Origin of the sequence: Massilia aerilata (assembly GCF_042656905.1) — a bacterium.
In the GTDB taxonomy this organism is placed as follows: domain Bacteria; phylum Pseudomonadota; class Gammaproteobacteria; order Burkholderiales; family Burkholderiaceae_D; genus Telluria; species Telluria aerilata.
In genome coordinates this window covers 280,022-390,937 of the sequence record NZ_JBHSMZ010000026.1, presented here as the reverse complement: position 1 = coordinate 390,937, position 110,916 = coordinate 280,022, and the positions used below count along the sequence as shown (strand labels likewise).

Here is a 110,916-nt window from a genome sequence, read left to right as displayed (position 1 = left end):
CAAGCTCGACGACGTATTCCTGTACACGGTCGACGACCTGGCCGACGTGGTGCGTACCGGCGTCGAACACCGGCAGGCGGCCGTGGCCCAGGCCGAAGCCATCATCGAGAACCGCGTGCAATCCTTCATGCACTGGATCGGCGACCGCGCCGTGGTGCCGGTGATCCGCGACCTGCACGAGTCCAGCGAAAGCCTGCGCCTGGCCGAACTCGAACGCGCGCGCCGACTGCTGGCGAAAGGCGAGGACGCCGACGCCGTGCTGGAAGCGCTGTCGAAGGGTCTTACCGCCAAATTCCTGCACGGCCCGCAACAGGCCCTGCACCGTGCCCAGGGCGACGAACGCGCGCGCCTGGCCGCCCTGCTGCCCCAGCTGTTCCGCGGCCGCCGTTAGCGTCCCCCGCTTCTGCTATCCTGCGGTCGCGACCGCATTCCGTGCCGCCTGCGCGGCTGTTCACCTCTTCCGTTTTATACAACTATGAAACCATCCATGCTGTTCAAGCTGGACCAGCTGGCCAACCGCCTCGTCGAACTGGACGAACTGCTGGCGACCGAAGGCGCCACCTCGAACATGGACAACTTCCGCAAGATGAGCCGCGAGCACGCCGAGCTCGGCCCGCTGGTCGCCGTCTACCACCAGTACCAGACGGCCCAGGGTGACATCGCCGCCGCGCAGGAGATGCTGGCGGATCCGGAGATGAAGGAATTCGCCCAGGACGAGATCGAGGCCGCGAAAGGGCGCCTGCTTGATCTCGACCTGGAACTGCAGAAAATGCTGCTGCCGAAGGACGAGAACGACGAACGCAACATCTTCCTCGAGATCCGCGCCGGTACCGGCGGCGACGAATCGGCGCTGTTCGCCGGCGATTTGCTGCGCATGTACACGCGCTACGCCGAACGCAATCGCTGGCAGGTCGAGATGGTGTCGGAATCGCCGTCCGACCTGGGCGGCTACCGCGAAGTGATCGTGCGCCTGGTCGGCAGCGGCGCCTATTCGAAGCTGAAATTCGAGTCCGGCGGCCACCGCGTGCAGCGCGTGCCGGCCACGGAGACCCAGGGCCGCATCCACACCTCGGCCTGCACCGTGGCCGTGATGCCGGAAGCGGACGAGGTCGAGGACGTCGACATCAACCCGGCCGACCTGCGCATCGACACGTATCGGGCGAGCGGCGCCGGCGGCCAGCACATCAACAAGACCGACTCCGCGGTGCGCATCACCCACCTGCCGACCGGGATCGTGGTCGAGTGCCAGGACGACCGCAGCCAGCACAAGAACAAGGCCCAGGCGATGAAGGTGCTGGCCGCCCGCATCAAGGACGTGCAGCTGCGCGAACAGCAGAGCAAGGAAGCGGCCACCCGCAAAAGCCTGATCGGCTCCGGCGACCGCAGCGAGCGCATCCGCACCTACAACTTCCCGCAAGGCCGCCTGACCGACCACCGCATCAACCTGACGCTGTATAAACTGGACATGATCATGGACGGCGACCTGAACGAACTCACCAGCGCCCTCTCCGCCGAACACCAGGCCGAACTCCTCGCCGCCCTCGGCGACTGATAAAACGCAAACCGGGGTCAGACCCCGAATTTTGGCAAGAGCCTGCGGGACATTTCCAAAAATCGGGGTCTGACCCCGGTTTGATTCAGGCCAAGTTAAGTGTCGCCGTGCGAAAATCGCAAGATTCGTCATCAAAGGAAGATCCATGCCCACGTCCCGTAACGCCCTGCTCCTGGTCGCTGCCGTCAGCCTTGCCCTGGTTGGCGCCGCCCTCTATCTCCAGCACGTCAAGGACATGCTGCCCTGCCCGCTGTGCGTGATCCAGCGTTACGCTTTCCTGGGCATTGCGATCTTCAGCCTGATCGGCGCTTTCGCCAATAAAATCAAGGCGCTGGGCACGGTGGCGCTGCTGTGTGCGCTGGGTGGGCTGGCCACGGTGGGCAAGCACCTGTACGTGCTGGCGCATCCGGGCTTCTCCTGCGGCATCGACCCGATGGAGACCATGCTGAACAAGATCCCGACCGCGACCATGCTGCCCTGGCTGTTCCGCGCCGACGGCCTGTGCGAGGCGGCCCAGGACCCGGTCTTCGGCCTGAACGTGCCGCAGTGGTCGGCCGTCTGGTTCGTGATCCTCACCCTGGCGCTGATCTGGGTGCTGGTGCGCCGCGCACGCTGATGATGATCGAAGCCGGCGCCCCGATCGGCGCAGTCCAGGCCGCGCTGCCGCTCGATGCGCTGGAAAACCGCATCCTGCTGTGCCATGCGACGGGCTTGTCGCGCGTGCAGCTGATCACGCGCGCCGAGCAGCCGCTGAGCGCGGACCAAGCGGCCCGACTGGATGAACTGGTGCGCCGCCGCCTGGCCGGCGAACCGATCGCCTACATCGTCGGCAAGCGCGAGTTCTTCGGCCTCGACTTCGCCGTCAGCGAAGCGGTGCTGATCCCGCGCCCGGACACGGAACTGATCGTCGAACTCGCCCTCGAGCGCCTGCCGGCACAAGGGCGCCTGCTCGACATGGGCACCGGCAGCGGCGCCATCGCCGTCGCCGTCGCCCACAGCCGCCCGGATGCAAGCGTCACCGCGCTGGATGTCAGCGAAGCGGCGCTCGCCGTCGCCCGCCGGAATGCCGCCGGCAACGGAGCCCACGTGCGCTTCCTGCAAAGCGACTGGTTCAGCGCCCTGGCACCCGGCGAGACTTTTCAGCTGATCGCCTCGAACCCGCCCTACATCGCGGCCGGCGACGAGCACCTGTCCCAGGGCGACCTGCGCTTCGAACCCAGCGGCGCGCTGACCGACCACGCCGACGGCCTGTCGGCCCTGCGCAGCATCGTCGACGGCAGCCCGGCCCACCTGCTGCCCGGCGGCTGGCTGCTGATGGAACACGGCTACGACCAGGCCGCCGCCGTGCGTGCGCTGCTGGACGCTGCCGGCTACACCGAGGTGCAGAGCTGGCGCGATCTGGCCGGCATCGAACGGGTCAGCGGCGGCCGGGCCGGCGGATAAAACCACCCCGGCGCTGGCCAAAAACCCCATTTGTTAAAATGGCCGGCCCACTTTCCGGAGCGAACGCATGCCCAGCCCGTCCGCGCCCCGGCTGTTCGCGGCCCGGCTCAGCTTATCCCTGTTCACCGTTTCCCTGCTCGCCGCCCTGTGCCTGCTGGCGCCGCCGCACGCCACGGCGGCGGACAATGTGAAAGAACAGGCGCGCGCCCTGTTCGAGCGCGACTGGCAGTGGCGCCTCAAGCACCAGCCGGAATTCGCGACCTCGGTCGGCGACCACCGCTACGATGCCCAGCTGTCGGACAGTTCGCCGGCCGGCGCCGCCAAAGCCGTCGAACACGAACGCCGCATGCTGGACCTGGCGCGCCAGCTCGACCGCAGCCAATTGACGGGACAGGATCTGCTGTCGCTCGAGCTGTTCGTCGCCGACAAGGAACGCAGCCTGGCGCGCATCGCCATCGCGCCGGTCGATCCGCAGCCGCTCACGGCGCGCGACGGCTTCCACATCCGCCTGCCGCAGCTGGTTGCGCAGATGCCCTTCGTGACCGAAGACGATGTCCGCACTTATATCGCACGCCTGAACGCGGCGCCGCGCCACATCGAAGGCTTGATCGAGCTGATGCGCTATGGGATGCGCACCGGCTGGACCGCGCCGAAAGCTGCGATGGCCGCGCTGCCGGAGCAGCTGCGCGCCCTGCGCGAGCACCTCGGCGACGGCCCCCTTTCCGAGCCCTTCCGCCGCCTGCCCGCCACCATCCCCGAGGAAGCGCGCGCAAAGCTGGCGCTCGAGGGCCAGGCCGCGGTCGCCGCCCTCGCCCCCAGCGTGCAGCAGCTCGAAGATTTCGTTCGCACCGACTACCTGCCGGCGGCGCGGGCGAGCATCGCCGCCTCCAGCCTGCCCGGCGGCCCCGCCTGGTACGCCTACCTGGTCAAGAGCGCCACCACCAGCGAGATGACGCCGGCCGAGATCCACTCGCTGGGGCTGAAGGAAGTGGCGCGCATCCGCGCCGAGATCGCGGCGCTGGTGCCGGGCACGGGCTTCCGCGGCAACCTGGCGCAATTCATCGCCTTCGCCCGCAGCGACCAGCGCCTCTATTACACCGAGCCGGACGCCCTGCTGAACCGCTACCGCCGCACCATCGCGCGCGTGGCCAGCAAACTGCCGCTGCTGTTCAATGCGATCCCGCAGGACGAACTCGCGGTCAAGCCGGTGCAGGCCGCCGGCGCCGAGGGCCAGGGTGCGGCCTATTACGAAGCCGGCAGTCCGGACCGGGTGGCGGCGCTGGTGATCAACACCTCGCGCCTGAACACGCGGCCGATGTGGGAGATCGAAACCCTGACCCTGCACGAAGGCCTGCCCGGCCACCACTTGCAAGTCGCGCGCACGCAGGCGAATGCCGCGCTGCCGGCCTTCCGGCGACAAGGCTGGTACGTGGCGTATGGCGAAGGCTGGGCCCTGTACGCCGAGAGCCTGGGCCCGGAACTGGGCCTGCTGCGCGACCCGTTCTCGCGCTTCGGCTACCTGGCCGACGAGCTGCTGCGCGCCGCGCGCCTGGTCGTCGATACCGGCATCCACGCGATGGGCTGGAACCGCCAGCAGGCCATCGACTACCTGAACGCGAATACCGCGAACCTGCCCCTTGATAACGAGGTCGAGGTCGACCGCTACATCGTCCATCCCGGCGAGGCGCTGGGCTACAAGCTGGGCCAGCTGCGCATTGCCTCGCTGCGCGCGGAGGCGCAAACTGCGCTGGCCGAACGCTTCGACATCCGCGCCTTTCATGACGCCGTGCTGGAGAACGGCGCCCTGCCGCTGGGCGTGCTGGAACGCCAGGTGCGGCGCTGGATTGCCGCCCAGCGCACGCCGCCGGCCGAGTCGGCGCCAGCCGCGGCGCCCGCGCCGCCAAGCGCGGCCGGACCGGCGCCGGCCACCCCGCCAGGCGCCAGGCCGGGCGGCGCGGACGACATGTTTCAGTAACAAAAACACCACATAATGCAGAATTGGAGGGTGCCCGGCGCGCTTGGCTATTTTCGGTTAATCTCTGCACCTCATCTGCAGTACAAGAAAGGAAACACCGTGTCGAAGCCGAATCAACTTGAACGCCGCCTGGCCCTGCTGGACGACGATGCGCACCGCGGCCTGCTGCTGCAGGGCCTGCGCGGCATCGAGCGCGAGACCTTGCGCGTCGACAGCCAGGGCCACCTGGCGCGCACGCCCCATCCGGTGCAACTCGGCTCGGCCCTGACCAACCCGCAGATCACCACCGACTACGCGGAAGCGCTGCTCGAATTCATCACCCCGGCCGAGCACGACATCGCCCTGGCCCTGCACCGCCTGGACGCGATCCACCGCTACGCCTACGGCAAGCTGGGCAATGAGATGCTGTGGAGCCAGTCGATGCCCTGCGACCTGCCGGCCGAGGAAGACATCGAGATCGCCTGGTACGGCGAGTCGAACATCGGCATGCTCAAGCACGTCTACCGTCGCGGCCTGGCGCTGCGCTACGGCAAGGCCATGCAGTGCATCGCCGGCATCCACTACAACTACTCGCTGCCGGAACAGTTCTGGACCGTGATCGCGCAAAGCGAAGGCATCATGGAGGAGCGCCGCCACGCGCTGCGCGACTTCCAGTCCGAGAGCTACATCGCGATGATCCGCAACTTCCGCCGCTACAGCTGGCTGCTGATGTATCTGTTCGGCGCTTCGCCGGTGCTGGCCAAGGGCTTCCTGCGCGGCCGCGCGCACCAGCTCGAGACCCTGTCCGACGACACCCTGTATCTGCCCTGGGCGACCAGCCTGCGCATGAGCGACCTGGGCTACCAGAACGACGCCCAGTCCGGCCTGCGCCCGCACGAGAACAGCCTGGAAAGCTACGTCACCTCGCTGATGGACGCGGTCAACCGCCCCTACCCGCCGTACGAAGAGATCGGCACCAGGAAAAATGGCGAGTGGGTGCAGCTGTCGACCAACATCCTTCAAATAGAGAACGAATACTATTCGACGATCCGCCCGAAGCGCGTGATCCGCACCGGCGAGCGCCCGGTGCAGGCACTGTGCAACCGCGGCGTGCAGTATATCGAGGTGCGCTGCCTGGACGTCGACCCCTTCGAACCGGTCGGCATCGCGCTGGAAACCGGCCGCTTCCTGGACGCCTTCCTGCTCTTCTGCGCGCTCGAGGAAAGCCCGAAGATCAATGCGATGGAGGGGCAAGTTCACGCCCGCAACTTCGCCCGCACCGTGAAGGAAGGCCGCCGCCCGGACCTGACCCTGACGCGCGACGAACAGGAAATCCCGCTGAAGGACTGGGCGCTGGAACTGATCGAGCGTATCCGTCCGCTGGCAGAGCTGCTGGACAAGGAACACAACTACAAGGGCGCCCACCTCGAATCGCTGGAAGCGCAGAAGGCCAAGGTGCTGGATGCGTCCCTGACGCCGTCCGCGCGCGTGCTGGAAGCGGTGCGCGAACTCGGCTCGTTTGCGAAATTCGGCCTGCAGCAGAGCGAATTGCACGCCCAGGCCTTCCGCGCCGACGCGCTGATGCCGCTTGAGGTGGCCGTGTTCGACGAGATGGCGCAGGCGTCGCTGGCCGAACAGCGCCAGATCGAGCAGACGGGCACGGGCAGCTTCGATGATTTTGTTGCTGCGTATAACAGCAGTACACTGTGCGGTAATTGCTGATTCCCGGAACCGCGAAATTATTTAAAACGTCGTCCCCGCGCAGGCGGGGACGACGTTTTAAAGCCGGTGGCCGGGATTCCACCGCGCGAGGATATCTTGCTCACCTTTTACAACGAACACCACGCCCAGCACGCCCCGCGCCACGCGCTGTTCCGCGGCGAACGTGTCTCGTGTTCGGAAAAGCCCGAGCGGGCTGCTCTGGTCGTTGCCGAGCTGAGCCGGCGCGGCCTGGGCCAGATCGTCACGCCGCACGGCGTCCCGCTGGTGTCGCTGGAGCGGGTGCACACGCCGCGCTACCTGCATTTTTTACGCAGCGCCTGGAGCGCGTGGCTGAATCTCGACCCGCGCAACCTTGAACGCGATGCGCTGCCTGCGGTCTGGCCGATCCGCGGCATGCGCCACGACATCGAACCCGACGATTTCAGCGCCCGCCTCGGCCTGTACTCGATGGACAGCGGCACGCCGCTCACCGCCGGCACCTGGGTCGCGGCCAAGACCGGGGCCGATTGCGCCGTCAACGCGGCCCACGCATTGCGGCTCGGCGAGCACGGCAGCTTTGCGCTGACCCGGCCGCCCGGCCACCATGCCGGCGCCGATTGGTTCGGCGGCCACTGCTTCCTGAACAATGCGGCGCTGGCGGCCCAGCACCTGCTGGACGACGGCCTACAGCGCGTCGCCATCCTCGACCTCGACCAGCACCACGGCAACGGCACCCAGAGCATTTTCTATCACCGCAAGGACGTGCTGTTCGCCTCGGTCCACGTCGACCCGCGCCACGACTTCCCCTTCTACCTCGGCCATGCCGACGAGACCGGGGCCGGCGAAGGCCTCGGCTACAACATGAACTTGCCGCTGCCGCAGGACGCCACGACGGCGCAATGGTTCGCGGCGCTGGAGTCGGCCTGCCTGAAGATGTCGATGTTCGCGCCGCAGGCGCTGGTGGTGTCGCTGGGGGTCGGCGGCTTCGGCCTGTCGGGCGCCGATTTCCTGCGCATCGGCGAGCGCATCGGCTACCTGGGCCTGCCGACGGTCTTCGTGTTCGAAGGCGGCGACGTCGCGCCCGAGCTGGGCACCAAGGTGGTCAACGTCCTCGAAGGTTTCGAGACGGCGGCCTGATTTACAAACAATTGTTCACCGAAACAAACAAATGATTAGCTGGCAATGGAAGGGATTTAAGGAGCTGACGGTCGCGCAGCTGTATGCAATGCTGGCGCTGCGCCAGCAAGTGTTCGTGCTGGAGCAGACCTGCCTGTACCCGGACATCGACGGCCTCGACCCGGGCGCCCAGCACCTGCTCGGCTGGCGCGAAGTCGACGGCAAAACGGAACTGGTGGCCCAACTGCGCTGCCTGGCGCCGGGCGCGAAGTACGAGGAGATGTCGATCGGCCGCGTGGTCACCAGCCCGGCCGCGCGCGGCAGCGGCCTGGGCCGCGAGCTGGTGGCGCAGGGCGTCGCGCTGGCGCAGCAGCTGCACCCGGGCCACGCGATCCGCATCGGCGCCCAGGCCCATCTGGAAGCCTTTTATCACAGCTTCGGCTTCGTCACCGTCTCCGAGCCTTATGACGAGGACGGCATCCTGCACATCGACATGGTGCTGAGCGCCTAACAAACCCACATGGCTGCGTTGCATCGTCTCGCCGTACTAACGTACTGTCTTCGTGGTACGCCACTACGGCGATGCGCCTTGCCCTGCGGGTTGTTAGACGCTCAGATTACTTGAGGTGGCCCGACTTGGTCGGGTCCGGCATCAGGAAGGCCACCAGGCAGGCGATGCCCGCCATGATGCTGACGTACCAGTAAAAATAGGGCTCGTGGCCGGCCTGCTTGAACCACAGGGCCACGTATTCGGCGGAGCCGCCGAAGATCGCGTTCGCGATCGCATACGACAGACCGACGCCCAGCGCACGCACTTCGACCGGGAACATCTCGGCCTTGATCAGGCCGCCGATCGAGGTATAGAAGCTGACGATCGCCAGCGCGCAGGTGATCAGGACGCCCGCCATCAGCGGACTGCCGACGCCGCGCAGCGTGCTCAGGATCGGCACGGTGAAGATGGCGGCGAGAAGCCCGAACAGGATCATCGAGGTTTTGCGGCCGATCCGGTCCGACAGCGCGCCGAAGGCCGGCTGCATCAACATATAAATCAGCAGGCACACGGTCATCACGCGGCTGGCGGTGGTGGTGCTCATGCCGACCGTGTTGACCAGGTACTTCTGCATATAGGTCGTGAACGCGTAGAAGATCAGCGAGCCGCCGGCCGTGAAACCGAGCACGGTGACGAAGGCGCGGCCGTGGTGCTTGAGCAGCGAGGCCACGCTGCCGGCCTGCTCGCTCTTGCGCTCCGATTCCCTGGTGGTTTCATGCAGCGAACGGCGCAGGTAGAGCGAGACCAGGGCCGAGGCGGCGCCGACCACGAAGGGGATGCGCCAGCCCCAGGCCACCAGTTCGTCGTGCGTCAGCAGCAGCTGCAGGATGCCCAGCACCAGCAGCGCCGCCAGCTGGCCGCCGATCAGGGTCACGTACTGGAACGAAGCAAAGAAGCCTTTGCGGCCCGGCTCCGCCACTTCGCTCATGTAGGTGGCGCTGGTGCCGTATTCGCCGCCCACCGACAGGCCCTGGAACAGGCGCGCCACCAGCAGCAGCACCGGCGCCGCCGTGCCGATCGTGGCATAGGTCGGCAGGCAGGCGATCAGCAGCGAGCCGCCGCACATCATCAGCACCGAGATCATCATTGCGTTGCGGCGGCCGTAGCGGTCGGCGACGCGGCCGAACAGCCAGCCGCCCACCGGGCGCATCAGGAAACCAGCGGCAAAGATGCCGGCGGTGTTCAGCAGCTGGACGGTCGGATCGGCTTTCGGAAAGAAGGCCGACGAGAAATACAGCGCGCAAAAGGAGTAGATGTAGAAGTCGAACCATTCGACCAGGTTGCCCGACGATGCACCGACGATCGCGAAGACCCGCTGCCGCGGTGTGAGATCCTGGATCGCGTGTGCGTCCGCCATGTCCGTTGTTGCCATACCATTCTCCAAATCTGCCAGGGGCCAGGCAGACTTAGCATAGTGGCTATTCGCGTTTCGTGGCGCGCAGCAGACGGCGCGACAGCGGCAGCAGCCCGGCCAGTATCAGGATGAACTGCGCCGGTTCGGGCACCGGCGTCAGCAGCACCGGCGCGCAAAAGCCGAAGTCATTACACCCGTTGGCGATGATCTGACCCTGGCCGTTGATGCCGACCGCTTCGGTCAGGGTGAAGTCGCCGAGGCCCTCGGCCAGCAGGTTCAGGTCCTGCAAGCTGCCGTCCGCGTACAGGAAGGCGTGTGAAAAGCCGAAGCCCGGCAGGCTGGCGAGGCCTACCACCAGCCCGGCCTCGTTGAGCGCGCGCGCTTCGGCATAGTCGCCGCCCAGCGAGCCGAGATCCAGCATGACGCCGCCGCTGTACAGGAAGGGATGGAATCCGGTATCGCCGGCGAGCAGGCTGTAGCCCGCCACCTGGCCCGCCTCGTTGACGGCGTTCGCCCAGCTGAAGCCGCCGCCCAGGGTGCCGAGGTCCGTCATGACGCCGCCGCTGTAGAGGAAGGCATGGGCGCCGTCGTTCGGAAAGTCCGGCCCCGGCTGGGCGCCGCCGACGACCGTGCCGGCGTTGTTGATGCCGCGCGCCTGCGCGGTGGCGCCGCCGAGGGTGCCGAGGTCGACGATACCGGCGCCGCTGTACAGAAAGGCGCGGCTGTTGCCGTCGGCGTCCAGCGATTCGCCGACCGCCTGCCCGGCCGCGTTGACGCCCCAGGCGACGGTATCGCCGCCGTACAGGGTGCCGGTATCCTGGCTGGCGCCGTTGACGTAGACGAAGCCGCGCATGCTGCCGCCCGACAGCCAGGCGCCGGCCGCTGCGCCGCTGCCGAGGGCATTCGCCACCAGGGTCTGCCCGTCCGCCGTGGGCGCGGGCAGGAAGGCGATGTTACCGGCGGTCCACACGAAGGCCAGCGCATTGCCGTTCGGATCCGTGCCGCGGCCGGCAACGCGGCCGGCCTCGTCGATGGCGAAGGCCTGGAAATTCGCGGGCAGGAAGGTCGTGGCGTAGCTGGCCTGGGCCAGCACGGAGCGTGGCAGCAGCGCGGAAATCAGCAACAGCAAGGCAGGCAGCATCGATCGCATGGCGGGCTCCGGACATCAGGCGTGCCAACGATACGCCGCCCGCATACGGCCGGCCTGCGCCAGATCAGGCGTGCGCGGTAAGCCTAGAACGTGAGGACGAAGCGCGCGCCCTGACCGACGGAGCGCGCATGGCGCACCGTGCCGCCGTTCTCGTGCACCAGGTGGCGCACCATGGCCAGGCCGATGCCGCCGCCCTGCTTCTTGGTCGTGAAGAAGGGGGTAAAGATGTGGGCCGCCAGCCCGTCCGGCACGCCGGGGCCGTCGTCGCTGACCTCGATGCGCAGGCGCGCGCCGCGCACCAGCCTTGCCGACACCCAGGCATTCCCCGGGCCGCCGGCAGTCGCCTCGAAAGCGTTCTTGAGCAGGTTGATCAGGGCCTGCTCGAGCTGGCCCGGGTCGGCTATCAATTCCAGCGAGGCCGGCTCAAGCGAGAAGTGAACCGCGCCGCCACGCGCGCGCCAGGCCGGTCCCACCAGGGCGGCGACGCGCTCGAACAATGCGTCCAGGCGCACCCGCTCCGGGCGCGCGGCCGGCACGTTGGACAGGCTGCGGTAGCTGGCGACGAAATCGACCAGGCTGTCGGCGCGGCGCCGGATCGCGTCCAGCGCCGTGCCCAGGTCCGTGCCCACGTCCTCCGGCAGCGCGCCGCGGAACTCGCCCAGCAAGCCGTAGGCCGTGTGCGACAGCGAGGCCACCGGCGTCAGCGAATTCATGATCTCGTGGGTCAGCACGTGCACCAGCTGGCGCCAGGCGTGCAGGGCCTCGGCTTCCAGCTCGCTCTCGACCGGCATCAGGGCCGCCAGCCGCTGCGGCTTGCCCTGCAGCGTGATCGAGGACACCGCCAGCAGCGCGCGCTCGGTGCCGCGCTCGGTGTCGAAATCGATCAAGGCGCGCCGTTCGCCCGGCTGCGCCGCCAGCTGGCGGTACAAAGCGGCCGGATCGCTGGCGCGGCCCGGCGCCACCAGCTTGCGCGCATTGCCGTTCAGGGGCGCGGCCTGGCCCTCGCCCCCCAGGCCGTCGATGCGGAACAGGGCCACCGGGGTGTGCTCGAGGCGCGCTTCCAGCGCCAGCGCATTGTCGACCAGGGCTTGCTGCTCGATCGGCAGCCCGGCCGACGGTGCGAGCGGCGCACGGCGCTGCGCGGCCAGCCGGTCCAGGCTGCGCCACAGATGAAAGGCCAGCGGCAGCGCGGCCAGCCCGTACAGCACCGCCAGGCGCGGCGACTCGTGCTCCGCGCCGGCGCCGAAGGCCAGCAGGGCGACCCCGGCCAGCGCCAGCACAGCGCCCGCCTTCAGGCGCCGTTCAGATGCCATGCTTGCCCAGCTTGCGGTACAGCGCCGCGCGGCTCAGGCCCAGCATGCGCGCCGCCAGGCTGATATTGCCCCTGGCCTTGTCGAGGGCGGCGGCGATGGTCTCGCGTTCCAGCGCGCCGAGACGGAATTCGCCATCGGCGCCGTCATGCGCGGCGACGGCGGCCAGGCGTGCCGGCGCCTCCGGCAGCGGCGCCGGCGCCGGCATCGCCAACCCGAAATCCTCGTAGCGGTATTCGTCCTGGGCGGCCAGGATCACGGCCCGTTCGCAGGCGTGGCGCAGCGCGCGCACGTTGCCGGGCCAGGACCATGCGCACAGGCGCTCCAGTGCGCTGGGCGCCAGCTCGCGCACCGGCCGCCGGTACTGCGCCTCGTACAGCGACAGGTAATGGTGCAGCAGGCCGGGCACGTCATCCCGCCGTTCGCGCAGCGGCGGCACGCGGATCACGATGGTGTTCAGGCGGAACAGCAGGTCGGGACGGAACACGCCCGGATCGAACAGGCGCGCTTCATCGAGGTTGGTGGCGCTGACGATGCGCACGTCGATCGCTTCCGGACGGTCGGCGCCGATCGGCGTGACTTCGCGCCGCTCCAGCGCGGTCAGCAGCTTCGCCTGGCTTGCCAGCGGCATGTTGCCGATCTCGTCGAGGAACAGGCTGCCGCCGCGCGCCGCCTGGAAGCGCCCGGCGCGGTCGCTGCGCGCATCGGTGAAGGCGCCCTTGCGGTGGCCGAACAACTCGCTCTCGAAGGTCGATTCGGGCAGCGCGCCCATGTCCACCGCGAGGAAGGTGGCGCCGGCCCTGCCGGACGCCGCGTGGATGGCGCGCGCCACCAGTTCCTTGCCGACGCCGTTCTCGCCCAGCACCATCACATTCGCTTCGGTGGGCGCGACGCTGGCGATCATCGATTTGACGTCGCGCATCGCGCTCGAGTCGCCCATCAGGCCACTGGTGGCGGCCGCGCCGGCGGCGGCGCTGCGGCGCGCCAGTGCGCTGTCGACGGCGGCGATCAATCTCGCATTGTCCCAGGGCTTGGTGATGAAATCGCTGGCCCCGCGTTTCAGCGCTTCGACCGCCAGCGGGACATCGGCATAGGCGGTCAGGGCGATCACGGCGGGCGGCCGCGCCAGCGCGCGCAGGCGGTCCAGCACCGCCAGCCCTTCGGCGCCGTCAATGCGGCCGGGCGTGAAGTTCAGGTCGAGCAGGACCACGTCCGGCGCGCCCGCTTCCAGCAGGTTCGACAGGCGGGCGGGATCGTCCAGCGTCGCCACCCGGCCATGGCGGCGGCGCAGCAGCATCTGGGCGGCATAGGCGACGTCGGTGTCGTCGTCGAGGATCAGGATGTGGGCGGTGTCGGCCATCGCGTCGGAAAATTGACCCGTCGTCCCCGCGCAGGCGGGGGACCCAAGTTGGATGCACTACCGATACGCATGCAAAACCTGGGTTCCCGCCTTCGCGGGAACGACGGGATGTTGCCATTCTAGCAGCGCCATACCCTGTAAGCGAACAGCCGCGGCCACCTGTCCGCAAGCGCACATGCATCACTGTCCGGATCCGGACAGGTGGGGCGGACAGAGGCGAAAAAAGGGGCAAAAAGCACGCAAAAACGGCCTGGCACGGCGCTTGCAAAAGGAATTGCATCATCATTCGACAACACAACGCATCACATGGACCACATTCCTCCTCCCGCCGTCACCGGCGCCGCCATGGACACCGTCATCCCGAAACGGCGCGGCCGCGTGATCAAGCGCATCGCCGTCGCCTGCGCCGTGGCCGGCGTGCTGGCCTGGGCCGGCTGGCAGTTCGTCCCGCACGGCCTGCAGGTGGCCAGCCGCGACGTGCGCCTGGCCCGGGTCGAACAGGGCGTGTTCCGCGACGACATCGTCGTGCGCGCCACCGCCGAGCCGCTGAATTCCATCATCCTCGATTCGGTGGAGAGCGGCCGCGTCGAGGAAGTGTTCGCGAAGGACGGCCAGGCCGTGAAAAAGGGCGACCTGCTGTTCCGGCTGTCGAACCCGCAGCGCAACCTGGAACTGCTGGCGCGCCAGACCGAGTACTCGCAGCAGATTTTTAATGCGGCCCAGCTGCGCGTGGCCCAGGAAGCGGTGCGCACCGACCACCAGCGCCGCCAGTCGGATCTCGAATTCGCATTCAGCCAGGCCCAGAAGCAGCACGCGCGCAACAAGCGGCTGGCAAACCAGGGCTTCATTTCCGCGGTGGCGCTGGAAGAGTCGGCCGATAAACTGGCGCAGCAGCAGCGCGCGCTGGACGAGGAAAAACGCGCCGTCGCCAGCGAGGAAAAGGTGCGCGACCGCGCGCTGGACCAGTTGGACAGCGGCCTGCACGGCCTGCAGTCGGGCCTGAAGCTGGTCAGCGCCACCGTCGACGCGCTGGCCGTGCGCGCCCCGGCCGACGGCGTGCTGACCGACTTCCGCATGCTGGTCGGCCAGACCGTGCGCCCGGACCAGCACATCGGCCGCATCGACGACCCGCAGCATTTCAAGCTCAGCGCCCAGGTCGACGAGTTTTACCTGAGCCGCCTGACGGCCGGCCGCACCGGCACCGTCACCCAGGACGGCAAGTCCTTTGCGCTGAAGGTCGCCACCGTCTATCCGCAAATCAAGGAAGGCCGCTTCACCGCCGAGATGGTGTTCCTGGGCGCCCAGCCCGACGTGATCAGCCCTGGCCAGAGCATGGACGCCCAGCTGACCCTGGGTGAACCGGCCAAGGCCATGCTGCTGCCGAACGGCGCCTTCGTGAACGACACCGGCGGCGCCTGGGTGTTCGTGGTCGGGCGCGACGGCGAGCGCGCCGAGAAGCGCAGCGTCAAACTCGGGCGCCGCAACAACGCCCAGATCGAAGTGCTGTCCGGCCTGGCGCCGGGCGAAAACGTGGTCATTTCCAGTTACGCGCCATTCGGCAAGGCCGAGCGGCTGCAGCTCACCAAGTAAAACTCACACTCACAGAACAGGGATTCCAGCATGCTCAAACTCTCAGGCGTCAGCAAAGTCCACCACGCGGGCGAAGTGCAAACCACGGCCCTCGACCGCATCGACCTCGACATCGCGGCCGGCGAATACGTGGCCATCACCGGGCCCTCCGGCTGCGGCAAGTCGACCCTGCTCAGCGTGCTCGGCCTGCTGGACGTGCCGACTTCCGGCGAATACTGGTTCGAGGGCCAGAACGTGGCCGGCTGGAGCGAGGCGCGCCTGAACGCGCTGCGCCGCGGGAAGGTCGGCTTCATCTTCCAGAGCTTCAACCTGATCGAAGAGCTGAGCGTGTACGAGAACGTCGAGCTGGCGCTGGAATACACCGGCACCCCGGCCGCCGAGCGCCGCCGCCGCGTGCAGGAGATGCTGCAGCGCCTGGGCGTGGCGCACCGCGCCGGCCACCGTCCTTCGCAGCTGTCCGGCGGCCAGCAGCAGCGCGTGGCGATCGCGCGCGCGCTGGTGGCGGATCCCGCCATGCTGCTGGCCGACGAACCGACCGGTAACCTCGACACCGCGCACGGCGACGAAGTCATGCGCCTGCTGCGCCAGATTAACGCCGAGGGCACGACGGTGGTGATGGTGACCCACTCGCCGGCGCACGCGGCCCAGGCCTCGCGCACCCTGCACCTGCTGGACGGCCGCGTGGTGGTCGACGCCCTGCAGGCGGCTTGAGGAGCGCATCATGAAAATCAACCTGCGGGATTTCCGCATCGGCTGGCGCCTGCTGGTCAAGGAACCGGCCTTTTCCGCGGTCGTGATCCTGGGCCTGGCGGTGGGTTTCTGCGCCTGCTTCCTGCTGCTCGGCTACGTGAATCACTCGCTGTCCTACGACCGCCACGTGCCGCAGCGCGACAACATCTACCGCCTGATGCAGCGCTGGAACGTGGCCATCAGCGACGGCGGCTGGGGCAATGCCACCAGCCTGCCGGCGCGCGACGCCATCGTCGCCAGCGGCGTCCCGCTGCAGGCCTCCGCCTTCATCGCCCGCAGTATCGACGTCAAGATCGGCAGCCACGTACAGACCGTCAACGTGGCCGTGGTCGACCCCGATTTCCGCAGCATCTTTCAGCCGAAGGTGCTGGCCGGCGACCTCGCCGCCGCGCTGGCGCGCCCGGATGCGCTGGCGCTGAGCCGCGAGACCGCCATCAAGCTGTTCGGCAGCCAGGACGCCGCCGGCAAGACCGTGCAGGTGGGCGGCCGCCCTTACCAGGTGATGGCGGTGCTGGAAGACCAGCCGGCCGCCACCACCTTGCCCTACGAGGCCCTGGCCGGCACCAGGACCAGCATCTGGGACGAGGAATACCGCGCGCTGGTGACGACCAACTGGGGCTCGACCCACGGCCCGGTCTACGTCAAGCTGGCCCCGGGCGCCGATCCGCGGGCCGTGGCCGAAGCGGCGCGGCGCGCGATGCTGGCTTCGAATTTCTACCGCAGCATGACGCCGGAAATGATCGCCTCGCTGAACGGCCACGACCTGATGGAATTCCGGCTCGGCTCCCTGGCCGGCGCCTACCTCGACCCCGACCTGCGCGAACAGTCGGACACCCACGGCGACAGCAAGACCATCTTCGGCCTGGCCGCGGTGGCGGTGCTGATCCTGGCGCTGGCGGCCACCAACTACGTCAACCTGGCCACCGTGCGCACCCTGCGCCGGCAGAAGGAAATCGCGGTACGCAAGGTGCTGGGCGCCAGCGCCGGCGCGGTCAGCCGTCAGTTCCTGGCCGAGTCGATCCTGGTCTGCCTGATCGCCACCGCCATCGGCCTGCTGCTGGCCTGGCTGCTGCTGCCGGTGTTCTCCGACCTGGTGCAGCGCAAGCTGGACCGCATGTTCACGCCGGCCTCGCTGGCCCTGTCCGTGCTGCTGGGCGCGGCGCTCGGCGTGCTGGCCGGCGCCTACCCGACCTGGTCGGCGCTGAAGGTGCGCCCGACCGCGGCCCTGTCCGGCCGCGGCAACGTCGAAACCGCCGGCGGCCTGTGGCTGCGCCGCGTGCTGACCGTGATGCAGTTTGCCACCGCGATGGGCCTGACCGGCATGACCCTGGCCGTGGCCTGGCAGACCCGCTACGCCAGCACCCTCGATCCGGGCTTCGATCCGCGTCCGCTGCTGGTGCTGCAGGCCGGCGACGACATGCGCAACGCCAACGTGCGCGCCTTCCGCGACGCCCTGGTGCGCCTGCCGGGCGTGAGCGGGGTGGCCGAAAGCGGCTCGCGCGTCACGGTCAACAACAACCGGAGTTCCTACCAGCGCGACGGCGGCGCCCCGGTCAACATCAACTGGCTCGGCGTCAGCCCCGAGTTCTTCCAGGTGTACGGCCTGAAGCCGGTGGCTGGACGCTTGTTCGACCCGGCGCGCGACAAGGCTGGGGACCAGGAAAAAGTCGTGCTCAACGAAGCCGGCGCGCGCCTGCTCGGCTTTGCCAGCGCGCTTGATGCGGTCGGCAAGACCATCCGCGCGCCCAACAACGACGACACCATGCAGGTGACAGGCGTGGCGCGCGACATCCGCCACCGCTCGGCGCGCGACACGATGCAGCCGACCATCTACCGGCTGATGCCGCGCACGTCCACCTTCACCGTGCGCAGCGACGGCGACCTGGAAACGGTGCAGCGCGCGATCGAGGAACTCTGGCCGCGCTGGTTCCCGAACGAGGTGCTCAACGTGCATCGCATGGACGCGGACTTCGCCGCCAACTACGCCGACGACCTGCGCCTGGCCAAGCTGCTGGCGGCGTCGAGCGTGATCGCGACCGCGATCGCGGCCTTCGGCATCTACGTGCTGGCGGCCTACAGCGTGCAGCGGCGCGCCCGCGAGATCGTGCTGCGCAAGCTGTACGGCGCCGGCAGCGCGGCGGTGGGCAGCCTGGTGATGCGCGAGTTCCTGGTCCTGATCGGCGCCGGCGCCCTGATCGGGCTGCCGCCGGCCTGGCTGGCGATGCAGAACTACCTGGCCGGCTTCAACGAACGCGCGCCGATCGGCGCCTGGACCATCGCCGGCTCGCTGCTGGTGGCGGGGATGGTCGCCCTCGGCTCGACCCTGCGCCATACGGTGGCGGCGGTGCGGATCCGCCCGGCGCTGGCGCTGCGTGAATAAGGACATGGCATGACGATGAAAACAAGTGTGCGCGATTTCCGCATCGGCTGGCGTCTGCTGGTCAAGGAGCCGGCGTATTCGGCGGTGGTGGTGTTCGGCCTGGCGGTGGGCATTGCCGTGTGCTTCCTGCTGCTCGGCTTCGTACGCCATTCCTTTTCCTATGACGAGAACGTGCCGGAACGCGAGCGCGTGATGCGGCTGATGCAGCACTGGAACGTGGAGGCGATCGGCACCGGGTGGTCCGACGGCGTCAGCCTGCCGGCGCGCGACGCGGCGCTGGCGAGCGGCCAGCCGCTGCTGGCGAGCGCCGTCTCCGGCGTCAGCTTCGACGTGCGCGCCGGCGACATCGTCGGCACGCTGGGCGTGGCCCTGGTCGACCCGGACTTCGAGAAGATCTTCGCGCCGAAAGTGCTGGCCGGCGACCTGCACGCCGCCCTCACCCGCCCGGATGCGCTGGCGCTGACGCGGGATGCCGCCATCCGGCTGTTCGGACGCGCCGACGTGGTCGGCAAGACCCTGCAGCACGACCGCCAGACGTATGTCGTGGCGGCGGTGGTGGCCGACCAGCCGGCGGCCACCACCATCCCCTTCGAGGCGCTGGCCGGCTCCAGCGGCACGGTCTGGCCTTCCATCAAGAACTTCAGGAACGCCTGGGGCGGCACGGCCGGCCGGGTCTACCTGAAACTGCTGCCCGGCGCCGATCCGCAAGCCGTGCTGGAGGCCGTCAGGCGCGGCCTGCGCGCCTCTTCGCTGGTGAAACGCGACTATGCCGAGCAGGTGGCGGCGCTCGGCGGGCGCGATGTGATCGAGTACAAGCTCGGGGCGATCGCCGATGCCTACCTCGACCCCGACACGACCGATCACTCGCCGATCCACGGCGAGCGCCAGGCCATGCTGGGACTGGCCGTGGTGGCGCTGCTGATCCTGCTGCTGGCGGCGACCAATTACGTCAACCTCGCCACCATCCGCACCCTGGCGCGCCAGCGCGAGATCGCCATGCGCAAGGTGCTGGGCGCCTCGGCGCCGGCGGTGGCGCGCCAGTTCCTGGCCGAGTCGGTGCTGGTGTGCCTGATCGCCACCGTGCTCGGCCTGCTGCTGGCCTGGCTGGTGCTGCCGCTGTTTGCCGACCTGGTGCAGCGCCGCTTCGACCGCATGTTCAGCCCTGGCGCGATCGCCGGGGCCCTGGCCTTCGGCGTGCTGCTGGGCGTGGCGGCCGGCGCCTGGCCGACCTGGTCGGCGCTGCGGGTGCGCGCCAGCGCCGCGCTGGCCGGCCGCAACGGCACCGAGACCGCGGGCGGCCTGTGGCTGCGGCGCAGTCTCACCGCGCTGCAGTTCGCGGTGGCCATGGGCCTGACCGGCACCACGCTGGCGGTGGCCTGGCAGACCCATTACGCCAGCACGCTGAATCCCGGCTTCGATCCGCGCCCGCTCTTGACCCTGCCGGCCGGGAACGACATGCGCGACCCGCGCCTGCGCGCTTTCCGTGACGAGGTGCTGCGCCTGCCCGCCGTGGCGAACGTGGCCGAGTCGAGCACGCCGGTCACCTTCACCAACGCCTATACCACGCTGCGCCGCGAAGGCGGCCAGGCGACCGACGTCAACCAGTATTCGGTGAGCCCGGAGTTCTTCGACGTGTATGGCCTGAAGCCGGTGGCGGGCCGCCTGTACAGCGCGGCGCTGGACCGCGTGAACCAGACCGACCGGGTGGTGATCAACGCCTCGGCGGCGCGCAAGTTCGGCTTCGCCAGCCCGCAGGACGCAGTCGGCAAGGTGATCCAGGGTACCGACAACGAGGACCGGCAAATGCAGGTGCTGGGCGTGGCGCCCGACATCCGGCACCGTTCGGCGCGCGAGGGCGCGCAGCCGAGCGTGTTCTACCTGCGCGACCGGGTGTCAGTCCTGACGATCCGCTGCAGCGGCGATCCGGTGGCGGTGAAGCACGCAATCGAGGAGATCTGGCCGCGCCACTTCCCCAACGAGCCGGTGAGCGTGGTGCACATGGACAGCTTCATCGTCGAGGCGTTCTATGCCGACGACCTGCGCCTGGCCAAGCTGCTGGCGGCATCCAGCGTGATCGCGATGGCGATTGCGGCCTTCGGCATCTATGTGCTGGCGGCCTACAGCGTGCAGCGGCGCGAACGCGAGATCGTGCTGCGCAAGCTGTATGGGGCGAACGGGATCGCGGTGGGCAGCCTGGTGCTGCGCGAGTTCGCGCTGCTGGTGGGCGCCGGCGCCGTGGCCGGGCTGCCCTTCGCCTGGATCGCCATGCAGCGCTACCTGGGAAGCTTTGCGGAACGGGCGCCGATCGGCGCCTGGACCATCGTCGCCGCGCTGCTGCTGGCCTGCGCGGTGACGCTGGGGTCGACCCTGCGCCACACGCTGGCCGCGGTGCGGATCCGGCCGGCGCTGGCGCTGCGGGAGTGAGACGCCGTGCTTACTGGACCGCGGTCAGGGTGATCTCGAACACCAGGCCGGCGTTCGGCGGGATCGAGCCCTGGCCGGTGGCGCCGTAGCCCAGGTTCGACGGGATCAGCACGGTGCGCTTGCCGCCCACCTTCATGCCGACCACGCCCTGGTCGAAACCGGCGATGACCTTGCCCGCGCCGAGCAGGAAGCTGAAGCTGCCGGTATCGAACTGGGTGCCCTTATTGCCGGCCGCGGTGGTGCTGTACAGCCAGCCGGTGTAGGTGACCGTGACGTTCTTGCCGTTGACGGCTTCAGTACCGGTGCCGACCACGGTGTCGGTCTTGGTCAGGGCGGCCGGGTTGGCGACCTCGACCTTGGGGCCGGAATCACCGCCGCCGCCGCCGCAGGCGGACAGGCTCAATACGGCGGCGAAGGCGGCTGCCAGCGGGAAGGACAACAGTTTCATGGTGCTCCTTGCAATAATCGAAGATGAACTAAGGAAACTTCGACCATACCAAGGAGTCACTGTGGCTGTCTATGCCAAATTTGTACGGCTTTGTCTAAATAAGACGTCGCCCCCGCGTTCCTCCACGTCGCCCCCGCGCAGGCGGGGGCCAATTTATATCTCTACCTGCGTCCCCAGCTCGATCACCCGATTGGCCGGGATCTGGTAGTAGTCGGCGGCGGTGCGCGCGTTCCTCTGCATGAGCACGAACAGGTGCTCGCGCCACGGCATCATGCCCGATCCCGGCACCGAGATCACGGTCTGGCGCGCGATGAAGAAGGAGGTCTCCATCATCTCGAATTCCAGCTGCTGCAAGGCGCACAGGCGCAGGATGTCGGGGATGTTCGCCTCGTCCTTGAAGCCGTAGCTGACGTTCAGCTGGAAGCAGTTGTGGCCCAGCGACACCACCTCGACCTGCTCCGACTCCGGCACGTAGGGCTCCTCGCGGATGTGCACCGTGAGGAACACGACGCGCTCGTGCAGCACCTTGTTGTGCAGCAGGTTGTGCAGCAGGGCGTGCGGCACGCCGTCGGTTTCGCCGCGCAGGAAGATCGCGGTGCCGGCCACGCGCGCCGGCGGGCCGACGAACAGGGACTGCAAGAAGTCCTCCAGCGGGATCGCGTGCTTTTCGAGGTTTTCGAACACCAGCTCGCGGCCGCGCTTCCAGGTCAGCATGATGGTCAGCAGGATCGCGCCCAGCAGCAGCGGGAACCAGCCGCCATGCAGCAGCTTCAGGGTGCTGGCCGAGAACAGCATGATGTCCATGATCATGAAGAAGCCAGTGGCGCCGAAGCACAGCGCCAGCGGCAGGTGCCAGCGGTAGCGCGTCACGAAGAAGGTGAGGATGGTGGTGGCGAACATGGTGGCCGTCACCGCGATGCCGTAGGCGCCGGCCAGTTTATCGGAGGAGCCGAAGCCGACCACCGCGATCAGCACCACCGCCAGCTGCAGCCAGTTGACGGCCGGGATGTAGATCTGGCCGATCTCGCTTTCGGAGGTGTGCATCACGCGCATGCGCGGCAGCAGGCCGAGGGCGATCGCCTGCTTGGTCATCGAGAAGGTGCCGGAAATCGTCGCCTGCGAGGCGATCACCGCGGCCATCGTCGACAGCACCACCAGCGGCAGCACGCTCCAGCTGCCGAGCTGGTGGAAGAAGGGATTTTCGACGGCGTCCGGGTGCATGATCAAGAGCGCGCCCTGGCCCAGGTAGTTCAGGGCCAGCGCCGGGAACACGACCATGAACCAGGCCGCGCGGATCGGCTTCTTGCCGAAGTGGCCCATGTCGGCATACAGGGCTTCGGCCCCGGTCAGCGACAGCACCACCGCGCCCAGCGCGACGAAGGCGATGAAGCGCTCGCGCAGCATGAATTCGAAGGCGTGCAGCGGGTTCAGGGCCTGCAGGATCACCGGCGCCTCGACGATGTTGATCACGCCCATGATGGCCAGCGCCGCGAACCAGACGACCATGATCGGGCCGAAGAAGCGGCCGATGCCGGCGGTGCCGTGGCGCTGCACGCTGTACAGGATCACCAGCACCACGATGGTCAACGGCACCACCCATTTTTCGAGGCCGGGCGTGGCCACTTCCAGGCCCTCGATCGCGCCCAGCACGGAAATCGCCGGGGTGATCACGCTGTCGCCGTAGAACATGGTGGCGCCGAACACGCCGATGATCATCAGCACGTAGTGCCAGCGCGATTGGCGGGTGACGGAATTCAGCGCCAGCGCCATCAGGGCCATGATGCCGCCCTCGCCGCGGTTGTCGGCGCGCAGCACCAGGGTCACGTACTTGAGCGAGACGATCATCGTCAGGCCCCAGAAGATCAGGGAGACGATGCCGAGCAGGTTCGGCGTGCTCAGGGGCAGGCCGTGGGTCGGGTCGAAGATGGTTTTCAGCGTGTACAGCGGGCTGGTGCCGATGTCGCCGTAGACGATACCGACGGCAGCCAGGGTCAGTGCCGCGAGACTGCTTTTCTTGTGTTGCTCACTCAAGATGTCACCATTGCTTGTTCTGGTGCAGCGCACCATAAGATATCGTCAAGAAAAATGCAAATCTTTCATGATGAGAAGCTCATTTCGGCAAGCTTTTCCACCATTTGAGTAAATCCCGCAACGCTTCCGGCTGGTTCAGGGGCGCAAACCGTCCCGCCTGGTCCCGCTGGTTGACGCCGTGGCAGGATGCGCAGACCCGCATCTCGCCCGCCTGGAAGCTGATCCAGTTGCGTTCGCGGACCACCGCCGTGCCCTGCGGGTCGGTGGTCTGCCAGGTCAGGGCGCGCCCGGCCGGCACCAGCGCCGCGGTCGAACCGTCGCGGGCGATCCGCACGCTGCCCGGCGGTCCGCCCGGATTGGCCGGGTTGATCGCTTCGTGCAACGGCTGGGCCAGCACGCGCCGACCGGGGCGGCCCGGGTAGGCCCGCACCTGGTCGCCCTGGAACAGCTGGAAGTGCGCGATGTCGTAGGTGCGCCCGCCCGGCGTATCCTGCGACACCGTCCTGGCGCCGCCCGGCACGCGCAGGTTGAAAGGCTGCTGCAATTCTGCCCGATCGCGGCTGGTCTGGTCGCGCGTGACGATCAGCGCCAGGCCGCGCGTGGTCAGCCAGCGCCGCAAGGCTGCTTCGTCGACGCCTTCGGCGGCCAGCACCGCGCGCTCCGGCGCCTCCAGCCCGCTGCGCGCGCGCACGGGACGCGGGCGCGGCCTCAGTTCGACCGCCTCGAGCTCCCACAATGCACCGGACCAGGCCTGGCGGCCTTGCGCGCCGCGCCACCACAGGCTGCGCCGGATGCCGGCCGTGAGCGGGGCGCCGGCGCGATACAGGCCGTCGCCGCCGCGCACCAGGCGCACCAGGCGCAGGCCGGCCAGCGGCCGGTCCGGCGCCGGCGCATCGACTTCGGGTGCGTGGCTGGCCACCAGCGTGCCGTCGGCCAGCGCCAGCGGATTGCGGAAGCGCCCCGTCGGCAGCGCGTCGCCGGGATGCCCGGCCGTCACCGGCGCCACCGTCATCCGCTCCGCATCCAGCCCGGGCGCGCCGCTCAGGCGCACGATCTGGCCGGTGGCATAGGTATCGCGGTCGCGCGCCGCAATCGCGAGATAGCTGCCGCGCCGGCGCGGATCCTCGGCCAGCTGGAACAGCCCGCCCTCGCGGCGCACGCTGTTGCGGTTGGCGTGCAGGCGGTCGACGCTGCGGCCGGATAAATTCGGGTCATCGCGGAAGCTGGGAATGAAATGGCCGAAGGACAGCTCGTGCTGGCCGACGTGGTTCAGGGTCTCCTCGCCGCTGCCGTCCTGCGCCATCTGCCAGGCGGTGAAGAAACTGGTGGTGAAGGCGCTCACCGCCCCGTACGGGCCGCTGCCGCCGGTGCGCGATTCGGGGAAGGTCTCGGCGCGCGTGGCCAGCGCCGGCGCATTGGCGGCTTCGCCGGCGTAGTTGAAGGATTTGAAGGGCAGCGCGACGCCATTGCCCTGGGCGTCGCGGTCGCGCTGGGCCAGCTGGTCCTGCTGCAGATGGTCCCAGCGGACGAACACGATGCGGCCATAGCTGTCGACGAAGGGGCTGAAGGCGCCGCTGGGCGTGTGATTCAGGATGCGCAGGCGGCCGCTGGCCGGGTCCAGGCTCCAGATGCCGGTGGTGGTCGGCGTCGCCTCGTATTCGTCCAGCTGCGGGTACAGGTGCGGCAGGCCGCTGCGCGGCCGGTCCGAGGTGAACAGGACCCGGCCATCGGCGGCGTAGAACGGCGACAGGTTGTTCGCGTCCGCTGGCTGGCCCGCCACTCGATGGATGCGGACCTGCCCGCCCGCTTCCAGTCCGGCCGCTTCGTAGACCTGCCAGAACGCCTTCGGGCCGCTGCCCACCACCATGCTGAACAGGGCGCGCTTGCCATCCCAGTGCACTGCAGGCTCGCGCACGGCGATCGCCTTGTCGCCCTGCTCGCCCTCGCTGCCGAAGCCGGCTTCGCGGGTCAGGTTGCGCAGGGCGCCGTCGGGGTAGCGCAGCATCAGGTCACCGCCGCGCGGCACCGCTTCGATACCGGGCAGGTGGTTGGCGAAGGCGGACAGGCGGGTGGCGTGATCGTGCGGGGGCGGCACCTGGGCCGCGAACAGCAGCGGGTAGCGCAGGCGGACCGGCTGCGCTGTTTGCGCTGTTTGCGCTGTTTGCGCTGTTTGCGTTGTTTGCGCTGTTTGCACCGCGGGCGCCGCTGCCTGCGCACGGGCGCACAGCGCCAGCGGCAGGAGCAGAAGGCGGCAGCGGAAACGCGTCATGGGTGAATCCTGTTGTCGAACTGAATAAAGTGTAGCCGAGGCTTCGTGCCAGGTTGCAATTTTTAGGCGCTTTCGGCAAGCTGTGAGCAAAACTTTAATAACGGAGACGCCATGCCGACTGCTGCAGCCACCCCGCATGCCCGCCGCCTGGCGGCCCTTGCCACCCTCGCCTGCGCGGTGCTGGTTGCCTGCGGCGGCAGCGGCGGCGGTTCCTCCGCGGTGGTGACCAATCCGCCTCCGGTCGGCGGCGGCACGCCGGTCAGCGGGCCGGCCTGGCTGGGCTTCGGCGCCGACGCGCAGCACGCGGCCCAGGCGCAGGTGGCGACCCAGGACCTGGCGCGCATCGCCTGGCGCACCGCGGTGGACATGGCGCCGCAGTACAGCGCCCAGGGCTATCTGCTGGTGCACTATGGCTCGCCGGCCATCACCACCAAAAACACCGTGCTGGTGCCGGTCAAGCGCGGGGTGCAGGAGCTGTACCGCATCGAGGCGCACGACGGCCGCACCGGGGTTCTCGCCTGGACCCTGGACAGCGACTACATCATGCCGGCGCACCGCTGGACCCCGAGCTACAACCTGACGCTCACCGCCGGCAACCAGCTGGCCTTCCCCGGCGCGGGCGGCAAAGTGATGCTGCGCGACGCGCCCGATGCGGCCAATGGCGCCCTGAAAAGCCTGGTGTTCTACGGCGAAGCGGCCTACAACGGCGCCAGGGGCGCGTTCGACGCCTCGGTCTTCATCAACACGCCGATCACGGCGGATACGCAGGGCAACCTGTATTTCGGCTTCAGCGCGCTGCCCTCGAATCCGGCGGGCCTGAAGGGCGGCATCGCCCGCATCGGCGCGAACGGCGCCGGCAGCTGGGTCGCGGCGTCCACGCTGGCGCAGGACGATGCGGTCGACAAGGCGGCGATGAACAGCGCCCCGGCCCTGTCGCCGGACCAGAAGACCTTGTACGTGGCCGTCAACGGCCCGAGTTCGAAGGGCTATCTGCTCGCGCTGGATGCCGCCACCCTGCAGGCGAAGGCGAAAGTCCTGCTGCTCGATCCGCAAACCAAACAGCCGGCGCGGGTGTCCGACGACAGCACCGCCTCGCCCACCATCGGCCCGGACGGCGAAGTCTTCTTCGGCGTGCTCGAGACCACGCAGAACCAGCACAACGGGCGCGGCTGGCTGCTGCATTTCGATGCGGCGCTGGCGCAAACCAAAACCCCGGGTTCCTTCGGCTGGGACGACACGGCCTCGATCGTCCCGGCATCGATGGTGCCCGGCTATGCCGGCACATCGAAGTACCTGCTCACCACCAAGTACAACAACTACGGCCGCGCGGGCAGCGGCGATTCGCGCAACAAGGTGGCGGTGCTGGATCCCAACGCCAGCCAGCCGGACCTGGTGGCGCCTGCGGTCCCGGTCATGAAGGAAGTGCTGGCGGTGATGGGCGTGACGCTTGACCCGGACTTCCCGGGCGGCGTGGTGGAATGGTGCATCAACACGGCCGCGGTCGATCCGTTTACGAAGTCCATCCTGATCAACAGCGAGGATGGCTGGCTGTACCGCTGGGACTTGAGCACGAATACGCTGAGCCAGAAGATCCGCCTGACCAGCGGCCTGGGCGAGTCCTACACGCCGACCGCGATCGGCGCGGACGGGACGGTGTATGCGATCAATAACGCCACCCTGTTCGCGATCGGCAAGTAATCGGCAAATGCGCTGAACGGGGGGATCGCCGGCAGCGCTTTTTTAGATCGGGGATAATGTCGGTCCTGCAATCGACACACCCTCCCCATGCGTACCGGCATCCTTTCCGCCGCCTCGGCCTTCTTGTGCTGGGGCCTGTTCCCGCTGTATTTCCACGCCATCGGCGAGGTGCCGCCGATGCAGATCCTGGCGCACCGCATGCTGTGGTCGCTGCTGTTCCTGCTGATCGTGCTGGCCGTGCGCAGGCAATGGGCCTGGCTGGCCATTGTGCGCCGGCCGCGGGTGTTTGGCAGTTTCGTGGCGTCCGCCGTGCTGCTGAGCGTGAACTGGCTGATCTATATCTGGGCGGTCAACAACAACCATGTGATCGAAGCCAGCCTGGGCTACTTCATCAATCCGCTGGTGAACATCTCGCTCGGCTACCTGCTGCTGAAGGAGAGATTGCGGCCGGCGCAGTGGGCGGCGATCGCGGTGGCGGCGCTGGGCGTGGCCTGGCTGACCTGGCAGGCCGGCACCGTGCCGTGGATTGCACTGGCGCTGGCGGTGAGTTTCGGCGGCTACGGCCTGCTGCGCAAGACCGCCGCGCTGGGCGCGCTGGAGGGCCTGTCCTTCGAGACCATGGTGCTGTTCCCGGTGGCGGCCGCCTACGTGGTGTGGCTGACGATGCACGGCCAGAACGCCTTCATCAACACCGGCTCGACGTCGACGCAACTGCTGCTGATGGCGGCCGGGCCGATCACCGCGATCCCGCTGCTGCTGTTCGCATCGGGCGCGCGCCAGATCCCCTTGTCCGTGCTGGGGCTGCTGCAATACCTGTCGCCGACCCTGCAATTCCTGCTCGGCGTCTGGCTGTTCCACGAACCGTTTACGCCGGACCGCCTGGTCGGCTTCGCCCTGATCTGGGCCGCCCTCGCCCTGTTCGCGTTTGAGGGCCTGCTGCGCCGCCCGTCAAGCGCCACCGCAAAGCAAGCTTAATCAACATCAAGCCGGGGTCAGACCCCGATTTTAGGAAATTGCCTAAATTCGGGCTCTGACCCCGAATTTTTACAGTATCCTGTCGTCCTTATTTCTCACCGAATTACACCTATCACATGGCCAATTACGTCTACACCATGAACCGCGTGGGCAAGATCGTCCCACCGAAACGGCAGATCCTGAAGGATATTTCGCTGTCCTTTTTCCCGGGCGCGAAGATCGGCGTGCTGGGCCTGAACGGCTCCGGCAAGTCGACCCTGCTGAAGATCATGGCCGGCATCGATACCGACATCCAGGGCGAAGCGCGCCCGATGCCGGGCCTGAACATCGGCTACCTGCCGCAGGAACCGCAGCTGGATCCGGAAAAGACCGTGCGCCAGGAAGTGGAGTCCGGCCTCGGCGAAGCCTTCGAGGCGCAAGCCAAGCTGGAAGCCGTGTACGCCGCCTATGCGGACGAAGACGCCGATTTCGACGCCCTCGCCAAGGAGCAGGAGCGCCTGGAGTCGATCATCGCCGCGGCCGACGGCGGCAACCTGAACCTGCAGATGGAGATGGCCGCCGACGCGCTGCGCCTGCCGCCCTGGGACCAGAAGATCAGCGTGCTGTCGGGCGGCGAGAAGCGCCGTGTGGCGCTGTGCAAGCTGCTGCTGAGCAAGCCGGACATGCTGCTGCTGGACGAGCCGACCAACCACCTGGACGCCGAATCGGTCGAGTGGCTGGAGCAGTTCCTGCTGCGCTTCCCGGGCACCGTGGTCGGCATCACCCACGACCGCTACTTCCTCGACAACGCCGCCGAATGGATCCTGGAACTGGACCGCGGTTCGGGCATCCCCTGGAAGGGCAATTACTCGTCCTGGCTGGACCAGAAGCAGGCCCGCCTGAAGCAGGAAGAAGCGACCGAATCGGCGCGCCAGAAAGCACTGCAGAAGGAACTGGAATGGTCGCGCCAGAATCCGAAGGCGCGACAAGCCAAGTCGAAGGCCCGCCTGGCCCGCTTCAATGAGCTGAGCGAATACGAATACCAGAAGCGCAACGAGACCCAGGAGATCTTCATCCCGGTCGCCGAGCGCCTGGGTAACGAAGTCATCGAGTTCAAGAACGTCAGCAAAGCCTTCGGCGACCGCCTGCTGATCGACAACCTGTCCTTCACCGTGCCGCCGGGCGCGATCGTCGGCATCATCGGTCCGAACGGCGCCGGTAAGTCGACCCTGTTCAAGATGATCGCCGGCAAAGAACAGCCGGACAGCGGCGAAGTCGCCATCGGCCAGACCGCCAAGGTGTCGCTGGTCGACCAGCACCGCGACGAACTGGCCAACAACAAGACCGTGTTCGAAGACGTCACCGGCGGCGCCGACATGCTGAGCGTCGGCCGCTTCGAGATGCCGTCGCGCGCCTACCTCGGCCGCTTCAACTTCAAGGGCGCGGACCAGCAGAAAGTGGTCGGCAACCTGTCGGGCGGCGAACGCGGCCGTCTGCACCTGGCGAAAACCCTGCTGCAAGGCGGCAACGTCCTGCTGCTGGACGAACCGTCCAACGACCTCGACGTCGAAACCCTGCGCGCGCTCGAAGATGCGCTGCTGGAATTCGCCGGCAGCGTGATGGTGATTTCGCACGATCGCTGGTTCCTGGACCGTATCGCAACCCACATCCTGGCTTTCGAGGGCAACTCGCAGGTCACCTTCTTCGACGGCAATTATCAGGAATACGAAGCCGACAAGAAGAAGCGCCTGGGCGAAGAAGGCGCCAAGCCGAAACGGATCCGCTACAAGCCGCTCACGACCTGAGCTGCGCGCATCGCAACAATTTAGTCGCGTTCGCACCACAAAAGCTCCCGGCGGGGAGCTTTTTTTCATTCTTCGCTGGCGACAGCCGCGTGTGTGGACAATCCTGAAGCCTGGTTCCGGATGTGCGTGCCTCGATTTTTTTCGCGCGGAAATGGATCGGCCCGATTTCCATCTCATGTGTAGAATCAGGCGTCGTTGAGGTCGGCTCACGCCACGATCATTCATGACACGTTACCGCGATAACCGCGTTCCCGGCATGACGTACTTTTTCACGGTGCGCCTGCTGGACCGGAATAGCACTTTGTTGACGGACCACTTCTCGGCCTTCGGCGAAGCCATGCGCCAGGCCCGGATCCGCAAACCCTTCCACGTCGATGCCTGGGTAGTGCTGCCCGATCACGCGCATGCGATCTGGACCCTGCCTCCCGGCGACCACGATTGCGCCACACGCTGGCGCGCGGTCAAGATCGCCTTTTCCAAAGCGCTGCACAAGACCGGGCTGGCGCTGGCGAACGCGGCCGACGCCGCGATCTGGGAGCGCCACTACCGCGATTACCGCGTCGGCGACGACGACGAGTACGCGGCCCTGATCGACTACGTGCACAGCAATCCCATGCGCCACGGCTTTTGCCAGCACGCCGCCGACTGGCCCTGGTCCTCGCTGCACCGCTTCGTGGCCGCCGGTTTCGATGCACCACAGGCGCCGCTGGCGCCGCCGCCGTGGATGGGGCCGCGAAGCGCACCGATGCACGCGCCGCTGTAAAGCAAAAAGGGCCGCGAAGGCCCTTTTATATTCGCGTGGGCTCGGGGAGCCCACCCTACGTACATTACGCTGTAGGGTGGGCACCCCGTGCCCACGTGTCGCTTAATGTCGCGCTAACTTAGAAGTTGTAGTGCGCGCCAACAGTCCAGACGTTCGCCTTGGCGCCGAGATCCTTCTCCTTGCCGTAGCGCTCATACTCGGCAGTCAGCGCAACCTTCTGGTTCAGCTTGTACTGCACGCCCAGCGCACCGTAGGCGCCGGTATCGGTGTCCTTCAGGTTCAGGGCCGCGCTGTCGAACTTGCGCTCGCTATGCTGCACGCCGACCTTGCCGTACACGGCAAACTGGTCGTTGACCGGCGCGGTGGCCTTGGCGGCGATATAGGTGCCGTTGCCCTTGGTGGTGCCGCCGGCGGCGTCATGGTCGCCGAAATCGGTGTAGCCGGCTTCAGCAGCCCAGGTACGGTTGAATTCGTAGCCGCCGTAGATCTTGCCGCCGGCCTTGTAGTCGTCCGACTGGATGTTCTTGGCCGAAGCCACGCCCACGCCGACGTAAGCGTGCGGCTGGTCGGTGGTGAAGTTCTGGGCCTGGGCGGCGGTCATGGCGGCGGCGCCTGCGATCAGTGCAACGATAAGCTTTTTCATATTCGGCATCCTTTACTTGGTTTGACTGAGTCGCGATGCAAAATGAATCGCGATGTGGTCAAGATAGCAGCTGCCAAATGCTTAAGTCAGTGCCCATTTCGTAAGAACTGTAAGCACATGTAACTTACTGACCCATTATTCAGTAATAAAATGACTGATATTGACGGCAAATGCCCAGTAATTAAGCGATGTAGCGGAAAGTGAGATTGAGCCGCGCGCCAACCGGTTTTGCAGTCTTGTTGATCCCGTGCAGCCAGTGATGCTGCAGGGACCCCGCCATCAGCAGCAGGTTGCCGTCGGCGAGTTCGAGTTTCAGCGTGCGCTTGCTGCGCTTGTGGCGCAGGATGAAGGTCCGGCTGGCGCCATAGCTGAGCGAGGCGATGGCGGGCTGCGGACCCAGTTCCGGCTCGTCGTCGCTGTGCATGCCCATGCTGTCGGCGCCGTCCCGGTAATAGTTCAGCAGCACGCTGTTGTAGCGGTGGCCGGTGGCGGCTTCGACCGCGCTGCGCAACTGCGCCAGCAGCGGCGTCATGGGCAGCGCTTCGAGGCGCAGGCCGGAATAGGCATAGCTGGCTTCGCCATGCCAGGCCGTCAGGCGCGGCTGCAAATGGCGCTTGCCGTACACGACGATGGTCTCGTGGCGCCAGGCGGTTTCGTCGACCAGGCGCGCGAAAATCTCGGCATTGCTCAGCGGCATGGAGAGCCGGTGCAGCAGCGCCAGTTCGCCATCCTCGATCGGGATAGCCTGCAGTTTGGCCTCGTCGGAAAACAGATCCATGCAAGTCAGTCTAGGTATGATGGCAAGATTCCATAACCAGGACATTTTCGCATGAACAAACGCCAGTTCCTCGGCGCGGCGGCAGCGGCCGGCGCCCTTCCGCTCGCCGGCCGGGCCGCAGCCGGCTCCCAGCCCGCGCCGCCGGACGGCCCGGCCCTGCTGACGGTCACCGGCAACATCGACCGCGGCAACCGCGGACCCTTCGACCCGGCGCTCGACCAGATGATGCACAAGCACGGCGTGAGCTTCCGCCAGGCCTGGGTGTTCGACGACGCCGCCCTGCGCGCGCTGCCGGCCCAGACGATCAAGCCGACGCTGGAATACGACGGCAAGCCGCATAGCTTGCGCGGGCCGCTGCTGGAAGACGTGCTGGCGCGCGCCGGCGCCAGACTCGGGCACCACACCGTGCTGGTGCTGCGCGCGGTGGACGGCTACAAGGTCGAGCTCTTGCTGGGTGACGCGCACGCACGGCGCTTCATCGTCGCCACGCACGTGGACGGCAAGCCGATGCCGCTGGGAGGATTGGGACCGCTATGGGCCGTCTATGACGCCGACCGGGTACCGGACATGGCAAAGCTGCCGCTGGGGCAGCGCTTTGCAGCTTGCCCCTGGGCCTTGTATCACATCGAGGTGGTTTAAGCGTAGGCTTCGGCCAGGCTCATCACGCGCGGCGTCACTGTGACGCCAAAGTTACCAAACAGCGCATCCAACGCCGCCAGGTTACTCGCGCACTCGTCGGTCTTCCAGCCATTGAACAGATCGGTGCCGTCTTTCTGGAAGTGCATGTCGAGCACCTTGCCCTTGTCCTTGTGGACATAGCCTTGCTGATAGGTGTTCTTGAACCCGAGTTCCTGCAGCGCGGTCAGCACGGCCTGCGGCGGACTGTCCGGGTCGGTAGCCAGGAAGACGCCGAAAGTCTTGCCAGGCGGTTTGGCAGCGACATCGACTTCGTAAATGCCCGGCGCCTTGGTAACGCTGGTACTCTTCAAAAACAGCATGCGATCCTCCGTGGTCTAGACTTCCCAGCTTATTGCACTACGGGAACTTTGTCGACGTGAGCCTGCTGAATTTTTGCTCTACTGCAACAGCAATCCGGCCACGCTGCCCGCGACCAGGGCGCCGCAAGCCAGCATGCCGATCATAAAGCCGGCTTCGCGCTTGCTCGGGTCGCGGTAATAGCCGAGCGCATACAGGATACGCCCCAGGCACCACAGCAACCCGCCGGCGGCCGCCCAGGTATCGCCCAGGTAATAAGCACACAGCCACAGCGGCGCCAGCACCAGCGGCAACTGCTCGAGGGTATTGGCCTGCACCCGTTGCGCACTCAGGAAAGGCAGCGGACCGTCCATTTGCGGCGCCGGCACCTTGTATTTCGCTCGCGCCCAGCCGGCCATCACGCCGGTCCAGACATACACGCCGAGCACGGCCAGGGTCGCCCAAGCACTCCATTTGATCATGTCTGCTCTCCATGCTTGCGCCGCGCCAGGGTACGGGTGGCCGAGGCCAGCGCTTCGTACAATGTTCCGGTGGCCGGGTCCCAGGCCGACAGCGCCGCCTGCTGGCGCGCCACGGTGGCGGTGTCGCCGCGCGCGATCGGGCCGGACAGGGCCATCTCCGGTCCCAGCCGGAACACATTGGCAAGAGTTTCGGTGGCCAGCGGCCGCGCCAGTTCGCGCGCCGCCGCCGCCGGGATGCCGGCCGCCTGGTAGGCGCGCAGCGCGGCGTCCAGCACCGTGGTCAGATAGTTCGAGGCGAACACCGAGGCCGCGTGATACACGGTCTTTGCGCTGGCGTCGATGGGCACCACCCGCGCCCCGATCGCCTCGAAGGCCGGTACCAGCAGCGCCAGCGCCTGACCATCCCCTTCGACGCCGCAGAAGGTGCCGTCGAAGGCGGCGGCCACCTGCGCCGGATCGGCGAAGCTGCGCACCGGGTGCACGCTGGCGACGAAGGCGCCGGCCGCGCGCAGCGCCTCCAGTTCGGCGGAGGCCTTGGCGCCGCTGCAGTGGAACACCACCGCATCTTTCATCGCAACGCTGGCCGCGAGCTGCTGCGCGACTTCGGCGATGCGGTCGTCGGAGACGGCCAGCATCCACACACTGGCCGGCCGCAGCGCCACGATGGCATCGACAGAACGGCCGGCGCCGATGAAGGCCGCCGCCGCCTGCGCACTGCCGCCCGAGCGGGTCAGCACATCCTGCACGGCGAACACGCCGCGCGTGGCGAATAAACGTCCGAGCGCGCGCCCGACATGGCCGGCGCCGACGATGTTCAGCGTGGGCGCCATCAGAAGCGCGAACCCGGCTGGCGCAGGAATTCGATCTCTTCCTGGGTCGAGGCGCGGCCGAGGATCTCGTTACGGTGCGGGAAGCGGCCGAAGCGCGCGATCACGCCGCGGTGGCGGTGCGCATAGTCGAGCATGTCGTCGAAGCCCGGGTGCTCAATGGCCAGCGCCGTGAACAGCTCGACGGCGCGCTCCTGCATGAAGGCGTCCTCGGCGTGCTCGAAAGGCATGTAGGCGAAGGCGCGCAGCAAGGGCGGCAGCTGCTTGTGCGCGCCGCTGTCGGCCAGCTCGCGCGCGGCCGCGAGGGCCAGTGCATCGCCGGCGAAGGATTCCGGCTTGTTCCGATAAGCGTTGCGGGTGAACTGGTCGAGCACCAGGATGCGCGCCAGGACGCCCTGCGGCCCCTCGGCATCCCATTCACGCAAGCCGCCGGCAATCGCCTGGGGAATGATGGCGCCGAAACGCTGTTTGATCTCCTCGTCGAAAGCCTCGCTCTTGACGAACCATTCCTTGCGCGGCTGGCCGGCGGCGTCGCTGCCGGGTGCGCCGAACCAGAAATCGCGTACTTCCTGTGCTGTCATGTTGAATTCCTGTCAGTTGCGGGCGTGCGAGAGCAGGAAACCGTCCACGCCTTCGAAGGTCGATAGCTCCGAGGCCAGCGAGGACAGCGGCGCGCCCGCGTGATTCGCCAGCGCCAGCGCCACGAAGCGCCATTCCTGGCAGCCCTTGTCGCTGCCGATGGTGAGCGAGCCGCCGGCGATCTCGTAGCCGCGTTCCAGCGCCATCGTGCGCAGCTCGTCTTCCTGCGGCCGCACGCCGGGCTTGAAACGCAGCGTCACCGCCACCGCCTGGCGCGAGGGCAGCAGGCTGACCGCGCGGTTCAGGTAGATCATGATCATCGCCGAGAAGAAGGCCAGGCCCATCGCCGCCATGTAGAAGCCGACGCCGACCATGATGCCGATCACCGACGAAGCCCAGATCGAGGCCGCCGTGGTGAGTCCACTGATATTGAAACCCGAGCGCATGATCACGCCGGCGCCGAGGAAGCCGATGCCGGTGACCACGCCCTGGATCACGCGGGTCGGGTCGACCAGCGCCACCGCGGCGCCATGCCCGCCATACCAGGCGTTCGGGTAGCCGGCGATGATGGTCAGCGCACAGGAAGCCATGCACACCAGGCCATAGGTGCGCATGCCGGCCGCGCGGCCATGGTAGGAGCGCTCGTAGCCGACCATCAGGCCGAGCAGCAGCGCGCCGATCAGGTGCAGCAGAATCAGGGCGTTGGTCTGCAGTTCCGCGTGCGACCAATACAGGTGGACCAGGTCCGGCAGGGTCAGGACGGCGTTCTGCGGTGTCACCGGATTCAAGGCTGCTTCTTTCGCACCAGTTGTTTTTCGAAGGCCGCGTCGTTCTTGGTGATGCGCTTTTCCGGCTGCGGCCCGAGGCCGTCGACGAATTTCACGAAGTCGTCCAGCTCCATCGGTGGGCACAGCGGCGGCGCGCCGGCCTTCTCGGACAGGAAGAAGTGGCCGGCGCCGGTGCGCGCCATCGAATACGTGGTGACGCCGGTGCGCCGCTTGAGCCGGTCGACGGCGGCGCTGGCGCGGGTGGAGCGGATGCCGGCTGCCATTCAGATCTCCCGGGTACGCTGTTCGAGCCAGTCGCGGGCGGCGCCGTCGACCAGCGGCAGCAGGCGCGCACGCACGCTGCGGTGGTAGTCGTTCAGCCACGCGACCTCGTCGCCGCGCATCAGGCTCATGTCGATGCAGCGGGTGTCGATCGGGCACAGGGTCAGCGTTTCGAAGCCGAGGAATTCGCCGAACTCGGTGGTGTCGGCCACCTGCGCCAGCACCAGGTTCTCGATGCGGATGCCCCACTTGCCGGGGCGGTAGATGCCCGGTTCGTTCGAGGTGATCATGCCCGGCTCCATCGCGGTGTGCGGCTCCGGCATGGCGGTCGGCGAGATCACCTGCGGGCCTTCGTGCACGTTCATGAAGTAGCCGACGCCGTGGCCGGTGCCGTGGCCGTAGTCGATGCCGGCGGCCCAGATCGGGGCGCGCGCCAGCGCATCCAGCATCGGCCCCCTGGTACCGCGCGGGAAGCGCGCCACCGACAGGTTGATCATCCCCTTCAGCACCAGCGTGAAGTCGCGCTTCTGCGCGGCGGTGGGTACGCCGACCGGGACCACGCGGGTGATGTCGGTGGTGCCGCCCAGGTACTGGCCGCCGGAGTCGATCAGCAGCAGGCCGTCGCCGGTGATGGTGGCGTGATTCTCGGGCGTGGCGCGGTAGTGCATGATCGCGCCGTTGGCGTTGAAGCCGGCGATGGTGCCGAAGCTGGGGCTGACGAAACCGGGACGGCGTGCGCGTGCCGCCGTGATCTGCTCGTCGATCATGACCTCCGTCAGCGGCGCGCGCTGCGGGTCCGCCAGCAGCGGCTCGAGCCAGGCGAAGAACTCGCACAGCGCGGCGCCATCCTGTTCCATCGCATCGCGCACGTGGTCGGCTTCCGCCGGCAGCTTGCGCGATTTCGCAAACGTGGTCGGGTTGATCGCCTCCACCACGCGCACGCCCTGCGGCACGGCGGCGCGCATGCCGGCGGTGATGCGGCGCGGGTCGATCAGCAGGCTGCTACCCGCAGGCAGCGCCTGCAGCGCATCGCGCGCCTGCTCGTAGGGGGCGACGCGCACGCCGTCCTGCTCCAGGCGTTCGCGCAGCGCGGCCGGGACCTTGCCGTCGGCGACGAAGACGGTCGCGCGCGCGGGCTCGACCAGCGCATGGGCCACGAACACGGGGTTATAACTGACGTCGGCGCCGCGCAGGTTAAACAAATACGCGATGTCGTCCAGGGTCGAGATGAAATGGCGCTCGGCGCCCAGCTTGGCCATCGCGTTGCGGGTGGCGTGCAGCTTATCCGCGCGCGTCATGGTCGCGTAGGGCGCTTCGTGTTCGTAGACCGCGTCCGCCGGCAGGCCGGGGCGCTCGCGCCAGATCTCGTCGAGCAGGTCGAGGTCGGTGCGCAGTTTGATATCGCGCGCTTTCAGGGCGTCTTCCAGCAGGCGCGCCACGGCCAGGCCCAGCACGCGGGCATCGACGGCGACGGTCTGGCCCGGCTGCATGGTCTCGGCCAGCCAGTCGATGTGCAGCAGGCTGGCGCCCGAGGGAATCTTCATCAGGCGGATCCCGGTGCCCGCCAGCTCCTGCTCGGCCTGGGTGTAGTAGCGGCCGTCGGTCCAGACGCCGGCAAAATCTTGGGTGGCGATGAAGGTGCCGACCGAGCCCGTAAAACCCGACAGCCATTCGCGGCCCTTCCAACGGCCGGGCAGGTACTCGGACAGGTGGGGATCGGCGGAAGGGACGATGAAGGCGTCGACCTGGTGGCGGGCCATCACGGCGCGCAGTTGGGAAAGGCGTTCGGCGCGCAGGCCGGTGGTGTCGGTGGTTGCTGGCATATCGGGGATACGAATGTGTTGGGAATTCTCCAAGCTATGTATCATACCCCCCTCTGTCCGTATATGGCGCAGAGCCTCCTTGCGTTGAACCAAGAGGAACGCTGGCCCAACGCAATCTGGCGGATAATCGGCGCTGCATTCTTTTTCTCACAATAAATCATGCAAGAACAAGACTTCCACTACACCCGCGCGCGCGACCTGCTGGCCCGCGCCGAGGAACTCGTCAGCGCCGACACGGTGCAAGCCGCGGTGCGCAACGTCGCCGAGGTGCTCAACAGCCGCTTCGACAGCGACAGCACCGGCGAATTCCCGCTGGTGCTGGGCGTGATGGGCGGCGCGGTGGTCTTCACCGGCCACCTGCTGCCCCAGCTGCGCTTCCCGCTCGAATTCGACTACATCCACGTCACGCGCTACGGCGACCAGGACCGCGGCGGCGAAGTCGTGTGGAAGGTGATCCCGCGCCAGAACGTGGCCGGCCGCACCATCATCGTGGTCGACGACATCCTCGACGAAGGCGAGACCCTGGCCCACGTGAAGCAGCGCCTGCTGGACATGGGCGCGGCCGAGGTGATCCTGGCCGTGTTCGCGGACAAGGACCTGGGCAAGCAGAAGCCGGTGCAGGCGGATATCGTGGGGCTGACCATCCCGAACCAGTTCGTGGTCGGCTTCGGGATGGATGCGCATGGTTACTGGCGTAACCTGCCGGGACTGTGGGTGATCAAGGACGAGGACAAGCAGGTGGAAGAATCGCCGCCTGCGGCTGAATAATCGTCATTCCGGGCATTGCCCGAAATGACTTCCCGCGCCCTACCCCGTCATTCCCGCGCAGGCGGGAACCCAAGTTGAGGATGAGTCGTCGCAAGCGTTCGCTCGGATCGGCGAACTTGGATCCCCGCCTGCGCGGGGATGACGGTTTTGAAGCTAACGGGAACGACGCTTATTTGATACCCAAACGCGCCCTGGCCGCCTGATACTGCTGCGCCAGGCGCTCGACCATCTCCGCCACCGTCGGCACATCATCCATCAAGCCGACGCCCTGCCCCGCGCCCCAGATATCGCGCCAGGCCTTGGCGCTGCCCGATCCAAAACTCATCTTGCTCTTGTCCGACACCGGCAGGTTGTCCGGATCCAGCCCGGCCGCCACGATCGATTTCTTCAGGTAGTTGCCGTGCACGCCGGTGAACAGATTCGTGTACACGATGTCGGAGGCCGCGGACTCCACAATCGCAGTGCGGTAGGCGTCGTTGACGTTGGATTCCTTCGTCGCCAGCCAGCGCGAGCCGATGTAGGCGAAGTCTGCGCCCATGGCCTGGGCGGCCAGGATCGCGTCGCCGGTGGCGATGGCGCCGGACAGGGCGATCGGGCCGTCGAAGAATTTGCGCACCTCGCCCACCAGCGCGAACGGCGACAGGGCGCCCGCATGGCCGCCGGCGCCGGCCGCGACCAGAATCAGGCCGTCGACGCCCGCTTCCAGCGCCTTTTCGGCGTGGCGGATCGAGACCACGTCGTGCAGCACGATGCCGCCGTAGGCGTGCACCGCATCCAGCATCTCCTGCGGCGGCGCGCGCAGCGAGGAGATGATGATCGGCACCTGGTGCTTGACGCAGACCTCGACGTCATGCGCCAGGCGGTCGTTCGACTGGTGCACGATCTGGTTGACGGCGATCGGGCCGACCTTCTTTTCCGGATGCGCCGCCTGGTAGTCGGCCAGCTCGCGCTGCAAGTCCGTCAGCCAGACGTCCAGCTGCTCGGCCGGGCGCGCGTTCAGCGCCGGGAAGGAGCCGACGATGCCGGCCTTGCACTGCGCGGCGACCAGCGTGGGGCTGCTGGCAATGAACATCGGCGATGCGATGACGGGTAAGGAAAGATCTTGCAGGACTGGGGGCAGCGCCATGGATGTTCTCGCAGAGGGTTGATCGGGACCAGCTTCTTGCGATTATAGGGCGAAAAAAGCACGATCGTGCTAGATCCTGCGCTCTAATTCAGGCGTCGACCAGCATGCCGCCCTGCACCGTCGCCGCGCCGGCCTTCTCCAGCGCCCGCACCGCCCACCGCGCCAGCTCGGCAGGCGGCCGCGGCAGGAAGCGCTGGCGCGCCAGCACCAGCAGCGGCACCGTCCCGAACAGGTTTTCCACCTCGTCCAGCGCCATCGCGCGGCGCTCGATCAGCAAGAATTTCAGCAGGACCTTGACGCTGTTCTCGGCGTTGCGCACCGGGTCGGCGGACAGGTAATCCAGCCGGGAATATGCCCGCTGCAGCGCCGCGTCGGCATCCGTAAAAGGCGCGCCGTGGCCCGGAATCACCAGCCGCGGCCGCAAGGACGCGATCAGGTCGAGCGTCGCCTTCACCTCGCCGAAGCCGGGCTCGCCGGCCAGCTCGGGAAAGATCACGCCGAAGCCGTTCTGCCACAAGGCGTCGCCGGCGATCAGGATGCCCTCCTCCGCGCACCAGAACAAGAGCGCGTGCGGATCGTGCCCCGGCGCGGCCAGCGCCTGCCATTCCAGGCCGCCCATCGCCAGCACCTGGCCCGGCGACACTGTCTCGTCGAACCCAAAGCGCGCGCATTGCTGGCCGGTGGCCCGGTAGCTCAGCGCCGCCTCGTCCCAGTCCCGCACCTTGTCCGCCTCGAACACGGGAATCGCGATGCGGCAGCCAAAGGCTTGTTGCAAAGCCGCGTTGCCGCCGCAGTGATCGGAGTGAAGATGGGTGTTGACGATGCGGTCCAGCGGCCGGTCGCCGAGCGCGTGCCGAACCAGCGCCAGCGTCTGCGGCGCATGCGTCACATAGCCGGTATCGACCAGGACCGTTTCATCGCGGCCGACGAACAGGATGTTGTTGGCGGACAGCCAGCCGCGTTCGAACACCTGCATCGAGGCCGGCAGCTGCATCATGTACTCATTCGAACAACTGCGCTTCACGCCGCCGGATCTCGGCCCACACGGCGCGTTTATAGTCGTCGTCGGCGCGGCCCCAGGCGACGATCTCCTCGATCGTGCGCATGCAGCCTTCGCACAGGCCGGTGGCAGGCACCATGCGGCAGATGTTGATGCAGGGGGATGGGATGGGGGTACGGTCTTCGGGGTTCATGCAGCAGCTTTCTCGATCTTGCCCGCCAGCTTGGCATTGAAGCGCGCCGGGTCGATCACGACCCGTTCGTGGATGCCTTCGCAGATGCGTTCGACGTCGTCCCAGGCCTCGACCTTGAAGCGCACGCGGCGGCCGTCGACTTCGACGACTTCGCCTTTGACGCGCAGGGTCATGCCGGGCGGCGTCGGCGCCAGATGCTGGAAATTGACCATGGTGCCGAGGCTTTGTTCATTCGGCCAGTCCATGTAGGGCATCATGCCGTGCACACAGGCAAGCTCCATCATCCCGACCATGTAGCCGGTAGCGAGCACATCCGGCATGTCGCGGCAGAATGCGGTATCGTGATAAAGCTGAGGCACCGTGGCGCGCTCGGGTACCGTGTACTGCCACTCGAAGCAGATGCCTGGCTGAAATGTTGGGCTCATGGTGGGCAGATTAACGTATCCGGACGAATCGCGCTTGACCCGGCAGCGCATGGGCGTAGAGTGCGACCCTTTGGCCCGCACAGTAAGCCTGGTGCAAGTTTGCTGACCAAGACTGGGCAACACTGGAAGCGCGGCCATGGCGCCGACAAAGGAGGGCTGATGTCCCTGAGTAAAAAAATGCTGGCGCAGATGCGCGCCGCCACCCGATCACTGATGCGCCGCGGCCCGTCCGTGGCGCGCACCATGATGCGCGAGTCGATCAAGACCGCCTCGAGCATGCACCCCGCGGCAACACAAGCAACGGCCTCCAAACAGATGAGCTTCGATCCCGTCTCCGACATGCTGGCCGACCTCAGCCGTATCGGCCAGTCCGTGAATCCCTTCAATGTGCCGCCGCTGTCGCTCGGCGCCGCCGCGATCGGCATGCCCGGCCATTTCATCGACGCTTCGTTCACCAACGACGCCGGCACCCGCGACTACAAGCTCTACGTGCCGAGCACCTATGCCGGCCAGGCCGCGCCGCTGCTGGTGATGCTGCACGGCTGCACCCAGAATCCGGACGACTTCGCGCTCGGCACCGGCATGAACGTGCTGGCCGAGGAGCATGTCTGCCTGGTGCTGTACCCTGCGCAGTCGCAGCAGGCCAACGCCCACCGTTGCTGGAACTGGTTCAATGCCATCGACCAGAAACGCGACCAGGGCGAGCCGTCGATCATCGCCGGCATGACGCGCGAGATCATGGCGCGCTACACGATCGATCCGGAACAGGTCTACGTGGCGGGCCTGTCGGCCGGCGGTGCGATGTCGGCCATCATGGGCACGCTGTATCCCGAGCTGTACGCGGCGGTGGGTGTGCACTCCGGCCTGCCCTTCGCGGCCGCGCACGACCTGCCGACCGCGATGGCGGCGATGAAAGGCGACTTCCGCCGCCCGAAAGGGAACAAGGTGCGCGAGCTGCCGATCATCGTCTTCCACGGCGACCAGGACACCACCGTGCATCCGGCGAATGGCGAAGAACTGATCCGGCGCCGGCGCCGCCATGCCGGCGAGCAGATCGCGGTCGAGCCGGGCCGGGTGCCGGACGGCCACGCCTTTACGCGCACGGTGCACCGCCAGCCGGACGGCAGCATCCACGCGGAACACTGGCTGGTGCATGGTTTCGGTCACGCCTGGTCGGGCGGCGATGCGCGCGGCACCTACACGGACGGCAAGGGCCCGAACGCGAGCCGCGAGATGATGCGCTTCTTCCGGACCCGCCGTTGAGCTCAGGGACTTGTTCCGGACGACGCCGGATGGTGAAGCGCGATATGCTGGCGCAGGCAGGCCGGACACCAGCAGCCGGGCGCGGGCGCATCCGTGCCGGCGGGCTTGGGCAAGGGAACAAGCGGCGGCAGGCTGGTGCACCAGCAGGGGGCATCGCTGCCATCGACCATGGCGCAGCCGAAGCTGGCGCCGCAACGCGTACAAGTGCTCATGGACCCACCTTAGCCGGACAGACCGGAAAATACAACAAGCTGCCTTTATAATGCGCACTGCGACGGGCCATTGCCTGTAAAATCTCGCAAATTCTTTTTGGACCCCCAATGAACGCTACGCTGAGCTCAATGACGGGCGACGACCAGAAGAACGACCTGACTGCGGTCTCGCCGCAGATCAAGGCGCAGATCCTGGCCGAAGCACTTCCCTATATCCGTAATTTCCACGGAAAAACCATCGTCATCAAATACGGCGGCAACGCGATGACCGACGAACGCCTGAAACACGGCTTCGCGCGCGACGTCATCCTGCTGAAGCTGGTCGGCATGAACCCGGTGGTGGTGCATGGCGGCGGTCCGCAGATCGACAATGCCCTGAAAAAGATCGGCAAGCAGGGCACTTTCGTGCAAGGCATGCGCATCACCGACGAAGAGACCATGGAAGTGGTCGAGTGGGTGCTGGGCGGCGAAGTCCAGCAGGACATCGTCATGCTGATCAACCACTACGGTGGCCAGGCGGTCGGCCTGACCGGCAAGGACGGCGGCCTGATCCGCGCACGCCGCATGGCGATGCCGGACAAGGAAAAGCCGGGCGAATTCCTCGACATCGGCTTTGTCGGCGAAATCGAAGCGATCAATCCGGCGGTGGTGAAAGCCCTGCAGGACGACGCCTTCATCCCGATCATCTCGCCGATCGGCTTCGGCCAGGATGGCCAGGCCTACAACATCAACGCCGACGTCGTCGCCGGCAAGATCGCGGAAATCCTGAAAGCCGAAAAGCTGATCATGATGACCAACATCGCCGGCGTGCAGGACAAGCAGGGCAAGCTGGTGACCGACCTGTCGGCGCGCGAGATCGACGAGATGTTCGCGGACGGTACGATTTCCGGCGGCATGCTGCCGAAAATCTCGTCGGCACTGGATGCCGCCAAGTCCGGCGTCAATACCGTGCACATCATCGACGGGCGCATTGAACACAGTTTGTTGCTGGAAGTCTTGACCGAACAGGCCTTTGGCACTATGATCCGGTCTCACTGAAATTTTGCAGCGCTTCAAGGTGCTGCGAAATGAATGTCTGATGCCCTTGTAGCTCAGTGGTAGAGCACTCCCTTGGTAAGGGAGAGGCCACGTGTTCAATCCACGTCAAGGGCACCATCTGGAGCGGTAGTTCAGTTGGTTAGAATACCGGCCTGTCACGCCGGGGGTCGCGGGTTCGAGCCCCGTCCGCTCCGCCAGATTTAAATAAAAAAGGTCCGACTCGTTCGGGCCTTTTTTATTTTCAGGTACAGGAGGATCTCCCCTGCGGGAGATCCGGTTTCGGGCTCGAAGGGAATCGCTTGCAAGCGATTCCGCGGCCCGCAGGATGTGGGCGAGCCCCGTCCGCTCCGCCAGATTTAAATAAAAAAGGTCCGACTCGTTCGGGCCTTTTTTATTTTCCCGCTCAGTAAATCCTTTCGACCTGCACGCCCTTCTCCTGCAGCAGCTTCGGTACGCTTTCGGAGCCAAGCAAATGCAGCACGCCCACCGCGGCAAAGGTCTTCGGTTCCCGCCGCAGCAAGTCCAATAAACTGTTGGCCAGGCCCGCGTTGCGTTCCTTCAGCAGGACCCTGTTCACGAAGCTGCCGGACACGCTGGCGTCGAGCTCGCAGCGCGCGGCGATCGCGTCGAGGGCCTCGCGGTCGGCGCTGCGCCAGGCCTGCACCATGTTGCGCGCTTCCCTGCGCTGGGCGCCGGAGACGATGGCGGCCATCATCTCGTCGAGGAAGCGCCAGCGGTCCGGCTCCGCCAGGCGGTCGAGCAGGGACAGCTGGCGGTCCAGCGATTCGAGCTCCAGCACGCGGGCGCCCTGCGCACGCGCCTGGCGCACCAGCCAGGCTTCGCTCGACAGATCGGTGCGGTAACCCTGTTTGGTGTACTCGGCCAGGGTCAGCAGGGTCGCCAGCAGCACCGGCTTGAATGTCATGACGCGGGAGGCGTCGAGGCGGCCCTGTTCGATCAGCTTGTCCAGCAGGGCGCGCTGCTGCGCCTCCATGGCGTCGTAGCCGGCCGCGCCGGGGTCCAGCATGCCGTGCTCGCGCACCGCGCGCAGCAGTTCGCGCTGCGGCTGCGCCGGGTCGAGCTCGAGCGCCAGCGTGGACGCCTGGCCGAGCGCCTCGGCGATGCGCGGCTCGAGCGGATAGAACTCGGGCAGGCCGACGTGCAGGGTGCCGAACAAATGCATTTCGTGGCCGTCCAGGCTGACCTTGAACAGGGCGCCGCGTTCAGTGGCGGCAGCCGCGGAGGCGGTGGACGCGAGCAGCCAGAGCAGGCTGAACAGGAAGGCAAAGAGCGGGCGGCGCATATGGCCTCCAGTCGGAATGAATGAAAAATTGTTATTTCATTATCAAACTGTCCGACAGAGACCCTCTGCGCATACGCAGATACCGGTGTCGATATAATGCAAGGCTGCCTCTCTTAGCAAAGCTTGCCGTGCCTACACCGTCCCCCATCGTCTGGCTGTTCGACCTCGACAACACCCTGCACGACGCGTCCCACGCGATCTTTCCTGCGATCAGCGCCAACATGAACACGTATATCGCGCGCGTGCTCGGCGACGGCGTCACGCCGGCCAGCGCGGAAGCGGTGAACGCGGCCCGGCTCGGCTACTGGAAGCGCTACGGCGCGACCCTGCTCGGCATGATCCGCCACCACCAGGTCGATGCCGCCGATTTCCTGCGCGAGACGCACGACCTGCAGGCCCTGCATGACATGGTGCGCTGGGAGCGCGGCCTGTCGCGCCTGCTGAAGCGCCTGCCCGGCCGCAAGATCCTGCTGACGAACGCGCCGACCGCGTATTCGAAGCAGGTGCTGCGCCACATCGGCCTGCAGCGCCATTTCGCGCATCACATCGCGATCGAGGACATGCACGTGCACCGCCAGCTGCGGCCGAAACCGTCGACGCTGATGCTGCGGCGCCTGTTGAAAAAACACCGGCTGGCGGCGCGGCGCTGCGTGCTGGTCGAGGACACCCTGGTCAACCTGAAGCAGGCCAAGCGCCTCGGCGTGCGCACGGCCTGGGTCACGCAATACCTGCGCTTCAGCGATCCGATCGGTAAAGCGCCCTTGCCGAAGATGCTAAAACGACCCGCCTACGTCGATGTCAAAGTAAAATCCGTGCTTCAGCTGCCGTCGCACCTGCGCCGGCTGCGCTCAGCGACCTGAACTCGAACCGAATCTCGACCTGAACACGGAGCACCGCGACAACATGGCAAGCACCAAGCCGGGCCAACGTAAACTGCAGATCCTGCAAGCCCTGGCGGCGATGCTGGAACAGCCGAAGGGCGAAAAGATCACCACGGCCGCGCTGGCCGCGAAGCTGTCGGTATCGGAAGCGGCGCTGTACCGTCACTTCGCCAGCAAGGCCCAGATGTTCGAAGGCCTGATCGAGTTCATCGAATCGAGCGTGTTCGGCCTCTGCAACCAGATTGTCGAGCGCGAAGACGACGGCGTGGCCCAGGCTCACGCGATGCTGCAGATGCTGCTGTCCTTCGCCGCCAACAATCCGGGCATGACCCGGGTGCTGATCGGCGACGCCCTGGTGGGCGAGGACGAGCGCCTGCAGCTGCGCATGAACCAGTTCTACGACAAGGTCGAACTGGCCTTCAAAGGCGCGCTGCGGGTGGCCGTCACCCAGGGCCACGGGCGCGAGGAAGACGTGGCCGCGCGCGCCAGCCTGCTGGTGTCCTATGTGACCGGACGCTGGCACCGCTTCGCCAAGAGCGGCTTCCGCCAGCATCCGGCGGAGAACAGCGGCCTGCAGCTGTCGCTGCTGCTCGCTGCCCGAGCGCCTGCGCTGCAATGAACGACATCTTCGCCCTGCTCGACGACGCCAGCCCGGACGCCAGTCCGCCGGCGCGCTCGCGCCTGTACCGCGATTACGCCGGCATGCTGGCCTGCCATGCGGCCGAGGAATGGCCGCTGCTGCTGGCGCGCCTGCAGGAAGCGCTGGCGGCCGGCCTGTACGCGGTGCCGGTGCTGCGCTACGAACTGGGCGAGCAGCTGCTGAAGATTGTGCCGCCGGCGCAGGCCCAGGCTCAGTTGCACGAAGCCCCGCTGGCCCAGGTGCTGCTGTTCCGCGGCTACGACTCGCTCTCGAACGAGGAAGTGCAGGCCTGGCTGGCGGAGCGCGCCGGCACGACCGGCCCGGCCGGCATCGCCGATGTGCGCAGCAACGTCGACGAAACCACCTTCACGCGCGCCATCGGGCGCATCCGCGACTACATCGCCGCCGGCGACACCTACCAGGTCAACTACACCTACCGGATCCGCTTCGACGCCTTCGGCTCGATCCACGCGCTGTACGCGCGCCTGCGCGAGCGCCAGCCAGTGCCGTATGGCGCGCTGATCGGCCTGCCGGACGGCTGCGCGGTGCTGTCGCTGTCGCCGGAGCTGTTCGTGCGCCACGACGCCGGGCGCCTGCTGGCGCGGCCGATGAAGGGCACCGCGCCGGCCAGCGGTGACAGGGCCGTCGACGCGGTGCGCTCCAGCGCGCTGGCCGCCGACCCCAAGAACCGCGCCGAAAACCTCATGATCGTCGACCTGCTGCGCAACGACCTGGGACGGATCGCGCGCACCGGCAGCGTCGGCGTGCCGGCCCTGTTCGAGGTGCGCCGCTACAGCAGCGTGCTGCAGATGACCTCCACGGTGCAGGCCCAGCTGGCCGACGGTATCTCCTTGAACGACATCTTCGAGGCCCTGTACCCCTGCGGCTCGATCACCGGCGCGCCCAAGCGCCGCACCATGGAGATCATCCGCGAGCTGGAACCGGCCCCGCGCGGCATCTACACGGGCGCGCTGGGCTGGATCGATCCGCCGGCTTTTGGCGCCCCTGACGGCGCGCGCTTCGGCGACTTCTGTCTATCCGTGCCGATCCGCACCCTGGTGCTGCATCCGGAGCACAATGGCGTGCGCCACGGCGAGCTCGGGGTCGGTGCCGGCATCGTCTACGACAGCGATCCGGGCGCCGAATATGCCGAGTGCCGGCTGAAGGCGGGTTTTCTCACCGGGCTGCCGAATACCTTCGAAATCTTCGAGACCATTTACGCCACCCGCGAAGACGGCTGCCGCCACCTGGCACGCCACCTGGCGCGCCTGCGGGCGTCCGCCGCCTACTTCGGCTATCCCTTCACCGAGGAACTGGCGCAGGCCGGCGCCATCGCCGCCTGCGCGGTGCTGCCGGCGAACACGCCGCACCGCCTGCGCCTGGCCCTGCAGCCGGACGGAGAAGTCGTCGTGCACACCTCGGTGCTGGCGCCGCTGGCAGGCCCGGTGGAAGTGCTGCTGTCCGACGAGCCGGTCGATTCCACTTCCTTGTTCGCGCGCCATAAAACGAATATCCGCAGCCGCTACGACGCCGCCTGGAAGCTTGCTGAAAGCGTGGGCGCCTTCGACACCCTGTTCTTCAACGAGCGCGGCGAACTGGCCGAGGGTGGCCGCAGCAGCGTGTTCGTGCGCGTCGGCGAGCGCTGGTACACGCCGCCGCTGTCCTCGGGGGTGCTGCCCGGCGTGATGCGCGGCTTGCTGCTGGAAGACCCGGCCTGGAATGCGATCGAATGCCCGATCTCGCGCGAAACCCTGGAGCGCGCCCAGGAGATCGTGGTGTGCAATGCGCTGCGCGGGCCGCTGCGGGCGACGATCCGGCGCTGAGCTGCTTCTTGATACTTCGAGCGTCAGCGGAGCATCGCGGCGGCGCCCTGCCCTAGCATGGCGGGCATGAACCTGATCGACTACCTTCAAAACCACTTCCTGACGCGCGCGCAGCTGCTGGCGCAAACCTGCATGACCGGCGCCCGCCTCGACGCGCTGCAAGCTGCCGGCATGATGCCGCGGCCCTCTTACCGGCTGCGCCTGGACCTGGCCTGCGATTCCTTCTTCGGCCCGCATGCGGAAAGCCACGCCATCGACTGGTATGCGCAAGGGTATGTGGCCTGGGCCGGGCTGCTGGAAGCGCTGAACGGGCCGGAGCAGGCCTACGCCGTGTTCGCGCAGCGCTACCGGCAGTCTCTGAGTAATATAGCTGTGGATAAGCAGCTCGGGTATCCACAGGCGCTGGCGGGCGATGCCCACATCGGCGCCGAATGGCGGCACTTCCTGGACAGGACTTATGGGCTGTGCACGCGTTCCGGACTGCTGCTCGACCGCGCCAGTGCGCCGTTTGCGCCGCATGAAGTGGCGCGCAGCTCGCGCCGGCGCTACGTGGACGAGGTGAGACAAGCCTACGGGCTGTGAGCGCATGAAAAAAGCCGGCGCAAGGCCGGCATAAACCGGCCACAACCGGCTCGCTTGGAGAAAGCGGTAACTTGTAGAGGCGGCTCAGAAGCGGTAGCCGACGCCCAGGCCCAGCAGGACCGGGTCGACCTTCACGCGGCTGGCGCGCACGCCGTCGATTTCGACATCGCTGCGAATCTGCACCTTCTTGACATCGAGATTGACCGACCAGCGGCTGTCGATCCTGAAGTCGACGCCTGCCTGCAGCGCCAGGCCAAGGCTGTCATGTTCGAGGCGCGCCCCGCCGTTCAGCAAGGCCACCTTAGAGAGCAGAGTGTAGTTGAGGCCGGCGCCGACATAAGGATCGATGGTGGTCCCGGGCAGGAAGTGGTACTGCGCGGTGAGGGTCGGCGGCAGGTGCTTGAAAGTGCCTATGCTGGCGCCGTCGAGGGTGACGGTGTGCTTCTGCGGATAGGTCAGCACCAGTTCCGCCGCCCAGTGCGGCGTAAAGAAGTAAGCGATGTCGACTTCGGGAATCCACTTGTCGCTGACGTGCAGGCGGTCACTGGCGCCAGCGCCGCCGACCGGATCGGACTTGTCGGCTGGATCGATGTGCACCGCGCGCGCCCGGACCAGCCAGGGCGACTCCTGCGCCATCGCGGCCGTCGCGGTAAAACCCAGGACGGCAATCATCATGCTCAGGATTGAGTTTTTCATGGTGAGACCTTTCTTCGTTTTGTTGTATGGCGAAGAAAAGTGTATTTGACGCACCGCAACAGAGTCGTTGATGTAAGTCAAATAACCATGTGCAAAGCCGGGTTATTGCGCCCGGCCTCGATGAAAAGCGTATCAGCCGCCCAGCGCCTGCTCGATCTTGACCACCAGCGCTGGATCCTGCGGCGTGACCTTGCTCGGGAAGTAGTCGAGTACCTTGCCGTTACGGTCGATCAGGTACTTATTGAAATTCCACTTCGGCTGGTTGCCGGTGGCCTTGATCAGGTCGACGTACAGGGGATTGGCGGCGGCGCCAGTCACCGGGGTGGTGGCGAACATCGGGAATTTCACGCCATAGGTGTTGTAGCAGAGGTCGGCGATCTTCTTGGCGTCCTCGGACTCCTGCTTGAAATCGTTCGACGGGAAGCCCAGCACCACCAGGCCGCGCGCGGCGTACTTGGCGTACAGCGCCTCCAGGCCTTCGTATTGCGGGGTATAGCCGCAGTAGCTGGCCGTGTTCACCACCAGCACCACCTTGCCGCTGTACTGGCACAGGTCCTGCGGCGCCTCGTCCTGCAGGCGTTTGAAGGTGTGCTTCAGTACGGCCGGGCAGGACGCCGCCGCTGCAGCCGGCGCCGGCGCGGCGGACGCGCTCTGGGCCTGGGCGGGCGTGGTGGCGGCGAACGCGGCGCCGAGGGAAAGCAGCAGAGCGGTAGTCTTGAGCATGGCGGCGGAGATGAAGGTTAAAGAAATGCCATTCTATTCCACCTTGACCTTGTCGAGGTCGGCCTTCGGCGCCGGCCACGACAGCTTCATGCCCTGCATGGTCTCCAGCAGCAGGTGGGCGACGATCAGGTTGCGGTGGGTCTTGGAATCGGCCGGCACGATGTACCAGGGCGCGTGGTCGGTGTTGGTGGCGTCGATCGCCGCCTCGTAGGCGCGCTGGTAGGTATCCCATTGCGCGCGCGCGGCCAGGTCGGCGGGGTCGAACTTCCAGTGCTTCTCCGGGTCGTCCAGGCGTTCCTGCAGGCGCTTCTTCTGCTCGTCCTTCGAGATGTGCAGGAACACTTTGATGACCGTGGTGCCGGTCTCGGCCAGCATGCGCTCGAAGTCGCGGATCTGGGCCAGGCGGCGCTTGGTCTCCTTGCCGTCGATATCGCCCAGCACGCGCGGCACCAGCACGTCCTCGTAGTGGCTGCGGTTGAATACGGCGATCATGCCCGCGCCCGGCACGTGCGCGTGGATGCGCCACAGGAAGTCGTGGGCCCGTTCGCGCTCGGTCGGGGCCGTGAAGCCGGTGGCCTGCAGGCCCATCGGGCTGATCTGCGAATCGGAGAACAGCGCGCGGGTGGTGCCGTCCTTGCCGGCGGTGTCCATGCCCTGCAGGATCAGCAGCAGCTTCTGCTTGTGGCCGGCGAACAGCATCTCCTGGAGGTGGGCGACCTGCGCGATCAACTCGGCAGTGAGCGCTCGCTCGCGCTGCTTGGCGCCGCCGTTCTTGTCGCCGTTCTTCTCGCGCAAGGGCGTCAGGCCGGCGTCCTCGTCGCGCAGCGCGAGCTTCTTGGGCGCGCGGAAGCGCTCGCGGGCGTTCATGCCTGCACGCCGAGCTTGCGGTGCTCGACCAGCATGCAGTGGTTCATGACGACGTCCAGGCCGGCCGCGCGCGCCAGGTCGGCCGCCACCTGGTTCTCGATCCCGAGCTGCATCCACAAGGCGCCGGCGCGCACGTGGATGGCGTCCTTGGCCACCGGCGGCACGTCTTCGGATTTGCGGAACACGTCGACCACGTCGATGCGGCGGCCATCCTTCGCCAGTGCGTCGGCGGCTTCCTGCAGGGTCGCGTAGACGCTGCGTCCGAGGATTTCCTGGCCGGCGTAGGCGGGGTTGACGGGCAGGATCTCGTAGCCTTGGGATTGCAGATAGTCGGCCACCTCGTAGCTGGCGCGCTCGGGCTTGTTCGACATGCCGACCACGGCCACGGTCTTGGCGGACTTCAGGATTTGTTCGATGGTTCGCATGCTGGGCTCGCTATGTTATGGTCACGTCTAGCTTATCAGCTTTGTAACGCGCCACGGCGCATGAAACCTCTTCCATGACGATCCGCCCTGCTCTCGCTCTCTCCCTGCTGCTGTTCGCTGCCGTTCCCGCTTGGGCCCAGTCCCTCGCCGAGGTCGAACGAAGCATCGTCCCCGTGTCCGCCTGGGGCGGGACCCCGGCCGATCCGGCCCAGGCGCACCGCCAGACGATCACCCACATCACCCTGCACCACCAGGGCGAGCCCTATAAACCGGGCACCGACCCGCAGCAGTACCTGCGCAACCTGCAAAAGTGGTCGCGCGGGACCAAGCACTGGCTGGACATCCCCTACCACTACATCATCGACCTCGACGGCAAGATCTTCGAAGGCCGCAAGATCGACTACGCCGGCGATACCAACACGGAATACGACCCGACCGGGCACGCGTTGATCGAGGTGGTCGGGAATTTCGAGGAAGTCGAGCCGAACCAGCAGCAGCTGGATGCCGTCGTACGGCTCATGGCGCTGCTGGCGAAGAAATACGATGTGGGCCTGGATCACATCGCCAGCCACCGCGATTTTTCGAAGCAGACCGTCTGCCCCGGCGCCAACCTGTACCGCTACGTACAGGATGGCTATTTCAGGCACAAGGTGGCGCTGCGGTTGGCGCAGGAGCAGTCCGCAGCGGCCACGCCCACGATCAAGGCAGCTTCGGCCCCTTGATCTCGCGCCCGTTCTGGCGCAGGGTCAGCGCGCCGCCGGCGCCTTCCTCGAACACCAGTTCGACCTCGGGCTGCTTCGCGAAGAAGGCGGTATCGCTCATGGCGAACACTTCCAGCTTGGGCTGGTTGGGGGGCTGGGCAAAATAACGGTCGCCGTCGCGGCTCAACTCGACGATCAGCGGCGCCGGATGCGGGGCCCGTAGGGTGGGCACGCTGTGCCCACGAATGTACTGAGACAGGATCTTAGTGGGTCAGGTAATACAGGGTCTTGCCGAGGGTTTCGCCAAAATATTCGGCTTGCATCCAGAGCAGCAAGACGGCCATGCAGGCCACGACGATACGGCCTTCACGCGGGAGCCGCTGGTAATAGCGGCCAAGGTAACGAACGGTGCGGGCGAACTGGTAGTCCATGGGCGGCTCCTTTTCGGATGACATCGACAAAAAACCAGTTTCCACACGGAAGCTCACCGAGTCAATCCCGCCGCGCAAGCAGGCGGAACGCCATGCCAATAAAAAAGGCAGCCCGCAAACTGCCTTCTTTTTAATCACTTCCCCTTCAAGCGGCGGTCTGGCCGCGGTGCGGCAAACGCCAGTCCTTGCGCACGAAATGGCAGGTATAGCCGTTCGGATGCCTGACCAGGTAATCCTGGTGTTCCGGTTCCGCTTCCCAGAACGGGCCGGCCGCTTTCACTTCGGTCACGACCTTGCCGGGCCAGAGGCCGGAGGCGTCGACGTCCTGGATCGTGTCCAGCGCGACCGCCTTTTGTTCGTCGCTGGTATAAAAGATCGCCGAGCGGTAGCTGGCGCCGATATCGTTGCCCTGGCGGTTGGCGGTGCTGGGGTCGTGGATCTGGAAGAAGAACTCGAGCAGGCGCCGGTAGCTCATCTGGTCCGGATCGAACACGATCTCGATCGCCTCGGCGTGGGTGCCGTGGTTGCGGTAGGTGGCGTTCGGCACGTCGCCGCCGGAATAGCCGACCCGGGTCGACAGCACGCCCGGCATCTTGCGGATCAGGTCCTGCATGCCCCAGAAGCAGCCGCCTGCGAGGATTGCGGTTTCTTGTTTCATCGTCGATCCCTTTCAAGCCATGGTTGTGATCCACGCTAGATAAGGGCGAGCGGCCGTATTTCCAGAACGGCCGGGCAATAAAAAAGGCAGCCCGCAGGCTGCCTTCTTTTTCATCACTTGAAACCGCTATATAAAATCAGCGGCCCTTGTGACGCAGCTTGGCGATGGCCGCCAGCTGGGCGATCGCGGCCGCCAGTTCGGCTTGCGCCTTGGCGTAGTCGATCTGGGATTCCTTGTTCAGCATCAGCTCTTCCGCCTTGCGCTTGGCTTCCTGGGCTTTCGCCTCGTCCAGGTCGGCGCCGCGGATCGCGGTGTCGGCCAGGACGGTCACGCCTTTCGGCTGGACTTCCAGGATGCCGCCGGCCACGAAGACGAATTCGTCTTCGGTCTGGCCCGGCACTTTGATGCGCACGGCGCCCGGACGGATGCGCGTGATCAAGGGGGTGTGCATCGGGTAGATACCCAGCTCACCCGATTCACCCGGCAACGCGACGAACTCGGCTTCGCCCGAAAAGATCTGCTCTTCGGCCGAGACGACGTCTACGTGAATAGTGTTTGCCATGTGTGTCCCTTAAAGGAGCCGCTTAAGCAGCCAGCTTCTTGGCCTTCTCGATCGCTTCTTCGATGGTGCCGACCATGTAGAACGCCTGCTCCGGCAGGTGGTCCAGTTCGCCCGATGCGATCATCTTGAAGCCCTTGATCGTGTCTTTCAGCGAAACGTACTTGCCCGGTGCGCCGGTGAAGACTTCAGCGACGTGGAACGGCTGCGACAGGAAACGCTGCATCTTGCGAGCGCGTGCGACGACCAGCTTGTCTTCCGGCGCCAGTTCGTCCATGCCCAGAATCGCGATGATGTCACGCAGTTCCTTGTAGCGCTGCAGGGTGCCCTGCACGGCGCGCGCGGTGGCGTAGTGCTCTTCACCGACGACCAGCGGGTCCAGCTGGCGCGAGGTCGAGTCCAGCGGATCGACTGCCGGGTAGATACCCAGCGACGCGATGTCACGCGACAGAACGACGGTCGAATCCAGGTGGGCGAAGGTGGTTGCCGGCGACGGGTCGGTCAAGTCATCCGCAGGGACGTACACGGCCTGGATCGAGGTGATCGAACCGGTCTTGGTCGAGGTGATGCGCTCCTGCAGGCGGCCCATCTCTTCGGCCAGAGTCGGCTGGTAACCCACGGCCGACGGCATACGGCCCAGCAGTGCCGAGACTTCGGTACCGGCCAGGGTGTAGCGGTAGATGTTGTCGACGAAGAACAGAACGTCCTTGCCTTCATCGCGGAAGGCTTCGGCCATGGTCAGGCCGGTCAGTGCGACGCGCAGACGGTTGCCCGGCGGTTCGTTCATCTGGCCGTAGACCATCGCGACCTTCGAGTTGCCCAGGTTGTCGAGGTCGACGACCTTGGCATCGGCCATTTCGTGGTAGAAGTCGTTACCTTCACGGGTACGCTCACCCACGCCGGCGAACACGGACAGACCCGAGTGCGCCTTGGCGATGTTGTTGATCAGTTCCATCATGTTGACGGTCTTGCCGACGCCGGCGCCGCCGAACAGGCCGACTTTACCGCCCTTGGCGAACGGGCAGACCAGGTCGATGACCTTGATGCCGGTTTCCAGCAGATCCTGCGACGGCGACAGCTCGTCGTAGGCCGGTGCGGTGCGGTGGATCGAAGCGGTGCGCTCGGCGGCGACCGGGCCACGCTCGTCGATCGGGTTGCCCAGCACGTCCATGATACGGCCCAGGGTGGCGTTACCAACCGGTACCATGATCGGGTTGCCGGTGTTCTGGATAATCATGCCGCGACGCAGGCCTTCCGAGCTGCCCAGTGCAATGGTACGGACGATGCCGTCACCCAGCTGCTGCTGGACTTCCAGGGTCAGTTCCGAGCCTTCCATTTTCAGTGCGTCGTACACCTTCGGCATTGCGTTACGCGGGAATTCCACGTCAACCACGGCGCCGATACACTGAACGATTTTGCCATCAGCCATGTTCGTTCCTTCAGATATAGTTTTAATGTCGTTTCGTAAGATCGCTTGTTCGGCTTAGCTGCCGCATTTAAGCGCTAATTGCAGCTGCGCCGGAGACGATCTCCGAGAGTTCTTTCGTAATCGCTGCCTGGCGGGTCTTGTTGTAGACCAGCTTCAGCTCGCCGATGACGTTGCCCGCGTTGTCGGTTGCGGCTTTCATTGCCACCATGCGCGCCGACTGCTCGGACGCCAGGTTCTCGGCCACCGACTGGTAGATCAGCGCTTCGACGTAGCGCATCAGCAGCTCGTCGATGACGACTTGCGCGTCCGGCTCGTAGATGTAGTCCCACGAGTGGGCGCCTGCTTCCGCCTTCAGGTGCCCGGCCGGCAGCGGGAGCAGTTGCTCGACCACCGGTTCCTGGCGCATGGTGTTGATGAACTTGGTGTAGCACAGGTACACCGCGTCCAGCTGACCATCCTGGTAAGCGTCGAGCATGACCTTGATCGGGCCGATCAGCTTGTCCAGGTGCGGGGTGTCGCCGATTTGCGTGACACTCGAAACGACCTTCACGCCGATGCGGTTCAGGAAGCCCAGACCTTTGTTGCCGATTGCAACGACTTCAATGCGATTGCCCGCGGCTTCCAGCTCGCGGGTCTTCTGCGTCACCTGGCGCAGCACGTTGGTGTTCATGCCGCCGCACAGACCCTTGTCGGTCGTGACGACGATGAAGCCGACGGCTTTCGCCTTCGTGTCCTTGGCATTCGCCATGAACGCGTGGGTGTATTCCGGGTTCGCAGTGGCGAGGTTGGCCGTGATGTTGCGGACCTTCTCGCTGTAGGGACGGGCGGCGCGCATCCGGTCCTGCGCCTTGCGCATCTTGGACGCGGCGACCATTTCCATCGCCTTGGTGATCTTCTTCGTATTTTCTACGCTCTTGATCTTGCCACGTATCTCTTTGCCTGCTGCCATGAGCCCTTACTCCTTATAGGGACCGGGTTGCCCCGGCCCCGCATTCCATCAGAAAGCCGCGCTTAGAACGACTTCTTGAAGTCGGCGATGGCGGCGGCCAGCGCTGCTTCGCCGTCCTTGTCCAGGGCTTTGCTGTCGTCGATCTTCGACAGCAGCGCGCCGTGGCTGGACTTCAGGAAGTTGTGCAGACCGGCTTCGAAATCCAGCACGCGCTTGACTTCGATATCGTCGAAATAGCCCTTGTTGACGGCGAACAGCGAGGCAGCCATCAGCGAGATCGGCAGCGGCGAGTACTGCTTCTGCTTCAGCAGTTCGGTCACGCGCGCACCGCGGTCCAGCTGCTTGCGGGTCGACTCGTCCAGGTCCGATGCGAACTGCGCGAACGCAGCCAGCTCACGGTACTGCGCCAGGTCGGTACGGATACCGCCGGACAGGCCCTTGATGACCTTGGTCTGGGCGGCGCCACCGACGCGCGACACCGAGATACCGGCGTTGATCGCAGGACGGATACCGGCGTTGAACAGCGAGGTCTCCAGGAAGATCTGGCCGTCGGTAATCGAGATCACGTTGGTCGGCACGAAGGCCGAGACGTCGCCAGCCTGGGTTTCGATGATCGGCAGTGCGGTCAGCGAACCGGTCTTGCCGGTCACGGCGCCGTTGGTGAAGGCGGACACGTAGTCGGCGTTCACGCGAGCAGCACGCTCCAGCAGGCGGCTGTGCAGGTAGAACACGTCGCCCGGGTAAGCTTCGCGGCCCGGCGGACGGCGCAGCAGCAGCGAGATCTGGCGGTAAGCGACAGCCTGCTTCGACAGGTCGTCGTACACGATCAGCGCGTCTTCGCCGCGGTCGCGGAAGTATTCGCCCATCGCGCAGCCCGAGTAGGCCGAGATGTACTGCATGGCAGCCGATTCCGAAGCGGAAGCGGCGACGACGATGGTGTACTCCATCGCGCCATGCTCTTCCAGCGAGCGCACGATGTTCTTGATGGTCGAGGCCTTCTGGCCGATCGCCACGTACACGCAGGTCATGTTCTGACCCTTCTGGTTGATGATCGCATCGACTGCCACGGCCGACTTGCCGGTCTGGCGGTCGCCGATGATCAGCTCGCGCTGGCCACGGCCGATCGGCACCATCGCGTCGATCGACTTGATACCGGTCTGCATCGGCTGCGAGACGGATTCACGTGCGATCACGCCCGGGGCGATCTTTTCGATCGGGGCGGTCAGCGAGGCGGTGATCGGACCCTTGCCGTCGATCGGCTGGCCCAGGGCGTTGACGACGCGGCCCTTGAGTTCCGGACCAACCGGGACTTCCAGGATGCGGCCGGTGGTCTTGACGGTGTCGCCTTCCGAGATGTGCTCGTAAGCACCCAGGATCACGGCGCCGACCGAGTCACGCTCGAGGTTCATCGCCAGACCGAAGGTGTTACCCGGGAATTCCAGCATCTCGCCCTGCATCACGTCCGACAGACCATGGATGCGGCAGATACCGTCGGCGACGGAGATCACCGTGCCTTGGTTACGAACATCAGCCGAACCTTCGAGGCCCTGGATGCGGCTCTTGATCAGTTCGCTGATTTCAGACGAATTAAGTTGCATGAGTGCTAACTCCTAATAGTTTCTTGATGCGTAGGGCAAGGGCTTGGACGCGGTAGACGGTGCAAAGACCCTCAGGCCACCAGCGCGTTGTGCATTTGCTGCAGCTTCGCGCGGACCGAGGTATCCAGCACTTCGTCACCGACGACCACGCGCACACCACCAATCAGCGACGGATCGACTTCGACCGTGGGGTTGAGCTTGCGGCCAAATTTCTTTTCCAGCGCGGCGGCCAGCGCATTCACCTGGTCAGCCGACATCTCGAAGGCACTGTAGACGGTCGCGTCGGCGGCGCCGGCGGATGCGTTCTTCAGCTGGGTGAACTGCGCCGCGATTTCCGGCAGCAGGTTGATGCGGCCATTCTCGGACAGCATCGCGATGAAGTTTTTCGCTTCAGGGCTCAGGGGCGACTTGACCAGCGACGCAATCGTCTCGGCCAGCTGGGCCGGCGTGACGTTCGGATTGCCGGCAAAAGCCTGCATGTCCGGATTGGCGCCGATTTGCGCCAGTTCCGAGACGATGCCGGACCAGGCCGCCATGTCGCCGTTCTGGGCGACACGGAACAGCGCTTCGGCGTAAGGGCGGGCGACGGTTGCGAACTCAGCCATGATCAGAGCTCGGTCGACAGGCGGTTCAGCAGGTCGGCGTGGGCCGCTGCGTTCACTTCGCGCTTGAGGATCTGCTCGGCGCCGGCAACAGCCAGGGCAGCCACTTGGCCGCGCAGTTCTTCGCGCGCACGGGTCACCTGCTGCTCGGCGTCGGCGCGGGCGCCTTCGACGATGCGCGCAGCTTCCACGGCGGCGGTCTGCTTGGCTTCTTCGATGATCGCTGCAGCACGCTTTTCAGCGTCGGCGATGCGCTTGGCGCTTTCTTCGCGGGTCGTCGCCAGTTCGGCGGCGATGCGTTTTTCGGCAGCGGCCATTTCAGCCTTGCCACGGTCAGCCGCGGCCAGGCCGTTCGCGATCCTCTGGGCACGCTCGTCGAGCGCTTTCATCACCGGCGGCCACACGAATTTCATCGTGACGCCAACGAAGATGAAGAAGACCACGAACTGAACAAACAAGGTTGCGTTCAGATTCACGGTAAATTCCTTCTCACAAAAACGGATGCCGAACCGGGATAGGTTCGGCTCTTCAGATCACTTGTCGTGAAAAGCGTGATTAGCTGGTGAACGGCTTGGCGAACACGAACAGCATGGCGATACCGACACCGATCAGGAATGCCGCGTCGATCAGGCCAGCCAGCAGGAACATCTTGGTCTGCAGGGTGTTCATCAGCTCAGGCTGACGTGCCGAAGCTTCCAGGTATTTACCGCCCATGATCGCGATACCGATACATGCGCCAATAGCGCCCAGGCCGATGATCAGACCGCAAGCCAGTGCAACGAAAGAAACGTCAGTCATGAGATTTACTCCAAAAGATTAAAAATTAAAAAACCAGAAAAATTACAACTTCTTTACTACCACTATCTTGTTCGTTCTTGCGATCGCGTCGGTCAGTGGCTCTCGTGGGCCTGACCGATGTACACCAGCGTCAGCATCATGAAGATGAATGCCTGGAGGAGCACGATCAGGATGTGGAAGATTGCCCAGATCGAACCCGCAACGATATGGCCGAAGATGCCGAACACCGTGAACGTGGAACCAAGCAGTGCAATCAACAGGAACAGCAGCTCGCCGGCGTACATGTTGCCGAACAGTCGCATACCGAGCGACACGGTGCGGGCTGCGTATTCGATCATGTTCAACAGGAAGTTGAACGGAGCCATATAAATACCGAAGGGTGCGGCGAACAGTTCGTGGATCCAGCCGCCGATGCCTTTGATCTTGACGTTGTAGTACAGGACCACGGCCAGCACGCCCAGGGCGATGCCCATGGTGCCGTTCAGGTCGGCGGTCGGGACGATGCGGAAATGCGGCTCGCCCAGGCCCAGGACGCGGAACAGGCCGGCAAACAGGTCGACCGGCAGGAAGTCCAGGCAGTTCATCAGGAACACCCAGATGAACACGGTCAGTGCCAGCGGCGCGATGAATTTGCGGTCGCCATGGATGATCGACTTCGACTGGTCTTCGACCATTTCGACGACGGATTCAAGCATGCCCTGGAAGCGGCCCGGCACGCCGGAAGTCGCCTTGCGGGCGCCCAGCCACATGACGAACACGCCCAGCACGCCCATCGCGATCGACCAGAACACGGTGTCATAGTTGATGACACTGAAGTCGACGATGAAACCCTGGTGGATGTTGGTCAGGTGACCGAGGTGGTGCTGGATGTACTCTCCCGCGTTTGGCGCGTGCGCCGCGGCTTGTTCTACCGTTGGACTCGTCATTGTGAATGCCTAAATAATAAGATGATGTAACTTTTCAGCGCCACGATGAAGCCGACCAGCAGGGCCAGCCAATTCAGATCGTGGTACACCCGCGCCACGAGTACGAGCAGCGCCAGCGTCAAAGCAATCTTTACAAATTCCCAGATGAAAAATGTGGCAGGGTTGGCGCCGCCCGGCTTTTGCGTACCGGCGAACAGGCGCAGCGCCATGACACCGTTGGGAACGACACAACACAACCCGCCAAGTACCGCCGAAAACATCGCAGACCATCCCCCCAGCAGTCCGGCGATCACGCCAGCGACAACTGTTGCCATCATTTGCAGGGAGACCAGGCGCAGCATTGTTATTTTTCTTTCGCGCTAGCCGTCGTGGAACCGAGTTACGGTATGGTAATTACATGAATCAGCGGGATTATAAGGGCTTATGAATGCGGTAGTCAAACTCTTCCGTCCTTATATCGCGGGCTGGACGATGTAAAAACGACAAAGGAATTTGAGGGGAAACTGTTAAATTTCCTACGAAAATCTTCGTATGGCGGGCTACGCGACGGGATCTACCGGGAGTCCGCCATGTACATATACCGAGACATACCGGCGGGGTGAGGCGGAAGGCGCTGTGGACAAGTTGCCACTTGCCCACAGCTGCGAAACGGTGCCCCCTCAGCCGCGCAAGCGCGCCAGCACGCTGTCGAGCACGTCGAGGTCGGCAAAGTCGATGATCATCTGGCCCTTGCCCTTGTTACCCATCTTGAACACCACCGGGGTGGCCAGGCGATCCGACAGCTCTTCTTCGAGGCGCACGATGTCGCCCGACTTTTCCTTCTGGCGCGCGGTGGCCGCCGGCGCGTTCTGCTCCTCCAGCGTACGGGCCACCAGTTTTTCCGTTTCGCGCACCGACAGGCGTTTCGCGATCACATGGTTCGCCAGCGCGATCTGGCTGGCGGCGTCGACCGCCAGCAGGGCGCGCGCATGGCCCATGTCGATATCCCCTGCCATCAGCATGGTCTGCACCGGCTGGGCCAGGTTCACCAGGCGCAGCAGGTTGGACACCGCGCTGCGCGAGCGGCCGACCGCATTCGCCGCCTGCTCGTGGGTAAAGTCGAATTCCGAGATCAGGCGCGCGATGCCCTGCGCTTCTTCGAGCGGATTCAGGTCTTCGCGCTGGATGTTCTCGATCAGCGCCATCGCGGCCGCGTTCTGGTCGTCGACCTCGCGCACCAGCACCGGGATCTCTTCGAGGCCGGCCAGTTGCGCGGCGCGGAAGCGGCGTTCGCCGGCGATGATCTCATAGCCGATCTCACCTGTGCCGCTAATCGGACGCACCAGCACCGGCTGCATGATGCCCTGGCTCTTGATGGAGGCGGCCAGTTCCGACAGCGAGCCGTCGTCCATGCGCGTGCGCGGCTGGTACTTGCCGGCCTGGATGCGGGTCACCGCCAGGGTCGATGGGCTGCCGGCGGGCGTTTGGGGGGTGTCGTGGGCGTCGCCGCCGAGCAGGGCGTCGAGGCCGCGGCCGAGTCCCTTCAGTTTTTTCGTTGCCATGGTATTGGACTGATTTGTTATGTATGTGGATTACATGGTCTTGATGCGCTCGACCATCTCGGCGCCGAAGGCGATGTACGCCTGCGCGCCTTTCGACGATGGATCGAACACCACGCCCGGGATGCCGTAGGAGGGCGCTTCGGCCAGGCGCACGTTGCGCGGGATGATGGTCTTGAAGACCTTGTCGCCGAAGTGCTGCTCGAGCTGGGCCGAGACCTGCTGCGAGAGGGTCATGCGCGGATCGAACATCACGCGCAGCAGGCCGATGATGCGCAGGTCGTGGTTCAGGTTGGCGTGCACTTTCTTGATCGTGTTGACCAGGTCGGACAAGCCTTCCAGCGCGTAGTACTCGCACTGCATCGGGATGATCACGCCGTGCGCGCACACCAGGCCGTTCAGGGTCAGCATCGACAGCGCGGGCGGGCAGTCGATCAGGATGAAATCGTAATCGGCGTCGACCTTGGCGAGGGCGTCCTTCAGGCGGCGTTCGCGGTTGTCCAGCTCGACCATCTCGACTTCGGCGCCGGCCAGCTCGCGGTTCGCCGGCAGCACGTCGAAGCGCCCCGCTTCGCTGCGCAGTCGCGCGCTGGCGACGTCGGCCTCGCCCAGCAGCACCTGGTAGATCGAGGACGCCAGCCCGGCCTTGTTGATGCCGGCGCCCATGGTGGCGTTGCCCTGGGGGTCGAGGTCGACCAGCAGCACGCGCTGGTTCAGCTTGGCCAGCCCGGCGGACAGGTTGACGCTGGTGGTGGTCTTGCCGACCCCGCCCTTCTGGTTTGCTACGCAAAAAATTTTCGCCATGAATGCCTTTATAAAGCCATACCGTTAATACCATTAAAACGATTTATACTGTTTAGTCAGTAATACGGTATTAACTGTTTATATCGTTTAGCCTGTTGCGCGCTTTTTCTGCGCGGTTAGTCCGATTTCTGGATGAAAACCAGGTGGCGCTCCGCTCCCAGCCTGGGCACCTGCAGCGGCTCCACTTTCGTCACCGCCCATGCGGCCGGCAGCCTTTGCTGCTCGTCCTGCGGCGCCGTTCCTTTCAAGGCGATGTAGCTGCCCTGCTCCGCCAGCAGGTGCGAGGACCAGTTGACGAAATCCGACAGGTCGGCAAAAGCGCGCGAGGTGATGACGTCGAATTTGTCGCTCACTTCCAGTTCCTGCACCTTCATGGTGTGGATGCTGACGTTGGCCAGGCCTAGCTGCGCCTTCACCTGCGTAAGGAAGGCGGTCTTCTTGTGCACAGTGTCGATCATCGACACTTTCATGTCCGGCCGCACCACCGCCAGCACGATGCCGGGCAGGCCGCCGCCGGAACCGACGTCCAGCACGTTCTTTGCCGCGGCGAAGGCCGGCACCGCGGCCAGCGAATCGAGCAGGTGGTGGGTCACCATCTGCATCGGGTCGCGCAGCGAAGTCAGGTTGTAGACGGAATTCCACTTGAACATCAGGGCCAGGTAATCCAGCAGCTTTTCCTGCTGGGCCGGGGTGACCTCGAGCCCCATCTCGGCGATACCCTCGGCCAGCACTTGCGACAGGCTGTTGCGGTCGAAATTCTTCATTCGGCCAGCTCCTGCTTCGGCTCTTCGCCGCTGCTCTCCGTCGGCGCATTCGTAAAACCCTTGGCGCCGCGTTTTTTCAGGTGCACCAGCAGCAGCGAGATCGCCGCCGGGGTCACGCCGGAGATGCGCGAAGCCTGGCCCAGGGTCTCCGGACGCTGTTTATCCAGCTTCTGGCGGACCTCGATCGACAGCGCCACGATTTCCAGGTAGTTCAGGTTTTCCGGCAATTTGAGGTTTTCGTAGTAGTCGTGGCGCTCCACCTCGCGCGCCTGGCGGTCGATATAGCCGGCATACTTCAGCTGGATCTCGACCTGCTCCTTGACCGCCGGATCTTCCACGCCCGGGCCGGCGAGGGCCTGGCCCTCGTTGCCCTGCATGGTCATCAGCTTGTCGTACTCGACGCCCGGACGGCGCAGCAGATCCGCCAGGTTGTACTCGCGTTCGATGGCCTGGCCGAGCACGCGCTCGGATTCGGCCGCCGCCAGGATGCGCGGATTCACCCAGGTCGCGCGCAGGCGTTCCAGCTCCAGCGCGACCGATTCGCGCTTGCGCTCGAAGGCTTCCCACTGCGCATCGCCGACCACGCCCAGCTTGCGGCCGATCTCGGTCAGGCGCATGTCGGCATTGTCCTCGCGCAGCGACAGGCGGTATTCCGCGCGGCTGGTGAACATGCGGTAGGGCTCGGCCACGCCCTGGGTGGTGAGGTCGTCGACCAGCACGCCGAGGTAGGCTTCCGAGCGGCCCGGGGTCCAGGCTTCCTTGCCCTGGGTCTGCAGCGCGGCGTTGATACCGGCCAGCATGCCCTGCGCCGCCGCTTCTTCGTAGCCGGTGGTGCCGTTGATCTGGCCGGCAAAGAACAGGCCGCCAATCGCCTTTGTTTCCAGCGAAGCCTTCAGGCCGCGCGGGTCGAAATAATCGTATTCGATCGCATAGCCGGGACGCAGGATGAACGCATTTTCCAGGCCGCGCATCGAACGCACCAGGGCCAGCTGCACGTCGAAAGGCAGGCTTGTGGAAATCCCGTTCGGGTAGAACTCGTTGGTAGTAAGACCTTCCGGCTCGAGGAAGATCTGGTGCGATTCCTTCGAAGCGAAGCGGTGGATCTTGTCCTCGATCGAGGGGCAATAGCGCGGGCCGACGCCTTCGATGACGCCGGTGTACATCGGGCTGCGGTCGAGGCCGTTACGGATGATGTCGTGGGTTTGCGCATTCGTGTGCGTGACCCAGCACGGCACCTGCTTCGGGTGCATGGACACATTGCCCATGTACGAGAACACCGGCACCGGATCGAGGTCGCCCGGCTGTTCGGTCATGGCCGCGAAATCGATGCTGCGGCCGTCGATGCGCGGCGGCGTGCCGGTTTTCAGGCGGCCCTGCGGCAGTTTCAGTTCTTTCAGGCGCGCGGACAGCGAGACCGCTGCCGGGTCGCCGGCGCGGCCGGCCGTGTAGTTCTGCAGGCCGACGTGGATTTTCCCGTCAAGGAAAGTACCGGCCGTCAGCACCACGGCACGGGCGCGGAACTGCAGGCCGATCTGGGTCACGGCGCCAACCACGCGCTCGCCTTCGACCATCAGGTCGTCGACCGACTGCTGGAACAGCCACAGGTTCGGTTGGTTTTCCAGGCGCGAACGGATCGCGGCCTTGTACAGGACGCGGTCGGCCTGGGCGCGGGTGGCGCGCACGGCGGGGCCTTTCGATGAGTTCAGGATGCGGAACTGGATGCCGGCTTCGTCGGTGGCAATCGCCATCGCGCCGCCCATGGCATCGACTTCCTTGACCAGGTGGCCCTTGCCGATACCGCCGATCGACGGGTTGCAGGACATCGCCCCGAGGGTTTCGATGTTGTGAGTAAGCAATAGGGTCTTCTGACCCATGCGTGCAGACGCGAGTGCCGCTTCGGTGCCGGCATGGCCGCCGCCAACGACGATCACGTCGAATTCTGTCGGAAATAACATGATGGAATGTGCTGCGAGGAGAGTTAAGCAGGGATTATAGATTCTTTTTTCCGTGCGGCTTCGCTTGAGGGTCGAAAACGACAGAAAATTGTTTCACGTGGAACCAAACAGATGGCTTGCTGCCATGCTGCCAAAGGAAGCTCAGCGAAAGACGGGCCGCGCCACTGCTCGCCGCCGTACTCAAGGATGCACCCGTCGGCTGGCGCGCTGATCCGCAAAGCAGCGGCATCCAAATCACCGGTCGCGCCTGCCCTGCCAACTCGCGAGATGGCCGCCGCGCGCATCCGTGGCGACAAGCCCGATCCACTACTGGATCCCGCGAAGCAGCGCTCGGCATTGCCGGTAGCATGGCGCAAGGCACTCGGCGAGGACGATCGGAACAACCGCGAGGGCTACGACACGAACGCAGGGACCCAAGACAGGCTGCCCGATGGCCGCCTGTCTGATTCTCGGCTTCTGATATCGGCAAGCTGTTTCACGTCGGTCTTAAACAGCGCCGACGCTTATTGCGTGACGAATGCTTGCAGCGGTTATAGCGAGGGCAAGATCTACGCAATCCGAGCGAAACCCGGATCTGGATGGCCGCCGCTTTGCTCACACGTCGCCGATGAGCACTGGTATGTGCAAGGATATGGCAGGTGGCGGGCGCCTGCGAACCTAATAGGCCTGGTCGTGAAACGCAGACAGCCGACACAAGTCCAGCTGTTTCACGTGAAACACTACCAGCCGAGGTGTTTGAAGGAATCGTAGGCCGTCTTTACAATCAGCAAGGACACCACGATCAGGAACAGCTTGCGCACAAAACCGCTCCCGTGCTTCAGCGCGAGCCGTGTTCCGATCAGCGAGCCCATCACCTGGAACACCGCCATCACCGCCGCCAGCTTCCAGATCAGGTGGCCGCTGTAGCCGAACCAGATCAGGGCAGAGAAATTGCAGGCGACGTTGACGATCTTCGCCGCCACCGAGGCGCCGAGGAAATCGAAGCCGAAGAAGCGCACGAACATGAAAATCAGAAAACTGCCTGTGCCCGGGCCGAAGAAGCCGTCATAAAATCCGATGGCGGCGCCGACACCCATGGCCAGCAGGCGCTCGGTCATGCCGCTGTGCACCGGCGCATGTACCGAACCAAAATCCTTCTTTTTGAAGGTGTAGACGGCCACCGCCACCAGCACCAGGGGCAGCAGGCTGCGCACGAAATCGGCCGGTACACGGGTCACGGTCCAGGCGCCGACGAAGGCCAGCGCAAAAGCGGCGGCGGCGGCCGGTGCGGCGGTGCCCCATGCCACCGGCACCCGGCGCGCATATTTGACGGCCGCAACCGAGGTGCCGCAGATCGACGCCAGTTTATTTGTCCCGATCAGCGTCGCCGGCACTTCCTTCGGGAACACGGCAAAGATCGCCGGGATCTGGATCAGCCCTCCCCCTCCCACCACAGCATCGACGAGACCGGCAAGAAAGGCCGCGCAGGCCAGGAGGACGAGGTCGAACATGGGAACAAATGCACTTGGAGGGAAACCGCCATTGTACGGTAACGAAACCCGGCGGCTGATGTAAGCTTGAGAAAACACAACATCATCCGGAGACGCCACGATGAACACCCTTACCCCCGCATTCGGCTTCAGCACCGTGTCCAGCATCGTGTCCGAACCCGGCGCTTCGCTGCGGCTGGGGACACTCGTCGCCGAGCGTTTCCCGGGCGTGCGGCGGGTGCTGGTGGTGACCGATCCAGGCTTCCTGCGCACTGGCCTGGCCGAGCCGCCGCGTGCCAGCCTCGAGCGCCACGGCATGACCGTGAGCGTCTACGCGGATGTGCTGGCCGATCCGCCCGAGGCCGTGGTCGAGGCGGCAGCAAGCTTCGCCCGCAAGCAGGGCAGCGAGCTCATCATCGGCCTGGGTGGCGGCAGCTCGATGGACGTGGCCAAGCTGGTCGCCGTGCTGGCCGCTGGCGATCAGCCGCTGGCGCAGATGTATGGCATCGGCAAGGTCGGCGGACAGCGCCTGCCGCTGGTCCAGGTGCCGACCACCGCCGGCACCGGCTCCGAGGTCACGAACATCGCGATCGTCACCACCGGCGAGACCACCAAGATGGGTGTCGTGTCTTCCCAGTTGTATGCGGACCTGGCCGTGCTGGACGCCAGCCTGACGGTCGGCCTGCCGCCGGTGGTCACCGCCGCCACCGGCATCGACGCCATGGTGCATGCGATCGAAGCCTATACCAGCCGGCACAAGAAAAACCCGCTGTCGGACATGCTGGCGCGCCAGGCGCTGTCCCTGCTGTCGGCGAATATCGTCAAGGCCTGCGAGAACGGCCACGACCTCGATGCGAGACAAGCCATGTTGCTGGGCGCCTGCCTGGCCGGGCAGGCGTTCTCGAACGCGCCAGTGGCGGCGGTGCACGCGCTGGCCTATCCGATCGGCGGCATTTTTCACGTCGCGCACGGGCTGTCGAACTCCCTGGTCTTGCCGCACGTGCTGCGTTTCAACTTGCCGGCGGCCAGCGGCCATTACGCGGAACTGGCCGGCATCGTCGTGCCGCACGCCAGCGGCAGCGAAGAGGCGCGGGCCCAGGCCTTGATTGTTGCAATGCAACAGATCGCCAAGATCACGGGTGTGGAGACGAGCTTGCAGCAGGTCGGCATCGTCGAGCGCGACCTCGACCGCCTGGCCGACGATGCGATGCTGCAGACCCGGCTGCTGGGAAATAACCCGCGCGCGCTGACGCGGGAGGATGTGCGCGCGATTTACGCGGCCGCGCTTTGAACAGCTTCCGTCGTCCCCGCTAGAAAGTACTTTGCGGCTTCTTGGTCCCAAGGAAATCCAGCAGCAGCGTATTCACCTTGTCGTGCGCCGTCAGCTGCAGCCAGTGGTCGGCGTCGTGGATGCGTTCGAAGCGAAATTCGCCGTCCACATAATGGGCGGAGTCGCGCATCTGCTTCTCGCCCAGGGCCGGGTCGCGGTCGCTCCAGATGCCCATCACCGGCAGTTTTACGCGCGGGTAGGATTGCGGCAGCGCCAGCTTCAGGTTGGCCCGATAATAGTTCAGCGCCGCCGTCAGGCGCCCCGGCGGGTCGAGCTCGCGCTTCCAGAGCTCGGCCTGGCCCGGCTCGCTGCTGAACTGGCGCAGCGCGAACCAGTCGGCCGCCCGCAGCGTGTGCTCGGCAATGCCCGGCATGCAGAACATCGGAATATAGCTCAGGCGCATGTGCTGCAGGATGCCGGCGCGGGCGATCGCCATCGGGTGGCCGGCCGACAGGGCCACGAAGCGCTCGATGCGCGTGGGCACCATCGACGCCAGTTGCCAGCCGATCAGGCTGCCCCAGTCGTGGCCGACCAGGTGCACCTTGTCGATCTTGAGCGCGTCCAGCAGGCCGAGAATGTCGGCCCGGATCTTGTCCAGGGTGTAATCGAGCACGTGGGGCGGCGCATCGGTGCGGCCGTAGCCGCGCAGGTCGGGGGCGATGACCCGGAAACCGGCGCCGGCCAGCACCGGCACCTGCTTGCGCCAGACGAGATGGGTATCGGGAAAACCGTGCAGCAGCAGGATGACCGGTCCCTGCCCGGTCGAGGTGGCGTGCATGTGGATGCCGTTGGTGTTCACCATCAGGGATTCGTCGACCATGGCCACCTCCGTATTTGAGCGCCTGACGCTCTTAGCTCGCTGTCCCCTTGCGCCTGGCGGCATCGAAGACCGCCGCGATTTCACCGACGATGCCGCGCCGGAACAGCAGCACGCATGCGACAAAGATCAGCCCGGTGACGATGCCCACCGATTCGCCCAGGGATGCGAACCATTCTACATGGGTCTTCTCGGCGAGGAAGTTCCCTAGGTCGCCGAGCTTGTTTTCCAGGGCGACCACCAGGAAGGCGCCGAGGATCGGTCCCGCCAGCGTCCCCATGCCGCCGACCAGGGTCATCAGGATGACGAGGCCGGACATGGTCCAATGCACGTCGGTCAAGGTCTCGAAGCCCAGTACGACCGTCTTTAAAGCCCCTGCAAGGCCCGCCAGGGCCGCGGAGAGCACGAAGGCGAGCAGCTTGACCCTGTCGACCTCATAGCCCAGGGAAATGGCTCTGGGCTCGTTTTCCTTGATCGCCTTGAGCACCTGGCCGAAAGGAGAGTGGACGATGCGCACGATCAGCGCGAAGCCGGCCACGAACAGCGCCAGCACCACGTAGTACATCGTCAGGTCGTGGCCCAGGTCGAGCACACCCAGCAGTTTCCCGCGCGGCACGCCTTGTAAACCATCCTCGCCATGCGTGAACGGCGCGCGCAGGGCGCCGAAGTAGACCATCTGGGCCAAGGCGAGGGTGATCATCGAAAAATAAATGCCCTGGCGGCGGATCGCGAGCAGGCCCATCACCAGGCCGACGGCGGCGGCGGCCAGTACGCCGAGCACGATGCCGGCTTCGAAGGGCAGTCCCAGCGTCGTCAAGGCGTAGCCGGCCACATAGCCGGCGCCGCCGAAGAAGGCGGCATGGCCGAAGGACAGCAGGCCGGTATAGCCGATCAGGAGGTTGAAGGCGCAGGCGAACAGCCCGAAGCACAGCAGCTTCATCAGGAATACCGGGTAGCCGACGAAGGGCGCGGCGACGGCAAGCGCCAGGGCGATCAAATAGCCGAGTTTCCTATTCATAATTCCTTTCTTAAAGGGCCTCGAAAACCGTAGCGAGCATCGCAGGCCAACAATGCAACGCGCAGTAGGTTTGCGAGGCCCTTTATTTCTCCTTGCCGAACAGGCCCGCCGGCCGCAACAGCAGCACGATCACCATCACCACGAACACCACCACCTCCGAGGCTTCCGGATAAAACACCCGGGTCAGGCCCTCGATCACGCCCAGGCCGAGGCCGGTGAGGATGGAACCGAGGATCGAACCCATGCCGCCGATCACCACCACCGCGAACACGACGATGATCAGGTTCGATCCCATCAGCGGCGTGACGTTGATGACGGGCGCCGCCAGCACCCCGGCAAAGCCGGCCAGGGCCACGCCGAAGCCATAGGTCAGCGTGACCATCAGCGGCACATTGACGCCGAAGGCTTCGACCAGTTTCGGGTTCTCGGTGCCGGCGCGCAGGTAGGCGCCCAGTTTCGTCTTCTCGATCGTGAACCAGGTCGCCAGGCAGACCGTCAGCGAAGCGGCCACCACCCAGGCGCGGTAGTTCGGCAGGATCATGAAGCCGAGGTCGGTGGCGCCGGTCAGCGCTTCCGGCACGTCCAGGGTCTGGCCGGACACGCCGTAGAAGGAGCGGAACACGCCCTCCAGCAGCAGGGTAATGCCGAAGGTCAGCAGCAGGCCGTACAAATGGTCCAGCTTGTACAGCCAGCGCAGCATGGTTTTCTCGACCAGGATGCCGAACACGCCCACCAGCAGCGGCGCCAGCAGCAGCATCGCCCAGTAGTTCAGGCCGAAGGCGGTGACGCCGATGTAGGCGGCAAAGGCGCCCATCATGTACAGCGCCCCATGCGAGAAATTGATGACGTTGAGCAGGCCGAAGATCACGGCCAGGCCCAGCGACAGCATCGCATAGAAGGAACCGTTGACCAGCCCCAGCAGGAGCTGGCTCATCATCGCCTGCATCTACTTATTTCCAGGCCGCGCATTTGGTTTCCGCCTTGGCCGTGTAAGCCTGGGCGCCCGGGATGGTCGACACCACCTTGTAGTAGTCCCACGGCCCCTTCGATTCCTTCGGCGTTTTCACTTGCATCAGGTACATGTCGTAGACCATGCGGCCGTCCGGGCGAATCTCGCCGTTATTGGCGAACATGTCGTTGATTTTCGTCTTGCGAAGCTGGGCCATGACCTTGTCGGCATCGTCGCTGCCAACCGCCTTCACCGCGTTCAGGTAGTTGGTGGTGGCCGAATAATCGGCCGCCTGCAGCATCGAAGGCTGCTTCTTCATCTTGGCGAAGTAGCGCTTGGCCCAGGCGCGGGTCTGGTCGTTCTGGTCCCAGTACCAGCCGTCGGCCAGGTACAGGCCCTGGGTCGTGTTCAGGCCGAGGGTGTGGATATCGTTGATGAAGACCAGCAGGCCGGCCATCTTCATGGTCTTGGTCAGGCCGAATTCATTGGCGGCTTTCATCGAGTTGATGAAGTCGCCGCCGGCGTTGGCCAGGCCCAGCACCTGGGCTTTCGAGGACTGCGCCTGCAGCAGGAAGGACGAGAAGTCGGACGCCGACAAGGGGTGCTTGACGCTGCCCACCACGCTGCCGCCGTTGGCCTTGATGATGGCGGTGGCGTCCTTTTCCAGCGACTGGCCGAACGCATAGTCGGCGGTCAGGAAGTACCAGGACTTGCCGCCCTGCTTGATCATGGCGGGCGCGGCCACGCGCGCCAGCGCCACGGTGTCGTAGGCGTAGTGCACGGTGTAGGGCGAGCAGTCCTCGTTGGTCAGCCTGGCCGAGCCGGCGCCGATGGCGATGAACACTTTCTTCTTCTCCTGCGCGACCTTGGCCATGGCCAGGCTGGCGCCCGAGTTGGTGCCGCCGATCAGCATGTCGACGCCCTGCTGGTCGAACCATTCACGGGCTTTACTCGCGGCGATATCGGCCTTGTTCTGGTGGTCGGCGACCATGAACTGGATTTTTTTACCGTTGACGGCGCCGCCGAGGTCGGCGATCGCCATGCGCACGGCCTCGGCGCCGCCGTTGCCGTCGATGTCCGAATACACGCCGGACAGGTCGGTGATCATGCCGATCTTGATGGTGTCGCCCGAGACCTGGGCCTGGGCGGGGAAGGACATTGCCGCGCTCAAGGCGGTGGCGGCGAGGGCGATGGCGGTGCGTTTCATGGGCTGGGTCTCCGTTGTACAAGGTTGTTATTCAGACGCCGAGCAGCTCGGTCAATTCCGGCATGCTGGCCTGCAGCTCGGCGGCGCGGACCGTTTTGACGATCCGCCCGTGTTCCATCACATAGAAGCGCTCCGCCAGCGGCGCGGCGAAGCGGAAATTCTGTTCCACCATCACGATGGTGTAGCCCCTGGCCTTGAGGGTCGTGATCATGCGCGCCAGCGCCTGCACGATGACGGGCGCCAGGCCCTCCGAGATCTCGTCCAGCAGCATCAAACGAGCGCCGGTGCGCAGGATGCGCGCCACCGCCAGCATTTGCTGCTCGCCGCCGGACAGGCGCGTGCCCTGGCTGCGGCGGCGCTCGTACAGGTTCGGGAACATCTCGTAGATCTCGTCCAGCGTCATGCCGGCCGCCCTGCCCTGCGACGCCGCCAGCACCGGCGGCAGGAGCAGGTTTTCCTCGGTCGACAGCGAGGAGAAAATACCGCGCTCTTCCGGGCAATAGCCGACACCGAGGTGCGCAATCTTGTAGGTCGGCAGCCTGATCGCCTCCTGGCCGTGGATGCGGATCGAGCCGCGCCGGGTTCCGGTCAGGCCCATGATGGCGCGCAAGGTGGTGGTGCGGCCGGCGCCGTTGCGGCCCAGCAGGGTCACGACCTCGCCCTCGGCGACGCTCAAGCTGACGTCGTGCAGAATGTGCGATTCGCCGTACCAGGCTTGCAAGCCCTGGATCTCGAGTGCGGCTGCCATCAGTGCGCTCCTTGCAGCGGCGCTTCGGTGCCCATGTAGGCCTCCAGCACCTGCGGGTTGCGGGAGACCTCGGCATAGCTGCCCTCGGCCAGGATGGCGCCGCGCTGCAGCACCGAAATGCGGTCGCAGATGCCGGACACCACGTTCATGTTGTGTTCGACCATCAGGATCGTGCGCCCGCTTGATACTTTTTTGATCAGTTCCGTCACGCGGTGCACGTCTTCGTGACCCATGCCCTGGGTCGGTTCGTCGAGCAGCATCAGTTCCGGCTCCATGCCCAGGGTGGTGGCGATCTCGAGCGCGCGCTTGCGCCCATACGGCAGGTCGGCGGTCAGCATGCCGGCAAAGCTGGCCAGGTCGACTTCTTCCAGCAAGGCCATCGCGCGCTGGTTCAGCTGGTCCAGGCTCCGTTCGCTGCGCCAGAAATGGAAACCGGTGCCGAGGGCGCGCTGCAGGCCGATGCGCACATTCTGAAGCACCGTCAGGTGCGGGAACACGGCCGAGATCTGGAAGGAGCGGATGATGCCCATGCGGGCGATCTGGGCCGGCCGGGCGCCCGTGATGTCGCGGCCGTTGAACAGGATCTGGCCCGAACTCGGCACCAGGAACTTGGTCAGCAGGTTGAAACAGGTGGTCTTGCCGGCGCCATTCGGGCCGATGAGGGCGTGGATATGGCCGCGCTGCACTTGCAGGTCCACGCTGCCGACGGCCGTGAACCCCTTGAATTCCTTCGTCAGCTTGCGGGTTTCCAGGATGAGGTCCGCCATGACTTCTCCATCGACGAGTGATACGAGTGGAAAACTTTCCAAATCTTACACATTTTCAGGCACCGCCACGATACAACACATCGTTTGCGCCGGCGCCCGTGGCGCGTCTGCGTCAGCGCAAACCCGTTGTGCATTTTTGCTCAGCGCTGCGCCTGTTTCGCCAGGAGCTGGGCCGCTTTCTCGGCAATCATCAGGGTCGGCGAGTTCGTGTTGCCGGAAGTAATAAAAGGCATGATCGAGGCGTCGACCACGCGCAGCCCGCGCACGCCTTTTACGCGCAGCTCGCTGTCGACCACGGCCATGGGATCATCGAGCTTGCCCATCCTGCAGGTGCCGGCCGGGTGGAAAATCGTGGTGCCGATCAGGCTGGCGGCTGCGGCCAGCTCTTCCTCGGTGCGGTAGCTTGGACCCGGCTTGAACTCCTCGGGCCGGTACTTCGCCAGCGCGGGTGAGGCGACGATGCGGCGCGTCAGCGCCAGCGCGCGCGCCGCCACTTGCCTGTCTTCCGGCGTGCTGAGGTAATTCGGCGTGATCTTCGGCGGCGCGTAGCTGTCGTTGGCGGCGATGCGCACGTGGCCGCGCGAAGTCGGGCGCAGGTTGCAGACGCTGGCGGTGAAGGCGGGAAAACCGTGCAGCGGGTCGCCGAATTTTTCCAGAGAGAGCGGCTGGACGTGGTATTGCAGGTTGGGCGTGGCCTGGCCGGGATCGGAGCGGGCGAAAGCGCCCAGCTGGGACGGCGCCATCGACATCGGCCCGCTCTGGAACAGCATGTATTGCAGGCCGATTTTCGCCTTGCCGAACCAGCTGGCCGCCGTGGTGTTCAGCGAGGGCGCGCCGGTGATCCGGTAAACCATGCGCAGCTGCAAGTGGTCCTGCAGGTTTTCGCCCACCCCCGGGGCGTCGACCAGCGGGTTGACACCGTGTTGCGCCAGGCCGGCGGCCGGGCCGATGCCGGACAGCTGCAGGATGGTGGGCGAACCGATCGCGCCGGCGGCGAGCAAGGTTTCGCGGCGCGCGGTGGCGCTGAAGGCCCGGCCACTGCCCGTAAATTGCACGCCGCGGCAGAACTTGCCGTTCTCGTTCGATTCGATCAGCAGCTTTTCGACGTGGCAGCCGGTCATGATGGTGAGATTCGACCGCTGCGAGGCCGGTTTCAGGAAGGCCTTGGCGGTGTTCAGGCGAATGCCGCGGCGCTGGTTGACTTCAAAATAGGCGCAGCCGGCATTGTCGCCGCCGTTGAAATCGGCGATTTTCGGGATGCCCGCTTCACTGGCCGCTTCCCGGAAGGCATCCAGGATTTCCCAGGACAGGCGCTGGCGCTCGACGCGCCATTCGCCGCCGCTGCCGTGGATGTCGCTGGCGCCGCCGTGGTGGTCTTCGCTCTGCCGAAACAGCGGCAACACATGTTCCCAGCGCCAGGACGGATCGCCGCTGAGCTCGGCCCAGCGGTCGTAATCGCCGGCCTGGCCGCGCATGTAGATCATGCCGTTGATCGAGGACGAGCCGCCCAGGACTTTTCCGCGCGGGTAGATCAGTGCTCTCCCCGCCAGGCCGGGGTCGGCTTCGGTACGGAACAGCCAGTCGGTGCGCGGATTGTCGATGCAGTAGAGATAGCCGACCGGGATGTGGATCCACAGGTAATCGTCCTTGCCGCCGGCTTCGATCAGCAAGACCTGGACCTCGGGCTTTCGTGTCAGGCGGTTGGCAAGCACGCAACCGGCGGTGCCGGCGCCCACGATGATGTAGTCGTATTCCCCTGCCGATTCCACGCTGCTCCCTTCCATGTCCGGATACGGTGATGCTTCGCTGGAGCAAGCTTACCAGAACGTCAAGGTGTAGAGGCGCTTACTCGCTGTGGATAAGGGTTTGCATATCCACAGGTACCGATTGTGCGGAACAGCGCGTTTTCGCACAGCGCGAATTTTTATCCATTTTTTCCCTCAGGCAAACATAAGACAAATGCACTGGCTTATGCGGTGCGTAAACTGCTGATCTTGTGGATAAAACAGGGCTTATCCACAGATGGGACCCCCCGTTAACTACTACAACTATTCTGTAAACTAACTTTAGTTGTAAACCTGACGAGTGCGTTTCGTTTTATGGCCTCCCCGAAAAAACACCGACATCGATCAGGCTGGCGCCTGGCCCTATCGTTGAAACGATGGCTGCTCAAAAAAATTTTCCGGCTCCGGTCAGGCCGCGAACCCAGCCATGCTGACGACCTCGACCCTGCTTGCAAACAGCCGAAAACGCTTCGGCAAGCAGCAAACCACCCGCCTCTGTGGACAAGCCCATGAATATCCACAGGATCGAATGTGCGAAACCATGCAACTTGGACACAGGCGTTTTTTTGTCCAGTTAACGTCCCTGCCAGACGCAAGCCTTGTTCAGCAGTTTGAAAAATACGTAAACCCTTGAGCCTGTGAAGAAAATCCCACTTATCCACAGAAGGCGCGGCGTTTACTATCACTACCAATTTATATATCTAAACAAGTTAACTAATACAAAGAAGCGGCTCCGCGTGGAAAACCGGGCGCTTTGCCCCTATTCGCCTGCAGCCAACAGCTACCAAACAAGAAGCGAACAGCAACAACGAAACGCAAACGCCGAAGGTGATCGACACCAGGCCAACACTGTTCGAACGTTTTTTTGTCTTCAGGAAGAAAGTGGAACCGCCGAGACCGGCGCAAGGAAAATCGCCGGCATCCTGCCGACTTCCGAAACCTGATCGCCGATTGCCGACGAGCTGGTCTCAGACTGCTGGCCTGGTTTGCCAGCTGATCTGTATGCAAACAGACAAGTTCAGCAGCTCAAACGCCTGCCAAACCGCATCGTCTGTGGAAAAACGCCTGCATATCCACAGCAGCAAATGTGCAGAAACCACTTTTTTGGAAGCGCTAGCGTTTTTGTCCAAGTTCCGTTCAGCTTGGATACAATGCTTTTCCAGCGCGTCCGGCTGCACGTAAGCCGTTGACGCTGTAGACAAATCTCGGCTTATCCACAGCAAACTGCCCGTTTACTATCTACTACCAGTTTTTATATACATCTTGTTTTATTAAAACACTGGGCTGCAAAACCGCTTCCAAACCGGCTTGAAAAGCCATGCAGGACGAAAAAAACATGCGATTAGGGATCATCAGCGCCTTGCACGAAGAACAGCAGGGGCTCGTAGAAGCCATGGAGAGGCCCTACAAGCTCATCCATGGCATGCGTGAGTACTGGACCGGTAAACTCTGGGAAATCGACGCTGTGTGCGTTTTATCGCGTATAGGCAAGGTTGCAGCGGCCATGACAGCCACCACGCTTGTGGAGAAGTTCGGTGTTACCCACATCCTGTTTACGGGGGTAGCCGGTTCAGGCGACGCTTTCGTGCGTGTCGGCGACATCGTGGTGGCCGAAAACCTGGTCCAGCACGATATGGATGCGAGTCCGCTGTTTCCGCGTTACGAGGTGCCGCTGACGGGATTGAGCCATTTCGCCAGCGACCGCCAGATGGCGCTGGAACTGACGCACGCCGCCCAGCGTTTCCTCGAGCTGGAAATGGATAAAGCCATCGATCCTCAGGAAAGGGCCGTATTCGCGCTCCAGGCGCCTCGGGTGCACCGTGGCCTGGTCGGTAGCGGCGACCAGTTCGTCAGCCACAGGGAGCGCATCCAGGCCCTTGGCGCGGCTCTGCCGGGGCTATTGGCGGTGGAAATGGAAGGCGCAGCAGTGGCGCAGGTGTGTTTCGAGCTCGGGATCCCGTTCGGCGTGATCCGCACGATTTCCGACAACGCCAATGAAAACGCGGCCACCGACTTCATGCGCTTCGTGAAGTCGGTGGCCGCGCGCTACGCCTTTTACGTCGTCAGGCAGTTCTGCGCCCAGTTGCAGGCGGCTCAGGCAAGCAGGGTGTCCGCAGGCACGTAGTCATAGCCCAGATCCTTGGCCACGGCGGCATAGGTGACCTTGCCCTGGGCAACGTTCAGGCCGTTTTTCAGGTGCGGGTCCTCGCGCAGCGCCTGCCGCCAGCCTTTCGTCGCCAGCGCCACCGCATGGCCGATGGTGGCGTTGTTCAGCGCAAAGGTCGAGGTACGGGCCACCGCGCCCGGCATGTTCGCCACGCAATAGTGCACCACGCCGTCGACCACGAAGGTCGGATCGGCGTGGGTGGTCGCGTGGGACGTCTCGAAGCAGCCGCCCTGGTCGATCGCGACGTCGACCACCACCGCCCCCTTCTTCATGCGCGACACCATGCTGCGGGTAACCAGCTTCGGCGCCGCCGCGCCCGGCACCAGCACGCCGCCGATCACCAGGTCGGCGGACAGTACCGCTTCCTCGATCGCATGGGCGTTCGAGTACAGGGTCGAGATCCGGTTGCCGTAGATCAGGTCGAGCTGGCGCAGGCGATCGACGCTCTTGTCCAGCACGCTGACCCGGGCGCCGGTACCGACCGCCATCTGCAGCGCATTGGTGCCGACCACGCCGGCGCCGATGATCACCACGTGCCCCGGCGCCACGCCCGGGACCCCGCCCAGCAGCAGGCCCATGCCGCCCTTCGATTTTTCCAGGTGGCTGGCGCCGGCCTGGATCGCCATGCGCCCTGCCACCTCGCTCATCGGCGCCAGCAGCGGCAGCCCGCCGCCCGGACCGGTGATGGTTTCATAGGCGATGCAGATGGCGCCCGACTTGACCAGCGCCGCGGTCTGTTCCGGATCCGGCGCCAGGTGCAGATAGGTGTACAGGATTTGTCCCTCGCGCAGCATCGCGCATTCCTGGGGCTGCGGTTCCTTGACCTTCACGATCATGTCCGCGCGCTCGAAAATTTCCTTCGCGCCGGCGACGATGCTGGCGCCCGCCGCCGTGTATTGTTCGTCGGATAAGCCGATCTCGGCCCCGGCGCCGGTCTGCACCAGCACCTGGTGCCCGCGTCCCACCAGTTCGTGGACGCTGGGCGGGGTCAGGCCGACCCGGTATTCATGGTTTTTGATTTCCTTCGGAACGCCAACTAGCATTTTGTCTTCCTCCAAGTAGAACAACTGAAACCACTGCTCATGTGAAAACCGGGGCAAGCGCCCCGGTCATTTCTTCTTATGATTACAAGCTCAGCGTCATCAGGCTTGCGTTACCGCCAGCCGCCGTCGTGTTGACGCACAAGGCCCGTTCGGCCACCAGCCGCCACAGCGCGACCGGCTGATCCGCCCGGGTATCGACGATGCCGACGATGGCGCCGGTACGAGCCGCCAGTTTCGCCTGCAGATTTCCTTTCACACCATGTTCGACCAGCGCCATCTGAATATCCAGGCTGTCCAGCTCCGCCTCGCCGACGAAGCGCAGCTGCGCCTTCACTTCCGGCGGCAGGCTGCCCAGCACCTGGTCGCGCGCGTCGGCCAGCACCAGCGCACGGTTGCCGGTGACCAGCACCGCCGCCAGCTGGTTCAGCAAGCCTTTGGTATCGCTCGCCGCGCACAGGATGGCGCCGCGCGGGGTAAAGCCGAGTACGTTGCGCTCGCCGGTCGGGCCCGGCAAGTCGATGCTGACGCCGTCCAGCGTGGTGTTGGTATAGCCTTCGGCCAGCACGGCGACATCGCCGTGGCCCTTGGCCTGCATCCAGCCCATCAGGCCGTCCAGCGCGGCATTGCTGTGGCGCGCGCGTTGCAGCAGCGGCAAGGCGGCCTGTTGCAGGCGCTTCAGGTAGAGCGGGCCGCCGGCCTTCGGACCGGTGCCGGATTTGCCTTCGCCGCCGAAAGGCTGCACGCCGACCACGGCGCCGACGATGTTGCGGTTCACATAGATGTTGCCGACGTGGGCGCGCGCCGTGATGAAATCGATGGTCTCGTCGATGCGCGAGTGAATACCCAGGGTCAGGCCGTAGCCGGTGCCGTTGATGGTGTCGACCACCTTGCCCAGGTCGGCGCGGCGGTAGCGCACGATGTGCAGCACCGGGCCGAAGACTTCGCGCTGCAGTTCCGCCATCGAACCGATTTCCAGCACCGTCGGCGGCACGAAGGTGCCTTGCGCCTGCAGGGCGGCCGGCAGTTCGAGCGCGAAGTACTGCCTGGCGCTGGCTTTCGTACGTTCGATGTGGGCCAGCAGGTTCTGCTGGGCTTCGCGGTCGATCACCGGGCCGATGTCGGTCGCCAGGCGGTCCGGCACGCCGACGCGCAGTTCCTGCATCGCGCCCTTCAGCATCTTGATCGTCTTGTCGGCGATGTCTTCCTGCAAGAACAGCACGCGCAGGGCCGAGCAGCGCTGGCCGGCGCTGTCGAAGGCCGACGACAGCACGTCCTGCACCACCTGTTCCGGCAGCGCCGAGGAATCGACGATCAGCGCGTTCTGGCCGCCGGTTTCCGCGATCAGCGGAATATCGCAGCCTTCTTCAAACGCGCGCTTGGCCAGCGTACGGTTGATCAGCTGGGCGACTTCGGTCGAGCCGGTGAAGATCACGGCTTTTACACGCGCATCTTGAGTCAGGGCGGCGCCGACGGTCTCGCCGCGGCCCGGCAGCAGCTGCAGGGCGCCTGCCGGCACGCCGGCTTCGTGGAACAGCTGCACGGCGCGGTGCGCGATCAGCGGGGTCTGCTCGGCCGGCTTGGCCAGCACGACGTTGCCGGCGGCCAGTGCGGCGGCGACCTGGCCCGTAAAAATGGCCAGCGGGAAGTTCCACGGGCTGATGCACGTTACCGGTCCCAGTGCCTTTGCATCCCCTTCTTCGCGGATCTCGTTCGCGTAATAGCGCAGGAAGTCGACCGCCTCGCGGATCTCGGCGATCGCGTTCGGCAGCGATTTGCCCGCTTCGCGCACCGCCAGCGCCATCAGCTCGCCCATGTTCTGCTCGAACAAGTCGCCGACCCTGGCGACGATGTCGGCGCGGGCAGCGGCGCCCAGGCCTTCCCAGGCCGGGAACGCAGTCTGGGCTGCCTGCAGCGCGGTGTCGACGTCGCCGACCGTCGCTTCGGTCACCTGGCCGACGATATCGGCCGCTTGCGCCGGATTGATCACGTTGACCGCGCCCACGGCTTCCAGCGGACCGTCGATCAGCGGCGCCGCCAGGTAGTGGCGCGGCGTACCGAGGCTTTCGGACAGGGCGCGCAGCACGTGTTCATTGGCCAGGTCCAGGCCGGCGGAGTTCTTGCGCCCTGGGCCGAACATGTCCAGCGGCAGCGGAATGCGCGGGTGCGGCAGGCAGTGCGCGGCGCGGGCCTGCTCGAACGGGTCGGCCAGCAGGGTGTCGATCGGCACGCTTTCGTCGACGATCTGGTTCACGAACGAGGAATTCGCACCGTTTTCCAGCAGGCGGCGCACCAGGTAGGCCAGCAGGGTCTCGTGCGAACCGACCGGCGCGTAGATGCGGCAGGCTTTACCCAGGTTCTCCGCGCCCACGACCTGGTCGTACAGGGTCTCGCCCATGCCGTGCAGGCACTGGAACTCGTAGTTCGAGACGCCATCGGCCTTGGCCCAGGTGTAGATCACCGACAGGGTGTGCGCATTGTGGGTCGCGAACTGGGCGTAGATGAGGTCGGTGGCGCTCAGCAGTTTTTTCGCGCAGGTCAGGTAGGACACGTCGGTGTACACCTTGCGGGTGTAGACCGGGTAGCCCGGCAGGCCGTCGACCTGGGCGCGCTTGATCTCGGCGTCCCAATACGCGCCTTTTACGAGACGCACCATGAACTTCTGGCCGCTGCGGCGCGCCAGGTCGACCACGAAGTCGATCACGAAGGGGCAGCGCTTTTGATAGGCCTGCACCACCAGGCCGATGCCCTCGAAGCCGGCCAGTTCCGCATCGAAGGCCAGCGCTTCCAGCATGTCGAGCGAGATTTCCAGGCGGTCGGCTTCCTCGGCGTCGATGTTGATGCCGATGTTGTACTGCTTGGCCAGCAAGACCAGCTTGCGCACGCGCGGCAGCAGTTCGCCGATCACGCGGGCATACTGGGCGCGGCTATATCTCGGGTGCAGGGCCGACAGCTTGATCGAGATGCCCGGGCCGTCCTTGATGCCGCGGCCGTTCGAGGCTTTGCCGATCGCGTGGATCGCGGCTTCGTAGGAAGCGTAGTAGTTCTCGGCGTCGAGCTCGGTCAGCGCCGCTTCGCCCAGCATGTCGTAGGAGTAGCGATAGCCGCGGGTTTCATTCTCTCGGCTGTTTTTCAGCGCTTCATTGATGGTCTGGCCGGTCACGAACTGGTTGCCCAGCATGCGCATGGCCATGTCGACGCCCTTGCGGATCAGCGGTTCGCCGCCCTTGGCGATCAGGCGGGTCAGCGCCGAACCGAGACCCTTTTCGCTGCTGCTCGAGACCAGCTTGCCGGTGATCAGCAGGCCCCAGGTGGCGGCGTTCACGAACAGCGACGGCGATTCGCCCAGGTGCTTCTTCCAGTCGCCCTTGCTGATCTTGTCGGCGATCAGGCGGTCGGCGGTGTCCGAATCCGGAATCCGCAGCAGTGCCTCGGCCAGGCACATCAGGGCCACGCCCTCTTCCGACGACAGCGAGAATTCGTGCATCAGGGCATCCACGCCCGAGGAACGGGTGCGTTTTTCGCGCACGGCGGAGACCAGGCGGTGCGCCAGCATGTAGGCGTCGGCCGAGGCCGCGGCGCCCTGGGCCAGCAGCCATTCGACGGCCGCGGTTTCGTCGCAGCGGTAGGCGCTGGTGATGGCGGCGCGCAGCGGCGTCTGCTCGCGCTTGGTCTCGGCCTGCAGGGCGTCGAAGGGAACGAAGGTGATGGCCGGGGTGGCGGCAATGTTCATGGAAGCTTTATCAAAAAGTAAAAGGGGCCGTACATGCACAAAGCGCCGGTCCATCGGGGATGGCCGGCGCGCGTGCAAATACAAATACATGAATTCGATTGTAGAGGGAAATCTTCTGGATTAATTCTGTTTTTAGAGAAGACTAGCAATAGATAGTTTTTGGTGAGAGAATTTCACCAAATAATATTTATAGTGGAGAGCGACAAACATGCTGGACAAGATCAGCAAGAAAATCCTTGCCGAGTTGCAGAGCGACGGGCGAATCAGCAACGTCGAGTTGGCGGCGCGCGTCAACCTGTCGCCGGCGGCCTGCCTGGAACGGGTGCGCAAGCTGCACGAGTCCGGCTACATCATGGGTTACACGGCCCAGCTGAACCCCCAGTTGCTGGACGTGTCGCTGCTGGTCTTCATCGAAGTGGTGCTGGACCGCACCACGCCCGAAGTGTTCGACGCCTTCAAGCAGAGCGTCCAGCTGATTCCGGAAGTCCTGGAGTGCCACATGGTGGCCGGCGGCTTCGATTACCTGGTCAAGGCGCGGGTGAAGGACATGGCGGCTTACCGGGAGTTCCTGGGTAAAACCTTGCTGCAGAAGGGGGTGCGGGAGACGCACACGTATGCGGTGATGGAAGAGGTCAAGAATACGACCAAGCTGCCGATCAAATAAGCCAACTCATCGTCGTTCCCGCGGCCATTGAACGTCGTCCCCGCGCAGGCGGGGACCCAAGCTCTGCACAAGTTATCGAAACGCTAGCAAACTTGGGCCCCCGCCTTCGCGGGGGCGACGGTAGAAGTATCGCAGGGGCGACGGTAGAAGTATCGCAGGGGCGACGGTAGAAGGTATCGCCGGGGACGATTCAGGCGATTTTCTCCATTTTGACATTCGCCTCCGAAGCCTGCGGCAGCGTCTTCTGCGCCGCGGCCGACATCTGCTCGAGGTTCTTGCGCAGCCAGCGGTGCGCCGGGCTGCGGCCGTCGCGTTCGTGCCAGAGCATGTCGAGGTGCACGGCCGGCAACTGGAAGGGCAGCTCGCGCCATACCAAGGCATCGGCGGCGCCGGTCGAGGCGATCAGGTGGCGCGGCAGCACCGTCACCAGGTCCGAATTCGCGACCACCCGGCCGGCGGTGAAGAACTGGTTCACGGTCAGCAGGATGCGGCGCTCGCGGCCGATCTGGGCCAGCGCCTCGTCGACCAGGCCGTGCGCGCGGCCCGAGAAACTCACCAGCAGGTGGTCCGCCTTGCAATAGGCGTCCAGGTCCAGCTTGTCCTTGGCCAGCGGATGGTTCTTGCGCATCACGGCCACGTATTCGCCCGAATACAGGCGCTCGTGGCGGATCGGGGAGCCGGTCTCGTACGACAGCTGGGCCGCCACGCCGGGGAAGAAGCCGACGGCCAGGTCGATATCGCCGCGCAGCAGCATCGGCCGCGGTTCACGCGTGGTCAGCGGCACCATGCGGATGTTCACGCCCGGCGCCTCCTTTTCGATCGAACGCACCAGCGACGGCAGCCACAGCGCCGCCGTCGCGTCCGCCATCGCCAGGCGGAAGGTCGCCTGGGCCTTGGAGACGTCGAAGGTTTCCGGCATCACGGCCGCTTCCAGCGCAGCCAGCGCCTGGCGCACGGCCGGCCACAGCGCTTCGGCGCGCGGGGTCGGCTTCACGCCGTAGGCGGTGCGGATCAGCAGTTCGTCGCCGAGGCTCTCGCGCAGGCGTTTGACGGCGTTCGACACCGCGGGCTGGGTCATGGCCAGGTGGCCGGCGGCGCGGGTCAGGTTTTGCTCGGTCATGACGGCGTCGAAGACGCGGAGCAGGTTCAGGTCAAGCGTGAGGAAGCTCATGGGATCCGTTCGGGGCAGCGTTTTTTGGGTTCCGGTTAGTGTACCCGATTTCCATTCACAATCAATATAAGGACCATCAGTAAACGTGATTAGATTTATATGTTGCGTTGCACTATAGTTACATGGAACCTTAACATCAATCACATTCCCACGCTTAAAGAGCGCTTAATTCAGCCATGTCCTTCGCTGCTACCCTGTTCCAGGACCCCATGACGGCAGTACCCTTCATGCAGCTCTTCATCAGCATGGTCCAGTTGACCCTGCTGGGCGCCGTGCTGATGTTCTTTCGCCCGCTGTTGATCGGCATTGCCCGCGCGCTGGTGCTGGTGGTGCGCCCCCGTCCGACCAAGGACGAGCTGGCCGCACGCCGCAAGCTGCGCCTGGCCCAACAGGCCGCCGCGGCCGTCAACGGTAGCACCGAGGTCCGCGCGCTGCGTTCCTGATCCAGTTTTACACCTGTCTTTCTTCTTGAACGGCATCCCGACAAACGGGGTGCCGTTTTTTTTCGCCCATTGATTACCCGTCGCCCCGCCAAACACGAGCGGGAATGAAGAATCGCCGTCGACTTCCGGTCGCTCGGCTTTTCAGGGGATTTTTCACTTGTTCCATTTAACAATTAGTCGTCATCGTATGCCATGTGCATGAATTCGAATATCAATCACTATGCGGGATGGAGTAATATTGTTGAGTTTTGTCTATAGAATGACAGAAATTAGCCAGATTCCAGGACATCGACACGACCGAGGTCGGACTTCGTAAAATCACGAAATGCGGTATGAAGATGTAATATTGAACCATCTTAATGATGAGATAAAGGTGAAAAGCGCGAATTTCAAAAAAAGTAGCTCTATATGGATGAGTAATCGTCACATCGACAGAATCGAACGCGCAAGCCGCCAGGGCCGTCGCAAGGCCGACTGGGCCCCCACCCCTCCCGAAAATCCGGCCGCCACGCAGTAAAAATGAGGGCGAAAAAAAACGCGGCGCCGGTTGCCCGAGGCCGCGTTAAACCAGGATTGCCGAGGTACTACATTTACTTGGCTTCGCCGAGCAGGGCCGGCTTCAGCGACTTGTCGACCGGCTTGTCGCCCAGCCAGATGCGCAGGATGGCGTTGTAGAAGTTCACGTCCGGGATCGGATCGCCCAGCTTCTTGCCGTTCAGCTCGGTTTGGGTACCGGTACCCGGGATCCAGTCCAGGTGCAGCACGTCGCCCTTCTTGATCGCGTCGACCGAGGCGAACAGCTCACCCATCTTGCCGATCTGGGCCACGATCTTCTGCTTTTCCGCCTTGTCCAGGTTTTCGTTCAGGCCATCCATGAAGGCTTTGCCGAACTCTTCCGAGGTCAGGTCGCGCGCCATCTGCAGGGTCACGCGGCGCGGCCCTTCCAGTTTGAGGATCTCGGCAGTGGCGTTTTTCTTCTCCGGCAGGTAGAGGCCGGCCGCATATACTTTGAACACCAGCTTGGTGCGCATGCCGGCGCCGTTCAGTTTGAGGTCCTTGCCCGCGACCTTGGCAGTGTCCTCGAACTTGTAGCCGTTGACGTCGACCGCAGCCTGGGCCGGCAGGCTGATGGCGGCCGCCAGCAGGGCGCCGGCCATCATGCCCTTGACGACGAGCCTGCGGGCAAACGAGGTGGTGAAGGTGGAAGTCATGTGTGTCTCCTCAGGAATGAAACTGTTGTAATCAATTAGCCCAGCGCCAGCCGGGGCTCGCGCGACTTTAATACAGGCGCCGAAGCCGCCGCCTGGTCGAGTTTAAAAACGCTGACCGCGCGCGCCAGCCGCGCCGCCTGGTCCTGCATCGCCGCCGCGCTTGCCGCCGCTTCCTCGACCAGCGCCGCGTTCTGCTGGGTGGTCTGGTCCATCTCGACGATGTTCTGGCTGACCTCGGCGATGCCGGCGCTCTGCTCGACGCTGGCGGCCGTGATCTCGGCCATGATGTCGGTCACGCGGCGCACGCTCTCGACCACCTCGGCCATCGTCACGCCGGCCTGCTCGACCAGGTGGCTACCTTCATGCACTTTATCCACAGAATCGCTGATCAGCAACTTGATCTCTTTCGCCGCCGCCGCCGAGCGTTGCGCCAAGTTGCGCACCTCGCTCGCCACCACGGCAAAGCCGCGGCCCTGCTCGCCCGCCCGCGCCGCTTCGACCGCGGCGTTCAGGGCCAGGATATTGGTCTGGAAGGCAATGCCGTCGATCACGCCAATGATATCCACAATCTTTTTCGAGGAATCGGTGATCGAGCCCATGGTGGCGACCACATGCGAGACCACCGAGCCGCCGCGCGCCGCCACTTCGGATGCCTGGGCCGCGAGGGCGTTGGCCTGGCGCGCGTTGTCCGCGTTCTGCTGCACGGTGTCGGTCAGTTCGCGCATCGAGCTCGAGGTCTGGGCCAGGGAGCTGGCCTGGGCTTCGGTGCGGCTCGATAAGTCCAGGTTGCCGCTGGCGATCTCGCCGGACACGCCGGCCATCGATTCGGTGCTGGAGCGGACCTCGCCGACGATGCGGATCAGGCTCTCGTTCATGTGGCGCAGCGCTTCCATCATCTGGCCGGCTTCGTCGCGGCTGTCAACCGCGATCTCGCTGGTGAGGTCGCCGTCGGCGACGCGCTGGGCGATCTGCACGACCTGGGCCAGCGGCCCGGTGATGCTGCGCGTCGACAGGATGGCCACGCCCAGCGACAGGACGCAGGCCGCGCCGGCCAGCACCAGGATCAGCAGCTCGGTGCGGCGGGTGACGGCGGCGGCTTCCAGGCCGGCGCGGTTCATGGCCGCGTTCTGGTAGGCGACGAACTTGTCGAGCTGCTCGAAATAACGCCCTTGCTGGGGACGCAGCGAGAACATGAACTTGACCATGGCCTCGTCCTTCTTGTCCTCGTTGACCAGGCCGATGAACTTGGTCTGGGCCGGCAGGAACTTGTCCTGGATAAGGGCGATCGCCTTCAGGATCTCGGTGCCCTCGGCGTCGCTGGTGTGCCTGGCCAGTTGCGCCACCGAGGCGCTGGCCTTGGCGCTGCGCGCTTCCGTGTTCGCCAGTTCCTTTTTGATCTGGTCCGGGTCGCTCATGATCAGGACATTCAGCATGCTGCGTGTGGCTTCGCTGACGTCTTCCTTGACCTGGTTGGCGGCCACGGTATTCGCGTAGCGCACCTGCACCAGGGTCTCCATCTCCTTGTTCAGGCTCTCCATGCGCAAATACGAAATCCCTGCCAGCACCATCAGCAAGGCAATCACGAAGCCGAAGCCCACGGCCAGGCGCTGGCCGATACGCATATTTCTAATCATTGTGTCTCCGTAGTCCCAGCGGAAAAGTATGGACGTGCTATTTTTTTGATAATAAATATAGCATCAAATAATTTGCCCAAATTAAATAATTGAGACTATTTCGATGCTGCGGTCGCACAACCGAGAGTTAAGGCGGGGAGTGTTGCGTGGATGCTGAATAGATTGGTAAACATGCAACAATTCTCGTACACTGGGCCCTTGCTGATGCTTCGATGTTTATCTGAAGGGAAACGTATGAAGATTGTTGCTCGCGCCATACTGGCCCTGTCGCTGGTGTTTGCAGCGTCCACTGGGCAGGCGGCAGCGCCCAGCCCCGCACACGTGAAAGCGGTGCAGGATCTGCTGAGTGCGATGCAGATCGAAAAGGTATTGCTGGGCGTCGCCTCCCGCAGCCGCTACCAGAGCCAGGTGCAAAGGCAGGCCGTGTTCGACAAGCTCGGCAAGACGCCGCCGGACGAGGTGATCCGGCGAATGGCGCCCTCGGTGGCGCAGGTGATTTCCGTCGATACCGCGACCGAGATGACCCGCTTCTACAACACGCGCTACGGCAAGCAGGTCATCTACAGGAAGTACAACAACCGCGGCGGCATCATCATGCCGGGCATGCGGGAAGTGGTGCCGCCGGAAGAAAAGAAGGAGCGCAAGCGGCTTGCCTACGTCAAGGCGAGCAAGGAACTTGCGGATGCGGAACCGGCGATCGAGCACGAAGCCTTCAAGCTTCTACAGCAGATCGACAAGGAAAAGCCTTAGGCGGCCTTGGCGGCGGTCAGCTTTTCGTACTTGGCCTGGAGTTCTTCGCGGGTTTCGCGCCACTCTGGATTGAAGGGGATGCAGGCCACCGGGCACAGCGCCACGCACTGCGGTTCATCGAAGTGGCCGACGCATTCGGTGCACTTGTGCGGGTCGATCTGGTAGAACTCCGCGCCCATCGAGATGGCGTCGTTCGGGCACTCGGGCTCGCACACGTCGCAATTGATGCAGTCGTCGGTAATCAGCAAAGCCATTTGTACAACCTTTGAATACTTACGCCTTCGGCGCGGCGGCCATGGCGGCGATTTTCTTCTGCAGCCAGCGGTCGACCGAAGGGAACACGAATTTGGAGACGTCGCCGCCCAGCATCGCGATCTCGCGCACGATGGTGCCGGAGATGAACTGGTACTGGTCGGACGGGGTGAGGAACAGGGTCTCGACGTCGGGCAGCAGGTAGCGGTTCATGCCGGCCATCTGGAACTCGTACTCGAAGTCGGACACGGCGCGCAGGCCGCGCACGATCACGCGCGCATCGTGCTGGCGGACGAAATCCTTGAGCAGGCCGCTGAAGCTTTCGACCTTCACGTTCGGATAATGGCCCAGCACTTCGTTGGCGATTTCCAGGCGATCGTCGAGCGAGAAGAAAGGTTTCTTGTTCTTGCTGTCGGCGACACCGACGACCAGGGTGTCGAACAGACCCGATGCGCGACGCACCAAATCCTCGTGGCCGCGGGTCAGCGGATCGAAAGTTCCTGGATAAACGGCTACAACCATTGCGGCTCCCTGGGAGAATGCACCTGAATAAGCGCGCATTATGCCTGAAAATTCGGCAGCCGCCCCGTGGTGGGGCAGGATTTGCGGTTTTTTAGTGCAACTTCAGCAGGTAAAAGTGGACCATGCCGGCCTTGTCGCCACGCACCTGCTGCCAGCCCGACAACCACGCGGGCGACTCAGCCTGTTCCGTTTCCGCGAAGGGCAATGCGTCGCCCGACTCCGCATACACCAGGCCGCCCTCCTTCAGCAGGTTCGCGCACAGCGGCAGGGCCTGGCTCAGGAAATCCTGTTGATAAGGCGGATCCAGGAAGATCAGGTCGAAGCGCTGGCCGCGCTGGGCCAGGTCGCGCGCCACGGCCAGCGCATCGGCGCGCAGGATCTTGACCTGATCGGCTTTCAGTTTTTCCTTGATGCTTTCGAGCTGGCGCACCACCGGGCCGAGCGTGTCGATCATGGTCACCGAACGCACGCCGCGGCTGGCGGCCTCGAAGCCGAGGGCGCCGCTGCCGGCGAACAGGTCGAGGCAGTCGAGGCTGTCCCAGTCGCCATCCAGCTGGTGGCGGATCCAGTTGAACACGGTCTCGCGCACGCGGTCGGGCGTGGGGCGCAGGCCGAAGGCGTCGAGCACGGGTAAAGGGGTGCGTTTCCAGGCGCCGCCGATGATGCGGACTTGCTGCGGCGGGCCGGGACGGCGGGGGTAAGAGGGTTTGTGTGAGGACTTCTTTTGCATGGCGGGACTATACCACGCAGCGTATTACGGTTTGGTCGCGGGCACGGTGTGCCCACCCTACGTGGGGCGGGCACACCGTGCCCGCGTTCCGGCCAATTATTTACCTTTGGCTAATGTATTGAAATCGTCGATCCACCCCTGCATGCGCTTTTGCGCGTGCTGCTTCTGCTCCGCATTGGTCAGCTTGATCGCCGTGAGGATGAATTTCGAGGTGTTATCCACATAGGCGTCGAAGAAGGCCTTGCGTTCCGGCGCCTCCATGCGGTCGAACATGTCGCGCAGCAGGTCGTGGATGGCCGACATGGTCTGGTCCTTGTTCAGCTTCTGGTCGTGCACCCGGCGCAGCAGGGCGACGATCTTCTTCTGGCGCAGCTGGCGCTCCTGCAGCCAGACGTCGTTGTCGAGCGGGCGCGCATCCGAGGCGCGGCGCAAGGCCGTTTCCTGGTCGCGGCTGAAACTGCCGAACCACAGCTCGAACTGGCTCATCGCCTTCTTGAAACGGGCCTTGTGCTGGTCCTCGATGCTGCCGCTCATGAACTCCTTGCGGAACTTGTCGTTGTTCTTGGCGAACTTCTGCTCCATCTGGGCGATCTGGTCGGGCTTGATCGACATCGCCAGGTCGGCCAGCTGGGGCAGCGCCTTGAAGGCCAGCAGCTCGGTGCGCGCCTTGATGTCGCGGTAATCGGACAGCAGCTCTTCCTGGGTGACGCTGCCGTCGCCCATCTGGCGCTGCATCTTGCTCAGCATGCCGGCGTAATCGCGCAGCTGGGTCGTGCGGTGCCACTGGAACAGGTTATCGATGTCTTTCTTGACCCAGTCGGACTGATCGCTGTCCAGATCGAGGTAAGCATTCAACCACCAGTACAAGAGCGTATCGCCGTGGTTATAGGTGAAGCGGATCGTGCTGCAAGCGCTCAGCAAAGCCATCAGCGCCACCAGAAACAGCAGGCGCGCACGGTGGAACAAAGGTTGGGGCGTGTTAAACTTTTTCATATTATTCAACTACATTTTCTATTGAGAACGGCACATATGAACGTAGTCATCCTCGCCGCTGGCATGGGAAAGCGCATGCAGTCCGCTCTGCCAAAAGTCCTGCATCCTCTGGCTGGGAAGCCGCTGCTGCAGCATGTCATCGCCACGGCACGCAGTCTTAACCCGACTAAATTATGCGTGATTTACGGGCACGGCGGCGCAGCGGTGCCGAGTGCGGTACACGAATGGGGTACGGAAGCAGGCATCGCCATCGACACCGCGCTGCAGCAGCCCCAGCTGGGCACCGGCCATGCCGTGATGCAGGCCCTGCCCCAGATCGACGAAAACGCGCCGACCCTGGTGCTGTACGGCGACGTGCCACTGACCACCAGCGCCAGCCTGCAGCGCCTGGTCGAGGCCGCCGGCAAGGACAAGCTGGCGATCCTGACGGTGGTGCAGGACAACCCCTTCGGCCTGGGCCGCATCATCCGCGAGAATGGCGAGATCGTGCGCATCGTCGAGGAAAAGGACGCCAACGCGGAAGAACGCGCGATCAAGGAAATCAACAGCGGCATCATGGTGATCCCGACGCGTCATTTGAATAGCTGGCTCGGCGCGCTGGGGAACAACAATGCGCAGGGCGAGTACTACCTGACCGACATCGTGGCCCAGGCGGTCGCGAACGGCGTGCCGGTGGTGTCCGCGCATCCTTCGGCCGAATGGGAAGTCGCCGGCGTGAACAGCAAGGTGCAGCTGGCCGAACTCGAGCGCCGCCATCAGCTGAACATTGCCAACGCGCTGCTCGAGAAGGGCGTGCACCTGCTGGATCCGGCCCGCATCGACGTGCGTGGCGAGCTGGTCTGCGGCCGCGACGTCTCGATCGACGTCGGCTGCGTGTTCGAGGGCTACGTGGAACTGGCGGACGGCGTGCGCATCGGCGCGAATTGCGTGCTGGTGAACACCAAAGTGGCCGCCGGCGTGCAAATCAAACCCTTCTGCCACTTGGAAGACGCCATCGTCGGCGAAAAATCGCAGATCGGCCCTTATGCGCGCCTGCGCCCGGGCACCGAGCTGGCCGAAGATGTCCACATCGGTAACTTCGTCGAAGTCAAAAACAGCAAGGTCGCGGCCCACAGCAAGGCGAACCACCTGGCTTACGTTGGCGATGCGGACGTCGGCTCGAAGGTCAACATCGGCGCCGGCACCATTACCTGCAACTACGATGGCGCCAACAAATTCCGCACGGTGATCGAGGACGAGGCCTTCATCGGCAGCGACAGCCAGCTGGTGGCCCCGGTGCGCGTCGGCAAGGGCGCAACCCTGGGCGCCGGCACCACGCTGACCAAGGATGCACCGGCCGGCATGCTGACCATTTCCCGTCCGCGGCAGCTGACGATCGAGAACTGGAAGCGCCCGGTCAAGAACAAGAAGTAATCCACTGGCTGGGCACAGCAAACCCACAGCAAAACCACAGGCGTATCACAGGATAAACACAGCCTGGTCCACCGGCTTTGCACAGGGTAGTCCACTTGCTGTGCACAGGCTTTTCGGCCAGTCATCCACAAAGTCATCCACAGGCCCGCACGGGATTCCGGCGGGCCTGTTGTCTTTATTGGCGCTTGTTTTGCCGTGCTTTTTTGTCCAGGGCCGTGAGTCCGGCATGAACCCGACCGCACCCCGGCCGCACGAGTTATCCACAACGCATGAAACCGACGCGGGCGGCCCGGAAAAGGCGCAATTGGCCGTTCGGGACAGCCATTTGCTCAGTAATGCAGCAGTGTCACACTTTGTCCACATCGTGCTGTGGATGAGCTGTGCATTACTTTTGCGGTAGCAAAGTTTACAGGTAAACAGCTTATCCACATTATTCACAGCCCCCTGTGGATAGCCTGTGCGTGAAGAACCGTTCAAACCACGATGCGGGTCTCGAACTTGCTGCGGAAGGTCGAAAAATACGCTTTTACGTTGCGCACGTTCTTGTGGGTCGTGAACAGGCGGTGCGCCAGCGCATGGTAGGCCGGCATATCGGCCACCTGCACCACCAGCACGAAGTCCGGGCCGGGCGCGACCCGGTAGCACTGCAGCACGGCCCCCTCTTCGGCGACGGCGCCTTCGAACTCGGCCATGCGGTCGGCCGCCTGCACATCCAGCGTGATCTCGACGATGGCGGTCAGGCGCGCCCCTACCTTGTCCGGCGAAACGATCGCAACTTGCCTTTCGATAACACCGCTCGCGCTCAGCTGTTTGACCCTGCGCAGACAAGTTGGCTGCGACACATGTACCAATTCCGCCAACTCGGCATTGGTGTGAGAGGCGTCAACTTGCAAGGTATTTAAGATGCGACGATCAAGATCGTCCAGGTTTTCTGGCTCTGTCGACATTTTTATAAATTTTTAGTAGATATTTGAAAGAATATTTCACGAGTATCGTGTAATGAAATAATCTATCAAAAAAAGCAGAATTTAGAAAGCTTATTTCATGACGCCTACTCTACATTAGTGACATCTGTTAATTTTTATTGGAGCTCATCATGTGCGGTATCGTCGGAGCAGTAGCCCAGCGCAACATCACCCCTATCCTGATCGAAGGTTTGAAGCGCCTTGAATACCGTGGCTACGATTCCTGCGGCGTTGCCCTGCACGTCGATGGACGCCTGCAGCGTTCGCGCAGCACCTCGCGCGTGGCCGAGCTCGAATCCCAGATCAAGGAAACCGGCCTGCAGGGCTTCACCGGCATCGCCCACACCCGCTGGGCCACCCACGGCGCCCCGGCCACCAAGAATGCCCACCCGCATTTTTCTCCTAGCGAAGACAATGCCCGCATCGCCCTGGTCCACAACGGCATCATCGAGAACCACGACGAGCTGCGCCGCGAACTGACCGACCTCGGCTACAACTTCACCAGCCAGACCGACACCGAAGTCATCGCCCACCTGGTCGACCACATGTACAACGGCGACCTGTTCGAGACCGTCCAGCAAGCCGTGAAACGCCTGCACGGCGCCTACGCCATCGCCGTATTCTGCCGCGAAGAGCCGCATCGTGTGGTGGCTGCGCGCCAGGGTTCGCCGCTGATCGTCGGCCTGGGTAACGGTGAAAACTTCGTCGCCTCGGATGCGATGGCGCTGGCCGGCACCACCGACCAGATCATCTACCTGGAAGAGGGCGACGTGGTCGACCTGCAACTGGCGCGCTACTGGATCGTCGACGTCGACGGCCGCCCGGCCGAGCGTGAGGTTAAAACCGTGCACGCCCACACCGGCGCCGCGGAACTCGGCCCGTACCGCCACTACATGCAGAAGGAAATCTTCGAGCAGCCGCGCGTGGTCGGCGACACCCTCGAGGGCGTCACCGGCATCATGCCGGAACTGTTCGGCGACCAGGCCTTCCGCGTCTTCAAAGAGATCGACCGCGTGCTGATCCTGGCCTGCGGCACCAGCTACTATGCCGGCCTGACCGCCAAGTACTGGATCGAATCGGTGGCCAAGATCCCGGTGAGTGTCGAGATCGCCAGCGAATACCGTTATCGCGACAGCGTCCCGCATCCGCAGACCCTGGTCGTCACCATTTCGCAATCCGGCGAAACCGCCGACACCCTGGCCGCGCTGAAGCACGCGCGCAGCCTGGGCATGACCCACACGCTGACCATTTGCAACGTCGCCCACAGCGCGATGGTGCGCGAGTGCAAGCTGGCCTACATCACCCGCGCCGGCGTCGAAGTCGGCGTCGCCTCGACCAAGGCATTCACGACCCAGCTGGCCGCCCTGTTCCTGCTGACCCTGACGCTGGCGCAAGTCAACGGCCGCCTGAGCGAGGAGGAAGAAGCGACCTACCTGAAGCAGATGCGCCACCTGCCGGTCGCGCTGAGCGCGGTGCTGGCGCTGGAGCCGCAGATCATCGCCTGGGCCGAGGAATTCGCACGAAAAGAAAACGCCCTGTTCCTGGGCCGCGGCATCCACTACCCGATCGCCCTGGAAGGCGCGCTGAAGCTGAAGGAAATCTCGTACATCCACGCCGAAGCCTATCCGGCAGGCGAACTGAAGCACGGCCCGCTGGCGCTGGTGACCGAAGAGATGCCGGTGGTGACCATCGCCCCGAACGACGCCCTGCTGGAAAAGCTGAAGTCGAACATGCAGGAAGTCCGCGCCCGCGGCGGCCAGCTGTACTGCTTCGCCGACGTCGACACCCAGATCACCTCGAGCGAAGGCCTGCATGTGATCCGCCTGCCGGAGCACTATGGCCTGCTGTCGCCGATCCTGCACGTGGCGGCGCTGCAGCTGCTGGCTTATCACACGGCGCTGGCGCGTGGGACCGATGTGGACAAGCCGCGTAATCTGGCGAAGTCGGTGACGGTGGAGTAAGAGTCCGGTTCATCCCGGTCAAAGCAGGCCGCGAACGAAAGCTCGCGGCCTTTTTTTCGCCCCGCGGCCGGCCTTCATTCCTGCTCCGGCAAAGCCGAAGAATGGTGACTCGTAATCAGCCATTGCTCGCCGTCCCAGCGGTAAGTAAAGGTGTAGCGGGCCGGCACCACCTGCCCGGTCCTGCCGAAGGTGAACGTGTACAGCCCCGCATCGACGGCGACATTGCAGCCGAGGTAGATCCGACGCAGGTCGATCACCCCGGACGGTTCATTCAGCAAGAAATGCTCGAAATACTCTTCCTTTTCCGCCGGCGTCAGCCTGGGTTGATTCGACACGGTCGGCAGCAGGATAGCTTCCTCCGCGTAGTTGGCCACGACCTTGTGCGGGTCCCCGCTCTGCAGGGTATCGTTCCAGCGCTCGAACAGGGCGGCGATCTTCTTTTCGGAGGTCGGCTTGCACTTTTCCGTGCGCGGGACGTGGGTATAAGTCTTGCCAGGGTACTCGGCTTGCGAGGCGCAGCCGGCCAGGGCAAGAGCAACAAGGGCAAGCAGCTTCATGGGGGATCTCCTTTGATGGTTTCTGGTCACGGATCACTCATCAATATGCGGGACCATCGTAGGACCGTGCGCGACCGACCCCGGCGCGCTTGAACTTATGTCGCATAAAGGATGCAAGCACACTCGCAGCCAGACGGATAATGCAAAAGAACCCTTCAGATGTTTCAATTGTGTTAATACACGGCGGCCAACTGTCTTAGAATCTCGCGGATACTTTCGCAAAGTAAGCTACTAAAGCTGGCACCGGCAATACCGCCGGCAGACTGTTGCGCCGCCGCATGCTAAGCTGACACAATTAAAGGGGTAAATCGATGAACGAACTGGTCAAGACGGGCATTGCCGGACTGGACGAGGTACTGCACGGAGGCATTCCCCGCAATAACAACCTGATCGTCGAAGGTCCGCCCGGTTCGGGCAAGACCACGCTCGGGCTGGGCTTCATCTACCACGGTGCGCTCGACTACGATGAGCCCGGCGCCATCGTGTCCTTCGAGCTCGATCCCGCCAAGCTGCTGCGCGACGCCGCCGGCTTCGACTGGGACCTGCAGGGCATGATCGACCAGGGCAAGATCAAGATCATCCAGACCAGTCCGGCTGTGCTGCTGAGCGAGTTCCGCAGCGACGACGGCGCCTTCGCCGCCTCGCTGGTGGCCATGGGCGCGAAGCGCCTGCTGATCGACGGCCTGACGCCGCTGCGCCTGTACGCCGAGGTGAACGACATGCCTTTCCGCGAAGACGTGCACCTGCTGATCGAAGGCCTGACGCGCCTGGGCGTGACCACCATGGTCACGGCGGAGAAGGACGAGTCGATGACCGGCGTGCTGGCGCACGAGCGCTTCGTCTTCGATACCATCATTTCGCTCAGCTTCGGCGAGGCGCGGCGCCGCACCCACCGCCGCCTGACGGTGACGAAGTCGCGCGGCCAGGATTTCATCGGCGGCAGCCATACCATGCGCATCGAACCGCAGGTCGGCGTGCATGTGTACCGCCGCGCGCAGTCGCGCCCGGTTGCATCGCCCGACCAGCCCACCTCGGAACGGCGACTGTCGACCGGCTCGGCGGCCATCGACAAGATGATGAATGGCGGTATCTACGAGGGTTCGGTGACGCTGGTGAGCGGCATTTCCGGCACCGGCAAGACCGTGTTCAGCGTCCAGTTCCTGACCGACGCCATCAAGAATGGCCACAAGACGCTGCTGGTCAGCCTGGACGAGCATCCGCGCCAGCTGATCCGCAACGCCAAGTCGCTCGGCTTCGACCTGCAGGGCCTGATCGACGACGGCAAGCTGTTCATTCATTACGAGTCGCCGCTGGAACTCGAACTGGACGTGCACTTCGACCGCATCGTCAAGCTGGTCGAGCAGGAAAAAATCGACTGCATCGCGCTCGACTCGGTGGCCGTGTATGAAATGACCAGTGTCGAGGAGGTTGCCGATTACCTTTACGCGCTGGCGAGCTTCTTCAAGAACCGCCTGGCGACGACCCTGTTCAACTACGAAAGCCCGGAGCTGCTGGGCGTTTCGCAGATCAGCGAGGAACTGAAGGGCTCGCACCTGGTCGACAACATCATCCTGCTCAACTACGTGGAAATCTCGACCGTGCTGCGGCGGGCCCTGGCCGTGCCGAAGGTGCGCGGCAGCCGCAATGTGCAGATCACGCGCGAATACGAAATCGGCGTCGGCGGCCTGGTGCTGATCGACGAAGGCGGCAACGATGTCCAGGCCGTGCCGCAATTGCCGTTCTCGTCGTATTACGGTTTGCTGTCGCGTTCGCCATCACGCCAGAGCCCGGCCATCGAAGAAGCGGTGGCCAGCGGCGCCCCTCTGCCCGAATCGGCGCGCATGCCGGCCGAAAAGCCCAGGTGATCAAGGCCGAACTGCCAGACACCACGCCGGTCAACTGGGACGACTGGCAGACGCCGCTACGGCAGTTCACGGAAGCGACGGGCCTTGTCACGTCGGCGTATGACGCGGCAGGGGTGCGCCACATCGGTCCGCTGACGGGGTCGCGCCTGTCGGCCTTGCTGGCGGAGCGCTCGACGCTGTGGGCCGAGGACGGTCCCGGCACGGCCTTCGAACGCACGCTGGTGCACAAGGCACGCGAACAAAAGGCGTCGGCGTCCGGCCAATTCGACGAAGGCTTCCGCGTGTGCGCCCAGCCGCTGCTGCTGCGCGGCCAGGTCTACGGCGTGCTGGTGTTCGGCTGGCGCTTCGCCGACTTCAGTTCGCCGCTGGCCTGCGAGCGTATCGCCAAGCAGATCGGGCTGGCCGGGCATTTGTTATGGAACGCGGCGCGGCTCGATGCGCCGGTGTCCGACAAGCGCATGAGCACCTATGCGGGTCTCCTGAAAACCCTGTCGAGTACGCTCGACCGCCAGCGCGAAACCATCGACGACCTGACGCGCGTGAACCGCACCCGCGAGCTGTTCCTGGCGGCGGTCTCGCACGAAATGCGCACGCCGCTGTCGGCCTTGTCGATGCGCATCGAACTGCTGTTGCGCACGATGCCCGACCTGCCGCCGAACGCGGTCAGCGGGCTCGAGGCCATGCGCGTGCACGTGCGCCAGGAAGCGGGGATGGTCGAAGACCTGATCGACGCTGCGCGCACGCTGACCGGGCAGATGTCGATCACGCGCACGCCGGTCGTGCTGGGACAGGTCTTGCGCGACGCCATCTCGACCGTGGAACCGCATGCGCACGCCAAACAGATCCTGCTGCAGGTGACGCCGGCCGATCATGGCGACCCGATCCGCTTCGAGGCGGACGGCCGGCGCCTGCAGCAGGTGATCTGGAATGTGCTGTTCAACGCGGTGAAATTCACGCCGGTGGGCGGCGTCATCCGCATCACCATCCGGCGGCTCGATGGCATGGTCGAGATCGACATCGCCGACTCCGGCCAGGGCATCGAAGCGGAAGACCTGCCGCATGTGTTCGGCGCCTTCCGGCTGCAGCAGCACGACAACGCCAGCGGACTGGGGCTGGGCCTGTACATCGCTCGCCGTATCGTCGAGCTGCATGGGGGCACGCTCAGCGTCAGCAGCGCCGGCCGCGGCCAGGGCGCCACCTTCTCCATCCGGCTGCCTGTGGTGCCGCTTTAACCTCAGAACAGGTAGGCCAGCGCCAGTGTCATCGCCTTGCGCGTATGTTCCGGCTGCGTGACCGTGCCGCGGAAGGCGCCGTTCGCGGCCAGGGGCGCCGCAGCGCTGCGCGGCACTTTCAGCCAGTCGGCGCGGGCTTGAACCTGCAGGTACGAAGCCCAGGCGGGCTGGAACGCCGACTCCAGCCGCAGGCCGCGGCCGCGGCGGGTGTCGAGCGAGACCGGATCGTACAGGCCGGAAAAGCCGATGCGCATATGCTCGGGTGCGGCAAGGATGAAGGCGGCGTCGGCCGAGATGGCGCCGGCCGCCGAACGCCAGCCCGTACCGGCGCCCAGCAGCAGGCGCGTCGACCGGTAGCTTTCCTGCAGGCCGGCGGCGGCCGCGGTGCCGAGGATGTCGCGTTGCCAGCGGTCGATTTCCAGCGCGGCCAGCGCGTGATCCCTCCCTACTGCATACGATGCCCCCAGGCGCACCGCGCCCAGCCTGGTCGAGGTCGTCGATGCGGCGGCGACGCCGGCCTGGGTCCTACCAGCGTATTCGATGTCGCCCCCATACCAGTCCGCGCCGCCGAACCAGCGCAGGCTGCCCTGCCGGTAGGCGGCGCTCAGGCTGGCGCCGGGCAGCCAGCCGTGTTCGCGCACCAGTTGCCGGCCGGCGGCGTCGTATTCGGCATGGGTGACGCTGCGGGCGCCGACGCCTATGCTGCCCTGCCATTGCGCGCTGGCAGGCAGGGAAAACGATGCCGTCAGCGCCGCCGCGGCCGGCCAGATCAGGCGCATCAAAGCGAGGCGTTGAAATCGGCCCAGCTCAGGGTCGCCGTCTGCGTGACCACGCCATCGCCCTTGGCGCTGTAGTCCAGGCGCACGCCGCCGGCGCCGAGCGCGGTGACGGTCACGGACGAGGCGTTGCCGTTCACGATCAGCGAGCCCGAACCCGGCATGTCCGTGCCGACGCTCACGAAAGGCTGGATGCTTTTGACGGTATAGGCAAACTGGCCCAGGCCGTTGGCGTTGCCCGACAGCCCGAAGCTGCCGGAACTGGTCGTGGTGTTGCCGTTGGTGCTGCCGCTCAGCGAGTAGTCGGCAAGGGTCAGGCTGGCCACGGTCGCGCCGGCTTTCTGGTCGGTGGCCTGCAGGGATTTGCCGGAAATCGTGACCGAACTGTCGGTCGAGCTCGTTACCTTGAGCGCGATCTTCATGTCGCCGTTGAGGGTGGCGGTCTCGCTGCCGCTGGTGATGCTGAAGCCCGTGAACCGGGTGTCCATCGTCGCCGCGCCGCTGGTGGTGTTGATCAGGTCGCCGCTGACGTCGGCGATGGTGATGCTCAGGGTGCCGTTCAGCCTGTCGCCGTCCTCGACGCAATTCACGGCGGTTACCGACATGGTGTCGCCGTTGCTGAGGGTTTGCGGGTTGCGCAGGTTGGCGTCCACCGTGATCGTGCCGCCGCCGGCGCAGGCCTGGTTCACCGTCGCGCCGGTCAGCAGCGGGGCGCCGCCCTGGCCGAAGCTGCGCTTGACCAGCTTGATGACCGGCGCCGCGGCGCTCATGCCGGTACCGCCGATGCTGACGCCGGTCAGGACACCGGTCACCGAGGACGAGGAGTCGCCGATCAGGCTGCTGGCGGTATAGCCGCTGGCCGCCGCCTTGCCCGAATTGGCGGCCGTGATCGGCGTCAGCGAGGAGGTCTGCACGGGCGTCGGACTGGTGCTGGAACCTGCGCTGCCGCCGCCACCGCCGCAGGCGCCCAGAGCCAGCGTCGACGCGATGGCGAGGCACAAGGTTTGCGATTTCATGTCTTCTCTCTTTCTGTCGTGTGGATGGGATATTTCCTGATAGGTCGAGCAAATGGTAGCTGGCCCCGATGCCGCACACACTATCGAATTGTCACGAGTCCGCCCGAACCTTCAGCCAGCCCGCATGCTCTAACTCCTGCCCCGGACCTCACCCGGCGTCAGGAGCATCCCCTATGTCAGGCATCGTGCGCATCGACGACGAGGTCATCACCACCGACGACTTCATCCGAACCTTGAAACTGAGCGGGCAGTTCGAAGGCCTGGTCGAGCAGATGGTGCGCGACCGCCTCACCGCGCGCGCCGCGAAACAGGCCGGCTTGCAGCTGGCGCCCGAGCAGATCCAGGAACGCGCCGATGAATTCCGCCGCGCCCTCGGCCTGCACCGCGCCGCCGACACCAACCACTACCTCGATGCGCTCGGCGTCTCGCTGGACGAATTCGAGGACTGGATCACGGACAGCCTGTACCAGGAAAAGATGCTGGACCAGGTCTGCAGCGAGGCCGCCGTGAGCCAGTACTTCACGCTCAACTCGCCGCGTTTCGACAGCGTCGAGGTCAGCCACATCGTGCTCGATGCCGAGGGCGCCGCGCGCGAGATGATGTCGGTGCTGCAGGAAGAACCGGAAGCCTTTGCCGAGATGGCGCGCGAACACTCGATCGATACCGATACCAGAGGGCAGGGCGGCCGGATCGGCAAGGTGCTGCGCGGTTCGCTCAAGGGCGACATCGAGGCGCGCGTGTTCAATGCGCGCGAAGGCGAATTGCTCGGGCCCTTCCCTTCTCCCGACGGCGTGTGCTACGAGATCTTTTGCGTCAACGCCAGGCACCCGGCCGCGCTCGACCCCGATACCGCCGCCGAGGTGCGCCGCCTGCTGCGCGAGCAATGGCTGATGGCGCGCGCCCAGGAACACGTGATCGAAGCGTGCCCTGTGCGCTAGGCGCCGGGCCCGCCAGACCGCCATGGAAGAAGCACCCTCCCAGGCGCAGTCGCCCGCCAGGTTCCTGTCATCGGTCGACCTGCTGTCGCCTTTTACGGAGGAGGACCTGGAACAGCTGGCGGAAGCGATCCAGGTGCGCCATTACGCCTTCGGCGACACGGTCTGCAAGGCCGGCGAGCCGGCCGAAGGTGTATATGTGGTGAAGTCCGGCTCGGTGCGCGTGTTTTCCGACGAGAACGGCAAGGAAGTCAGCATCGGCGTCAGGAAGAGCGGCGAAGTCATCGGCGACATCGCCATGCTGCGCGAAGTCCACCACGAACTGTCGGCGCGCGCCTCCCTCAAGACCGAGCTGTGGTTCATCCCGCGCACGGCCATCGAGCCGGTGCTGGTGCGCAATCCGGTGGCGCGCGACTTCGTCACCAGCTATGTCGCGATCAGCTCGGCCGGCGGCCTGGTGGCGCGCCTGTTCGATTTGCGCGGCAAGGTCGGCAAGGACGAGCTGGAAGCGTTCGTGCGCAGCGTCGGCGTCAAGCGCGTCGCGGCCGGCAAGGAGATCCTGACCCAGGACGGGCGCGAAGACCGCCGCCTGTATGTGCTGCGCCAGGGACAAGTAAAACTGCTGTACCACGACGGCGCCGACGACTACACGCTGGCCACGCTGCAGGCCGGCGAGACCTTCGGCGAAAAAGCCTGTCTGATGCGCCAGGAACAAATGGCCTCGGCGGTGGCCATCACGCCTTGTACCCTGCTGGTGATTCCGGAAAAGACCGCGCACGCCATCCTCGAGCGCAACGCCGGCCTGCGCGAGGTGCTGGAAGACCGCATCCGTTTTATAGAACGCGAACTGGAGCGCCAGAAGAAGCTGGCCGAGCGCCGCAAGCGCCCGCTGCGCCTGGACCTCGAATCGAAGCCCGAGCTGGGCGAAAAAGTGATCCGCCGCTTCGCCCTGGTCGAGCAGGCCGAGGAGATGGATTGCGGCGCCGCCTGCCTGGCCATGCTGTGCCGCCATTACGGCCTGCAGGTCACCCTGGGTAAACTGCGCGAACTGGCCAACGTCACCACCCAGGGCGCGACCCTGGACAGCCTGGCGCGCGCCGGCGAGACCCTGGGTTTCTCGAGCCGCGGCGTGCAATGCACCTTCGACGCGCTGCAGGGGTTCGAATTGCCTTTCATCGTGCACTGGGAGGGCTACCACTACGTGATCGTGTACGGCGTCTCGAAACGCCAGGTGTGGGTCGTTGATCCGGCGGTGGGTTTCAGAAAAATGTCGGTCGAGGAATTCGAGCGCGGCTGGAGCGGCACCTGCCTGGTCTTCACGCCCGGCCAGGACATGGCGCAGGCCGCCGTCGAGCGCTCGCCCTGGCTGCGCTTCGTCGCCTACCTGCGGCCTTATCGCACCATCCTGCTGCATCTGTTCCTGGCCACCTTCGTGATCCAGATGCTGGGCATCGTGCCGCCATTGATCATCCAGAACATCCTTGATGGCGTGGTGGTGCACCAGAACGTCAGCCTGCTGCACCTGCTGATCGGCGGGCTGGTCATCGCCAACCTGTTCTCGCAGCTGATGGCGACCGTGCGCGCCTACCTGGCCAACTACATGGTGCGCAACCTCGACTTTTCGATGATGGCGGGCTTCTTCAAGCACACGATGTCGCTGCCCTACTCCTTCTTCGCCAAGCGCAAGACCGGCGACATCATCGCGCGCTTCCAGGAAAACCAGACCATCCGCGCCTTCCTGACCGAATCGACCGTCACCACGATGCTGAACCTGCTGATGGTGTTCATCTATTTCACCATCCTGTTCGTCTACAACGTCAAGCTGACCCTGATCCTGATCGCCTTCGTCATCCCCATCATGGCGCTGACGATTTTTACGACGCCGCACATCAAGCAGTACGCGCGTGAGGTCTTCAACGCCTCGACCGACGCCCACGCCTTCCTGATGGAGGCGCTGGGCGGCGTCGAGACCATCAAGGGCATGGGCAGCGAGCGCCCGGTGCGTCTGAAATGGGAAAAGAAATATGTGAAAGCGCTCGACACCCAGTACCGCGCGCAGCAATTCAATATCGTGGTGGGCCTGGCCAGCCAGCTTCTCAACGCCGGCACCACGATCGCCATCCTGTGGGCCGGCGCCAGCCTGGTCCTCGAGCACGAATTGACGATCGGCCAGCTGATCGCCTTCAACGCCCTGATGGGCAGCGTCCTCGCCCCGCTGATGGGCCTGGTGGCCCTGTGGAGCCGACTGGCGGACGCCGGCGTGGCGATGGAGCGGCTGGGCGACGTGCTCGACATCGAACCGGAACAGAAGCCGAGCGAGGCCGCCAGCCGGGTGGTCCTGCCCGACCTGCAGGGCGATATCAAACTCGAGAACGTCTACTTCCGCTACGGCGGCGACGACACCGCCTACGTGCTGGACAACATCAGCATCGACATGCGGCGCGGCGAGCTGATCGCCATCGTCGGCCGCAGCGGCTCCGGTAAAACCACGCTGGCCAAGCTGCTGGTCGGCTTTTATATGCCCACCGACGGCAAGATCCTGGTCGACGGCTACGACATGGCGACCATCGACAAGGATTACTACCGCGCCCAGGTCGGCTACGTCATGCAGAGCAACCTGCTGTTTTCCGGCACCATCGCCGAGAACATCGCCAGCGGCGACGACAGCCCGGACCGGCGGCGCATCGAGCAGGTTGCCAAGATGGCGGATGCGCACGCCTTCATCAGCAAGATGCCGCTGGCTTACGAGCAGGTGGTGGGCGAGCGCGGCGTCGGCTTGTCCGGCGGCCAGGTGCAGAGATTGTGCATCGCGCGCGCGCTGTATCACGACCCGCGCCTGCTGGTCTTCGATGAGGCGACCTCGGCCTTGGACACCCAATCGGAAAGCAACATCATCGCCAACATGCACGACATCCTGGCCGGGCGCACGGCCGTGATCATCGCGCACCGGCTCAGCACCATCATGCGAGCCGACAAGATCGTGGTGCTGTACGAGGGACATATCGCCGAGCAGGGGCGGCATGAGGACTTGCTCGCGCGGCGTGGCATGTATTACGAACTCGTTCAGAAGCAGTTGGCGGCAGCATGAAACTCTTTAACCAGGATCTCGCACCCCGCGGCTCATCGATGTCCTATGCCGGCCTGCTGGAGCGGCTCGAAATCCTGCGCTCGACCCTGCGTTGGGCGAACCAGCTCGACCGGCCTGACATCGAAAAGCTGCTGCGCCAGGCGAATGCCGTGCGCGACGAGGTGATGCAGCTGTCGCACAAGGAGCGCTTCGTGCAGGCGCTCGACGCCGACCGCCGCAGCGAGGCCGTGGACAAGCCGCTGCCGCACCCGGGCGAACGCAGGCAGGCGCTGCTGGCGCGCAGCTTCGTGTTCGAGGGCACCTTCGGCGACAACCCGCGCCTGCTCGACGCCCTCGAGATCGCGGAAAAGGCGGCGCCCACCGATTTACCCGTGCTGATCGACGGTGAAAGCGGCACCGGCAAGGAGTTGATGGCCAAGGTGGTGCACGCCAACGGCGCCCGCGCCGACAAGGCCTATATCTCCGTCAACTGCGGCGCGATTCCCGAGAGCCTGATCGAATCGGAACTGTTCGGCCACAAGCGCGGCGCCTTCACCGGCGCGGCCACCGACCGCAAGGGCAAGTTCGAGAGCGCCCATAAAGGCACGATCTTCCTGGACGAAATCGGCGAACTGCCGCTGCAGGGACAGGTGAAACTGCTGCGCGTGCTGCAGTCGCACGAGATCCAGCGCGTCGGTTCGGACGAGACGATTGCGGTGGACGCACGCATCGTCGCCGCCACGAATAAAAATCTGCGCAAGCTGATCGAAGAGGGGCAATTCCGCGAAGACCTGTTCTACCGCCTCAGCGTGATCCACGTGAGCCTGCCGCCGCTGCGCGAGCGGAAGGACGAGATCCCGCTGCTGCTGGCCTGGTACGGCGACGAGGCGGCCGAGGTCCTCAAGCGGCGCCCGGTGGCCTTGAGCCCGCGCCTGCGCGAATTCCTGCTCGAATATGCCTACCCCGGCAATATCCGCGAGCTGCGCAACCTGATGTACCGGCTGGCCTGCCTGGCCGGCGACCTGGCCGACCTGGCGCAGCTGCCGGAAGATATTCGCCCGCGGGCTGTGCCGGCGCCTGCGCCGGCGTCGCTCGAGGCGAAGGACGCGGATGGTGCATCTTCCTCCCCGCCGGCGCCGGCCTCGCTGGCGGAGGCCAAGCGCGCCGCCAGCGACGAAGCCGAGCGCGCCTGCCTGGAACGCGGCTTGAAGGACGTCGGCGGCACCGTGGCCGAACTGGCGCGGCGCTGGGACATGAACCGCTCGCATTTGCAGATCTTGCTGAAGAAGCATGGGCTGCATTCGAAGGATTTTCGGCAGGCGAGGTAAGCAGCCGTCGTTCCCGCGCAGGCGGGAACCCAAGTTTTCTTGAGCTGCCGAGGCGCATGCCAACTTGGATCCCCGCCTTCGCGGGGATGACGGGCCGTTTCACAACGACGGATTCATCACCGTCTGGTCCGGCTCCACATCGTCCGCCCGCACCACCACCACCGACACATTGTCGCGGCCGCCCCCGGCCAGGGCCAGTTCGACGAGCGTATCGGCCGCCTGCGCGCAATCGCCGCCGGTCAGCGCGCCGAACATCGCCTCGGCACTGACCATATTGCTCAAGCCGTCGCTGCAAAGCAGGAAGATGTCGCCGTGACAGACCTGCACCTGGATTTCGTCCAGCTCCAGCCCCGTGGCCGCGCCGAGCGCGCGTGTGATCATGTTGGCGCCGGGCCAGGCCTGGGCTTCTTCGCGGGATAGATGATTCTTGATCTGCAGTTCTTCGAGCTGGTTGTGGTCGCGCGTGAGTTGATGAAGGCTGCCGCCCCGGCACAGGTAGATGCGGCTGTCGCCGGCCCAGATGCAGATGGCGCTGCGGCCGGAGGCCAGCAGCAGCACCAGGGTGGTGCCGATCACCGGGACATTGCGGGTAATTGCTTCCGCCACCAGCGTGTCGTTCACCGCGAGCAGGCAAACGCGTGCCTGCGCGGCCGCCTGCTGCAGCGGCTCGCCCGCGGGCAGCGCATCCAGCGCCTCGACCGTCATCCGGCTCGCCACTTCGCCATAGGCGTGCCCGCCCATGCCGTCCGCCACGGCCCACATGCGCCGCTCCGGCCGGTTCAGCACCATGTCCTCGTTATTGCTGCGCACCAGTCCGGTATCGGTGCGCGCCGCCGAGGTCCAGCGTAACTGCGTCTCTTCGCCCATTAGATGCTTCCGTTGTTGACACTCCGTCCGTCCACGCCGACGGTCAATACCGAATTCGGCGCCGAGTTGCTCACGCTGACCGACTGGAACTGGTTGATCATCTGGTCGGCGTAGTTGTTGATCTGGTAGAAGTTGATCACCGGCGTCACGCCGCGTGCCTGCGCGGGCAGGTAGGGCTGGATCCAGCCGAAGCACCAGGCTGCGCCGTCGCCGCCGCGGATGTGCGCCATCGCCCTGGTGTCGAGCGTGCGGTCGCAGCGTAGATCGTGAATGCGGAGTTGGGCCATGATGCGTCTCCTGGATGCGTCGCGGGACAGTAGAAAGACAAGTTGAAACCGCCTTTGGTTCAATATTTTGGTGGAGGTCGCGCAAGGGTTTGCCGCTTGCGGCCTCCACCGGTCGGGGTCAAGCAAGCACGATGTTGTTCTGGCCGTACTGGTGGGTGTTGTTGGTCACGTCCACGCAGTCGATGAAGGCCGAGCCGTTGGCGGTCGCGTTGACGACCTTTTGCAGCTGGGCCAGGTCCTGGCTGGCCTCCAGCGACGAGCTGACATGCGATGGTCCGGGCTGGGGGAACCAGGGGGCGCTGCTCTTGCCATGGCCGCCGCGCACGGCAGCCATCTCGGTGTGGGCCAGTTCCTGGCTACGGGACAGGTCTTTGATGTTCAGGGTTTTCATGATGATGCTCCTTGAAGAATGAATACATTTACAGCGGGATTGCAGCGTTGTTGGCGGCCCATTGCAGCGGGTTCAGGGTCACATCGGGGCCGACGAAGCCGGGACCGATCACGCCGTTGTTGTTCAGGACGTTGACCTTGATGTCCTGTACCTGGCCGATGCGCTGGTCGAGGTTCAGGTTCACGTTCACGTTCGGGCCAAAGGCGGCGAGACCCTTGCTGCCGCCGCGGATCGCGGACATGGAACGCTGGTCCAGTTCACGCGTACGGTTCAGGTCTTGAATCAGGATCGATGCCATGCTCTTCTCCTTGCTTGCCAGGTCCGCGTCAGGCGACCAGCAGGTTGTTCTGGCCGAACTGCGAGGTGTTGTTGGTCACGTTCACACCCGAGATGAAGGCCGAGCCGTCGGCGGTCTCGTTGATCACCTGCTGCGCCTGGCGCAGGTCTTGCGACGCATCGATGGTCTTGGTGTACGAAGGCATCGGGAACAGCGCGTACGAGGGCGAGCCCATCGTGTAGCCGGCTTTGTGGCCACCGCGCACGGTGGACATTTCTTTACGGCTCAGTTCGGAGGAAACGGCCAGGTCTTTGATGGTCAGGGTTTTCATGTCGGTTCTCCTTTACAGCACGGCGATGTTGTTCTGGCCGAATTGATCGGTGTTGTTGGTGACGTGGACGCCGGACACGAAGGCCGAGCCGTTCGCAGTCAGGTTCTGCACGTCCTGCATTTGCAGCAGGCTCTGGTCCGCCTTGATCGAGGTGTTGTAGGACGGGCTGTAGGTCGGCAGCCACGGCATGCCGGGCTTGCCATGTCCGCCGCGCACGGCAGCCATGTCGCCGCCGGCCAGTTCCTTGTTCAATGCCAGGTCTTTGATGTTCAGGGTTTTCATGTCTTTCTCCTTGCGTCGGTGATTTGGGTTAAGAGCACTTCGATTTGCGCTCACTTGGGTATGAGCAGAATGCGTGCCAGGCCTCGAAACGGCCTTCAACCCGCCTTTTGTTGACGGGCAGTCTTCGCTTTGGGCCTGTTGGGCGGGGAATCTGGTGGGTGAGGGCCAACAGCTGATATTCGATGTGTGGAGCGGCCCAACACTCCGTAAAACAAGGACGGAAAAAAGCCGCCCAGCCTTGCGGTCAGGGCGGCATCGTCAAGCGCCGTCAAACGGGATAAACCGTTTATCTGCTTTGTTTGCCGGGCGCACTCCTCGGCGCTGCACGGGTTTTAAAATCGACGATCCCGGGCGAGGATGGCGGCGCGATGCCGGCCGCCCTGACCTGCGAGCGCCGCCGCGCGCCGCCGCTGATCGCCTGCATGGCCTTGCGGTCCAGTTCGAGGTTGTCGGACAAATCCTTGATAACGATGTGCGCCATGATGGTTCTCCTTGAATAACGGGTGCTAGCCCGGCCATCGCAAGGATGGCCGGGCTGGCGCGGATGGGCAGGGTGGCTCAGAACTTCGGCAGGTGCGCCTCGTTCTTTGCCCACTGCAGCGGACTCAGCTCGATGCTGGGCCCCGTGAAACCGGCGCCGATCACGCCGTTGTTGTTCAGCACGTTCACGCCGATGTCCTGGAACTGCGCGATCTGCTGGTTGAGCGTGACGTTGACGTTGACGTTCGGTGCACCGAGCACGCCGCCGCGTACGCTTGCCATCGCATGGCGGTCGAGACGCTGCGCATGCGCGAGGTCGTGGATCTGAATGGAAGACATAAGGATTCTCCTTTGGTTCATATCCTTAGCGGTAGACGGCGACGTTGTTCTGGCCGAACTGGTCGGTGTTGTTGTGCACGGTGACGCCATCGATGAAGGCCGAGCCGTTGGCGGTGGCGTTCATCACGCTCTGCAGCTGCTGCAGGCTCTGGTCGACCTTGATCGACGACTCGAAGCTCGGGTTGTAGCTCGGCATCGGCACCAGCGAATGCGCTTGCTGCTGCATCTTGTAACCGCCGCGTACGCGGGCCATGGCGCCACGGTCCAGTTCGCAGGTCAGGGCCAGGTCTTTGATGGTCAGGGTTTTCATGTCAGTGCTCCTCGAGATTGGGTTGGTGAGCCGGTTTCGTCGTGCTCACCCATCTCTTTGCGAGAAGCGTGCCAGGCCCCGAAACGGGCCTTTCGGCCGGTTTATTTGTGCGTTCGCTATCGAACACCGGCCGAAGCGGCGGCTTTGTCCCAACACTTTTCGACGCACTGTTTGGCCGGTCACAACACAAGGGCTCTGCGGTGAATTCGCGGCGCGCTCCAGTGTCTGAACAAGTGACATGGACAGTCTTGCCGACACCCTTCGCCTGTTCCAGAGCGGCTCCCTCGGGCAGGCCGAGATGTTCGCGCGCCTTGACCGGCTGCTCGCGGATACGCACGCGAGCGTCTCCAGCCTGCTGAAGACCCTCAACGAGGCGCATCGCCGTTCGCCGCTGCCGGCCGAGGTCTACGGCGAGGTCGAACGCCGCATCGCCCGCGCGATCGAAGCACGGCAGCGCAGCCGCCAGCGCGTGGGCGACGAGGAAACCTTTGTCCAGACCAAGCCCCTGCCGCCGACCCAGCCCGGCGGCTATGCGGGCGCCAACGCCAACGATGCCCCGGTCGAGCGCATGAAGGGCGTCGGCGACACCCTCAACGGCCGCTTCGTGCTCGAGGAATGCATCGGCTTCGGCGGCATGGGCACTGTCTATAAAGCGCTCGACCTGCGCAAGCTGGAGGCCTCGGACCGCCATCCGTATATCGCGATCAAGGTGCTGAACGTCCAGTTCCAGGGCCATCCGAAGTCGCTGATCGCCCTGCAGCGCGAGGCGAGAAAGGCGCAGGCCCTGGCCCATGCCAACATCGTGCAGGTGTATGACTTCGACCGCGACGGCTCGATGGTCTATGTGACGATGGAATACCTGGCCGGCAAGTCGCTCGGCCAGCTGCTGCGCGCGCCGGATTTCCGCGCCCTGCCTTTCGAGGAGGCGATGAAGATCGTGCGCGGCATGGGCAAGGCGCTCGCCTATGCGCACGAGCGCGGCTTCGTGCACTGCGACTTCAAGCCGGCCAACGTGGTCCTGCTGGATGCCGGCGGCGTCAAGGTGATCGACTTCGGCATTGCGCGCGTGTTCCAGAAGGCCGAGGAAGCGCCCGACGTCACCGTCTTCGATCCGGGCAGCCTGGGCGCCCTGACGCCCGCCTACGCCAGCCCGGAAATGCTGGAGAACCGCGAGCCCGATCCGCGCGACGACATTTATGCGCTCGGCTGCATCACCTACGAGCTGCTGACCGGAAAGCATCCCTTCAACCGCCTGTCCGCCACCCAGGCGCGCGACGCCGGCCTGCGCCCGCAGCGCCCGCCCAAACTCGGCCACCGGCAGTGGCGCGCACTGCGCTGTGCGCTGTCCTTCCAGCGCGAACAGCGCACCCCCAGCGTGAACCAGTTCCTGCAGGAGATCGGTG

111 protein-coding genes and 2 tRNA genes (2 of these 113 only partly in view) are annotated in these 110,916 nt (G+C 64.9%); 41 read left to right on the top strand and 72 right to left on the bottom strand.

Annotated features, from left to right (window positions below; translation table 11 throughout):
- The 8 genes from hemA to ACFPO9_RS27050 form a co-directional block, all read left to right on the top strand.
- Positions 1-391 carry the end of a glutamyl-tRNA reductase gene (gene hemA, locus ACFPO9_RS27085; protein ID WP_379777429.1) on the top strand. Its footprint begins 884 nt before the window's first position, so only the last 391 of its 1,275 coding nucleotides appear in the window; the start codon falls outside the window, past its left edge; the stop codon is at positions 389-391.
- Between the two features lie 84 nt (positions 392-475).
- A complete protein-coding gene (prfA, locus tag ACFPO9_RS27080; protein WP_379777427.1) occupies positions 476-1,552 on the top strand; it encodes a peptide chain release factor 1 in 1,077 nt (358 codons plus the stop codon).
- 145 nt (positions 1,553-1,697) lie between these two features.
- Entirely contained in the window at positions 1,698-2,168 is a 471-nt protein-coding gene (locus tag ACFPO9_RS27075) for a disulfide bond formation protein B (protein ID WP_379777425.1), read from the top strand.
- 2 nt (positions 2,169-2,170) lie between these two features.
- Positions 2,171-2,995 carry a peptide chain release factor N(5)-glutamine methyltransferase gene (gene prmC, locus ACFPO9_RS27070; protein WP_379777665.1) on the top strand — a complete coding sequence of 275 codons (825 nt, stop codon included), beginning with the start codon at positions 2,171-2,173 and terminating at the stop codon, positions 2,993-2,995.
- A gap of 67 nt (positions 2,996-3,062) precedes the next feature.
- Positions 3,063-4,970: a DUF885 domain-containing protein gene (locus ACFPO9_RS27065; RefSeq protein WP_379777423.1), complete on the top strand. Its 1,908-nt coding sequence runs from the start codon at positions 3,063-3,065 to the stop codon at positions 4,968-4,970.
- 15 nt (positions 4,971-4,985) lie between these two features.
- Positions 4,986-6,671 carry a glutamate--cysteine ligase gene (gene gshA, locus ACFPO9_RS27060; protein WP_379777421.1) on the top strand — a complete coding sequence of 562 codons (1,686 nt, stop codon included), beginning with the start codon at positions 4,986-4,988 and terminating at the stop codon, positions 6,669-6,671.
- A gap of 96 nt (positions 6,672-6,767) precedes the next feature.
- On the top strand, positions 6,768-7,787 hold the full coding sequence (locus ACFPO9_RS27055; RefSeq protein ID WP_379777419.1) for a histone deacetylase family protein: 1,020 nt from the start codon (positions 6,768-6,770) through the stop codon (positions 7,785-7,787).
- A gap of 31 nt (positions 7,788-7,818) precedes the next feature.
- Positions 7,819-8,277 carry a GNAT family N-acetyltransferase gene (locus ACFPO9_RS27050; protein WP_379777417.1) on the top strand — a complete coding sequence of 153 codons (459 nt, stop codon included), beginning with the start codon at positions 7,819-7,821 and terminating at the stop codon, positions 8,275-8,277.
- A gap of 106 nt (positions 8,278-8,383) precedes the next feature.
- Here the strand turns inward: ACFPO9_RS27050 and ACFPO9_RS27045 are convergent, their stop codons facing one another.
- From ACFPO9_RS27045 to ACFPO9_RS27030, 4 genes are all read right to left on the bottom strand, one after another.
- Positions 8,384-9,673, bottom strand: coding sequence for an MFS family transporter (locus tag ACFPO9_RS27045; RefSeq protein WP_379777663.1), 1,290 nt, complete (start codon positions 9,671-9,673; stop codon positions 8,384-8,386).
- A gap of 61 nt (positions 9,674-9,734) precedes the next feature.
- Positions 9,735-10,820: a hypothetical protein gene (locus ACFPO9_RS27040; RefSeq protein ID WP_379777415.1), complete on the bottom strand. Its 1,086-nt coding sequence runs from the start codon at positions 10,818-10,820 to the stop codon at positions 9,735-9,737.
- 83 nt (positions 10,821-10,903) lie between these two features.
- Positions 10,904-12,133: a sensor histidine kinase gene (locus tag ACFPO9_RS27035; protein ID WP_379777413.1), complete on the bottom strand. Its 1,230-nt coding sequence runs from the start codon at positions 12,131-12,133 to the stop codon at positions 10,904-10,906.
- Positions 12,123-13,490 carry a sigma-54-dependent transcriptional regulator gene (locus ACFPO9_RS27030; RefSeq protein WP_379777411.1) on the bottom strand — a complete coding sequence of 456 codons (1,368 nt, stop codon included), beginning with the start codon at positions 13,488-13,490 and terminating at the stop codon, positions 12,123-12,125. The genes ACFPO9_RS27035 and ACFPO9_RS27030 overlap by 11 nt, the downstream gene beginning before the upstream one ends.
- Before the next feature lie 306 nt (positions 13,491-13,796).
- On the opposite strand from ACFPO9_RS27030, the gene ACFPO9_RS27025 reads away from it, so the two are divergent.
- The 4 genes from ACFPO9_RS27025 to ACFPO9_RS27010 are packed head-to-tail and all read left to right on the top strand — an operon-like array spanning position 13,797 to position 20,634.
- Positions 13,797-15,080 carry an efflux RND transporter periplasmic adaptor subunit gene (locus tag ACFPO9_RS27025; protein ID WP_379777409.1) on the top strand — a complete coding sequence of 428 codons (1,284 nt, stop codon included), beginning with the start codon at positions 13,797-13,799 and terminating at the stop codon, positions 15,078-15,080.
- A gap of 30 nt (positions 15,081-15,110) precedes the next feature.
- Positions 15,111-15,791: an ABC transporter ATP-binding protein gene (locus ACFPO9_RS27020; RefSeq protein WP_379777407.1), complete on the top strand. Its 681-nt coding sequence runs from the start codon at positions 15,111-15,113 to the stop codon at positions 15,789-15,791.
- 10 nt (positions 15,792-15,801) lie between these two features.
- Positions 15,802-18,210: an ABC transporter permease gene (locus tag ACFPO9_RS27015; protein ID WP_379777405.1), complete on the top strand. Its 2,409-nt coding sequence runs from the start codon at positions 15,802-15,804 to the stop codon at positions 18,208-18,210.
- 9 nt (positions 18,211-18,219) lie between these two features.
- Entirely contained in the window at positions 18,220-20,634 is a 2,415-nt protein-coding gene (locus tag ACFPO9_RS27010) for an ABC transporter permease (protein WP_379777403.1), read from the top strand.
- Positions 20,635-20,644: 10 nt separating this feature from the next.
- Here ACFPO9_RS27010 and ACFPO9_RS27005 read toward each other — a convergent pair whose 3' ends face one another.
- The 3 genes from ACFPO9_RS27005 to ACFPO9_RS26995 form a co-directional block, all read right to left on the bottom strand.
- Positions 20,645-21,082, bottom strand: a complete 438-nt coding sequence (locus tag ACFPO9_RS27005; RefSeq protein ID WP_379777401.1) for an FKBP-type peptidyl-prolyl cis-trans isomerase — start codon at positions 21,080-21,082, stop codon at positions 20,645-20,647.
- 153 nt (positions 21,083-21,235) lie between these two features.
- Positions 21,236-23,113 carry a potassium transporter Kup gene (locus ACFPO9_RS27000; RefSeq protein ID WP_379777399.1) on the bottom strand — a complete coding sequence of 626 codons (1,878 nt, stop codon included), beginning with the start codon at positions 23,111-23,113 and terminating at the stop codon, positions 21,236-21,238.
- Between the two features lie 79 nt (positions 23,114-23,192).
- Positions 23,193-25,382, bottom strand: coding sequence for an HzsA-related protein (locus tag ACFPO9_RS26995; protein ID WP_379777397.1), 2,190 nt, complete (start codon positions 25,380-25,382; stop codon positions 23,193-23,195).
- Positions 25,383-25,493: 111 nt separating this feature from the next.
- Here ACFPO9_RS26995 and ACFPO9_RS26990 point away from each other — a divergent pair, with 111 nt between their 5' ends.
- The 4 genes from ACFPO9_RS26990 (at position 25,494) to ACFPO9_RS26975 (ending at position 30,602) form a co-directional block, all read left to right on the top strand.
- Positions 25,494-27,080 carry a hypothetical protein gene (locus tag ACFPO9_RS26990; RefSeq protein ID WP_379777395.1) on the top strand — a complete coding sequence of 529 codons (1,587 nt, stop codon included), beginning with the start codon at positions 25,494-25,496 and terminating at the stop codon, positions 27,078-27,080.
- A gap of 87 nt (positions 27,081-27,167) precedes the next feature.
- A complete protein-coding gene (gene rarD / locus ACFPO9_RS26985) occupies positions 27,168-28,055 on the top strand; it encodes an EamA family transporter RarD (RefSeq protein ID WP_379777393.1) in 888 nt (295 codons plus the stop codon).
- A 116-nt stretch (positions 28,056-28,171) separates the two neighbouring features.
- On the top strand, positions 28,172-29,839 hold the full coding sequence (ettA, locus tag ACFPO9_RS26980; RefSeq protein ID WP_379777391.1) for an energy-dependent translational throttle protein EttA: 1,668 nt from the start codon (positions 28,172-28,174) through the stop codon (positions 29,837-29,839).
- Positions 29,840-30,062: 223 nt separating this feature from the next.
- On the top strand, positions 30,063-30,602 hold the full coding sequence (locus ACFPO9_RS26975) for an REP-associated tyrosine transposase (RefSeq protein WP_379777389.1): 540 nt from the start codon (positions 30,063-30,065) through the stop codon (positions 30,600-30,602).
- 118 nt (positions 30,603-30,720) lie between these two features.
- Here ACFPO9_RS26975 and ACFPO9_RS26970 read toward each other — a convergent pair whose 3' ends face one another.
- Entirely contained in the window at positions 30,721-31,245 is a 525-nt protein-coding gene (locus ACFPO9_RS26970) for a porin family protein (protein ID WP_379777387.1), read from the bottom strand.
- A gap of 181 nt (positions 31,246-31,426) precedes the next feature.
- Complete coding sequence (locus tag ACFPO9_RS26965) at positions 31,427-32,023, bottom strand: alpha-ketoglutarate-dependent dioxygenase AlkB family protein (RefSeq protein ID WP_379777385.1); 597 nt, start codon at positions 32,021-32,023, stop codon at positions 31,427-31,429.
- A gap of 51 nt (positions 32,024-32,074) precedes the next feature.
- On the opposite strand from ACFPO9_RS26965, the gene ACFPO9_RS26960 reads away from it, so the two are divergent.
- Complete coding sequence (locus tag ACFPO9_RS26960) at positions 32,075-32,662, top strand: putative pterin-binding protein (RefSeq protein ID WP_379777383.1); 588 nt, start codon at positions 32,075-32,077, stop codon at positions 32,660-32,662.
- Here ACFPO9_RS26960 and ACFPO9_RS26955 read toward each other — a convergent pair.
- The 7 genes from ACFPO9_RS26955 to ACFPO9_RS26925 form a co-directional block, all read right to left on the bottom strand.
- Positions 32,659-33,021: a hypothetical protein gene (locus tag ACFPO9_RS26955; RefSeq protein WP_379777381.1), complete on the bottom strand. Its 363-nt coding sequence runs from the start codon at positions 33,019-33,021 to the stop codon at positions 32,659-32,661. The genes ACFPO9_RS26960 and ACFPO9_RS26955 overlap by 4 nt on opposite strands.
- A 78-nt stretch (positions 33,022-33,099) precedes the next feature.
- Positions 33,100-33,480, bottom strand: a complete 381-nt coding sequence (locus ACFPO9_RS26950; RefSeq protein WP_379777379.1) for an MAPEG family protein — start codon at positions 33,478-33,480, stop codon at positions 33,100-33,102.
- Positions 33,477-34,310 carry a Rossmann-like and DUF2520 domain-containing protein gene (locus tag ACFPO9_RS26945; RefSeq protein ID WP_379777377.1) on the bottom strand — a complete coding sequence of 278 codons (834 nt, stop codon included), beginning with the start codon at positions 34,308-34,310 and terminating at the stop codon, positions 33,477-33,479. The genes ACFPO9_RS26950 and ACFPO9_RS26945 overlap by 4 nt, the downstream gene beginning before the upstream one ends.
- On the bottom strand, positions 34,310-34,888 hold the full coding sequence (locus tag ACFPO9_RS26940) for a DUF924 family protein (protein ID WP_379777375.1): 579 nt from the start codon (positions 34,886-34,888) through the stop codon (positions 34,310-34,312). The genes ACFPO9_RS26945 and ACFPO9_RS26940 overlap by 1 nt, the downstream gene beginning before the upstream one ends.
- 12 nt (positions 34,889-34,900) lie before the next feature.
- The gene (locus ACFPO9_RS26935; protein ID WP_379777661.1) at positions 34,901-35,665 is read right to left on the bottom strand and encodes an MgtC/SapB family protein; all 765 of its coding nucleotides are present in this window, start codon (positions 35,663-35,665) and stop codon (positions 34,901-34,903) included.
- A gap of 5 nt (positions 35,666-35,670) precedes the next feature.
- A complete protein-coding gene (locus ACFPO9_RS26930) occupies positions 35,671-35,937 on the bottom strand; it encodes a hypothetical protein (protein WP_379777373.1) in 267 nt (88 codons plus the stop codon).
- Entirely contained in the window at positions 35,938-37,758 is a 1,821-nt protein-coding gene (locus tag ACFPO9_RS26925) for an aminopeptidase P family protein (protein ID WP_379777371.1), read from the bottom strand.
- Positions 37,759-37,917: 159 nt separating this feature from the next.
- Between ACFPO9_RS26925 and ACFPO9_RS26920 the strand changes: the two genes are divergently transcribed.
- Positions 37,918-38,526, top strand: coding sequence for a hypoxanthine-guanine phosphoribosyltransferase (locus ACFPO9_RS26920; RefSeq protein WP_379777369.1), 609 nt, complete (start codon positions 37,918-37,920; stop codon positions 38,524-38,526).
- Positions 38,527-38,695: 169 nt separating this feature from the next.
- On the opposite strand, the gene ACFPO9_RS26915 is transcribed toward ACFPO9_RS26920, so the two are convergent.
- The 4 genes from ACFPO9_RS26915 to ACFPO9_RS26900 form a co-directional block, all read right to left on the bottom strand.
- Entirely contained in the window at positions 38,696-39,652 is a 957-nt protein-coding gene (locus tag ACFPO9_RS26915) for an NAD(P)H-dependent flavin oxidoreductase (protein ID WP_379777367.1), read from the bottom strand.
- 88 nt (positions 39,653-39,740) lie between these two features.
- Complete coding sequence (locus ACFPO9_RS26910) at positions 39,741-40,649, bottom strand: MBL fold metallo-hydrolase (RefSeq protein WP_379777365.1); 909 nt, start codon at positions 40,647-40,649, stop codon at positions 39,741-39,743.
- A gap of 4 nt (positions 40,650-40,653) precedes the next feature.
- Positions 40,654-40,845, bottom strand: a complete 192-nt coding sequence (locus ACFPO9_RS26905; protein ID WP_379777363.1) for a DUF1289 domain-containing protein — start codon at positions 40,843-40,845, stop codon at positions 40,654-40,656.
- The gene (locus ACFPO9_RS26900; RefSeq protein WP_379777361.1) at positions 40,842-41,270 is read right to left on the bottom strand and encodes a thioesterase family protein; all 429 of its coding nucleotides are present in this window, start codon (positions 41,268-41,270) and stop codon (positions 40,842-40,844) included. The genes ACFPO9_RS26905 and ACFPO9_RS26900 overlap by 4 nt, the downstream gene beginning before the upstream one ends.
- A gap of 159 nt (positions 41,271-41,429) precedes the next feature.
- Between ACFPO9_RS26900 and ACFPO9_RS26895 the strand changes: the two genes are divergently transcribed.
- Positions 41,430-42,533 (top strand): extracellular catalytic domain type 1 short-chain-length polyhydroxyalkanoate depolymerase, encoded by a 1,104-nt coding sequence (locus ACFPO9_RS26895; protein WP_379777359.1) that lies wholly within the window; start codon positions 41,430-41,432, stop codon positions 42,531-42,533.
- A 2-nt stretch (positions 42,534-42,535) separates the two neighbouring features.
- Here ACFPO9_RS26895 and ACFPO9_RS26890 read toward each other — a convergent pair whose 3' ends face one another.
- Positions 42,536-42,745, bottom strand: coding sequence for a cysteine-rich CWC family protein (locus ACFPO9_RS26890; RefSeq protein ID WP_379777357.1), 210 nt, complete (start codon positions 42,743-42,745; stop codon positions 42,536-42,538).
- A 108-nt stretch (positions 42,746-42,853) separates the two neighbouring features.
- On the opposite strand from ACFPO9_RS26890, the gene argB reads away from it, so the two are divergent.
- From argB to ACFPO9_RS26875, 3 genes are all read left to right on the top strand, one after another.
- Positions 42,854-43,783, top strand: coding sequence for an acetylglutamate kinase (gene argB, locus ACFPO9_RS26885; RefSeq protein ID WP_379777355.1), 930 nt, complete (start codon positions 42,854-42,856; stop codon positions 43,781-43,783).
- A 42-nt stretch (positions 43,784-43,825) separates the two neighbouring features.
- Positions 43,826-43,900, top strand: a tRNA-Thr gene (locus tag ACFPO9_RS26880).
- Positions 43,901-43,903: 3 nt separating this feature from the next.
- Positions 43,904-43,980 (top strand) — tRNA-Asp (locus ACFPO9_RS26875).
- A 206-nt stretch (positions 43,981-44,186) separates the two neighbouring features.
- On the opposite strand, the gene ACFPO9_RS26870 is transcribed toward ACFPO9_RS26875, so the two are convergent.
- Complete coding sequence (locus ACFPO9_RS26870; RefSeq protein WP_379777353.1) at positions 44,187-45,086, bottom strand: TraB/GumN family protein; 900 nt, start codon at positions 45,084-45,086, stop codon at positions 44,187-44,189.
- A 128-nt stretch (positions 45,087-45,214) separates the two neighbouring features.
- On the opposite strand from ACFPO9_RS26870, the gene ACFPO9_RS26865 reads away from it, so the two are divergent.
- From ACFPO9_RS26865 to ACFPO9_RS26850, 4 genes are all read left to right on the top strand, one after another.
- Complete coding sequence (locus tag ACFPO9_RS26865; protein ID WP_379777351.1) at positions 45,215-45,946, top strand: pyrimidine 5'-nucleotidase; 732 nt, start codon at positions 45,215-45,217, stop codon at positions 45,944-45,946.
- Positions 45,947-45,989: 43 nt separating this feature from the next.
- On the top strand, positions 45,990-46,586 hold the full coding sequence (gene slmA, locus ACFPO9_RS26860) for a nucleoid occlusion factor SlmA (protein ID WP_379777349.1): 597 nt from the start codon (positions 45,990-45,992) through the stop codon (positions 46,584-46,586).
- Positions 46,583-48,430, top strand: coding sequence for a chorismate-binding protein (locus tag ACFPO9_RS26855; RefSeq protein ID WP_379777347.1), 1,848 nt, complete (start codon positions 46,583-46,585; stop codon positions 48,428-48,430). The genes slmA and ACFPO9_RS26855 overlap by 4 nt, the downstream gene beginning before the upstream one ends.
- 66 nt (positions 48,431-48,496) lie before the next feature.
- A complete protein-coding gene (locus tag ACFPO9_RS26850) occupies positions 48,497-49,012 on the top strand; it encodes a DUF6058 family natural product biosynthesis protein (protein WP_379777345.1) in 516 nt (171 codons plus the stop codon).
- A gap of 84 nt (positions 49,013-49,096) precedes the next feature.
- Here ACFPO9_RS26850 and ACFPO9_RS26845 read toward each other — a convergent pair whose 3' ends face one another.
- The 4 genes from ACFPO9_RS26845 to ACFPO9_RS26830 all read right to left on the bottom strand — a co-directional run bounded on the left by ACFPO9_RS26845 (position 49,097) and on the right by ACFPO9_RS26830 (position 51,723).
- Complete coding sequence (locus ACFPO9_RS26845) at positions 49,097-49,708, bottom strand: OmpW/AlkL family protein (RefSeq protein WP_379777343.1); 612 nt, start codon at positions 49,706-49,708, stop codon at positions 49,097-49,099.
- Between the two features lie 132 nt (positions 49,709-49,840).
- A complete protein-coding gene (locus tag ACFPO9_RS26840; RefSeq protein WP_379777341.1) occupies positions 49,841-50,431 on the bottom strand; it encodes a glutathione peroxidase in 591 nt (196 codons plus the stop codon).
- 33 nt (positions 50,432-50,464) lie between these two features.
- Positions 50,465-51,298, bottom strand: coding sequence for a PPK2 family polyphosphate kinase (locus tag ACFPO9_RS26835; RefSeq protein WP_379777339.1), 834 nt, complete (start codon positions 51,296-51,298; stop codon positions 50,465-50,467).
- The gene (locus ACFPO9_RS26830) at positions 51,295-51,723 is read right to left on the bottom strand and encodes a CoA-binding protein (RefSeq protein WP_379777337.1); all 429 of its coding nucleotides are present in this window, start codon (positions 51,721-51,723) and stop codon (positions 51,295-51,297) included. Before ACFPO9_RS26830 ends, ACFPO9_RS26835 begins: the two co-directional genes overlap by 4 nt.
- A 74-nt stretch (positions 51,724-51,797) precedes the next feature.
- Here ACFPO9_RS26830 and ACFPO9_RS26825 point away from each other — a divergent pair, with 74 nt between their 5' ends.
- Complete coding sequence (locus tag ACFPO9_RS26825; RefSeq protein WP_379777335.1) at positions 51,798-52,445, top strand: peptidoglycan recognition protein family protein; 648 nt, start codon at positions 51,798-51,800, stop codon at positions 52,443-52,445.
- On the opposite strand, the gene ACFPO9_RS26820 is transcribed toward ACFPO9_RS26825, so the two are convergent.
- The 17 genes from ACFPO9_RS26820 to ACFPO9_RS26740 form a co-directional block, all read right to left on the bottom strand.
- Positions 52,423-52,656, bottom strand: coding sequence for a hypothetical protein (locus ACFPO9_RS26820; protein ID WP_379777333.1), 234 nt, complete (start codon positions 52,654-52,656; stop codon positions 52,423-52,425). The genes ACFPO9_RS26825 and ACFPO9_RS26820 overlap by 23 nt on opposite strands.
- A 31-nt stretch (positions 52,657-52,687) precedes the next feature.
- Positions 52,688-52,855 (bottom strand): hypothetical protein, encoded by a 168-nt coding sequence (locus ACFPO9_RS26815; RefSeq protein ID WP_379777331.1) that lies wholly within the window; start codon positions 52,853-52,855, stop codon positions 52,688-52,690.
- Positions 52,856-53,000: 145 nt separating this feature from the next.
- Positions 53,001-53,513, bottom strand: coding sequence for a peptide-methionine (S)-S-oxide reductase MsrA (gene msrA / locus ACFPO9_RS26810; RefSeq protein ID WP_379777329.1), 513 nt, complete (start codon positions 53,511-53,513; stop codon positions 53,001-53,003).
- 136 nt (positions 53,514-53,649) lie between these two features.
- The gene (locus ACFPO9_RS26805; RefSeq protein WP_379777327.1) at positions 53,650-54,075 is read right to left on the bottom strand and encodes a F0F1 ATP synthase subunit epsilon; all 426 of its coding nucleotides are present in this window, start codon (positions 54,073-54,075) and stop codon (positions 53,650-53,652) included.
- A gap of 22 nt (positions 54,076-54,097) precedes the next feature.
- The gene (gene atpD, locus ACFPO9_RS26800; protein WP_379777325.1) at positions 54,098-55,501 is read right to left on the bottom strand and encodes a F0F1 ATP synthase subunit beta; all 1,404 of its coding nucleotides are present in this window, start codon (positions 55,499-55,501) and stop codon (positions 54,098-54,100) included.
- 67 nt (positions 55,502-55,568) lie between these two features.
- Positions 55,569-56,450, bottom strand: a complete 882-nt coding sequence (gene atpG, locus ACFPO9_RS26795; RefSeq protein WP_379777323.1) for a F0F1 ATP synthase subunit gamma — start codon at positions 56,448-56,450, stop codon at positions 55,569-55,571.
- Between the two features lie 62 nt (positions 56,451-56,512).
- Positions 56,513-58,048 carry a F0F1 ATP synthase subunit alpha gene (gene atpA, locus ACFPO9_RS26790; protein WP_379777321.1) on the bottom strand — a complete coding sequence of 512 codons (1,536 nt, stop codon included), beginning with the start codon at positions 58,046-58,048 and terminating at the stop codon, positions 56,513-56,515.
- A gap of 71 nt (positions 58,049-58,119) precedes the next feature.
- The gene (locus tag ACFPO9_RS26785) at positions 58,120-58,653 is read right to left on the bottom strand and encodes a F0F1 ATP synthase subunit delta (protein WP_230025483.1); all 534 of its coding nucleotides are present in this window, start codon (positions 58,651-58,653) and stop codon (positions 58,120-58,122) included.
- A 2-nt stretch (positions 58,654-58,655) separates the two neighbouring features.
- Positions 58,656-59,126 (bottom strand): F0F1 ATP synthase subunit B, encoded by a 471-nt coding sequence (locus tag ACFPO9_RS26780; RefSeq protein ID WP_379777319.1) that lies wholly within the window; start codon positions 59,124-59,126, stop codon positions 58,656-58,658.
- A 79-nt stretch (positions 59,127-59,205) separates the two neighbouring features.
- On the bottom strand, positions 59,206-59,448 hold the full coding sequence (gene atpE, locus ACFPO9_RS26775) for a F0F1 ATP synthase subunit C (RefSeq protein WP_091665119.1): 243 nt from the start codon (positions 59,446-59,448) through the stop codon (positions 59,206-59,208).
- 92 nt (positions 59,449-59,540) lie between these two features.
- A complete protein-coding gene (gene atpB, locus ACFPO9_RS26770; RefSeq protein ID WP_379777317.1) occupies positions 59,541-60,374 on the bottom strand; it encodes a F0F1 ATP synthase subunit A in 834 nt (277 codons plus the stop codon).
- Complete coding sequence (locus ACFPO9_RS26765) at positions 60,371-60,715, bottom strand: ATP synthase subunit I (protein ID WP_379777315.1); 345 nt, start codon at positions 60,713-60,715, stop codon at positions 60,371-60,373. Before ACFPO9_RS26765 ends, atpB begins: the two co-directional genes overlap by 4 nt.
- Before the next feature lie 318 nt (positions 60,716-61,033).
- A complete protein-coding gene (locus ACFPO9_RS26760) occupies positions 61,034-61,915 on the bottom strand; it encodes a ParB/RepB/Spo0J family partition protein (protein ID WP_379777313.1) in 882 nt (293 codons plus the stop codon).
- Positions 61,916-61,945: 30 nt separating this feature from the next.
- Positions 61,946-62,716, bottom strand: a complete 771-nt coding sequence (locus ACFPO9_RS26755) for a ParA family protein (protein WP_052234351.1) — start codon at positions 62,714-62,716, stop codon at positions 61,946-61,948.
- Positions 62,717-62,832: 116 nt separating this feature from the next.
- Complete coding sequence (rsmG, locus tag ACFPO9_RS26750; RefSeq protein WP_379777311.1) at positions 62,833-63,480, bottom strand: 16S rRNA (guanine(527)-N(7))-methyltransferase RsmG; 648 nt, start codon at positions 63,478-63,480, stop codon at positions 62,833-62,835.
- Positions 63,477-65,435 (bottom strand): tRNA uridine-5-carboxymethylaminomethyl(34) synthesis enzyme MnmG, encoded by a 1,959-nt coding sequence (gene mnmG / locus ACFPO9_RS26745; RefSeq protein WP_379777309.1) that lies wholly within the window; start codon positions 65,433-65,435, stop codon positions 63,477-63,479. Before mnmG ends, rsmG begins: the two co-directional genes overlap by 4 nt.
- A gap of 719 nt (positions 65,436-66,154) precedes the next feature.
- Entirely contained in the window at positions 66,155-66,925 is a 771-nt protein-coding gene (locus tag ACFPO9_RS26740) for a TSUP family transporter (RefSeq protein WP_379777659.1), read from the bottom strand.
- A gap of 100 nt (positions 66,926-67,025) precedes the next feature.
- On the opposite strand from ACFPO9_RS26740, the gene ACFPO9_RS26735 reads away from it, so the two are divergent.
- A complete protein-coding gene (locus ACFPO9_RS26735; RefSeq protein ID WP_379777307.1) occupies positions 67,026-68,195 on the top strand; it encodes an iron-containing alcohol dehydrogenase in 1,170 nt (389 codons plus the stop codon).
- A 19-nt stretch (positions 68,196-68,214) separates the two neighbouring features.
- On the opposite strand, the gene ACFPO9_RS26730 is transcribed toward ACFPO9_RS26735, so the two are convergent.
- The 7 genes from ACFPO9_RS26730 to ACFPO9_RS26700 form a co-directional block, all read right to left on the bottom strand.
- On the bottom strand, positions 68,215-69,054 hold the full coding sequence (locus tag ACFPO9_RS26730) for an alpha/beta fold hydrolase (RefSeq protein ID WP_379777305.1): 840 nt from the start codon (positions 69,052-69,054) through the stop codon (positions 68,215-68,217).
- 31 nt (positions 69,055-69,085) lie between these two features.
- A complete protein-coding gene (locus ACFPO9_RS26725) occupies positions 69,086-70,069 on the bottom strand; it encodes a branched-chain amino acid ABC transporter permease (protein WP_379777303.1) in 984 nt (327 codons plus the stop codon).
- A gap of 82 nt (positions 70,070-70,151) precedes the next feature.
- The gene (locus tag ACFPO9_RS26720; RefSeq protein WP_379777301.1) at positions 70,152-71,015 is read right to left on the bottom strand and encodes a branched-chain amino acid ABC transporter permease; all 864 of its coding nucleotides are present in this window, start codon (positions 71,013-71,015) and stop codon (positions 70,152-70,154) included.
- A gap of 4 nt (positions 71,016-71,019) precedes the next feature.
- The gene (locus ACFPO9_RS26715; protein WP_379777299.1) at positions 71,020-72,225 is read right to left on the bottom strand and encodes an ABC transporter substrate-binding protein; all 1,206 of its coding nucleotides are present in this window, start codon (positions 72,223-72,225) and stop codon (positions 71,020-71,022) included.
- 31 nt (positions 72,226-72,256) lie between these two features.
- On the bottom strand, positions 72,257-72,973 hold the full coding sequence (locus tag ACFPO9_RS26710; protein ID WP_379777297.1) for an ABC transporter ATP-binding protein: 717 nt from the start codon (positions 72,971-72,973) through the stop codon (positions 72,257-72,259).
- Positions 72,973-73,740, bottom strand: a complete 768-nt coding sequence (locus ACFPO9_RS26705; RefSeq protein ID WP_379777295.1) for an ABC transporter ATP-binding protein — start codon at positions 73,738-73,740, stop codon at positions 72,973-72,975. Before ACFPO9_RS26705 ends, ACFPO9_RS26710 begins: the two co-directional genes overlap by 1 nt.
- A 140-nt stretch (positions 73,741-73,880) precedes the next feature.
- Entirely contained in the window at positions 73,881-75,509 is a 1,629-nt protein-coding gene (locus ACFPO9_RS26700; protein ID WP_379777657.1) for a GMC family oxidoreductase, read from the bottom strand.
- Positions 75,510-75,951: 442 nt separating this feature from the next.
- Between ACFPO9_RS26700 and ACFPO9_RS26695 the strand changes: the two genes are divergently transcribed.
- Both ACFPO9_RS26695 and ACFPO9_RS26690 read left to right on the top strand, forming a co-directional pair.
- Positions 75,952-76,158: a hypothetical protein gene (locus ACFPO9_RS26695; protein ID WP_379777293.1), complete on the top strand. Its 207-nt coding sequence runs from the start codon at positions 75,952-75,954 to the stop codon at positions 76,156-76,158.
- A 702-nt stretch (positions 76,159-76,860) separates the two neighbouring features.
- Positions 76,861-77,649 carry a 5'-methylthioadenosine/adenosylhomocysteine nucleosidase gene (locus ACFPO9_RS26690; protein WP_379777655.1) on the top strand — a complete coding sequence of 263 codons (789 nt, stop codon included), beginning with the start codon at positions 76,861-76,863 and terminating at the stop codon, positions 77,647-77,649.
- On the opposite strand, the gene ald is transcribed toward ACFPO9_RS26690, so the two are convergent.
- Complete coding sequence (gene ald / locus ACFPO9_RS26685) at positions 77,619-78,734, bottom strand: alanine dehydrogenase (protein WP_379777291.1); 1,116 nt, start codon at positions 78,732-78,734, stop codon at positions 77,619-77,621. The two genes, ACFPO9_RS26690 and ald, sit on opposite strands and share 31 nt — an antisense overlap.
- Before the next feature lie 82 nt (positions 78,735-78,816).
- Positions 78,817-82,464, bottom strand: coding sequence for a trifunctional transcriptional regulator/proline dehydrogenase/L-glutamate gamma-semialdehyde dehydrogenase (gene putA, locus ACFPO9_RS26680; RefSeq protein ID WP_379777289.1), 3,648 nt, complete (start codon positions 82,462-82,464; stop codon positions 78,817-78,819).
- A 208-nt stretch (positions 82,465-82,672) separates the two neighbouring features.
- Here putA and ACFPO9_RS26675 point away from each other — a divergent pair, with 208 nt between their 5' ends.
- Positions 82,673-83,128, top strand: coding sequence for an Lrp/AsnC ligand binding domain-containing protein (locus ACFPO9_RS26675; RefSeq protein WP_036171419.1), 456 nt, complete (start codon positions 82,673-82,675; stop codon positions 83,126-83,128).
- 190 nt (positions 83,129-83,318) lie between these two features.
- Here the strand turns inward: ACFPO9_RS26675 and ACFPO9_RS26670 are convergent, their stop codons facing one another.
- Positions 83,319-84,299, bottom strand: coding sequence for a LysR family transcriptional regulator (locus ACFPO9_RS26670; RefSeq protein WP_379777287.1), 981 nt, complete (start codon positions 84,297-84,299; stop codon positions 83,319-83,321).
- Positions 84,300-84,475: 176 nt separating this feature from the next.
- Here ACFPO9_RS26670 and ACFPO9_RS26665 point away from each other — a divergent pair, with 176 nt between their 5' ends.
- Positions 84,476-84,742, top strand: a complete 267-nt coding sequence (locus ACFPO9_RS26665; RefSeq protein ID WP_379777285.1) for a hypothetical protein — start codon at positions 84,476-84,478, stop codon at positions 84,740-84,742.
- 590 nt (positions 84,743-85,332) lie between these two features.
- On the opposite strand, the gene ACFPO9_RS26660 is transcribed toward ACFPO9_RS26665, so the two are convergent.
- Together ACFPO9_RS26660 and ACFPO9_RS26655 are read right to left on the bottom strand one after the other, a co-directional pair.
- The gene (locus tag ACFPO9_RS26660; RefSeq protein WP_379777283.1) at positions 85,333-85,953 is read right to left on the bottom strand and encodes a chalcone isomerase family protein; all 621 of its coding nucleotides are present in this window, start codon (positions 85,951-85,953) and stop codon (positions 85,333-85,335) included.
- Positions 85,954-85,988: 35 nt separating this feature from the next.
- On the bottom strand, positions 85,989-87,587 hold the full coding sequence (locus tag ACFPO9_RS26655; RefSeq protein ID WP_379777281.1) for a methyl-accepting chemotaxis protein: 1,599 nt from the start codon (positions 87,585-87,587) through the stop codon (positions 85,989-85,991).
- A 234-nt stretch (positions 87,588-87,821) separates the two neighbouring features.
- Between ACFPO9_RS26655 and ACFPO9_RS26650 the strand changes: the two genes are divergently transcribed.
- Positions 87,822-88,337 (top strand): DUF2059 domain-containing protein, encoded by a 516-nt coding sequence (locus ACFPO9_RS26650; RefSeq protein WP_379777279.1) that lies wholly within the window; start codon positions 87,822-87,824, stop codon positions 88,335-88,337.
- Here ACFPO9_RS26650 and ACFPO9_RS26645 read toward each other — a convergent pair.
- The 4 genes from ACFPO9_RS26645 to ACFPO9_RS26630 form a co-directional block, all read right to left on the bottom strand.
- Positions 88,334-88,591 (bottom strand): YfhL family 4Fe-4S dicluster ferredoxin, encoded by a 258-nt coding sequence (locus tag ACFPO9_RS26645; protein ID WP_230025538.1) that lies wholly within the window; start codon positions 88,589-88,591, stop codon positions 88,334-88,336. The two genes, ACFPO9_RS26650 and ACFPO9_RS26645, sit on opposite strands and share 4 nt — an antisense overlap.
- Positions 88,592-88,610: 19 nt before the next feature.
- Entirely contained in the window at positions 88,611-89,111 is a 501-nt protein-coding gene (coaD, locus tag ACFPO9_RS26640) for a pantetheine-phosphate adenylyltransferase (RefSeq protein ID WP_379777277.1), read from the bottom strand.
- Positions 89,112-89,202: 91 nt separating this feature from the next.
- On the bottom strand, positions 89,203-89,841 hold the full coding sequence (gene rsmD, locus ACFPO9_RS26635) for a 16S rRNA (guanine(966)-N(2))-methyltransferase RsmD (protein ID WP_379777275.1): 639 nt from the start codon (positions 89,839-89,841) through the stop codon (positions 89,203-89,205).
- Between the two features lie 96 nt (positions 89,842-89,937).
- Positions 89,938-90,834, bottom strand: coding sequence for a DUF6279 family lipoprotein (locus ACFPO9_RS26630; RefSeq protein ID WP_379777273.1), 897 nt, complete (start codon positions 90,832-90,834; stop codon positions 89,938-89,940).
- 36 nt (positions 90,835-90,870) lie between these two features.
- On the opposite strand from ACFPO9_RS26630, the gene glmU reads away from it, so the two are divergent.
- A complete protein-coding gene (gene glmU, locus ACFPO9_RS26625; RefSeq protein ID WP_379777271.1) occupies positions 90,871-92,247 on the top strand; it encodes a bifunctional UDP-N-acetylglucosamine diphosphorylase/glucosamine-1-phosphate N-acetyltransferase GlmU in 1,377 nt (458 codons plus the stop codon).
- Positions 92,248-92,720: 473 nt separating this feature from the next.
- Here glmU and ACFPO9_RS26620 read toward each other — a convergent pair whose 3' ends face one another.
- Entirely contained in the window at positions 92,721-93,194 is a 474-nt protein-coding gene (locus tag ACFPO9_RS26620; RefSeq protein ID WP_379777269.1) for an Lrp/AsnC family transcriptional regulator, read from the bottom strand.
- Positions 93,195-93,343: 149 nt separating this feature from the next.
- On the opposite strand from ACFPO9_RS26620, the gene glmS reads away from it, so the two are divergent.
- Positions 93,344-95,173, top strand: coding sequence for a glutamine--fructose-6-phosphate transaminase (isomerizing) (gene glmS, locus ACFPO9_RS26615; RefSeq protein ID WP_379777267.1), 1,830 nt, complete (start codon positions 93,344-93,346; stop codon positions 95,171-95,173).
- A gap of 74 nt (positions 95,174-95,247) precedes the next feature.
- Here glmS and ACFPO9_RS26610 read toward each other — a convergent pair whose 3' ends face one another.
- Complete coding sequence (locus ACFPO9_RS26610; protein WP_379777265.1) at positions 95,248-95,730, bottom strand: SgcJ/EcaC family oxidoreductase; 483 nt, start codon at positions 95,728-95,730, stop codon at positions 95,248-95,250.
- Between the two features lie 311 nt (positions 95,731-96,041).
- Between ACFPO9_RS26610 and ACFPO9_RS26605 the strand changes: the two genes are divergently transcribed.
- A complete protein-coding gene (locus tag ACFPO9_RS26605; protein ID WP_379777263.1) occupies positions 96,042-97,595 on the top strand; it encodes an ATPase domain-containing protein in 1,554 nt (517 codons plus the stop codon).
- On the top strand, positions 97,592-98,827 hold the full coding sequence (locus ACFPO9_RS26600; protein ID WP_379777261.1) for a sensor histidine kinase: 1,236 nt from the start codon (positions 97,592-97,594) through the stop codon (positions 98,825-98,827). Before ACFPO9_RS26605 ends, ACFPO9_RS26600 begins: the two co-directional genes overlap by 4 nt.
- Positions 98,828-98,829: 2 nt before the next feature.
- Here the strand turns inward: ACFPO9_RS26600 and ACFPO9_RS26595 are convergent, their stop codons facing one another.
- Both ACFPO9_RS26595 and ACFPO9_RS26590 read right to left on the bottom strand, forming a co-directional pair.
- Positions 98,830-99,606, bottom strand: a complete 777-nt coding sequence (locus tag ACFPO9_RS26595; RefSeq protein ID WP_379777259.1) for a hypothetical protein — start codon at positions 99,604-99,606, stop codon at positions 98,830-98,832.
- Complete coding sequence (locus tag ACFPO9_RS26590; RefSeq protein WP_379777257.1) at positions 99,606-100,619, bottom strand: hypothetical protein; 1,014 nt, start codon at positions 100,617-100,619, stop codon at positions 99,606-99,608. Before ACFPO9_RS26590 ends, ACFPO9_RS26595 begins: the two co-directional genes overlap by 1 nt.
- Positions 100,620-100,792: 173 nt before the next feature.
- Between ACFPO9_RS26590 and ACFPO9_RS26585 the strand changes: the two genes are divergently transcribed.
- The 3 genes from ACFPO9_RS26585 to ACFPO9_RS26575 are packed head-to-tail and all read left to right on the top strand — an operon-like array spanning position 100,793 to position 105,949.
- Positions 100,793-101,557 carry a peptidylprolyl isomerase gene (locus tag ACFPO9_RS26585; RefSeq protein WP_379777255.1) on the top strand — a complete coding sequence of 255 codons (765 nt, stop codon included), beginning with the start codon at positions 100,793-100,795 and terminating at the stop codon, positions 101,555-101,557.
- 22 nt (positions 101,558-101,579) lie between these two features.
- Positions 101,580-104,642, top strand: coding sequence for an ABC transporter transmembrane domain-containing protein (locus ACFPO9_RS26580; protein ID WP_379777253.1), 3,063 nt, complete (start codon positions 101,580-101,582; stop codon positions 104,640-104,642).
- On the top strand, positions 104,639-105,949 hold the full coding sequence (locus tag ACFPO9_RS26575) for a sigma-54 interaction domain-containing protein (protein ID WP_379777251.1): 1,311 nt from the start codon (positions 104,639-104,641) through the stop codon (positions 105,947-105,949). Before ACFPO9_RS26580 ends, ACFPO9_RS26575 begins: the two co-directional genes overlap by 4 nt.
- Positions 105,950-106,048: 99 nt before the next feature.
- On the opposite strand, the gene ACFPO9_RS26570 is transcribed toward ACFPO9_RS26575, so the two are convergent.
- The 9 genes from ACFPO9_RS26570 to ACFPO9_RS26530 form a co-directional block, all read right to left on the bottom strand.
- On the bottom strand, positions 106,049-106,816 hold the full coding sequence (locus tag ACFPO9_RS26570) for a PP2C family protein-serine/threonine phosphatase (protein WP_379777249.1): 768 nt from the start codon (positions 106,814-106,816) through the stop codon (positions 106,049-106,051).
- A complete protein-coding gene (locus tag ACFPO9_RS26565) occupies positions 106,816-107,103 on the bottom strand; it encodes a hypothetical protein (protein WP_379777247.1) in 288 nt (95 codons plus the stop codon). Before ACFPO9_RS26565 ends, ACFPO9_RS26570 begins: the two co-directional genes overlap by 1 nt.
- A 118-nt stretch (positions 107,104-107,221) precedes the next feature.
- Positions 107,222-107,494: a hypothetical protein gene (locus tag ACFPO9_RS26560; protein WP_379777245.1), complete on the bottom strand. Its 273-nt coding sequence runs from the start codon at positions 107,492-107,494 to the stop codon at positions 107,222-107,224.
- A gap of 28 nt (positions 107,495-107,522) precedes the next feature.
- Entirely contained in the window at positions 107,523-107,792 is a 270-nt protein-coding gene (locus ACFPO9_RS26555) for a hypothetical protein (RefSeq protein WP_379777243.1), read from the bottom strand.
- Positions 107,793-107,820: 28 nt separating this feature from the next.
- Positions 107,821-108,102, bottom strand: coding sequence for a hypothetical protein (locus ACFPO9_RS26550; protein WP_379777241.1), 282 nt, complete (start codon positions 108,100-108,102; stop codon positions 107,821-107,823).
- A 12-nt stretch (positions 108,103-108,114) separates the two neighbouring features.
- Positions 108,115-108,384, bottom strand: coding sequence for a hypothetical protein (locus ACFPO9_RS26545; protein WP_379777239.1), 270 nt, complete (start codon positions 108,382-108,384; stop codon positions 108,115-108,117).
- 286 nt (positions 108,385-108,670) lie between these two features.
- Positions 108,671-108,865 (bottom strand): hypothetical protein, encoded by a 195-nt coding sequence (locus ACFPO9_RS26540; RefSeq protein WP_379777237.1) that lies wholly within the window; start codon positions 108,863-108,865, stop codon positions 108,671-108,673.
- 77 nt (positions 108,866-108,942) lie between these two features.
- Positions 108,943-109,203, bottom strand: coding sequence for a hypothetical protein (locus ACFPO9_RS26535; RefSeq protein WP_379777235.1), 261 nt, complete (start codon positions 109,201-109,203; stop codon positions 108,943-108,945).
- A gap of 25 nt (positions 109,204-109,228) precedes the next feature.
- Positions 109,229-109,513, bottom strand: a complete 285-nt coding sequence (locus tag ACFPO9_RS26530; RefSeq protein ID WP_379777233.1) for a hypothetical protein — start codon at positions 109,511-109,513, stop codon at positions 109,229-109,231.
- Positions 109,514-109,751: 238 nt separating this feature from the next.
- Here ACFPO9_RS26530 and ACFPO9_RS26525 point away from each other — a divergent pair, with 238 nt between their 5' ends.
- Positions 109,752-110,916, top strand: the 5' portion of a protein-coding gene (locus tag ACFPO9_RS26525; RefSeq protein WP_379777231.1) for a serine/threonine protein kinase. It continues 956 nt past the right edge of the window; 1,165 of the gene's 2,121 nt are visible here — the first part of the coding sequence; the start codon lies at positions 109,752-109,754; its stop codon lies beyond the right edge, outside the window.

Coding starts and splice junctions, on each gene's coding strand:
- ACFPO9_RS26545 (WP_379777239.1), bottom strand. CDS start 108,384: ATGAAAACCCTGAACATCAAAGACCTGGCATTGAACAAGGAACTGGCC.
- ACFPO9_RS26675 (WP_036171419.1), top strand. CDS start 82,673: ATGCTGGACAAGATCAGCAAGAAAATCCTTGCCGAGTTGCAGAGCGAC.
- ACFPO9_RS26580 (WP_379777253.1), top strand. CDS start 101,580: ATGGAAGAAGCACCCTCCCAGGCGCAGTCGCCCGCCAGGTTCCTGTCA.
- ACFPO9_RS26760 (WP_379777313.1), bottom strand. CDS start 61,915: ATGGCAACGAAAAAACTGAAGGGACTCGGCCGCGGCCTCGACGCCCTG.
- ACFPO9_RS26930 (WP_379777373.1), bottom strand. CDS start 35,937: ATGGCAGCCGGCATCCGCTCCACCCGCGCCAGCGCCGCCGTCGACCGG.
- ACFPO9_RS26850 (WP_379777345.1), top strand. CDS start 48,497: ATGAACCTGATCGACTACCTTCAAAACCACTTCCTGACGCGCGCGCAG.
- ACFPO9_RS26575 (WP_379777251.1), top strand. CDS start 104,639: ATGAAACTCTTTAACCAGGATCTCGCACCCCGCGGCTCATCGATGTCC.
- ACFPO9_RS26720 (WP_379777301.1), bottom strand. CDS start 71,015: ATGCAGGCGATGATGAGCCAGCTCCTGCTGGGGCTGGTCAACGGTTCC.
- ACFPO9_RS26590 (WP_379777257.1), bottom strand. CDS start 100,619: ATGAAATCGCAAACCTTGTGCCTCGCCATCGCGTCGACGCTGGCTCTG.
- ACFPO9_RS26560 (WP_379777245.1), bottom strand. CDS start 107,494: ATGAAAACCCTGAACATCAAAGACCTGTCCCGTAGCCAGGAACTGGCC.
- ACFPO9_RS26970 (WP_379777387.1), bottom strand. CDS start 31,245: ATGAAAAAGCTTATCGTTGCACTGATCGCAGGCGCCGCCGCCATGACC.
- ACFPO9_RS26585 (WP_379777255.1), top strand. CDS start 100,793: ATGTCAGGCATCGTGCGCATCGACGACGAGGTCATCACCACCGACGAC.
- ettA (WP_379777391.1), top strand. CDS start 28,172: ATGGCCAATTACGTCTACACCATGAACCGCGTGGGCAAGATCGTCCCA.
- ACFPO9_RS27045 (WP_379777663.1), bottom strand. CDS start 9,673: ATGGCGGACGCACACGCGATCCAGGATCTCACACCGCGGCAGCGGGTC.
- rsmG (WP_379777311.1), bottom strand. CDS start 63,480: ATGAAGAATTTCGACCGCAACAGCCTGTCGCAAGTGCTGGCCGAGGGT.
- ACFPO9_RS27035 (WP_379777413.1), bottom strand. CDS start 12,133: ATGGCATCTGAACGGCGCCTGAAGGCGGGCGCTGTGCTGGCGCTGGCC.
- ACFPO9_RS26620 (WP_379777269.1), bottom strand. CDS start 93,194: ATGTCGACAGAGCCAGAAAACCTGGACGATCTTGATCGTCGCATCTTA.
- ACFPO9_RS27050 (WP_379777417.1), top strand. CDS start 7,819: ATGATTAGCTGGCAATGGAAGGGATTTAAGGAGCTGACGGTCGCGCAG.
- ACFPO9_RS26630 (WP_379777273.1), bottom strand. CDS start 90,834: ATGAAAAAGTTTAACACGCCCCAACCTTTGTTCCACCGTGCGCGCCTG.
- ACFPO9_RS26925 (WP_379777371.1), bottom strand. CDS start 37,758: ATGCCAGCAACCACCGACACCACCGGCCTGCGCGCCGAACGCCTTTCC.
- ACFPO9_RS26940 (WP_379777375.1), bottom strand. CDS start 34,888: ATGACAGCACAGGAAGTACGCGATTTCTGGTTCGGCGCACCCGGCAGC.
- msrA (WP_379777329.1), bottom strand. CDS start 53,513: ATGAAACAAGAAACCGCAATCCTCGCAGGCGGCTGCTTCTGGGGCATG.
- ACFPO9_RS26890 (WP_379777357.1), bottom strand. CDS start 42,745: ATGAGCACTTGTACGCGTTGCGGCGCCAGCTTCGGCTGCGCCATGGTC.
- ACFPO9_RS26705 (WP_379777295.1), bottom strand. CDS start 73,740: ATGGCGGACCTCATCCTGGAAACCCGCAAGCTGACGAAGGAATTCAAG.
- prmC (WP_379777665.1), top strand. CDS start 2,171: ATGATCGAAGCCGGCGCCCCGATCGGCGCAGTCCAGGCCGCGCTGCCG.
- ACFPO9_RS26550 (WP_379777241.1), bottom strand. CDS start 108,102: ATGAAAACCCTGACCATCAAAGACCTGGCCGTTTCCTCCGAACTGAGC.
- ACFPO9_RS26565 (WP_379777247.1), bottom strand. CDS start 107,103: ATGGCCCAACTCCGCATTCACGATCTACGCTGCGACCGCACGCTCGAC.
- ACFPO9_RS27075 (WP_379777425.1), top strand. CDS start 1,698: ATGCCCACGTCCCGTAACGCCCTGCTCCTGGTCGCTGCCGTCAGCCTT.
- ACFPO9_RS26695 (WP_379777293.1), top strand. CDS start 75,952: ATGCTGACGACCTCGACCCTGCTTGCAAACAGCCGAAAACGCTTCGGC.
- argB (WP_379777355.1), top strand. CDS start 42,854: ATGAACGCTACGCTGAGCTCAATGACGGGCGACGACCAGAAGAACGAC.
- slmA (WP_379777349.1), top strand. CDS start 45,990: ATGGCAAGCACCAAGCCGGGCCAACGTAAACTGCAGATCCTGCAAGCC.
- ACFPO9_RS26840 (WP_379777341.1), bottom strand. CDS start 50,431: ATGCTCAAGACTACCGCTCTGCTGCTTTCCCTCGGCGCCGCGTTCGCC.
- ACFPO9_RS26665 (WP_379777285.1), top strand. CDS start 84,476: ATGTCCTTCGCTGCTACCCTGTTCCAGGACCCCATGACGGCAGTACCC.
- ACFPO9_RS26995 (WP_379777397.1), bottom strand. CDS start 25,382: ATGACGCGTTTCCGCTGCCGCCTTCTGCTCCTGCCGCTGGCGCTGTGC.
- ACFPO9_RS26735 (WP_379777307.1), top strand. CDS start 67,026: ATGAACACCCTTACCCCCGCATTCGGCTTCAGCACCGTGTCCAGCATC.
- ACFPO9_RS27015 (WP_379777405.1), top strand. CDS start 15,802: ATGAAAATCAACCTGCGGGATTTCCGCATCGGCTGGCGCCTGCTGGTC.
- ACFPO9_RS26910 (WP_379777365.1), bottom strand. CDS start 40,649: ATGATGCAGCTGCCGGCCTCGATGCAGGTGTTCGAACGCGGCTGGCTG.
- gshA (WP_379777421.1), top strand. CDS start 4,986: ATGCAGAATTGGAGGGTGCCCGGCGCGCTTGGCTATTTTCGGTTAATC.
- ACFPO9_RS26990 (WP_379777395.1), top strand. CDS start 25,494: ATGCCGACTGCTGCAGCCACCCCGCATGCCCGCCGCCTGGCGGCCCTT.
- rsmD (WP_379777275.1), bottom strand. CDS start 89,841: ATGCAAAAGAAGTCCTCACACAAACCCTCTTACCCCCGCCGTCCCGGC.
- ACFPO9_RS26595 (WP_379777259.1), bottom strand. CDS start 99,606: ATGCGCCTGATCTGGCCGGCCGCGGCGGCGCTGACGGCATCGTTTTCC.
- ACFPO9_RS26855 (WP_379777347.1), top strand. CDS start 46,583: ATGAACGACATCTTCGCCCTGCTCGACGACGCCAGCCCGGACGCCAGT.
- ald (WP_379777291.1), bottom strand. CDS start 78,734: ATGCTAGTTGGCGTTCCGAAGGAAATCAAAAACCATGAATACCGGGTC.
- ACFPO9_RS26950 (WP_379777379.1), bottom strand. CDS start 33,480: ATGATCAAATGGAGTGCTTGGGCGACCCTGGCCGTGCTCGGCGTGTAT.
- ACFPO9_RS26895 (WP_379777359.1), top strand. CDS start 41,430: ATGTCCCTGAGTAAAAAAATGCTGGCGCAGATGCGCGCCGCCACCCGA.
- ACFPO9_RS27020 (WP_379777407.1), top strand. CDS start 15,111: ATGCTCAAACTCTCAGGCGTCAGCAAAGTCCACCACGCGGGCGAAGTG.
- ACFPO9_RS26765 (WP_379777315.1), bottom strand. CDS start 60,715: ATGCTGCGCCTGGTCTCCCTGCAAATGATGGCAACAGTTGTCGCTGGC.
- ACFPO9_RS26905 (WP_379777363.1), bottom strand. CDS start 40,845: ATGAACCCCGAAGACCGTACCCCCATCCCATCCCCCTGCATCAACATC.
- ACFPO9_RS26900 (WP_379777361.1), bottom strand. CDS start 41,270: ATGAGCCCAACATTTCAGCCAGGCATCTGCTTCGAGTGGCAGTACACG.
- atpA (WP_379777321.1), bottom strand. CDS start 58,048: ATGCAACTTAATTCGTCTGAAATCAGCGAACTGATCAAGAGCCGCATC.
- ACFPO9_RS26830 (WP_379777337.1), bottom strand. CDS start 51,723: ATGCGAACCATCGAACAAATCCTGAAGTCCGCCAAGACCGTGGCCGTG.
- ACFPO9_RS27040 (WP_379777415.1), bottom strand. CDS start 10,820: ATGCGATCGATGCTGCCTGCCTTGCTGTTGCTGATTTCCGCGCTGCTG.
- ACFPO9_RS26915 (WP_379777367.1), bottom strand. CDS start 39,652: ATGGCGCTGCCCCCAGTCCTGCAAGATCTTTCCTTACCCGTCATCGCA.
- ACFPO9_RS27010 (WP_379777403.1), top strand. CDS start 18,220: ATGACGATGAAAACAAGTGTGCGCGATTTCCGCATCGGCTGGCGTCTG.
- ACFPO9_RS26955 (WP_379777381.1), bottom strand. CDS start 33,021: ATGCTGTTTTTGAAGAGTACCAGCGTTACCAAGGCGCCGGGCATTTAC.
- ACFPO9_RS26725 (WP_379777303.1), bottom strand. CDS start 70,069: ATGAATAGGAAACTCGGCTATTTGATCGCCCTGGCGCTTGCCGTCGCC.
- ACFPO9_RS26610 (WP_379777265.1), bottom strand. CDS start 95,730: ATGAAGCTGCTTGCCCTTGTTGCTCTTGCCCTGGCCGGCTGCGCCTCG.
- ACFPO9_RS26965 (WP_379777385.1), bottom strand. CDS start 32,023: ATGGATCTGTTTTCCGACGAGGCCAAACTGCAGGCTATCCCGATCGAG.
- ACFPO9_RS26570 (WP_379777249.1), bottom strand. CDS start 106,816: ATGGGCGAAGAGACGCAGTTACGCTGGACCTCGGCGGCGCGCACCGAT.
- ACFPO9_RS26845 (WP_379777343.1), bottom strand. CDS start 49,708: ATGAAAAACTCAATCCTGAGCATGATGATTGCCGTCCTGGGTTTTACC.
- ACFPO9_RS26605 (WP_379777263.1), top strand. CDS start 96,042: ATGAACGAACTGGTCAAGACGGGCATTGCCGGACTGGACGAGGTACTG.
- ACFPO9_RS26975 (WP_379777389.1), top strand. CDS start 30,063: ATGACACGTTACCGCGATAACCGCGTTCCCGGCATGACGTACTTTTTC.
- ACFPO9_RS26670 (WP_379777287.1), bottom strand. CDS start 84,299: ATGAGCTTCCTCACGCTTGACCTGAACCTGCTCCGCGTCTTCGACGCC.
- ACFPO9_RS26740 (WP_379777659.1), bottom strand. CDS start 66,925: ATGTTCGACCTCGTCCTCCTGGCCTGCGCGGCCTTTCTTGCCGGTCTC.
- ACFPO9_RS26650 (WP_379777279.1), top strand. CDS start 87,822: ATGAAGATTGTTGCTCGCGCCATACTGGCCCTGTCGCTGGTGTTTGCA.
- rarD (WP_379777393.1), top strand. CDS start 27,168: ATGCGTACCGGCATCCTTTCCGCCGCCTCGGCCTTCTTGTGCTGGGGC.
- ACFPO9_RS27025 (WP_379777409.1), top strand. CDS start 13,797: ATGGACCACATTCCTCCTCCCGCCGTCACCGGCGCCGCCATGGACACC.
- atpD (WP_379777325.1), bottom strand. CDS start 55,501: ATGGCTGATGGCAAAATCGTTCAGTGTATCGGCGCCGTGGTTGACGTG.
- ACFPO9_RS26960 (WP_379777383.1), top strand. CDS start 32,075: ATGAACAAACGCCAGTTCCTCGGCGCGGCGGCAGCGGCCGGCGCCCTT.
- atpB (WP_379777317.1), bottom strand. CDS start 60,374: ATGACGAGTCCAACGGTAGAACAAGCCGCGGCGCACGCGCCAAACGCG.
- ACFPO9_RS26785 (WP_230025483.1), bottom strand. CDS start 58,653: ATGGCTGAGTTCGCAACCGTCGCCCGCCCTTACGCCGAAGCGCTGTTC.
- ACFPO9_RS26655 (WP_379777281.1), bottom strand. CDS start 87,587: ATGATTAGAAATATGCGTATCGGCCAGCGCCTGGCCGTGGGCTTCGGC.
- ACFPO9_RS26805 (WP_379777327.1), bottom strand. CDS start 54,075: ATGGCAAACACTATTCACGTAGACGTCGTCTCGGCCGAAGAGCAGATC.
- glmS (WP_379777267.1), top strand. CDS start 93,344: ATGTGCGGTATCGTCGGAGCAGTAGCCCAGCGCAACATCACCCCTATC.
- ACFPO9_RS26555 (WP_379777243.1), bottom strand. CDS start 107,792: ATGGCATCGATCCTGATTCAAGACCTGAACCGTACGCGTGAACTGGAC.
- ACFPO9_RS26540 (WP_379777237.1), bottom strand. CDS start 108,865: ATGGCGCACATCGTTATCAAGGATTTGTCCGACAACCTCGAACTGGAC.
- ACFPO9_RS27005 (WP_379777401.1), bottom strand. CDS start 21,082: ATGAAACTGTTGTCCTTCCCGCTGGCAGCCGCCTTCGCCGCCGTATTG.
- ACFPO9_RS26920 (WP_379777369.1), top strand. CDS start 37,918: ATGCAAGAACAAGACTTCCACTACACCCGCGCGCGCGACCTGCTGGCC.
- ACFPO9_RS26690 (WP_379777655.1), top strand. CDS start 76,861: ATGCGATTAGGGATCATCAGCGCCTTGCACGAAGAACAGCAGGGGCTC.
- ACFPO9_RS26870 (WP_379777353.1), bottom strand. CDS start 45,086: ATGCGCCGCCCGCTCTTTGCCTTCCTGTTCAGCCTGCTCTGGCTGCTC.
- ACFPO9_RS26815 (WP_379777331.1), bottom strand. CDS start 52,855: ATGGACTACCAGTTCGCCCGCACCGTTCGTTACCTTGGCCGCTATTAC.
- ACFPO9_RS27030 (WP_379777411.1), bottom strand. CDS start 13,490: ATGGCCGACACCGCCCACATCCTGATCCTCGACGACGACACCGACGTC.
- ACFPO9_RS26660 (WP_379777283.1), bottom strand. CDS start 85,953: ATGACTTCCACCTTCACCACCTCGTTTGCCCGCAGGCTCGTCGTCAAG.
- ACFPO9_RS26535 (WP_379777235.1), bottom strand. CDS start 109,203: ATGTCTTCCATTCAGATCCACGACCTCGCGCATGCGCAGCGTCTCGAC.
- prfA (WP_379777427.1), top strand. CDS start 476: ATGAAACCATCCATGCTGTTCAAGCTGGACCAGCTGGCCAACCGCCTC.
- ACFPO9_RS26825 (WP_379777335.1), top strand. CDS start 51,798: ATGACGATCCGCCCTGCTCTCGCTCTCTCCCTGCTGCTGTTCGCTGCC.
- coaD (WP_379777277.1), bottom strand. CDS start 89,111: ATGGTTGTAGCCGTTTATCCAGGAACTTTCGATCCGCTGACCCGCGGC.
- putA (WP_379777289.1), bottom strand. CDS start 82,464: ATGAACATTGCCGCCACCCCGGCCATCACCTTCGTTCCCTTCGACGCC.
- ACFPO9_RS26715 (WP_379777299.1), bottom strand. CDS start 72,225: ATGAAACGCACCGCCATCGCCCTCGCCGCCACCGCCTTGAGCGCGGCA.
- ACFPO9_RS26530 (WP_379777233.1), bottom strand. CDS start 109,513: ATGAAAACCCTGACCATCAAAGACCTGGCCCTGACCTGCGAACTGGAC.
- ACFPO9_RS26755 (WP_052234351.1), bottom strand. CDS start 62,716: ATGGCGAAAATTTTTTGCGTAGCAAACCAGAAGGGCGGGGTCGGCAAG.
- ACFPO9_RS27065 (WP_379777423.1), top strand. CDS start 3,063: ATGCCCAGCCCGTCCGCGCCCCGGCTGTTCGCGGCCCGGCTCAGCTTA.
- atpG (WP_379777323.1), bottom strand. CDS start 56,450: ATGGCAGCAGGCAAAGAGATACGTGGCAAGATCAAGAGCGTAGAAAAT.
- glmU (WP_379777271.1), top strand. CDS start 90,871: ATGAACGTAGTCATCCTCGCCGCTGGCATGGGAAAGCGCATGCAGTCC.
- atpE (WP_091665119.1), bottom strand. CDS start 59,448: ATGACTGACGTTTCTTTCGTTGCACTGGCTTGCGGTCTGATCATCGGC.
- ACFPO9_RS26730 (WP_379777305.1), bottom strand. CDS start 69,054: ATGGTCGACGAATCCCTGATGGTGAACACCAACGGCATCCACATGCAC.
- ACFPO9_RS26645 (WP_230025538.1), bottom strand. CDS start 88,591: ATGGCTTTGCTGATTACCGACGACTGCATCAATTGCGACGTGTGCGAG.
- mnmG (WP_379777309.1), bottom strand. CDS start 65,435: ATGTTATTTCCGACAGAATTCGACGTGATCGTCGTTGGCGGCGGCCAT.
- ACFPO9_RS26835 (WP_379777339.1), bottom strand. CDS start 51,298: ATGAACGCCCGCGAGCGCTTCCGCGCGCCCAAGAAGCTCGCGCTGCGC.
- ACFPO9_RS26945 (WP_379777377.1), bottom strand. CDS start 34,310: ATGGCGCCCACGCTGAACATCGTCGGCGCCGGCCATGTCGGGCGCGCG.
- ACFPO9_RS26710 (WP_379777297.1), bottom strand. CDS start 72,973: ATGGCAGCCGCACTCGAGATCCAGGGCTTGCAAGCCTGGTACGGCGAA.